General features: G+C 62.3%; 106 protein-coding genes, 1 pseudogene and 1 riboswitch (2 of these 108 cut by a window edge). Of the genes and pseudogenes, 37 read left to right on the top strand and 70 right to left on the bottom strand.

The window, feature by feature from the left end; translation table 11 throughout:
* Together AB8A50_RS25895 and AB8A50_RS25890 are read left to right on the top strand one after the other, a co-directional pair.
* Positions 1–1,239, top strand: the 3' portion of a protein-coding gene (locus tag AB8A50_RS25895) for an acetyl-CoA acetyltransferase (protein WP_439079397.1). Its footprint begins 279 nt before the window's first position; 1,239 of the gene's 1,518 nt are visible here — the last part of the coding sequence; its start codon lies beyond the left edge, outside the window; it ends in the stop codon at positions 1,237–1,239.
* Positions 1,240–1,245: 6 nt separating this feature from the next.
* Positions 1,246–1,701 carry a PaaI family thioesterase gene (locus tag AB8A50_RS25890; RefSeq protein ID WP_439079396.1) on the top strand — a complete coding sequence of 152 codons (456 nt, stop codon included), beginning with the start codon at positions 1,246–1,248 and terminating at the stop codon, positions 1,699–1,701.
* Between the two features lie 65 nt (positions 1,702–1,766).
* On the opposite strand, the gene AB8A50_RS25885 is transcribed toward AB8A50_RS25890, so the two are convergent.
* The 5 genes from AB8A50_RS25885 to ltnD all read right to left on the bottom strand — a co-directional run bounded on the left by AB8A50_RS25885 (position 1,767) and on the right by ltnD (position 9,612).
* Positions 1,767–2,975: an efflux RND transporter periplasmic adaptor subunit gene (locus AB8A50_RS25885; protein ID WP_439079395.1), complete on the bottom strand. Its 1,209-nt coding sequence runs from the start codon at positions 2,973–2,975 to the stop codon at positions 1,767–1,769.
* Complete coding sequence (locus AB8A50_RS25880) at positions 2,965–6,162, bottom strand: efflux RND transporter permease subunit (protein ID WP_439079394.1); 3,198 nt, start codon at positions 6,160–6,162, stop codon at positions 2,965–2,967. Before AB8A50_RS25880 ends, AB8A50_RS25885 begins: the two co-directional genes overlap by 11 nt.
* Positions 6,163–6,620: 458 nt before the next feature.
* A complete protein-coding gene (gene otnK, locus AB8A50_RS25875) occupies positions 6,621–7,898 on the bottom strand; it encodes a 3-oxo-tetronate kinase (protein WP_439079393.1) in 1,278 nt (425 codons plus the stop codon).
* Positions 7,895–8,677 (bottom strand): 2-oxo-tetronate isomerase, encoded by a 783-nt coding sequence (gene otnI, locus AB8A50_RS25870; protein ID WP_439079392.1) that lies wholly within the window; start codon positions 8,675–8,677, stop codon positions 7,895–7,897. Before otnI ends, otnK begins: the two co-directional genes overlap by 4 nt.
* 17 nt (positions 8,678–8,694) lie before the next feature.
* Positions 8,695–9,612 carry an L-threonate dehydrogenase gene (gene ltnD, locus AB8A50_RS25865; protein WP_439079391.1) on the bottom strand — a complete coding sequence of 306 codons (918 nt, stop codon included), beginning with the start codon at positions 9,610–9,612 and terminating at the stop codon, positions 8,695–8,697.
* 133 nt (positions 9,613–9,745) lie between these two features.
* Here ltnD and otnC point away from each other — a divergent pair, with 133 nt between their 5' ends.
* The gene (gene otnC, locus AB8A50_RS25860; RefSeq protein ID WP_439079390.1) at positions 9,746–10,414 is read left to right on the top strand and encodes a 3-oxo-tetronate 4-phosphate decarboxylase; all 669 of its coding nucleotides are present in this window, start codon (positions 9,746–9,748) and stop codon (positions 10,412–10,414) included.
* A 261-nt stretch (positions 10,415–10,675) separates the two neighbouring features.
* On the opposite strand, the gene AB8A50_RS25855 is transcribed toward otnC, so the two are convergent.
* The 7 genes from AB8A50_RS25855 to AB8A50_RS25825 all read right to left on the bottom strand — a co-directional run bounded on the left by AB8A50_RS25855 (position 10,676) and on the right by AB8A50_RS25825 (position 16,582).
* On the bottom strand, positions 10,676–10,876 hold the full coding sequence (locus AB8A50_RS25855; RefSeq protein ID WP_175368761.1) for a hypothetical protein: 201 nt from the start codon (positions 10,874–10,876) through the stop codon (positions 10,676–10,678).
* Between the two features lie 52 nt (positions 10,877–10,928).
* On the bottom strand, positions 10,929–11,633 hold the full coding sequence (locus AB8A50_RS25850; RefSeq protein WP_068733264.1) for an ABC transporter ATP-binding protein: 705 nt from the start codon (positions 11,631–11,633) through the stop codon (positions 10,929–10,931).
* The gene (locus AB8A50_RS25845; protein ID WP_068733262.1) at positions 11,617–12,351 is read right to left on the bottom strand and encodes an ABC transporter ATP-binding protein; all 735 of its coding nucleotides are present in this window, start codon (positions 12,349–12,351) and stop codon (positions 11,617–11,619) included. The genes AB8A50_RS25850 and AB8A50_RS25845 overlap by 17 nt, the downstream gene beginning before the upstream one ends.
* The gene (locus AB8A50_RS25840) at positions 12,348–13,331 is read right to left on the bottom strand and encodes a branched-chain amino acid ABC transporter permease (RefSeq protein ID WP_439079389.1); all 984 of its coding nucleotides are present in this window, start codon (positions 13,329–13,331) and stop codon (positions 12,348–12,350) included. Before AB8A50_RS25840 ends, AB8A50_RS25845 begins: the two co-directional genes overlap by 4 nt.
* Complete coding sequence (locus AB8A50_RS25835) at positions 13,331–14,164, bottom strand: branched-chain amino acid ABC transporter permease (RefSeq protein WP_210269314.1); 834 nt, start codon at positions 14,162–14,164, stop codon at positions 13,331–13,333. The genes AB8A50_RS25840 and AB8A50_RS25835 overlap by 1 nt, the downstream gene beginning before the upstream one ends.
* 267 nt (positions 14,165–14,431) lie before the next feature.
* A complete protein-coding gene (locus AB8A50_RS25830; RefSeq protein WP_068733256.1) occupies positions 14,432–15,682 on the bottom strand; it encodes an ABC transporter substrate-binding protein in 1,251 nt (416 codons plus the stop codon).
* An 81-nt stretch (positions 15,683–15,763) separates the two neighbouring features.
* A complete protein-coding gene (locus AB8A50_RS25825; protein ID WP_175368759.1) occupies positions 15,764–16,582 on the bottom strand; it encodes a putative hydro-lyase in 819 nt (272 codons plus the stop codon).
* Between the two features lie 119 nt (positions 16,583–16,701).
* On the opposite strand from AB8A50_RS25825, the gene AB8A50_RS25820 reads away from it, so the two are divergent.
* From AB8A50_RS25820 to AB8A50_RS25810, 3 genes are read left to right on the top strand one after another with little or no spacing between them, the layout of a single operon-like run.
* The gene (locus tag AB8A50_RS25820) at positions 16,702–17,619 is read left to right on the top strand and encodes a LysR family transcriptional regulator (protein WP_439062175.1); all 918 of its coding nucleotides are present in this window, start codon (positions 16,702–16,704) and stop codon (positions 17,617–17,619) included.
* A gap of 41 nt (positions 17,620–17,660) precedes the next feature.
* Positions 17,661–18,908, top strand: coding sequence for a Zn-dependent hydrolase (locus AB8A50_RS25815; protein WP_231078085.1), 1,248 nt, complete (start codon positions 17,661–17,663; stop codon positions 18,906–18,908).
* A 19-nt stretch (positions 18,909–18,927) separates the two neighbouring features.
* Positions 18,928–19,836, top strand: a complete 909-nt coding sequence (locus AB8A50_RS25810) for an NAD(P)-dependent oxidoreductase (protein ID WP_439079388.1) — start codon at positions 18,928–18,930, stop codon at positions 19,834–19,836.
* Positions 19,837–19,907: 71 nt separating this feature from the next.
* Here AB8A50_RS25810 and AB8A50_RS25805 read toward each other — a convergent pair whose 3' ends face one another.
* Complete coding sequence (locus tag AB8A50_RS25805; protein ID WP_439079387.1) at positions 19,908–20,984, bottom strand: tartrate dehydrogenase; 1,077 nt, start codon at positions 20,982–20,984, stop codon at positions 19,908–19,910.
* Between the two features lie 145 nt (positions 20,985–21,129).
* Between AB8A50_RS25805 and AB8A50_RS25800 the strand changes: the two genes are divergently transcribed.
* Positions 21,130–21,909, top strand: coding sequence for an SDR family oxidoreductase (locus AB8A50_RS25800; RefSeq protein WP_439079386.1), 780 nt, complete (start codon positions 21,130–21,132; stop codon positions 21,907–21,909).
* A 168-nt stretch (positions 21,910–22,077) separates the two neighbouring features.
* On the opposite strand, the gene AB8A50_RS25795 is transcribed toward AB8A50_RS25800, so the two are convergent.
* The 3 genes from AB8A50_RS25795 to AB8A50_RS25785 form a co-directional block, all read right to left on the bottom strand.
* Entirely contained in the window at positions 22,078–22,989 is a 912-nt protein-coding gene (locus tag AB8A50_RS25795; RefSeq protein ID WP_093759544.1) for a 4-(cytidine 5'-diphospho)-2-C-methyl-D-erythritol kinase, read from the bottom strand.
* A 4-nt stretch (positions 22,990–22,993) separates the two neighbouring features.
* Positions 22,994–24,781: a tetratricopeptide repeat protein gene (locus AB8A50_RS25790; RefSeq protein WP_184513485.1), complete on the bottom strand. Its 1,788-nt coding sequence runs from the start codon at positions 24,779–24,781 to the stop codon at positions 22,994–22,996.
* A 310-nt stretch (positions 24,782–25,091) separates the two neighbouring features.
* Positions 25,092–26,750, bottom strand: coding sequence for an electron transfer flavoprotein-ubiquinone oxidoreductase (locus AB8A50_RS25785; RefSeq protein WP_439079385.1), 1,659 nt, complete (start codon positions 26,748–26,750; stop codon positions 25,092–25,094).
* 156 nt (positions 26,751–26,906) lie between these two features.
* Here AB8A50_RS25785 and AB8A50_RS25780 point away from each other — a divergent pair, with 156 nt between their 5' ends.
* Positions 26,907–27,740, top strand: coding sequence for a uracil-DNA glycosylase (locus AB8A50_RS25780; RefSeq protein WP_439079384.1), 834 nt, complete (start codon positions 26,907–26,909; stop codon positions 27,738–27,740).
* 13 nt (positions 27,741–27,753) lie between these two features.
* Here the strand turns inward: AB8A50_RS25780 and AB8A50_RS25775 are convergent, their stop codons facing one another.
* The 4 genes from AB8A50_RS25775 to AB8A50_RS25760 all read right to left on the bottom strand — a co-directional run bounded on the left by AB8A50_RS25775 (position 27,754) and on the right by AB8A50_RS25760 (position 31,882).
* A complete protein-coding gene (locus tag AB8A50_RS25775; RefSeq protein ID WP_439079383.1) occupies positions 27,754–29,262 on the bottom strand; it encodes a glycosyltransferase family 39 protein in 1,509 nt (502 codons plus the stop codon).
* Positions 29,263–29,344: 82 nt separating this feature from the next.
* Entirely contained in the window at positions 29,345–30,073 is a 729-nt protein-coding gene (locus AB8A50_RS25770; RefSeq protein ID WP_439079382.1) for a ribonuclease HII, read from the bottom strand.
* Positions 30,074–30,148: 75 nt separating this feature from the next.
* Complete coding sequence (locus AB8A50_RS25765) at positions 30,149–30,601, bottom strand: VOC family protein (RefSeq protein ID WP_439080034.1); 453 nt, start codon at positions 30,599–30,601, stop codon at positions 30,149–30,151.
* A 117-nt stretch (positions 30,602–30,718) separates the two neighbouring features.
* Positions 30,719–31,882: a PA0069 family radical SAM protein gene (locus tag AB8A50_RS25760; protein ID WP_439079380.1), complete on the bottom strand. Its 1,164-nt coding sequence runs from the start codon at positions 31,880–31,882 to the stop codon at positions 30,719–30,721.
* Between the two features lie 204 nt (positions 31,883–32,086).
* On the opposite strand from AB8A50_RS25760, the gene AB8A50_RS25755 reads away from it, so the two are divergent.
* Together AB8A50_RS25755 and AB8A50_RS25750 are read left to right on the top strand one after the other, a co-directional pair.
* Complete coding sequence (locus AB8A50_RS25755) at positions 32,087–32,656, top strand: glycosyltransferase (RefSeq protein ID WP_089262399.1); 570 nt, start codon at positions 32,087–32,089, stop codon at positions 32,654–32,656.
* Between the two features lie 29 nt (positions 32,657–32,685).
* A pseudogene (locus AB8A50_RS25750) lies at positions 32,686–33,165 on the top strand (GNAT family N-acetyltransferase); the annotation flags it as partial.
* Here AB8A50_RS25750 and moaB read toward each other — a convergent pair.
* A complete protein-coding gene (moaB, locus tag AB8A50_RS25745) occupies positions 33,162–33,722 on the bottom strand; it encodes a molybdenum cofactor biosynthesis protein B (protein ID WP_439079378.1) in 561 nt (186 codons plus the stop codon). The pseudogene AB8A50_RS25750 and the gene moaB overlap by 4 nt on opposite strands.
* Before the next feature lie 2 nt (positions 33,723–33,724).
* Entirely contained in the window at positions 33,725–34,666 is a 942-nt protein-coding gene (gene ypfJ, locus AB8A50_RS25740) for a KPN_02809 family neutral zinc metallopeptidase (RefSeq protein ID WP_089262405.1), read from the bottom strand.
* A gap of 240 nt (positions 34,667–34,906) precedes the next feature.
* Between ypfJ and AB8A50_RS25735 the strand changes: the two genes are divergently transcribed.
* A complete protein-coding gene (locus AB8A50_RS25735) occupies positions 34,907–36,040 on the top strand; it encodes a site-specific DNA-methyltransferase (RefSeq protein ID WP_093759553.1) in 1,134 nt (377 codons plus the stop codon).
* A 148-nt stretch (positions 36,041–36,188) separates the two neighbouring features.
* Positions 36,189–36,875 (top strand): glutathione S-transferase family protein, encoded by a 687-nt coding sequence (locus AB8A50_RS25730; RefSeq protein ID WP_175368743.1) that lies wholly within the window; start codon positions 36,189–36,191, stop codon positions 36,873–36,875.
* 53 nt (positions 36,876–36,928) lie between these two features.
* Here AB8A50_RS25730 and AB8A50_RS25725 read toward each other — a convergent pair whose 3' ends face one another.
* Positions 36,929–37,357, bottom strand: a complete 429-nt coding sequence (locus AB8A50_RS25725; protein WP_439079376.1) for a nuclear transport factor 2 family protein — start codon at positions 37,355–37,357, stop codon at positions 36,929–36,931.
* A 91-nt stretch (positions 37,358–37,448) separates the two neighbouring features.
* Here AB8A50_RS25725 and AB8A50_RS25720 point away from each other — a divergent pair, with 91 nt between their 5' ends.
* The gene (locus AB8A50_RS25720) at positions 37,449–38,372 is read left to right on the top strand and encodes a LysR family transcriptional regulator (protein ID WP_439079374.1); all 924 of its coding nucleotides are present in this window, start codon (positions 37,449–37,451) and stop codon (positions 38,370–38,372) included.
* 156 nt (positions 38,373–38,528) lie between these two features.
* Positions 38,529–38,864: a hypothetical protein gene (locus tag AB8A50_RS25715; protein ID WP_089262415.1), complete on the top strand. Its 336-nt coding sequence runs from the start codon at positions 38,529–38,531 to the stop codon at positions 38,862–38,864.
* Between the two features lie 78 nt (positions 38,865–38,942).
* Here the strand turns inward: AB8A50_RS25715 and AB8A50_RS25710 are convergent, their stop codons facing one another.
* Positions 38,943–40,268: a methyl-accepting chemotaxis protein gene (locus AB8A50_RS25710; protein ID WP_439079372.1), complete on the bottom strand. Its 1,326-nt coding sequence runs from the start codon at positions 40,266–40,268 to the stop codon at positions 38,943–38,945.
* Complete coding sequence (locus AB8A50_RS25705) at positions 40,231–40,767, bottom strand: PAS domain-containing protein (RefSeq protein ID WP_093760043.1); 537 nt, start codon at positions 40,765–40,767, stop codon at positions 40,231–40,233. The genes AB8A50_RS25710 and AB8A50_RS25705 overlap by 38 nt, the downstream gene beginning before the upstream one ends.
* A 206-nt stretch (positions 40,768–40,973) precedes the next feature.
* Between AB8A50_RS25705 and AB8A50_RS25700 the strand changes: the two genes are divergently transcribed.
* Complete coding sequence (locus tag AB8A50_RS25700) at positions 40,974–42,263, top strand: flavin-dependent oxidoreductase (RefSeq protein ID WP_439079370.1); 1,290 nt, start codon at positions 40,974–40,976, stop codon at positions 42,261–42,263.
* Between the two features lie 22 nt (positions 42,264–42,285).
* On the opposite strand, the gene mutY is transcribed toward AB8A50_RS25700, so the two are convergent.
* A complete protein-coding gene (mutY, locus tag AB8A50_RS25695) occupies positions 42,286–43,398 on the bottom strand; it encodes an A/G-specific adenine glycosylase (protein WP_093760045.1) in 1,113 nt (370 codons plus the stop codon).
* 28 nt (positions 43,399–43,426) lie between these two features.
* Here mutY and AB8A50_RS25690 point away from each other — a divergent pair, with 28 nt between their 5' ends.
* From AB8A50_RS25690 to AB8A50_RS25675, 4 genes are all read left to right on the top strand, one after another.
* On the top strand, positions 43,427–43,906 hold the full coding sequence (locus tag AB8A50_RS25690; RefSeq protein ID WP_068733742.1) for a DUF721 domain-containing protein: 480 nt from the start codon (positions 43,427–43,429) through the stop codon (positions 43,904–43,906).
* Between the two features lie 105 nt (positions 43,907–44,011).
* On the top strand, positions 44,012–44,668 hold the full coding sequence (locus AB8A50_RS25685; protein WP_089262423.1) for a DsbA family protein: 657 nt from the start codon (positions 44,012–44,014) through the stop codon (positions 44,666–44,668).
* A 62-nt stretch (positions 44,669–44,730) separates the two neighbouring features.
* Positions 44,731–45,075 carry a DMT family transporter gene (locus AB8A50_RS25680; RefSeq protein ID WP_068733204.1) on the top strand — a complete coding sequence of 115 codons (345 nt, stop codon included), beginning with the start codon at positions 44,731–44,733 and terminating at the stop codon, positions 45,073–45,075.
* Positions 45,076–45,694: 619 nt separating this feature from the next.
* Complete coding sequence (locus AB8A50_RS25675; protein WP_093759559.1) at positions 45,695–45,946, top strand: hypothetical protein; 252 nt, start codon at positions 45,695–45,697, stop codon at positions 45,944–45,946.
* Positions 45,947–46,222: 276 nt separating this feature from the next.
* Here AB8A50_RS25675 and AB8A50_RS25670 read toward each other — a convergent pair whose 3' ends face one another.
* The gene (locus AB8A50_RS25670; RefSeq protein ID WP_439079367.1) at positions 46,223–47,179 is read right to left on the bottom strand and encodes an Abi family protein; all 957 of its coding nucleotides are present in this window, start codon (positions 47,177–47,179) and stop codon (positions 46,223–46,225) included.
* 507 nt (positions 47,180–47,686) lie between these two features.
* Between AB8A50_RS25670 and smc the strand changes: the two genes are divergently transcribed.
* Positions 47,687–51,151: a chromosome segregation protein SMC gene (smc, locus tag AB8A50_RS25665; protein ID WP_439079365.1), complete on the top strand. Its 3,465-nt coding sequence runs from the start codon at positions 47,687–47,689 to the stop codon at positions 51,149–51,151.
* A 75-nt stretch (positions 51,152–51,226) separates the two neighbouring features.
* On the opposite strand, the gene AB8A50_RS25660 is transcribed toward smc, so the two are convergent.
* Positions 51,227–52,243, bottom strand: a complete 1,017-nt coding sequence (locus AB8A50_RS25660) for a DUF6892 domain-containing protein (RefSeq protein ID WP_439079363.1) — start codon at positions 52,241–52,243, stop codon at positions 51,227–51,229.
* Between the two features lie 123 nt (positions 52,244–52,366).
* On the opposite strand from AB8A50_RS25660, the gene AB8A50_RS25655 reads away from it, so the two are divergent.
* Both AB8A50_RS25655 and AB8A50_RS25650 read left to right on the top strand, forming a co-directional pair.
* Complete coding sequence (locus AB8A50_RS25655; protein ID WP_439079361.1) at positions 52,367–53,332, top strand: small ribosomal subunit Rsm22 family protein; 966 nt, start codon at positions 52,367–52,369, stop codon at positions 53,330–53,332.
* Between the two features lie 207 nt (positions 53,333–53,539).
* On the top strand, positions 53,540–53,920 hold the full coding sequence (locus tag AB8A50_RS25650) for a COG4315 family predicted lipoprotein (protein ID WP_093759564.1): 381 nt from the start codon (positions 53,540–53,542) through the stop codon (positions 53,918–53,920).
* Between the two features lie 277 nt (positions 53,921–54,197).
* On the opposite strand, the gene AB8A50_RS25645 is transcribed toward AB8A50_RS25650, so the two are convergent.
* A complete protein-coding gene (locus AB8A50_RS25645; RefSeq protein ID WP_439079359.1) occupies positions 54,198–57,083 on the bottom strand; it encodes an autotransporter domain-containing protein in 2,886 nt (961 codons plus the stop codon).
* 330 nt (positions 57,084–57,413) lie between these two features.
* Here AB8A50_RS25645 and AB8A50_RS25640 point away from each other — a divergent pair, with 330 nt between their 5' ends.
* Both AB8A50_RS25640 and AB8A50_RS25635 read left to right on the top strand, forming a co-directional pair.
* A complete protein-coding gene (locus AB8A50_RS25640) occupies positions 57,414–57,974 on the top strand; it encodes a LemA family protein (RefSeq protein WP_439079357.1) in 561 nt (186 codons plus the stop codon).
* Between the two features lie 26 nt (positions 57,975–58,000).
* A complete protein-coding gene (locus tag AB8A50_RS25635) occupies positions 58,001–59,152 on the top strand; it encodes a M48 family metallopeptidase (RefSeq protein ID WP_439079355.1) in 1,152 nt (383 codons plus the stop codon).
* A gap of 8 nt (positions 59,153–59,160) precedes the next feature.
* Here the strand turns inward: AB8A50_RS25635 and AB8A50_RS25630 are convergent, their stop codons facing one another.
* The 7 genes from AB8A50_RS25630 to AB8A50_RS25600 form a co-directional block, all read right to left on the bottom strand.
* Positions 59,161–59,793: a hypothetical protein gene (locus AB8A50_RS25630; RefSeq protein WP_089262445.1), complete on the bottom strand. Its 633-nt coding sequence runs from the start codon at positions 59,791–59,793 to the stop codon at positions 59,161–59,163.
* Positions 59,794–59,904: 111 nt separating this feature from the next.
* Complete coding sequence (gene acuI / locus AB8A50_RS25625; protein ID WP_439079353.1) at positions 59,905–60,891, bottom strand: acrylyl-CoA reductase (NADPH); 987 nt, start codon at positions 60,889–60,891, stop codon at positions 59,905–59,907.
* Between the two features lie 139 nt (positions 60,892–61,030).
* Positions 61,031–61,540: a 6,7-dimethyl-8-ribityllumazine synthase gene (locus AB8A50_RS25620; RefSeq protein ID WP_439079352.1), complete on the bottom strand. Its 510-nt coding sequence runs from the start codon at positions 61,538–61,540 to the stop codon at positions 61,031–61,033.
* Positions 61,541–61,620: 80 nt separating this feature from the next.
* Positions 61,621–61,773, bottom strand: a riboswitch (FMN riboswitch).
* A gap of 65 nt (positions 61,774–61,838) precedes the next feature.
* Positions 61,839–63,092, bottom strand: coding sequence for an MFS transporter (locus tag AB8A50_RS25615; protein WP_439079350.1), 1,254 nt, complete (start codon positions 63,090–63,092; stop codon positions 61,839–61,841).
* Positions 63,093–63,358: 266 nt separating this feature from the next.
* On the bottom strand, positions 63,359–64,801 hold the full coding sequence (locus AB8A50_RS25610) for a cell wall hydrolase (RefSeq protein WP_439079348.1): 1,443 nt from the start codon (positions 64,799–64,801) through the stop codon (positions 63,359–63,361).
* Positions 64,802–65,164: 363 nt separating this feature from the next.
* A complete protein-coding gene (gene ppdK / locus AB8A50_RS25605) occupies positions 65,165–68,137 on the bottom strand; it encodes a pyruvate, phosphate dikinase (protein WP_439079346.1) in 2,973 nt (990 codons plus the stop codon).
* A gap of 118 nt (positions 68,138–68,255) precedes the next feature.
* Complete coding sequence (locus tag AB8A50_RS25600) at positions 68,256–68,414, bottom strand: DUF3096 domain-containing protein (RefSeq protein WP_089262456.1); 159 nt, start codon at positions 68,412–68,414, stop codon at positions 68,256–68,258.
* Positions 68,415–68,663: 249 nt separating this feature from the next.
* On the opposite strand from AB8A50_RS25600, the gene AB8A50_RS25595 reads away from it, so the two are divergent.
* Complete coding sequence (locus tag AB8A50_RS25595) at positions 68,664–69,029, top strand: DUF1236 domain-containing protein (RefSeq protein ID WP_089263628.1); 366 nt, start codon at positions 68,664–68,666, stop codon at positions 69,027–69,029.
* Between the two features lie 266 nt (positions 69,030–69,295).
* Here the strand turns inward: AB8A50_RS25595 and AB8A50_RS25590 are convergent, their stop codons facing one another.
* The 7 genes from AB8A50_RS25590 to AB8A50_RS25560 all read right to left on the bottom strand — a co-directional run bounded on the left by AB8A50_RS25590 (position 69,296) and on the right by AB8A50_RS25560 (position 76,665).
* On the bottom strand, positions 69,296–70,396 hold the full coding sequence (locus tag AB8A50_RS25590; RefSeq protein WP_439079344.1) for a hypothetical protein: 1,101 nt from the start codon (positions 70,394–70,396) through the stop codon (positions 69,296–69,298).
* A gap of 317 nt (positions 70,397–70,713) precedes the next feature.
* A complete protein-coding gene (gene glyS / locus AB8A50_RS25585) occupies positions 70,714–72,897 on the bottom strand; it encodes a glycine--tRNA ligase subunit beta (protein WP_439079342.1) in 2,184 nt (727 codons plus the stop codon).
* A complete protein-coding gene (locus AB8A50_RS25580; protein WP_184513429.1) occupies positions 72,897–73,829 on the bottom strand; it encodes a glycine--tRNA ligase subunit alpha in 933 nt (310 codons plus the stop codon). The genes glyS and AB8A50_RS25580 overlap by 1 nt, the downstream gene beginning before the upstream one ends.
* Before the next feature lie 408 nt (positions 73,830–74,237).
* Positions 74,238–74,429 carry a hypothetical protein gene (locus tag AB8A50_RS25575; protein WP_089262464.1) on the bottom strand — a complete coding sequence of 64 codons (192 nt, stop codon included), beginning with the start codon at positions 74,427–74,429 and terminating at the stop codon, positions 74,238–74,240.
* A 108-nt stretch (positions 74,430–74,537) separates the two neighbouring features.
* Positions 74,538–75,422, bottom strand: coding sequence for a S49 family peptidase (locus AB8A50_RS25570; protein ID WP_439079341.1), 885 nt, complete (start codon positions 75,420–75,422; stop codon positions 74,538–74,540).
* 234 nt (positions 75,423–75,656) lie between these two features.
* On the bottom strand, positions 75,657–76,433 hold the full coding sequence (locus tag AB8A50_RS25565) for a tRNA1(Val) (adenine(37)-N6)-methyltransferase (RefSeq protein WP_439079339.1): 777 nt from the start codon (positions 76,431–76,433) through the stop codon (positions 75,657–75,659).
* Between the two features lie 4 nt (positions 76,434–76,437).
* Positions 76,438–76,665: a putative signal transducing protein gene (locus AB8A50_RS25560; RefSeq protein WP_184513424.1), complete on the bottom strand. Its 228-nt coding sequence runs from the start codon at positions 76,663–76,665 to the stop codon at positions 76,438–76,440.
* A gap of 235 nt (positions 76,666–76,900) precedes the next feature.
* On the opposite strand from AB8A50_RS25560, the gene AB8A50_RS25555 reads away from it, so the two are divergent.
* Positions 76,901–77,911 (top strand): polyprenyl synthetase family protein, encoded by a 1,011-nt coding sequence (locus AB8A50_RS25555; protein WP_068733162.1) that lies wholly within the window; start codon positions 76,901–76,903, stop codon positions 77,909–77,911.
* A 9-nt stretch (positions 77,912–77,920) separates the two neighbouring features.
* On the opposite strand, the gene AB8A50_RS25550 is transcribed toward AB8A50_RS25555, so the two are convergent.
* Positions 77,921–78,922, bottom strand: a complete 1,002-nt coding sequence (locus AB8A50_RS25550) for an NADP-dependent oxidoreductase (protein ID WP_439079337.1) — start codon at positions 78,920–78,922, stop codon at positions 77,921–77,923.
* Between the two features lie 20 nt (positions 78,923–78,942).
* Complete coding sequence (locus AB8A50_RS25545; RefSeq protein ID WP_175368716.1) at positions 78,943–79,818, bottom strand: alpha/beta fold hydrolase; 876 nt, start codon at positions 79,816–79,818, stop codon at positions 78,943–78,945.
* Between the two features lie 156 nt (positions 79,819–79,974).
* On the opposite strand from AB8A50_RS25545, the gene AB8A50_RS25540 reads away from it, so the two are divergent.
* Positions 79,975–80,406 carry a winged helix-turn-helix transcriptional regulator gene (locus AB8A50_RS25540; protein WP_439079335.1) on the top strand — a complete coding sequence of 144 codons (432 nt, stop codon included), beginning with the start codon at positions 79,975–79,977 and terminating at the stop codon, positions 80,404–80,406.
* A gap of 43 nt (positions 80,407–80,449) precedes the next feature.
* Here the strand turns inward: AB8A50_RS25540 and AB8A50_RS25535 are convergent, their stop codons facing one another.
* Entirely contained in the window at positions 80,450–81,340 is an 891-nt protein-coding gene (locus tag AB8A50_RS25535; protein ID WP_439079333.1) for an AraC family transcriptional regulator N-terminal domain-containing protein, read from the bottom strand.
* Positions 81,341–81,473: 133 nt separating this feature from the next.
* Here AB8A50_RS25535 and AB8A50_RS25530 point away from each other — a divergent pair, with 133 nt between their 5' ends.
* A complete protein-coding gene (locus AB8A50_RS25530) occupies positions 81,474–82,229 on the top strand; it encodes an SDR family oxidoreductase (RefSeq protein WP_439062140.1) in 756 nt (251 codons plus the stop codon).
* 69 nt (positions 82,230–82,298) lie between these two features.
* Here the strand turns inward: AB8A50_RS25530 and AB8A50_RS25525 are convergent, their stop codons facing one another.
* Complete coding sequence (locus AB8A50_RS25525) at positions 82,299–83,144, bottom strand: alpha/beta hydrolase (protein ID WP_093759579.1); 846 nt, start codon at positions 83,142–83,144, stop codon at positions 82,299–82,301.
* A gap of 147 nt (positions 83,145–83,291) precedes the next feature.
* Between AB8A50_RS25525 and AB8A50_RS25520 the strand changes: the two genes are divergently transcribed.
* From AB8A50_RS25520 to AB8A50_RS25510, 3 genes are all read left to right on the top strand, one after another.
* Positions 83,292–84,716, top strand: coding sequence for an amidase (locus AB8A50_RS25520; RefSeq protein ID WP_093759580.1), 1,425 nt, complete (start codon positions 83,292–83,294; stop codon positions 84,714–84,716).
* Between the two features lie 358 nt (positions 84,717–85,074).
* Positions 85,075–86,310: an MFS transporter gene (locus tag AB8A50_RS25515; protein ID WP_439080033.1), complete on the top strand. Its 1,236-nt coding sequence runs from the start codon at positions 85,075–85,077 to the stop codon at positions 86,308–86,310.
* A 30-nt stretch (positions 86,311–86,340) separates the two neighbouring features.
* Positions 86,341–87,003, top strand: coding sequence for a sulfite oxidase-like oxidoreductase (locus tag AB8A50_RS25510; RefSeq protein ID WP_439079331.1), 663 nt, complete (start codon positions 86,341–86,343; stop codon positions 87,001–87,003).
* A gap of 21 nt (positions 87,004–87,024) precedes the next feature.
* Here AB8A50_RS25510 and AB8A50_RS25505 read toward each other — a convergent pair whose 3' ends face one another.
* Together AB8A50_RS25505 and AB8A50_RS25500 are read right to left on the bottom strand one after the other, a co-directional pair.
* Positions 87,025–87,591 carry a DUF2478 domain-containing protein gene (locus AB8A50_RS25505; protein WP_309947694.1) on the bottom strand — a complete coding sequence of 189 codons (567 nt, stop codon included), beginning with the start codon at positions 87,589–87,591 and terminating at the stop codon, positions 87,025–87,027.
* Positions 87,592–87,740: 149 nt separating this feature from the next.
* A complete protein-coding gene (locus tag AB8A50_RS25500) occupies positions 87,741–88,115 on the bottom strand; it encodes a winged helix-turn-helix domain-containing protein (RefSeq protein ID WP_439079330.1) in 375 nt (124 codons plus the stop codon).
* 59 nt (positions 88,116–88,174) lie between these two features.
* Here AB8A50_RS25500 and AB8A50_RS25495 point away from each other — a divergent pair, with 59 nt between their 5' ends.
* Positions 88,175–88,393: a hypothetical protein gene (locus tag AB8A50_RS25495; RefSeq protein ID WP_439079328.1), complete on the top strand. Its 219-nt coding sequence runs from the start codon at positions 88,175–88,177 to the stop codon at positions 88,391–88,393.
* Between the two features lie 12 nt (positions 88,394–88,405).
* Here the strand turns inward: AB8A50_RS25495 and wrbA are convergent, their stop codons facing one another.
* Both wrbA and AB8A50_RS25485 read right to left on the bottom strand, forming a co-directional pair.
* A complete protein-coding gene (wrbA, locus tag AB8A50_RS25490; protein WP_175368708.1) occupies positions 88,406–89,005 on the bottom strand; it encodes an NAD(P)H:quinone oxidoreductase in 600 nt (199 codons plus the stop codon).
* Positions 89,006–89,061: 56 nt separating this feature from the next.
* Positions 89,062–89,760 carry a pirin family protein gene (locus tag AB8A50_RS25485; RefSeq protein WP_184513408.1) on the bottom strand — a complete coding sequence of 233 codons (699 nt, stop codon included), beginning with the start codon at positions 89,758–89,760 and terminating at the stop codon, positions 89,062–89,064.
* A 107-nt stretch (positions 89,761–89,867) separates the two neighbouring features.
* Here AB8A50_RS25485 and AB8A50_RS25480 point away from each other — a divergent pair, with 107 nt between their 5' ends.
* On the top strand, positions 89,868–90,794 hold the full coding sequence (locus AB8A50_RS25480; RefSeq protein ID WP_439079327.1) for a LysR family transcriptional regulator: 927 nt from the start codon (positions 89,868–89,870) through the stop codon (positions 90,792–90,794).
* On the opposite strand, the gene AB8A50_RS25475 is transcribed toward AB8A50_RS25480, so the two are convergent.
* Complete coding sequence (locus AB8A50_RS25475) at positions 90,791–91,891, bottom strand: glycosyltransferase family 4 protein (RefSeq protein ID WP_439079325.1); 1,101 nt, start codon at positions 91,889–91,891, stop codon at positions 90,791–90,793. The genes AB8A50_RS25480 and AB8A50_RS25475 overlap by 4 nt on opposite strands.
* Before the next feature lie 133 nt (positions 91,892–92,024).
* On the bottom strand, positions 92,025–92,219 hold the full coding sequence (locus AB8A50_RS25470) for a hypothetical protein (RefSeq protein ID WP_439079323.1): 195 nt from the start codon (positions 92,217–92,219) through the stop codon (positions 92,025–92,027).
* Between the two features lie 59 nt (positions 92,220–92,278).
* On the opposite strand from AB8A50_RS25470, the gene AB8A50_RS25465 reads away from it, so the two are divergent.
* A complete protein-coding gene (locus tag AB8A50_RS25465) occupies positions 92,279–93,247 on the top strand; it encodes an ABC transporter substrate-binding protein (protein ID WP_231078132.1) in 969 nt (322 codons plus the stop codon).
* On the opposite strand, the gene AB8A50_RS25460 is transcribed toward AB8A50_RS25465, so the two are convergent.
* The 3 genes from AB8A50_RS25460 to AB8A50_RS25450 all read right to left on the bottom strand — a co-directional run bounded on the left by AB8A50_RS25460 (position 93,219) and on the right by AB8A50_RS25450 (position 97,144).
* Positions 93,219–94,433: an MFS transporter gene (locus AB8A50_RS25460; RefSeq protein WP_439079322.1), complete on the bottom strand. Its 1,215-nt coding sequence runs from the start codon at positions 94,431–94,433 to the stop codon at positions 93,219–93,221. The genes AB8A50_RS25465 and AB8A50_RS25460 overlap by 29 nt on opposite strands.
* 38 nt (positions 94,434–94,471) lie before the next feature.
* Positions 94,472–94,840, bottom strand: coding sequence for a hypothetical protein (locus tag AB8A50_RS25455; protein WP_439079320.1), 369 nt, complete (start codon positions 94,838–94,840; stop codon positions 94,472–94,474).
* A gap of 99 nt (positions 94,841–94,939) precedes the next feature.
* On the bottom strand, positions 94,940–97,144 hold the full coding sequence (locus AB8A50_RS25450) for a TonB-dependent receptor (RefSeq protein WP_439079319.1): 2,205 nt from the start codon (positions 97,142–97,144) through the stop codon (positions 94,940–94,942).
* A gap of 236 nt (positions 97,145–97,380) precedes the next feature.
* Between AB8A50_RS25450 and AB8A50_RS25445 the strand changes: the two genes are divergently transcribed.
* Positions 97,381–98,424 (top strand): helix-turn-helix transcriptional regulator, encoded by a 1,044-nt coding sequence (locus AB8A50_RS25445; protein ID WP_439079317.1) that lies wholly within the window; start codon positions 97,381–97,383, stop codon positions 98,422–98,424.
* Between the two features lie 161 nt (positions 98,425–98,585).
* Here the strand turns inward: AB8A50_RS25445 and AB8A50_RS25440 are convergent, their stop codons facing one another.
* Genes AB8A50_RS25440 through AB8A50_RS25420 form a run of 5 tightly spaced genes read right to left on the bottom strand, consistent with a single transcriptional unit; the run spans position 98,586 to position 102,497 of the window.
* Entirely contained in the window at positions 98,586–99,482 is an 897-nt protein-coding gene (locus AB8A50_RS25440) for an efflux RND transporter periplasmic adaptor subunit (RefSeq protein ID WP_439079315.1), read from the bottom strand.
* Positions 99,479–99,688, bottom strand: coding sequence for a DUF1656 domain-containing protein (locus AB8A50_RS25435; RefSeq protein ID WP_439079314.1), 210 nt, complete (start codon positions 99,686–99,688; stop codon positions 99,479–99,481). The genes AB8A50_RS25440 and AB8A50_RS25435 overlap by 4 nt, the downstream gene beginning before the upstream one ends.
* A complete protein-coding gene (locus tag AB8A50_RS25430; protein ID WP_439079312.1) occupies positions 99,685–101,751 on the bottom strand; it encodes an FUSC family protein in 2,067 nt (688 codons plus the stop codon). The genes AB8A50_RS25435 and AB8A50_RS25430 overlap by 4 nt, the downstream gene beginning before the upstream one ends.
* Positions 101,748–102,227, bottom strand: coding sequence for a MarR family winged helix-turn-helix transcriptional regulator (locus AB8A50_RS25425; protein WP_439079310.1), 480 nt, complete (start codon positions 102,225–102,227; stop codon positions 101,748–101,750). Before AB8A50_RS25425 ends, AB8A50_RS25430 begins: the two co-directional genes overlap by 4 nt.
* Before the next feature lie 57 nt (positions 102,228–102,284).
* On the bottom strand, positions 102,285–102,497 hold the full coding sequence (locus AB8A50_RS25420) for a hypothetical protein (protein WP_309947712.1): 213 nt from the start codon (positions 102,495–102,497) through the stop codon (positions 102,285–102,287).
* 38 nt (positions 102,498–102,535) lie between these two features.
* Here AB8A50_RS25420 and AB8A50_RS25415 point away from each other — a divergent pair, with 38 nt between their 5' ends.
* Both AB8A50_RS25415 and AB8A50_RS25410 read left to right on the top strand, forming a co-directional pair.
* Positions 102,536–103,291: a hypothetical protein gene (locus AB8A50_RS25415; protein WP_089262507.1), complete on the top strand. Its 756-nt coding sequence runs from the start codon at positions 102,536–102,538 to the stop codon at positions 103,289–103,291.
* Positions 103,292–103,339: 48 nt separating this feature from the next.
* On the top strand, positions 103,340–104,008 hold the full coding sequence (locus AB8A50_RS25410; protein WP_439057124.1) for a hypothetical protein: 669 nt from the start codon (positions 103,340–103,342) through the stop codon (positions 104,006–104,008).
* A 7-nt stretch (positions 104,009–104,015) separates the two neighbouring features.
* Here AB8A50_RS25410 and AB8A50_RS25405 read toward each other — a convergent pair whose 3' ends face one another.
* The 9 genes from AB8A50_RS25405 to AB8A50_RS25365 all read right to left on the bottom strand — a co-directional run.
* A complete protein-coding gene (locus AB8A50_RS25405; RefSeq protein ID WP_068733118.1) occupies positions 104,016–104,561 on the bottom strand; it encodes an adenine phosphoribosyltransferase in 546 nt (181 codons plus the stop codon).
* A 28-nt stretch (positions 104,562–104,589) separates the two neighbouring features.
* A complete protein-coding gene (locus AB8A50_RS25400) occupies positions 104,590–106,752 on the bottom strand; it encodes an anthranilate synthase component I (protein ID WP_439079309.1) in 2,163 nt (720 codons plus the stop codon).
* A 207-nt stretch (positions 106,753–106,959) separates the two neighbouring features.
* Positions 106,960–107,439, bottom strand: coding sequence for a GNAT family N-acetyltransferase (locus tag AB8A50_RS25395; protein WP_439079308.1), 480 nt, complete (start codon positions 107,437–107,439; stop codon positions 106,960–106,962).
* 55 nt (positions 107,440–107,494) lie between these two features.
* Positions 107,495–107,929 (bottom strand): GNAT family N-acetyltransferase, encoded by a 435-nt coding sequence (locus AB8A50_RS25390; RefSeq protein ID WP_439079306.1) that lies wholly within the window; start codon positions 107,927–107,929, stop codon positions 107,495–107,497.
* A gap of 65 nt (positions 107,930–107,994) precedes the next feature.
* Entirely contained in the window at positions 107,995–108,669 is a 675-nt protein-coding gene (locus AB8A50_RS25385; protein ID WP_068733116.1) for a dienelactone hydrolase family protein, read from the bottom strand.
* 49 nt (positions 108,670–108,718) lie between these two features.
* Positions 108,719–109,996 carry a flavin-containing monooxygenase gene (locus tag AB8A50_RS25380; RefSeq protein ID WP_439062121.1) on the bottom strand — a complete coding sequence of 426 codons (1,278 nt, stop codon included), beginning with the start codon at positions 109,994–109,996 and terminating at the stop codon, positions 108,719–108,721.
* Positions 109,993–110,961: an SDR family oxidoreductase gene (locus AB8A50_RS25375; RefSeq protein ID WP_439079305.1), complete on the bottom strand. Its 969-nt coding sequence runs from the start codon at positions 110,959–110,961 to the stop codon at positions 109,993–109,995. The genes AB8A50_RS25380 and AB8A50_RS25375 overlap by 4 nt, the downstream gene beginning before the upstream one ends.
* Positions 110,958–111,887, bottom strand: coding sequence for a bile acid:sodium symporter family protein (locus AB8A50_RS25370; RefSeq protein WP_439079304.1), 930 nt, complete (start codon positions 111,885–111,887; stop codon positions 110,958–110,960). Before AB8A50_RS25370 ends, AB8A50_RS25375 begins: the two co-directional genes overlap by 4 nt.
* Before the next feature lie 169 nt (positions 111,888–112,056).
* A protein-coding gene (locus AB8A50_RS25365; protein ID WP_089262525.1) for a cytochrome c1 crosses the window boundary here: on the bottom strand, positions 112,057–113,430 show its 3' portion. It continues 696 nt past the right edge of the window; 1,374 of the gene's 2,070 nt are visible here — the last part of the coding sequence; its start codon lies off the right edge, out of view — the gene reads right to left on this strand; it ends in the stop codon at positions 112,057–112,059.

Genomic DNA, 113,430 nt, shown 5'->3' with positions numbered 1-113,430 from the left:
GGCGAGAGCCCGATCCGTTACATTCATGAAGCAGCCAAGCGTATCGCGCGCGGCGAATCTCAGGTCGCGGCGATCACCGGCGCGGAATCGCAGGGCACGGCCACCAAGGCCGAACGCGCCAAGGTGGATCTGCCCTGGACGCCGTTCGCCAAGGATGCGCCGGAGCCGCTCCGCGGTGCCAACTATCAGAAGCCGATGGCGACCAAGCTCGGCGTGGCCAAACCGGTCACGGTCTACCCGTTCTATGAAGCCGCCTCCGCCGCGCATTGGGGCCAGACGCCGCGCGAGGCCCATCGAGAGTCTGGAGAATTGTGGTCGCGCTATGCAGGCGTCGCGGCGACCAATCCGGAAGCGTGGAACAAGAAGGCCTTCACGCCCGACGAGATCACAACGCCGACGCCTGACAATCGGCTGATCGCCTGGCCCTATACCAAGCTGATGGTCGCCAATCCGATGGTAAACCAGTCGGCCGCCATCCTCGTCACCAGCCTTGCCAAGGCGCGCGCTGCCGGCGTGCCCGAGGATCGCATCGTGCATATCTGGGGCGGCGCTTCAGCCGAGGAGCCGCGCGACTATCTCGACCGCGACCAGTATGTGGAGAGCCACGCGCAGAATGCGGTGCTGAAGGTGGCCATGGATCTGGTCGGCGGCTCCGGCAAGAATTTCGGCGCCATCGAGCTCTATAGCTGCTTCCCCTGCGTGCCCAAGATGGCCCGCCGCACCCTCGGCCTTGGCAGCGACGTGCAACCAACCGTGACCGGCGGTCTCACCTTCTTTGGCGCGCCGCTGAACGACTACATGGCGCATGCCGCCTGCGCGATGGTGCGCAAGATCCGCGCCGGCACCAGGACGGGACTGCTCTATGCGCAGGGCGGCTTCGTCACCAAGCACCACGCATTGGTGGTGTCGAAGGATATGCCGAAGGAAGCGATCGCGCAGGACACCAATGTGCAGGCTGACGCCGATCGCGACCGCAAGCCCGTTCCGACATATGTCACCGAGGCCTCAGGCAACGGCACTGTGGAAAGCTTCACGGTGATCTACGGCCGTGGTGGCGAGATCGAACACGGCGTAGTGATCTTGCGCACTGCTGCCAATGAACGCGCGCTGGCGCGTGTGCCGGTACAGGACCAGGCGACACTGGCGTTTCTGATGGATCAGGACAAGACGCCCGTAGGATCGTCAGGCGCGATCAGCACGGCGGGTGATGGTGTGCTGGAGTGGCGAAAGGCGCAATAAGGCGAGATGACCAAATTCATTCCAAAGGATGCAAACTTCGAGGCCCGCGTGCAGGCGAGCTTCGCCCGCCAAACGGCGATGGCGACACTGGGTATCGAAGTTGCTCGCCAGGCAGCCGGCGAAGTCGAACTCAAAATGCCGTACAACACCGCCTTTACGCAGCAGCACGGGTTCATTCATGCCGGCATCATCACAACAGCGCTGGATACAGCCTGCGGATATGCCGCCTTCTCGCTGATGCCCGACAATGCCGCAGTACTTACCGTCGAATTCAAGACCAATTTTCTGGCCCCGGCCCGCGGCGAGCATTTCCTGTTTCGGGCCCACGTTCTCAAGCCCGGCAGAACCATAACGGTTTGCGAGGGCCAGGCCTTTGCGGTGGAGCGAGGCGAGGAGAAACTGATCGCAACAATGAGCTGCACCCTGATGGCGCTGTTCGATCGCGAAGGCATCACGCACTAGGCGATCGTAAATGCAGGGGTTGCTATGCCGGACGTACGAGCCCGGCATAGCGCGGCGTCAACGCCCTACCCCTTCACTTCCTTTTTGTCCGTCTCCGCCGTCGGCTTGCCGCTTTTCGGAGCACCGCTACCGCCGGTGATACGGACCTTGTCGCCGTCGTTGAGGCCGTCCGGCGGGGCAATGACGATGCGGTCGTCGGCGGCGATGCCGGATGCGAGCTCGATGTCGCGGCCGAGATCCCTGGCGATGGTCACGGTCTTGAACAGGATCTTGTCGTCCGGTCCAACGGTCGCGACGCGCATGCCGCTCTTGTTGAAGATCAGCGCCGAGGCCGGAACATGGAGCGGCGCGGAATCACGCGCGAGGCTCATCTTCACATTGGCATAACCACCCGGCAGCAATTCGCCGTTGGGGTTGTCGAGCACGAGCTGCATGCGCGTGGTGCCCGACGCCACATCGACCGATTGCGACGAGGCCTCCACCGTGGCCGGGAACGTCTTGTTCGGATGATCGGGCACGCTGATGATCGCCTTGGCGCCTAACCTGATCGCCGGCACATAGCTCTGCGGCACGTCGACATAAACGCGCAGCTTCTTGATATCAGATACCACGAACATCGCGGCGCCGGTTCCGGTGCCACCCGAGATCAGCGCGCCGACGTCGGTGTTGCGCTGGGTGACGACGCCGTCGAACGGCGCGGTGATCTTCTTGTAACCGGCCAGCGCTTCCAGCCGCTCAACATTGGCCTGACCGGAATTCACGGCGGCGCGCTTGTTGTTCAGATCGGCGGTGCGTTCGTCGATTTCCTGCGCCGAAACGAAATTCGACGCCACCAGCGTCTTGCGGCGGTTCAGCGTCGCTTCCGACAGTTTGGCGCTGGACTGCTGGCTGACAAGGTCAGCACGGGCCTGCAGCAACTGCTGATCGAGGTCCGGGGCTTCGATCTCGGCGATCACCTGGCCGGATTTGACCTGTGCACCGATATCGGCGCTCCAGCTCTTCAGATAGCCCGAAACGCGGGCAAAAATCGGCGCGCGGTAATAGGCTTCGAGCCGGCCGGGCAGATCGAGCGACGCGTTGAGAACGCGGGCATCCGGCGGAGCCACAGCGACGGTCGGGATCGCCTGATCGTCGGTCCAGGCCTTTAAATCGCTCTCGGTCTTGGCGCGGGCCATGATGCCGGTGACGACGATGGCGCCTGCGGCGCACAGGCCAATCACTCCGACCAGGCCGAGCTTGCGGCGTGACACCGGGGGGGTCTGCTCAGTGGGCATGCAAAGTCTCCGAGGTAGCCACGTCAGCCGCAGGCTGATTTTCAGGCTGCTGTTTCTTGTGAACCATGCTGAAAACCACCGGCACGAACATCAACGTGGCGATGGTAGCAAAAATCAGGCCGCCGATGACAGCGCGGCCAAGTGGCGCATTCTGCTCGCCGCCTTCGCCCAGCCCCAGCGCCATCGGCGCCATGCCGATGATCATGGCCAGGGCCGTCATCAACACCGGGCGGAAGCGGACGAAACCGGCTTCGGACGCGGCCTTGATGGGGTCGCCGAGGATCGCGTAACGCTCGCGGGCGAAGGAAATCACCAGCACCGAGTTGGCCGTCGCAACACCCATACACATGATGGCGCCGGTTAGTGCCGGAACCGACAGCGTCGTCTGCGTCGTGAACAGCATCCAGACGATGCCGGCCAATGCCGCCGGCAGCGCGGTGATGATCACGAACGGATCGGACCAGGACTGGAAGTTCACGACGATCAAGAGATAGATCAGCACGATGGCGCCGAGCAGGCCGAACAATAGACCGGCAAAGGCGCTGTTCATGGTCTGCACCTGACCGAGCAGCGCCACATTGCTGCCCTTCGGCACATCCGCCTTGGTCTCTTCGAGCACCTTGTAAATATCGTTGGACACGGAACCGAGATCGCGCCCCTGCGTGGTGGCATAGATCTGCACCATCGACTGGATGTCATATTGCGACACCACGGCATTCGAGGTCGAGCGATTGATGCTGGCAATGCCGCCGAGCATCGGGGAGTTGTTGCTGGCATTCACGGCCGTGATCGGCAGCGTCTCCAGCGCACCCAGCGAATCCAGTTTGTATTGCGGCGTCTGCATCACGATGGAATAGGACACGCCGTTATCAGGACTGAGATAATAGGTCGGCGCGACTTGCGACGAACCTGCGAGGTTGACCACGAGGCTGTTGGTGACATCGCGCTCGGTCAGGCCGACATATTGCGCACGGGTGCGGTCCACATCGATGTTGAAGCCGGGATTGTTCGGCGACTGCTGGAGCCGTGCATCGGCAATGCCGGGAATGCGACGGATCTTGCCGAGCAGCTTGTTGGCATATTCGAAGTTCGCCGCGAGATTCGCACCGCGGATCTGCAGGTCGATCGGGGCCGGAGCGCCGAAGTTCAGGATCTGGCTGACGATGTCGGCGGGCAGGAAGGCAAAGCTGACGCCCGGGAACTGCCGCGGCAGTTGCTCGCGCAATAGCCGCACATATTCCTCGGTCGGCCTGTGGCCTTCCTTCAGCTTGATCTGGAAGTCGCCATCCTGCGGGCCGATCACGCCGGTGTTGTTATAGGTGAGATTGATGCCGGAGACGGGCATGCCGATATTGTCGGTCATGGTCTCGATCTGATCCGGCGGGATGATCTTGCGCACCGCCTTGGTGATATCGGCGAACTGGTTGGCAGTTTCCTCGATGCGAGTGCCGACCTGGGCGCGGACATGCATCAGGATGGCGCCGCCATCGACCGATGGGAAGAAGTTGCGGCCAAGGAACGGCACCAGCAGAAACGACACGCCGACGACGCCGAGGAAGCCGATCACAAAAACGGGGCGCCGCGCCAGCGCCATATCCAACAGGCCGTGATAGCCGCCGCGGATCCGCTCGAAGCCGGCCTCGAAGCCCCGCTGGAAACGCACCAGCGGATTGCGGGTCGGCGGCTTCTCGCCGTCATGATGGACATGCGGCTGCAGCAGATATTTGGCCATGGTCGGCACCAGCGTGCGCGACAGCAGGAACGACCAGACCATCGCGAACATCACCGCTTCGGCCATCGGCACGAACAGGAAGCGCGCAATGCCGTTGAGGAAGAACATCGGCACGAAGACGATACAGATACAGAGAAGCGATACGAAAGCCGGCGTCACAATCTGCGCCGCACCGTCCATGATCGAGGTCTCGACGTCCTTGCCCTGCTCCAGATGGTAATTGATGTTCTCGATGGTCACCGTGGCGTCGTCGACGAGGATGCCGACTGCGAGCGCCAGACCGCCCAGCGTCATGATGTTCAGCGTTTCGCCGATCATCGACAGCATAATGATGGCACCGAGCACCGCCAGCGGGATCGACACCGCGATGATGACGGTGGAACGCCAGCTGCCAAGGAACAGCAGGATCATCACCGACGTCAGCAAGGCCGCGATGACGCCTTCCACGGCCACGCCTTCGATGGCGCCGCGCACGAAGCCGGACTGGTCGCCGATATAACTGATCTTCAACGCGTCCGGCAGCGCCGCGCGATAGTCAATCACCTTCTGCTTGATGCCGGATATGATATCGAGCGTGGAAACCGAGCCAGCCTTCAACACCTGCATCAGCACCGAACGATTGCCATCCACATGTACGATATTGGTCTGCGGCGGATTGCCGTCGCGCACGGTGGCAACGTCATCCACATAGACCATGGCGCCGTTGACGCTCTTGATCGGCAGCCGGCCGAGTTCTTCGATCTTCAGCGGCGAGTTGTTGAGATTGATCGTGTATTCGAATTCGCCGATCTTCTGCGTGCCGACCGGCGTGATCAGGTTCTGCGCGGCCAATGCATTGGCGACGTCCTGACCGGACAGACCGCGGGCCTGCAGCGCGCCGGGATTGAGATCGATCTGGATCTGGCGCTGCTTGCCGCCGAACGGATACGGAATCGCGGCACCAGGCACGGTGACCAGCGGGGTACGAAGCTGGTTGATGCCGATATCGGCGAGGTTCTGTTCGGTAAGACCGTCACCGGACAATGCGACGTTGATGATCGGCACCGTCGAGGCCGAATAGTTCAGGATCAGCGGGGGCGTGGCGCCGGGCGGCAACTGCTTGATCAGCGTCTGCGAGATCGCGGTGACCTGCGCATTGGCGGTGCGGATGTCGACATTGGGCTGGAAGAAGATCTTGATGATGCCGAAGCCGGCATAGGAATTCGCCGTGATGTGCTCGATGTCATTGACCGTGGTGGTCAGTGCGCGCTGGAACGGCGTGGTGATACGGCCGGACATCTGGTCCGGCGGGAGGCCGGTATATTGCCAGACCACGCCGATGACGGGGATGCGAATATCAGGGAAAATATCGGTCGGCGTGCGAAGCGCGGCCAGCGGCCCGACAATCAGCAACAGCAGGGCCAGCACCACAAAGGTGTAAGGCCGGGTCAGGGCGATGCGCACCAACGAGATCATGAACGGGCAGTCCTCGATATATTGACGAGAGGGGCACTGCGGGAACCCGCCTGCCCACGATCGAATTCACCTGTTTAGAGAGATCATCCGCATCCGATTAGTGAGCCGGGCCGGCATAAGCCTATCGGCTCGGTTCATGAATGAACGGGCAATCCTCTTTGCATGAAGGGCTGCGAACGAGCGGTTTCCGCGCCTGTCCACGCCAGCAGATTTACCCGACCTGCGATAAAATAGCTAACGCGCCAAGCCTCACGGCAATTCACTTCAGCGGTATTGTTAATTGTTTCCGGGCCGCCGTGGCGTCCGCACAACAGTTTTAGGCTTAAATAGACGCGGCTCCGGCTCGCGACACCCAAGGTGTCATGGGCCGGTCAAGATGAACTATCTGTAATGCGCGCGGCGCAAGCAGCGCCCTGCCTATTCGGGCAGCCTGTCGCCCCGGGATTGGGCGACATCCATCAGGTCATCAGGCCAAGCGCATCTTCAAAAAAAGCCGGTCCACCGAAATTGCCGGACTTCAGCGCCAGCAGCATCTGGCGCTCCGCCGCACCGACCGCGCGCAATACCGGCACACCGGCGGCGATTTCGGTACCGACCAGAAAACCCGGAATGCCCAGCCGATCGACGACAGCACCGGATGTTTCGCCGCCAGCCACCACGAGCCGTTGTACGCCGGCGCGGACGAGACCTTCAGCGAGATCGGCCATCGCCTGCTCGATGGCATGCCCCGCGGCATCGCGGCCATGGCGCTTTTGCAGCGCCGTCACCTGATCCGGTGTCGAACTACTGGCAATCAGGACCGGTCCTTTGCCGAGCCGCTCCTTCGCCCAGCCGAGCGCGCGCTGGACTTCCGCGCCGCCGGCCATCACCTGTTCGGGATCGAGATGCAGCACCGGCATCACCTGTTCGGCGCGCGCGATCTGCTGCAGCGTCGCCTGCGAACAACTGCCGGCCAGACAGGCTGCAGCGCCACCCACGGGCGTATCCTTGATCGAGGTCGCCGCATTCGCCTTGACGCGGCCGGACGCGACCAGTGCGCGCGCCAGGCCAAGCCCCATACCGGATGCACCGACCGAGACGCGATGACCCAGGGCGACCGCACCGATGGTTTCCAGATCGCTGGCAAACACCGCGTCGATGATCGCCGCGCCAAAACCATTCTCCGACAGTCCATCGAGATGCGTCCGCACCACGTCGGCGCCGCAGGCGACAACTCCGAGATCGACCAACCCGATATTTGTCGCGCTCTGCCGCGCCAGCACACGGACGAGATTGGAGTCGTGCATCGGATTGAGCGGGTGATCCTTCAGCGGACTCTCGTTCAGCGGCACGGAGCCAACGAACAGATTGCCCTGATAGACCGTGCGGCCGGTCTCGGGGAATGCCGGCGTCACCAGCACGATATTGTCACCGGAATCGAGCCGCAACGCGTCCATCACCGGGCCGATATTGCCGGCGTCGGTGGAGTCGAATGTCGAACAGATCTTGAACAGCACATGATCCGCGCCGCGGCTGCGCATCCATTTTTCGGCGGCGCGCGATTTCTCGACCGCCTTGCTGGCCGCGATCGAGCGACTCTTCAGCGATACTACAACGGCATCGACGTCCGGCAGCTGCAGATCATCAGCAGGAATGCCGATGGTCTGCACCGTGCGCAGACCGCAGCGGGTCAGCGTGTTGGCCAGGTCGGACGCACCAGTGTAGTCGTCAGCGATGCAGCCCAGCGCCAGCGTCATGCTTTCACTCCGGCATAGGGCTTGAACCAGCCAAGTCCTGCGACCGTGTCGCCGGCCGGGCGATATTCGCAACCGACATAATTGTCGTAGCCGATCCGGTCGAGTTCATCGAACAGGAAAGGATAGTTCAGTTCCTCGCCGGACGGCTCGTTGCGCGACGGCACGCTGGCGATCTGGATATGCCCGATCCACGGCAGCATCTCGCGCAGCCGCATCGTGACGTCACCATGCATGATCTGGCAGTGATAGATATCGAACTGCAGCCCGAGATTCGGAATCTTCATGTCGGCGATGATGTCGCGCGCGAACATGAAGTCGTTGAGAAAATACCCGGGCACGTCGCGCGGGTTGATCGGCTCAATCACCACGTCGACGCCATGTTCGCCGAGAAAATTCGCGGCCCATTCAATGGATTTGCGGAAAGCCGCCACGGCCTTCGGATCGCGGCGATCGGCGAGACCCGCCATCATGTGCAGGCGGCGGACATTGGTGGCCAGGGCATAGGGCAGTGCCGTGTGAATGCTCTGCCTGAGCTCATCGAACTTGTCGGGACGTGCGGCAAAACCCTTTTCGCCGGCATTCCAGTCGCCCGGCGGCAGATTGAACAGCACCTGCTTCAAGCCATTTCGTTCCAGCCGTTCGGCGATCGCTTCCGGCGGATGCTCGTAGGGGAACAGGAACTCCACCGCAGTGAAACCGGCTTTCGCCGCGGCATCGAAGCGATCAAGGAACGCGTGTTCGTTGAACATCATGCTGAGATTGGCGGCGAAGCGGGGCATCGATCGTCCTCGTGTTCTTAATTCGGCTCGCCCGGCAGCTCGGTACCGGTGACCTTGGCATACATCCGCGCCACCGACGCGTCGTCATCGCGGCCCATGCCTGACGCCGAGGTCATCAGAAACATCTGCAGTGCCGCAGCGGAGACCGGCACGGGGAATTTCGCTGTACGCGCCATGTCCTGGATGATGCCAAGATCCTTGACGAAGATATCGACCGCGCTGCGCGGCGTGTAATCGCCATCGAGCACATGCGGCATGCGGTTCTCGAACATCCAGGAGTTGCCGGCGGAGGCGGTGATCACCTCGTAGACCTTGCGGATATCGAGACCCTGCTTGGCGGCAAACGCGATGGCTTCCGAGGCGGCGGCGATATGTACGCCTGCGAGGAGCTGGTTGATCATCTTGAAAGCGGCGCCCTGCCCGGCGGCATTGCCGAGTTCGTAGAGCTTGGCGGCCATCGCATCGAGCGCCGGCCGCGCCCTGGCAAAGGCAGCCTCGCTGCCGGATGCTAGAATGGTGAGTTCGCCCTGCGCCGCACGCTGTGCACCCCCGGAGATCGGGGCATCGAGGTAATGTCGACCGGTGGCTTCGAGATCCCCGGCGAGGCGGCGGGCGACATCGGGATCCATCGTCGCGGACGATACGAATACCGCACCTTTCGGCAGCGTTTCGGCAACGCCGTCCGTCCCGAACAGGATGGTCTCCGTCTGCGCGGCATTGACGACGACACTGATGACGATATCCGCGCCCTGCGCGGCACCGGCCGGGGTATCAGCGCCCTGCCCTCCGTCGGCCACGAAGCGCTTCACCGCATCCGCCGACACGTCGCAGCCAGTCACCGTGAAGCCGGCCTTCTTGAGCGACAGGGCCATGCCATAGCCCATCGACCCCAGACCAATAACGGCGACGCGTGGTTTCTCAGATGCAGGTGACATGCGGCAATTCCCTAGGGGTCCTCGATGGCCAGCTTGAGGCGGCCTTGCCTCTCGGTAACACGGCTTGGCCATCATGCCAAAGCGTGGGAAAAAGCATCACGAGGAAATGCCAAGAAAAGACCGAGGACATCCGGTGACTGACACAAAGCTCCGTGAAGAGATCTGCCGGCTCGGCCGCTCGCTGTTCGACCGTGGGCTGACGCCGGGCTCATCGGGCAATATCAGTGTGCGCTGCGATGATGGCGGCTGGCTCGTGAGCCCGACCAATGCGTCACTGGGCTCACTCGATCCGGCCCGGCTGTCGCGCCTCGACAGCAACGGCCGCCTCATATCTGGCGATGCGCCGACCAAAGAGGTTCCGCTGCATACGGCGCTGTATGAGACCCGCAGCGCCGCTCGCGCCGTGGTGCATCTGCATTCGACCCATTCGGTAGCGGTCTCGATGCTGCCGGAAATCGACCCACGCGCGGTGCTGCCGCCGATGACGCCCTATTACCTGATGAAATGCGGCGCGACGGCCCTGGTGCCGTATTATCGGCCGGGCGATCCGGCGGTCGCCGACGCCATCAAGGGCCTCGCCGGTAAATATTCATCGGTGCTGTTGGCCAATCACGGCCCGGTAGTGTCCGGCGACACGCTGGAAGCAGCGGTCTATGCCATCGAAGAACTCGAAGAAACCGCGAAACTCTATCTGCTGCTGCGCGGGCTCAACCCGCGGCACCTGACGCCGGCACAAGTGAAGGACCTGGTGGCGACGTTCGGGCTGGTTCTGCCCGATCATGACGCGCATGGGCACGATTGAGCCAGGCGGCTCATTTAAGGAGTTGATCGTAGTCGGCGTGCGATCCAATCCAGAATCATAGCAAACCATCATCAACCTCAACGGCCAAAGCCCGATAACGCAGACCAACGCGCGCCGAAACGTAGCGGCCGATCTTCTTCAAGTGCAGCGAAGGGTGACTGGGGTTACTTTTCAGCAGTGCAAAATTCTTGTCTGCCAATGAACGAACGTGAACGGGTAATCGCTGATATGCCGCCCAGAATTCCGGACTGGCGAGGTGTTTCACAGGTCGCGCGCGCGGCCTTGGCTGTAGCCGTTCAGAGCTTGCTCGGCCAAGCGGTCCAGCTTCCCTGACGATGCATCAGCAGCAATCTTTTGATCGAACACTTCGGCGTCAAAAGCCTCGAACCAGGCACGGAATTGCGCTAGCTCTGCCGGTGGCAGATTCTCGATCGCCTTCTCGATGTCTTCGACGTTGCTCATACAAGAACGATAACACGTTCGTCAGCGGCTTTAAACGGGACAATTCCGGGACTTACAGCCCCAGATACGCCTTGCGCACATCCGGATTGGTCGCAATCTCCGAGGCCTTGCCCTGCATCTGGACGCGGCCGGTCTGCAGGATGTAGGCGCGGTCGGCGATCTCCAGCACTTCGGCCATGCGCTGCTCGACGATCAGCACGGTCATACCCGCGTCCCGGATCTTGATGACCGCCTGAAAGATCTCGTCCACCAGCTTCGGCATGATGCCCTGCGACGGCTCGTCGAGCATCAACAGGCGCGGACGGGTCATCAGTGCGCGGCTGATGGCCAGCATCTGCTGCTCGCCGCCGGACAGGGTTTCGGCGCGCTGCTCGAGACGTTCGGAAAGACGCGGGAACAGGTCGAACACCAGCTTCAACGGCTCGTCGCGATCGGGCTTGCCGCGATACATGTAGCTGCCGAGGCGGAGGTTGTCTTCCACCGACAACCGCGGAAACAGCCGGCGGTTTTCCGGCACATAGGCGATGCCGCGCGCCGTGATGAGATGCTGCGGCACGCCGTTGATCTGCTCGCCATCGAAGGTGACGGTGCCCGAACGCGGGCGCTCGGCGCCGGCGATGGTCTTGATCAGCGTCGACTTGCCGGCGCCGTTGGAGCCGCAGACGGCGACGATCTCGCCCTTGGCGACGTCGATGGTGACGTCCGAAATGGCGACCAGCCCCTGATAGGCGGTGGTGGCCTCACGCACCGACAGCATGGCGATCCCCGAGATATGCACTGATGACTTCAGGATGCCGCACGACATCCGCGGGTTTGCCCTCGACCAGCTTCTTGCCGAGATTGAGCACGATGGCGCGGTCGACCAGCGGCATGACGATTTCCATGACGTGTTCGACCATCAGCACGGTGACGCCGGTCTCGCGGACCTTGCGGACCAGGGCCACGCCCGACTGCGCCTCAAGCGGCGTGAGGCCGGTAAGACACTCGTCGAGCATCAGGAGTTTGGGCTCGGTGGCCAGCGCACGCGCCACTTCGAGGCGGCGCTTCTCCGACGGAATGAGATCCCTAGCAAGCTTGTCGGCGCGCGGGGCAAGACCGCAGAACTCAAGCACCTCATGTGCCTTGCGCCGCGCATCGCGCATCTTTTCGTTGCGGATCAGCGCGCCGACGATGACGTTGTCGATCACGGTCATGGTCTCGAAGCTCTTCACCACCTGGAAGGTGCGCGCGATACCGCGCTGGCAGCGTTCCGCCGCCGGCATCTGCGTGACGTTCTCGCCGTTGAACCAGATCGTGCCCTGCGTCGGCGGCAGCACGCCGGCGATCAGGTTGAACAGCGTCGACTTGCCGGCACCGTTCGGCCCGATCAGGCCGACGATTTCGCCAGCGCCGACGGAGATCGAGACGTCACTATTGGCGATCAGGCCGCCGAAGCGCTGCCAGACGCCACGGGTTTCGAGAAGAGGTGTCGTCATTGCGGCACTCCTTTCGAAGCCGGACGTCGCGAGAACAGGCCGATCAAACCATCGGGCCGCGCCAGCGAGATCACGACGATCACTGCGCCATAGAGGATGAGATCGACGCCGCGGCCGGAGCCGCCGATGAAGGAGCGCGTCAGTTCGGTCATCGGGATCAGGATGACCGCGCCGAGCACCGGGCCCCACAGCGTGCCGATACCACCCAGCACCGCAGGCAGTGCCATCAGCAGCGAGAACTGGAAGGTCATGACACTTTCAGGATCGATATAGGAGACGAACTGCGCATAGAAAGCGCCGCCGATCGCGGTGAGGAAAGCGGAGACCGCCGCCGCGCCCATCTTGGAATTGAACACCACGACGCCGAGGCTTTCGGCTGCATCGGGATTATCCTTCACCGCGCGCCACCAGAAGCCCCATTTGGAGTCTTCCAGCCACCAGGTGATGAACCAGGCGACGCAGCAGAACACGAGGGCGAAGTAATAGAACGGCAGCTTGCTGCGCGTGAACTGGAACTTGGCCCAGCTATCGCCACGCACCGGGATGTCGATGCCGAGCGCCGCACCGGCATAGTCCCAATTGTGGAACAGCAGGAAGCCAATTTCGGCGATGACGATGGTGGCGATGACGAAATAATGGCCGCGCAGGCGGAAGGTCGGATAGCCCAAGGCGAGCGCGATCAGCGCGGAGATGATGCCACCGCCGAGCATGCCGAACCACGGCAGCACGCCGAATTTGGTGAACAGCAGCGCCGTCGTATAGGCGCCGAGGCCAAAATAGAGCGCGTGGCCGAGCGAGATCTGGCCGCAATAACCGCCAAGGATGTTCCAGGCCTGCGACAGCGCCGCATACATCAGGGTCAGCACCATGATGTTCTGGACATAGACGTCCTTGACGAAGAACGGCACGCAGGCGGCGATGGCCGCAAGCGCGGCGGCGAGAATGAGGTCGCGGTGGCGACGCTGTGTGAAGCTGTCCATCAGATCGATCCGAACAGGCCGCGCGGCCGGACAAAGACAACGAGGAGATAGACGGCATAGATGCCGACCGATTTGAGCGACGGCGGCAGGATCATCGCGGTGGTCGCCTCGACCAGACCAACGATGATGCCGCCAGCAAAAGCGCCGAACACGCTACCGAAGCCGCCGAGCGCCACGGTGACATAAGCGATCAGCGCAAAGGACGCGCCCACATCAGGGTAGATATAGAAGAAGATCGCCATCACGCCGCCGGCGAGACCGATCAGCGCGGAACCGAGGCCCCAGCCGAGGGCGAACACCTTGTTCTTGTCGATGCCGACCAGCGCCACGGCACCAGCATCCTCACGGGTCGCTTCCAGCGCGCGACCGAAATCGGTCTTCTTCATGAAGAAGTAGAGTGCGCCGAAGGCAGCAATGGAAATCAGCGCGCCGACCAGCTGCGGCACCGGCAGAAATACGCCGAAGATCGAGATCGTCTTGCCGCCGAGCATCGAGGCCGGGATGCTGCGATAATCCGGGGTGAAGAAGAACTGCGCGAGGCCGCGCATCAGGATGGCGAGGCCGAAGGTCGCGAAGATCTGCACCATGCCGATATTGGCCTTGGCCCGCATGGCGAAGCGTATGATCACGAGATAGATCACCGCGCCGAACACGAACATGCCGGCGGCCACCAGCGGGATCGACAGCAGTGGGTCGACCGCCCAGAACATGAACAGGAAGAAGGTGAGATACATCGCCAACATCAGGAATTCGCCATGGGCGAAGTTGGTGACGTCCATCAACCCGAAGATCAGCGCAAGGCCGACCGCGAGCAGGCCGTAGAGCAGCCCCATCAGCAATCCGCTGGCAAGGCTCTGGATGATGGTCGCGGCGGTCACGAAGTAATCCTCTCTGTCTGTCGTCCCCGCGAAAGCGGGGACCCATAACCACCGACATCACAACTGGGCGATGCCGGTCAGACCAGGTGCAAACCAATCCTTCGGAGGATATGGATCCCCGCCCCCCGCACGCCTTCGGCGTGCTAGGCGGGGATGACACCGGAGTATGTGATGGCATCGTCGAGTCCGACGACGCCATCACATGCGTTTAGAGAACGCGCCTTACGGCATCGGCCAGATCGCATCCGCCACGGCGGCCTGCGGCGGGAAGATGGTGACGAACTTGCCACCATTATACTGCAGCAGTACCGGATCGGCGTTGTTGTTCTGGCCCAACTCGTCGAACTTGACCTTGGCCCACGGCATGATCGTGCTTTCGCCCGGCATGTCGGTGGCGACCAACGCTTCGCGGATTTTCTCACCATCGGTGGACTTGGCACGATTGATGGCATCGGCCATCACGATCAGGCCCATGAACTGGCGCGAGGAGTAGTCGTTGAAGTCCTTACCGGACTTCTCCTTGAACATGTCGTTGATCTTGCCGACCATCGGACGCTTGGCGGCGAGATCGAGTGAGAACGAACCGCGCGAGATGACGCCCGGAATCTTGTCACCGACCGCATCATACAGCGCCTTCTCGGAGAAGCCGGCGTCCTGTGCGACGATGTTCTTGGCCTTGTAGCCAAGTTCGCCCATGGTCTTGATGAGCAGGATGCCATCGGTGGTGTAGCTCGACGGCATCAGTACGTCGGCATTGGCAGCCTTGAGCTGCTGCACTTCGGCAGTGAGTGACGGCGAATTGGCGCGATACTTGATGTCGGCGACGATCTTGTAACCGCGATCGGCAGCGAGCTTGAGCTGCGCATTCGCCGAGTCCGTGCCGAAGATGGTGTCTTCATGGAACAGCGCCAGCGTCTCGATCTTCTGGCCTTTTTTCTTCAGCGCATCGAAGAAATCGAACATCGCCGTCGAGAACATTTCGTCATGCGGGGCGGCGCGGAAGTAATATTTCAAACCACGGCGATGCAGGCTTGGCGACGAGTTGTCGGCCGACAGGAACGGGATCTGGTAGCGCTCGCAAATCTGGCTGACGGTGACGGCGACGGCGCTCTGATAGGTGCCGACAATGGCCGAGACCTTCTCCTGGGTGATGAGGCGTTCGGCTTCAGCGCGGCCCTTCTGCGGATCGGCCTGATGGTCGGCGAAAACGAGACGCACCTTGGCGCCACCGAGACCGGTGAAGCCTTCGCCCTTCGCCATCGGCAATGCGAAATCGTAATCCTTGTTGATGATATCGGCAGCAGTCTCGAAAGCTTTCTGCGCGTCGACGCCGATCTGCGCGCTGGCGCCGGACAGCGGATAAATCACGCCGATCACGACTTCCTTGACCTGCGCGCGCGCAGGCTTGGCCAGAGGCAGCAGCGCGGCGGAAGCGGCGCCTCCAAGCAATACGTTTCGGCGAGAAATCGTCATGTCTTTGTCCTTTGTGACCGGCGGCTATCGATGAAACTAATCAAGGTTACGGTAAAGCCCGAAAGATCGGCAAGCTGCTTCTTATAAAACAGCCAAATGCTTATTCTTCAGGTCCGTGACGAGCATGACACCCGGCGCATGCGTAATCGCGAACGGCACGCGCGCTGCAGCAATGACCGCTTGCGGCGTGACGCCACAGGCCCAGAACACCGGGATTTCATCGTCGTTGATGTGCACCGCATCGCCGTAATCAGGCTTGTTGATATCCTTGATGCCGATCGACTGCGGCAGACCCAGATGTACCGGCGCACCATGCACTGCGGGAAAACGCGAGGTGATCTGGACGGCGCGGATCGCATCAGCCGGCTTCAGCGGTCGCATCGACACCACCATCGGCCCGGCGAACGGGCCTGCGGATTTACAGGCGATGTTGGTGCGATACATCGGCACCAGCACATCCTGCTCGATATGACGGATCGGCAGATCGTCGGCCATCATGGCTTCCTCGAACGAATACGAACATCCGATGACGAAAGACACGAGATCGTCGCGCCAGTACTTCGTCACCTCGTAAGGGCGATCAATCGCCTCGCCATCCTTCCAGACGACATATTGCGGAATGTCAGTCCGGATATCGAGATCAAGACCGAGCGCGGGAATGCTTGGATTGCCGACATCCGACATGCCGATGATCGGGCACGGCTTCGGATTGAGCTGGCAGAAGCGATGAAAGGCTGCGGCCTGGGCTTCCGGCAAAATCACGAGATTGCCCTGGACATAACCCGGGGCTACTCCGGCGGTGCTGCCATATTTGCCCGCGCGATATTCGCGGCGAGCAACCGCGCTGGGCAAATCCGAGGATCGATCGTCGCTTTGCTGCGCTGCCGAAGAAATAGCCATCTTAGTGTCCTGCCTAATTCTGCCTCGACACGCACTGAAACTCAGGGCTAGTATAATGTCTAATCGTTGTTTTTAATCGACATCCATAAATCCTACTTATCGATAGCCGGATCGCATCCATGGCGGACTTCAAGGCGCTGGAGACTTTTCTCTGGGTGGTCAATCTCGGCAGCTTCCGCGGCGCGGCCCAGAAGCTCAACACGACCCAGCCGGCAATTTCCCAGCGTATCGCGCAACTGGAACACGAGATGGGCGTGCGGCTTCTGCAGCGGGACCGCCGTATGGCCTCGCCGACGACGGCCGGACGGCAGATGCTGGTCTACGCCGAAAAGCTGATCGGCCTGCGCTCAGAGATGATGGCGGCGGTTGGCGATCGCTCGGCAATGCGCGGCGTGCTGCGGCTCGGCGTCGCCGAGACCATCGTCCACACTTTGCTGACGCGGCTGATCAAGCACGTCAATATCTCGTATCCGAACCTGTCGCTCGAAATCGAGGTTGATATCACGCCGAACCTGAACGCGCGGTTGCAGGCACAGGAGATCGATCTCGCTTTCGTGCTCGGGCCGCTTTCGACATCCAACATTCGCAACCGTGTGCTGTGCGACTACCCTGTCGGCTTTCTCGCCAGCCCCTCACTCGGCCTCGGCAATGATCTGCTCTCGATCCATGACCTCGCGAAATTTCCCATCATCACCTTCTCGCGCAAGACCCGGCCCTACGAGATCGCGCGCTCGCTGTTCAACCGGCCCGACCTGCCACCGATCCGGCTGCACGCCAGCGCGTCGCTGTCTACCGTGATGCACATGGCGATTGAGGGCTTAGGCATCGCACTGATCCCGACAGCCATCATCGAGAACGAACTCGCGGACGGACGCCTGCAATTGCTCAATACCAACCTGCAGCTCCAGCCGCTGACATTTTCGGCAAGCTGGCTCGCGTCACCCGACACGGCTGCGATCGAACTCGTCGCAGGCATTGCCGCGCAACTGGCGCAGAACAGCCCATTGGTTGACGAGCCGGCATCGCCGGGTCATTGAAAAGCAGGCCTCTTCAACACAAACTTCTCGGGACAGACCGCATGACCAAGCTTGGCGACAACCTCAAAATCGATTCCGCGCGGCTCTGGGACACCATCAACGAGACCGCAAAATTCGGCGGCACGCCAAAAGGCGGCGTGCGACGCCTGACGCTCGGGCCTGAAGACAAACTGGTGCGCAACTGGTTTCGCAAGGCCTGCGAAGACGCTGGCCTAGAGGTGCATGTCGATGCCCTGGGCTCGATGTTCGCGCTGCGCAAGGGCCGCGACATGTCGAAGGCCCCGATCGGCGTCGGCTCGCATCTCGACACCCAGCCGACTGGAGGCAAGTTCGACGGCATTCTCGGCGTACTCGGCGCGCTCGAAGTCGTCCGCACGCTGAACGATGCCGGCATCGAAACCGAGATGCCGATCTGCATCGCCAACTGGACCAATGAAGAAGGCTCACGCTTTGCGCCGGCGATGATGGCCTCCGCCGCCTATGTCGGCGACTTCACCACCGACGACATTCTGTCGCGCAAGGACATTGCAGGTGTCACCGTCGGCGAAGCGCTCGACGAGATTGGCTATCGCGGCGACGTTGCGGTCGGCACGCAGAAATTCTCGGGCTTCGTCGAACTGCATATCGAGCAAGGCCCGATCCTGGAGGCCGAAAGCAAGACCATCGGCGTAGTCGATTCCGGCCAGGGCGTGCTGTGGTTCGACGGCAAGATCACCGGCTTCGAGAGCCATGCCGGCTCGACCCCGATGCCGCTGCGCAAGGATGCGCTGGCGACACTGTCCGAGATCGTGCTGGCCACCGAGCGTGTCGTCAGCAATATCGGCGCGCTCGGCACCATCGGCGAAGCCGTGATCGCAAATCCGTCGCGCAACGTGATCCCCGGCGAGATCGCCTTCACCATGGATCTGCGCAGCGCCGACGCCGGCAAGCTGGACGCCATCGAGAAAGGCGTGCGCGATGCCATCAAGGAGATCGCCGCGCATCGCAAGGTTGACGTCGCCTTCGACAAAGTCTGGCACAAGCCGCCGACGCACTTCAACAAGGACTTCGTCAATGCGGTCGAGACCGCCGCGACGTCGCTCGGTTACTCGCATCGCCGTATCACCTCAGGCGCCGGCCACGACGCCTGCAACCTCAACAACATCATGCCGACTGCGATGGTGTTCATTCCGAGCAAGGATGGCATCAGCCACAACGAGCTCGAAAGCTCGACGCAGGAAGATTGCGCCGCCGGCGCCAATGTATTGATGCATACGGTGCTGGCGCTTGCCGGCGTCGCATCGAAGTAACGAGAGATAGGGGGCAATAATGCGCGGCGTATTCGTCGATGCCAGCGAAGAGCTGGCGAAGATTCTGGAACGGCTGACGCAGCCGGGCGACATCGCAATCAAGATCAATCGCGATGAGGACATCAAGTCGGCCGATTTACCTGAGGTGCTGGACGGCGCCGAGATCGCGATCGTCGATCACACTTATCTTCCAACCGATGTGGCCAAGCAGTGCGCCGGCCTGAAGCATGTGGTGTTTCTCGGCACCGGCGCGCGCAGCTACATGAATATCGAGGAGCTTGCCGGGCTGGGGATCGAAGTCCACCTGATCCGCGGCTACGGCGACACCGCCGTCGCCGAATGCGCCATTGCACATATGTGGGCTGCCGCGCGCGGCCTTGCCCAGCAAGACCGTGAAATGCGGGCCGGCAACTGGCTGCGCGATGAAAGCATGGAACTGACGGGCAAGACCATCGGCCTAATCGGTTTCGGCGGCATCGCCGCGGAAGTCGCACGCATCACGCTCGGCTCGGGCATGAAGGTGCTGGCTTGGAATCGCTCGCCGAAGTCCCATCCCGGTGTGGAATTCACCGACATGGAGACAGTGCTGGCCAAGAGCGACGTCGTCTCGATCCATCTGCTGCTGAACGACGAGACCCGCGGCATGATCACCCGCGAGCGCATCGGCCAGATGAAGAAGGGTGCGATCCTCGTCAACACCGCGCGCGGCGCGGTGGTCGATGAAGCGGCGATGATCGATGCACTGCGCTCCGGCCATCTGCGCCATGCTGGTCTCGACGTTTTCGACATCGAGCCACTGCCGGCCGGCCATGTACTGACAACGATCCCGAACGTGACGCTATCGGCGCATTCTGCCTTCCGGACGCCGGAGGCGAGCGTGAACCTGATCGCCGCGGCCTGGAAGCATTGCCGGCGGATTGCAGCTTAAGCGCTGCAAACTCCCAAAATGAAAATGCCCGGCTCAAGCCGGGCATTTTTGTAGATGCGCAAGAAGCAGAATTACTCCACCATCTCCGCCACGGCCTTGCCGCAAGCGCCTGTATCAGCCTGACCGCCGAGATCGCGCGTACGCAGCGTGCGCTCACCGAGGGTGCGCTCGATCGCCTTGACGATCGAATCCGCTGCAGCCTTCTCGCCGAGATGTTCCAGCATCATCGCGCCGGACCAAATCATGCCGATCGGATTCGCAATGCCCTGCCCGGCAATATCCGGCGCCGAGCCATGCACCGGCTCGAACACTGACGGGAAATCGCCAGTCGGGTTGATGTTGCCGGATGGCGCGATGCCAATGGTGCCGGTGCAGGCCGGGCCCAAATCGGACAGGATGTCGCCAAACAAGTTGGAGGCGACGACGACGTCGAACCAGTCAGGATGCATCACGAAATTCGCGGTGAGAATGTCGATGTGATACTGGTCCCACTTCACATCGGGATAGTTGACGCCCATCGCCTTCACGCGTTCGTCCCAATAGGGCATCGTGATCGCGATGCCGTTGGACTTGGTCGCCGAGGTCAGGTGCTTCTTCGGCCGCGACTGCGCGAGGTCGAACGCAAATTTCAGGATGCGGTCGACACCGGTGCGGGTCATCACCGTCTGCTGGGTAACGAATTCACGATCGGTGTCCGGGAACATGCGACCGCCGACGGAGGAGTATTCACCCTCGGTATTCTCGCGCACCACCCAGAAGTCGATGTCACCGGGCTTGCGGCCGACCAGCGGACAGGGCACGCCGGGCATCAGGCGCACCGGGCGCAGATTGACGTATTGGTCGAATTCGCGCCGGAACTTGATCAGCGAGCCCCACAACGAAATGTGATCCGGAATCTTTGCCGGCAGGCCGACGGCGCCGAAGTAGATCGCATCGTGCTTCCCGATCTGCGCTTTCCAGTCGTCCGGCATCATCTGGCCGTGCTTCTCGTAATAGTCATAGGACGAGAAGTCGTAATGATCGAAATGCACCTTCACGCGATGCTTTTTCGCTGCCGCTTCAAGGACACGCAGGCCTTCCGGCATGACTTCCTTGCCGATGCCGTCACCGGGGATGACCGCGATCCGATATTCTTTTTGTGCGCTCACGTGGGGTTTCCTTCGCCAGTAATTCTGCCTGCAGATGTGGACCAAAGCCGGCCTGCGATCAACGCTGCACTGCAATGTTGACCGGTTTTGCCGCAGGGGCCTAACTCTGTCGCAGACACTCCCTTCTGCAATCCAGAGGCATTCCATGGATCTTCATTTGCGCGGCAAGCGCGTCCTGATCACGGGCGCATCCAAGGGCATCGGCGCAGCCGCCGCTGAAGCCTTCGCTGAAGAAGGCTGCGATCTCCGCCTCGCGGCCCGCAATGTGGAGCAGATGCAAGCCTTGGCGGACCGGCTGCGATCCAGCCACCAGATCGATGTCGCCGTGCATGGCGTCGACCTGCGTAAGCCGGATGACCTCGCCGCGCTGGCGGCTGCCGCTGGCGATATCGACATCCTCGTCAACAATGCCGGCGATATTCCCGGCGGATCGCTCGACAGGATCGACGAGCCTACCTGGCGCCATGCCTGGGATCTCAAAGTGTTCGGCTTCATCAATCTGACGCGCCTCGTCTATGCGCAGATGAAAGCACGCGGCCATGGCGTGATCGTCAACGACATCGGCGCTGCCGGCGAGAAGTTCGACGCCAATTACATCTGTGGCAGCGCCGGCAATGCCGCGCTGATGGCGTTTACGCGGGCGCTGGGCGGCAAGAGCCTGAAGGACAATATCCGCGTCGTCGGCATCAACCCGGGCCCGGTGGAGACCGAGCGCCACATCACGCTGATGAAGACCCGCGCCAAGGCGCAATTCGGGGACGAGAACCGCTTCCGGGAATTGCAGCAGGGCTTGCCACTCGGCCGCGCTGCGAAACCGCGCGAGATCGCCGACATGATGACGTTTCTGGCGTCCGATCGCGCGGGCTATACGACCGGCGTGATCTACACGGTGGATGGCGGATATAGCGCTGGATGGGGCAGTTAGTCGCTTTTCTTAACCTCGCCCCGCTTGCGGGGAGAGGTCGGAGCACGAGCGGCAGCGAGTGATCCGGGTGAGGGGGAGCCAGTGTTTCACTCGCTGGCTCCCCCTCACCCGTCGCGGACTTCGTCCGCGCCACCCTCTCCCCGCAGGCGGGGCGAGGGAAAAAGCGCGCTAGCTCAGCGCGCCGGCATGCACCCACCACAGCGGGTGGGCGAGTTGAATGGCACCGGCCGCGCGTTGCGCGTCGGTGTCGTTGCCGAACAGCGCAAAACAGGTCGCGCCCGAACCCGACATGCGAGCCAAGCGAACGCCTTCGGCACCGCGCAAGGCCGACAGCACGGTGTCAATCACGGGCTCGACCTTCAATGCGGGCGCTTCGAGATCATTGGTTCCGGCATTGAGCGCGTCGATCCAGGCATCGAGTGAGCCGCCTTCATTCGGCCAGGTAGCCCGTTTCAGGACGTCTTTGACGCCGACACGCAGCTCGCCATTCTTCAGGCCGAGCTCCTTGAACACATCCTTGGTCGCTACCGGCACGCGCGGATTGACCATCACGCAGGGTAAACGCGGAATGCTGAGCGGCAGCAGGTTTTCGCCCACACCCGTCATCACGCAGGCGTGCGACGGCACGCAAACCGGCACATCGGCGCCGGTCAGGCGCGCCACTTCGAGCACGCGGGGATCGTCCATTTCGAGATTGTTGGCGCGCACCAGGAGGCGGAGTGCTGCGGCAGCATCCGCCGACCCGCCGCCAATGCCGGCGGCAACCGGCAAGTGCTTGTCGAGTGCAAAGCGCCCGAATGTAAGACCCTCGACGCGCTCGCCGAGCAGCCGGGCGGCCTTGATCACGAGATTATCGGCGGTGTCGCCGCATTCCTGCGCGCGCGGGCCGGTCGCGGTCAGCGACAGATCGCCGCCCGCATCCAGCGTCAATCTGTCGGCGCAATCTGCAAAGGCCACGACGCTTTCGAGATCATGATAGCCGTCAACTCGACGACCGATGACGCGCAGGGTCAGATTGACCTTGGCGCGCGCATCTTCTTCGAGAACCGGGCTCGTTGAACCGGTCGTGCCCCCAACCATGGAATTAGCCGCCTTTGCCGTCTTCTTTTTTCTTGTCGTTGGATGCGGCCGAAGACGAAGGTTCGTCCGACAGACCGTTTTCCATCTTGGCTTCGATCTTCGGAATCTCTTCGGCTTCCGGCTTCAGATCCTTGGCATGCTGCCACTGGAACTTGGCTTCCAGCTTGCGACCGACGCGCCAATAGGCATCGCCGAGATGGTCGTTGATGGTCGGATCTTCCGGCTTCAGGTCGATGGCGCGCTCGAGCTGCTTCACGGCATCGTCGAAATTGCCGATGCGGTAATAGGCCCAGCCAAGGGAGTCGACGATGTAGCCATCGTCCGGACGCTGATCGACGGCACGCTTGATCATCTTCATGGCGTCGTCGAGGTTGATGCCCTGATCGATCCAGGAATAGCCGAGATAGTTCAGCACATGCGGCTGCTCGGGCTGCAATTCGAGCGCCTTGCGCATGTCGACTTCAGCCTTGGCCCACTGCTTCGAACGCTCCAGGCAGATGCCGCGGAAGTAGAAATACACCCAGTTCGGCTTGTCCTGGTTGGCGGCGATGACGTCGATGCCCTTGGTGTAGGTCTCGGAGCAATCGGCGAATTTCTTGCGACCACGCTCGATATTGCCGAGCGCCATGATGGCTTCGAGATCCTTCGGATCGTCGGCGACAACGCCCTTGAGAATCTTGATGCCTTCATCGCTGCGATCGGCCGCATCGAGATCGGTGGCCTGCTGGATCTGCGCGTTGCGCTTCAGCGCCGAATTGGCGGGCACGCGCTCATAGACCTTGATGGCCATCTGCGGCTTCTTCACCGACTCATAAAGATCGGCGAGCGACAGCAGCGCCAGCGAGTGGTCCGGCTTGAGATAGAGCGAGAGCTGCAGATAGACCAGCGCGAGGTCTTCGCCGCCGCGGCGGGTCAGCGACGCGCCAATGCCATAAAGTGCTTCAGCAGCGCCAGCCTGCGGGCTGTCGACCAGCGGTGCCAGCTTCTTGCCGGCCTTGGTCTCGCGGATACCTTCCAGCACCAGCGGGTGACGGGCGAGCTTCTTGTTGAAGGTCTCGTAGATGCCGAGCGCTGCGGCGTCGTCCTTGTTGCGCGAGGTCCAGCGGCCATAGGCGTCGACCACGCGCAGCGCGGAATCGTCGAGCTTGTAGGCGCGCTCGAAACGGGCGCCCGCATCCTTCTGCTTGTTGGCAAGATCGAGGATCAGGCCAGCATGCAGATCCTTGAAGATCGGATACCATTCCGGACCGGCCAGCTTGTCGATATTGGCAATCGCCGTCTTGCTCTCACCGGCGCCGTAGCCGGCCCAGGCCGACAGCAGCGTCGCAACGAGGTCGGTGATCGGGCCGCGCACCGACTGGTTGATATTGGTCTGCGCGGCAGCGTATTTCTTCAGCTTGAGATCGCGCACACCCACAACGAGACGGGCGACGCGGTTCGACTTGTCGATGGTGAGGATGCGATCGGCGAGCTTCACGGCCTCTTCGATATCGCCGTCAGCGAGCGAGGAGATGAAGGCGCGATCGAGCAGTTCATTGTTCTTCGGATCGGTACGCAGCGCGGAGCGGTAAAACGCCGCAGCCGAGGTCGCATCGCGCTCGACGCTGGCGTGGCGGGCGGCCAGATAGCTGCCGGCGGTGGTGAGCGACTTCAGGTCACGGGAGGTGGGAAACTGGGCAGCCGAGCTATCGCCGGTATGATCCGGGGTTTGCGCCAGCAGCTGACCGGGCATCGCGAGAACGGCGACCGTGGCGGCAGCGAGCGTCAAACGATTGAAACGGATGGACAACATAGGGTTCGCCTAGCTCCAGGATTTACGGGCAGGATATCGAGCAAAATGCGAGCAAAACTGCAAGACAGGCTCGGATGCGCAGCCGACCCGGCAATAGTGCGCATGCCAACAATGCCGCGTTTGGCGGTCAATCGCAAGGATCGGAGGCGCGATCGCACCAGTGGCACCTTGAAGCCTGTCAGCAATTGGGCCGCCGGATTGCGCCACTGCCCCTGAGAACGCTCGCACTGTGGCGTTATCGTGACATCCGGCCGGTGTAGCGGCCTGCCTACGGGCGCCGCCGCTCACACAATCGTAATCAGCGAACCGGTTACATCGCCTCGTAGTTCGGGCCGCCGCCACCTTCCGGCGGAACCCAGGTGATGTTGCCGTTCGGATCCTTGATGTCGCAGGTTTTACAGTGGACGCAATTCTGCGCATTGATCTGGAAACGCGGGCCGGTCGATTCCTCGACCCATTCATAGACGCCTGCCGGGCAATAGCGATTTGACGGGCCGGCAAAGACGTCATGCTCGGACTTCTTCTGCAGCTCTATATCCGCAACCTTGAGGTGGATCGGCTGGTCTTCCTCGTGATTGGTGTTCGACATGAACACCGAGGACAGGCGATCGAAGGTCAGCTTACCGTCCGGCTTCGGATAAGGGATCGGCTTGTATTCGTTCGCCGGCTTCAGCGTCTTGCGATCCGGCTTGGCGTGACTGAGCGTACCGAACAGCGAGAAGCCCAGCGTATTGCACCACATATCGAAACCCGCCAGCAGCATACCGATCCGGTTGCCAAATTTGGAAAGCAACGGCTTGACGTTGCGGACCTTGTGCAGGTCCTGACCAATCGCCGAACCGCGCCAACCAGTCTCGTATTCCGTTAGCTCGTCATTGGCGCGACCGGCGGCCAACGCGGCTGACACCTGCTCCGCGGCCTGCATGCCGCTGGCCATCGCATTGTGCACGCCCTTGATGCGCGGCACGTTGACGAAGCCTGCGGCGCAGCCGATCAGCGCGCCGCCCGGGAAGACCAGCTTCGGCACCGACTGATAGCCGCCCTCCGTGATCGCGCGCGAGCCATAGGCCAGGCGCTTGGCGCCGGCGAAGGTGTCGCGGATCATCGGATGGGTCTTCATCCGCTGGAACTCCTCGAACGGATACAGATACGGATTGTCGTAGTTCAGATGCACTACAAAGCCGACTGCAACGAGGTTGTCGTCGTAGTGGTACAGGAAAGAACCGCCGCCGGTGTTGTCGTCTAGCGGCCAGCCCAGCGTATGCTGAACCAAGCCCTTCTTGTGCTTGGCGGGATCGATCTGCCAGATTTCCTTGAGGCCGATGCCGAACTTGCCGGGCTCGCAATCCTTGTCGAGCGCAAACTTGGCGATCACCTGCTTGGTCAGCGAGCCACGCGCGCCTTCGGCGAACAGCGTGTACTTGCCCAGCAGTTCCATGCCCCGGGTGAAGGAATCCTTCGGCTTGCCGTCACGGCCGATTCCCATGTCGCCAGTGGCGATACCGCGTACCGCGCCGTTCTCGTCATACAGCGTCTCGGCCGCCGCAAAGCCCGGATAGATTTCGACGCCGAGCGCTTCAGCCTTGGCGCCGAGCCAGCGGCACATCATGCCGAGCGACGTGATGTAGCAGTGATGATTGTTCATCAGTGGCGGGTTGATGAAGTTCGGCAAGCGGATGCCGCCGGTCTCGCTGGTCAGGATGAACTGGTCGTCCTTGACCTGGGTCTTGAGCGGGCAGTCGGCGTCCTCGCGCCAGTCGGGAATCAGCTTGTCCAGGGAGACCGGATCGATCACCGCGCCGGACAGGATGTGCGCACCGACTTCGGAACCCTTTTCCACGACAACGATGGACAGGTCCGCATTGAGCTGTTTCAGCCGGATCGCGGCCGACAGACCCGAGGGCCCGGCACCGACGATAACGACGTCGAATTCCATGGACTCGCGCGGCGGAAGTTCTTCAGTGCTCATAATCTCGTCTCAGACCCGTTTCCAACCCGTTCAGAACGCTTCTAAGGGCTGTTGTTTCCGATTTTTCACGGAAGAACAACCACCTAAATGCACAGGGGGCGTTTCGCTGGGCGGCGATCCGGCCTAGATTGCTGGCATGCCTGTGACCCCCCTCTCATGACGCCTGAACCCCACCCCAGCGTTGCGCAACTGCTCGCCTTTTATCTGGAGGCTGGGGTCGATTGCGCATTGATGGATGAGCCGGTGAACCGGCTGTCGGACGACCTCCCGCCGCCTGCCCGGGAGCTGTCCGACAGCGCGCCGAAGCGACCGCCGCTGAATGGCATGCCGCCGCCCCCAGCACGCCCACCCGCACGCGTCGAGGTCGCCCCGGACGTGGCGATTGCCGCCGCCCGGGACGCCGCGCGCACCGCGCCCTCGCTCGAGGTGCTGCGTGGCATGCTGGATACATTCGACGGCTGCGCCCTGAAATCGACCGCGACCCAACTGGTGTTTGCAGACGGCAATCCACAGGCGCGGATCATGTTTGTCGGCGAGGCACCCGGCCGCGACGAGGACATCGAGGGCCTGCCCTTCGTCGGCCGCTCCGGCAAATTGCTCGACCTGATGATGGGCGCGATCGGCCTGAAGCGCACCGACGTCTATATCGCCAATGTGATTCCATGGCGCCCGCCGGGCAACCGCACGCCGACGCCGCAGGAGACACAGATCTGCCTGCCGTTCATCCAGCGCCAGATCGAACTGGTGAATCCGGACATTCTCGTCACGCTGGGCAATCCGTCGACACAGACGCTGCTGCAGACCCGCGACGGCATCATGAAGTCCAGGGGACGCTGGGTCGATTACGACACCGGCACCCGCAAGATCAAAGCGCTGGCGACGTTTCACCCGGCCTATCTGCTGCGCTCGCCGTCCTACAAGCGGATGACCTGGATGGATCTGCGCGCGATCGCGAAGGCGCTGGAAGCGCCGTCGGGCAGGACCAGCTAGCAAAGGCGTTCGTCTAGGGCGCCTTCGGCCGCACGATCGCCCAGCCAATTCGCAGCAAGGGCTGCCGGCCATTCACCAGACGTTCGAAGGCGCGCGGCACTTCCGGCACGAGGTTGGGAAAGCGCTGCGCGATCTCCGCCGGCGGCGTGCCGATCGTATCTGCCGCGCGCCACACCACGACGCCGCCGGTCTCGGCGAACTTCGCTGGCGTTATCCACGGCGTACGGGAAGGCACTGCATCGTTCAGCAGATGCGGCCGTGACGCGCTCATCCCGATCAATGCTGCGAGTTGCGCATCGCCCGCGACGGCCGACAGTGGACGATTGGTGCGACGTTCGAAACTCTCACCGAAGAAGCGCCCGATCTCGCGTGCGGGAAGCGCTGTGACATCCTCGGGGCCGTCGACCCAAGGCAGAATCACAAGACTGGCGAAGGCTGCGAGGGCCGGCGCGATGATGGCGAAGGCCCAGACCTTACGCAGCACGCGCTGGCGCCGCAGCGCGATCAGGTCGCCCGACGCCACGACGACGGCGAGACCCGACATCACCAGCGCGATACCGGCACCGCCGACCACGCGATCGAGGCCGTAGAGGGCAGCGAACAGGCTGCCGAGCAGCCCCGGCACCAGCGCGAAGAAAAATACATAGTCACGTGCCAGCGGATCGACCGGCGGGCGGAAGATGATCGGAGCTTCCTCGGTCTTAGGAACGATGCGGCCCCAATTCATCACCGTGAGCACGATCACGCCGGTAATTGACGCAAGCAGCCAGGCCATCATCACGCCCCACTGCCGCGCCTGGCCGGCGATATCGGTCAGTTGCGGCGGTACCGGCACAATCGACGCACCGGCCCGGATCACCCACATGGCCCATGGCAATGTCAGCACCGCGATGACCAGCAAGGCATAAAGCGGGTCGAACGACGTCAGGTTACTGCGGCCACGCGAGGTCGCGAGACCGAAGACGAGCGGCAGCGGCAACAACCACATGGCCTGAGGCGTGGTCAGCAGCAGCAGTCCGGCCTCGATCGACAGTGCGAACCAGGCATTGCGACGCCCCTGCCCGATCGCCAGCCAGGCATGCAGCAGGAACATCGCCCAGAGCGGACGCGCCAGGATCAGCGGGCCGAATTCGATGCCGGGCGTGCTAAAGGCCGTAACCGTCATGGTGAGCAGCACGGCGATGACAGCCTGCGGGCCGCCGACGATGGCACTGCCCAGCTGATAGACCGCGCGGAAGGTGAGGACGGCGCAGATCTGCGCCAGCAGATAGACACCGAAAACATGATTGCCGGCGGCCCGGAAGGCGACGTCCGCCAGCCAGAACGCCAGCGGCGGTCCCATATGGGTACCGACTTGATATTCCCGACCATAGGCCAACACGGTGGCGAGATCGCCCGGCGGCCCACGATACAGCAGCAGGGGGACGACGAGCCAGATCGCGGCCTGACACAGCACGACGATCCAGAACACCAGCCGTGGCCGGGCGCGGATCAGTTCGACGATCAGGGAGGTGAAACGCATTGAACGTCTGAACCGGCCAGCAGGGAATGAAGCGTGCTCAGGTGATACGGCGCACAGCCGGGAGAGGCAACCGCCTGAGCGCTCAGGCGGATATCTCGATATCGATGGTGGTGTGGACTTCGATCAGACCCGCCGCACGGACGCCAGTCTGATGACGCGCACGCGCCGCAGCAACCGGCGCGAACAGGCTGCGATGATGAATGCTGGGCCCTAATTCATTCAGCGCGGCCATATGCTGCGGCACGCCATAGCCCTTATGGACCTCGAAACCGTAGCCCGGGCAATCCTCGGCCAGCCGGCACATCAGCCGGTCGCGCGACACCTTGGCGATGATCGAGGCTGCTGCGATGGACAACACCAACGCGTCGCCGCCAATGACGGCTTCGCAATCGGCCGTCGTATCGATCTTGTCGCGGCCGTCGACAAACACATGTTTCGGCGCGTCCGGGAGCGACGCGACCGCACGCGCCAGCGCCCAGAGCGACGCCCGCAGGATGTTGTCGCGGTCGATCCGGGCGGGTGATGCGTAGGCGACGGCAAATGACGACGTCGCGCAGATTTCCTCAAACAGCGCCTCGCGCTTGCTCTCTGTCAGCTTCTTGGAATCGTCGAGACCTTTTGGAATGTTGTTCGGGTCCAACACAACCGCGGCGGCAACCACCGGTCCTGCGAGCGGACCACGCCCGGCCTCGTCGCAACCAGCCACCGGCCAGATACCTTTCTTGAGCAGTGTGCGCTCGCGCGTGAAGCTCGGCGCGACCACGATCTTGCGCGGCTTGGCCGGCGCTTTCTTCTTCGCATCTCGAATCATCGGGGGATCCTGCTGAAGCAGCTCCCGGGGTGCAACCGGGAACTCAGGATCATGCCCGCTATTCAGGTCGGGTCTTTAATCGTCCAGACGCACCCGCCGGTCATCACCGACCTCGATCTCCGGTGCCGTCACCACGTCCCATGCATGCCCGTCCGGGTCCGCAAAGTAGCCGGAATAGCCACCGTAATCGGTCTTTCGCGCTGGCTTCAAAAGCGATCCACCACAATCGACAGCGAAAGCGAGGACCGCATCGACCTCGCCTTCGGAGCGGCAATTCCACGCCAGCGTGCTGCCGCGAAACGCCTGTGGCCTTGGATGGTCAGGCAATGTCGCGTCCTGCGCCAGTTGATCCCATGGAAACAGCGCGAGGACGCTGGCGCCGGTGTCAAAAAAGGCGATGGCCTCGCCAGAGGCACGGGCCTTTCGCGTAAAGCCCAGCGCTTCGTAGAACGCAATGCTCCTGCGCATATCCGCCACGCCCAGCGTGATTACCGTCATGCGCGCGATCGGCGCCGGTGGTTTCGTCATCGTCATGCGTGTCACTCCTGTACTCACTCTATAGATCGAAAAGAGGGACGTTGGCAGGCTCTGGTTTCCTGCCAACGTCCCCTCTCCACCACTCCGTACGCTGCGAGACCTGCGGAGTTAGAACAGATTCAATTGCTGACCGGCACCCGCCGGCTTCTCGAAATGATCGAGGGTGAGCTTCGAACGACGTTTGTTGAGACCGAGCTTCGTGCAGGCGATCTCGAAGCGGCGACCGATCATCCAGGCCATCGGCCCGGTGCCCTTCATGCGGGTACCCCATTGCGAGTCGTAATCGCGGCCGCCGCGCATTTCGCGGATCAGCGTGAAGACGTGGCGATAGCGGTCCGGATAATTCGCGATCAGCCACTCGCGAAACAGATCGCGTACTTCCATCGGCAGCCGCAACAAAACGTAGCTGGCCTCCTTGACGCCGGCATGCGCGGCGGCATCGAGAATCCGTTCGATCTCGCTGTCATTCAGCGCAGGGATCACGGGCGCCACCATCACCGTGGTCGGAATGCCAGCCTCGGATAGCTGCCGCAAAGCTTCCAGCCGCTTCGACGGCGTCGACGCGCGCGGCTCCATGGTGCGCGCGAGCTTCGGATCGAGCGACGTCACCGACAACGCCACTTTGACCAGATTGCGCTTCGCCATCCTCGCCATGATATCGATATCGCGCGTCACCAAAGCCGACTTGGTGACGATGCCGACGGGATGACCGGTCTTCTCCAGCACTTCGAGAATGCCGCGCATCACCTGACGCTCGCGCTCGATCGGCTGATACGGATCGGTATTGGTACCGATCGCGATCATCTTCGGCTCGTACTCGGCGGCGGCCAGCTCCTTCTCAAGCAGCGCCGGCGCATCGGGCTTCACGAACAGTTTGGATTCGAAATCGAGCCCGGGCGAGAGACCGAGATAGGCGTGGGTCGGCCGCGCGAAACAATAGACGCAGCCATGCTCGCAGCCGCGATAGGGATTGATCGAACGGTCGAAGCCGATATCCGGCGATTCATTGCGCGTGATGACCTTGCGCGCGGTGTCCGTCGCAACAGTCGTCTTGAACGGCGGCAATTCATCGAGGCTCTGCCAGCCGTCATCAAAGGCGACCCGGGCCTCGGCCTCGTAGCGCCCGCTGTCGTTGGACTGGGCACCGCGGCCGCGTCGCCGCTGCTGGTCGATCGCCACCGCGATCTCGGGAAAAGGGGAAAGCGCACCCGCCGGCTTATCGGAGGGCGCCGGGACCGGCGGGTGCTTGAGGGCAGCGATCTGGCGACTCATGAAGCCACGATAGCGCACAAACGGAACAAATCAAGAACATAAATAGGGTGGCACACGGCCGGGGCACTGCGCATTCTCCCGCCGCCTTGCAGGGGCGGCCGAAAGTCGAACCGCCCCGAAATTGCAGCAGCCGCCGGTGCCGCATAGACTATGACGAAATGATAACGCGGCCACCCCGTTGTTGAGAGGTATTATCCGACACCCATGCTGAGCGTGATCATCCCCACCGAAGGCGTCGAACAGCCCGCTGTTGCCACACTGGCAGCGCTGGTGCCGGGCGCTGCTGCCGGTGTGATCCGCGAAGTGCTGCTGGTCGATCGCGCTGGTACCGATGTCATCGAACGTGTCGCCGATGTCGCGGGCTGCGGCTTCCTGACCTCGCAGGGATCGCGCGCCGCGGCGATGGCCGCCGGCGCCAAGCAGGCGCGCTCGCCCTGGCTAATGTTTCTCCATGCCGGCGCCGTGCTCGATGCCGGCTGGATCGAGGAGACCCAGCAATTCATCCAGCGCGTATCGACCAGCAACCGCCCCCGCGCGGGCATTTTCCGCTATGCGCGCTCGCCCTATGACGAGACCAATTTTCGCGATGGCCTGAAGCACCTGGTCCGGATGATCACGGGACCCAAGGCCGATCAGGGCCTGCTGATCGCCCGCGAACACTATGATCGTCTCGGCGGCTACGCGCCCGATGCCCGGCGCTCGGAAGCGCGGTTGCTGCGCCAGCTCGGCCGCTCCTCACGCACATTGCTGCGCAGCCGGATCATCGTCGCCTGATCATGGCCGCCCAAGTCCCCGATGCCGTTCAGCCTGCAGTGCTACGCGATCTCCAGCCTGGCGATATCGACTGGGTCATCCGCAGTCACGGCGAGCTCTATGCGGCCGAATACGGGTTCGATGCATCCTTTAAGGCGCTGGTAGCCGACATCGCTGCAGAATTCGTCGCATCATGCGATGCCACGCGCGAACGCTGCTGGATCGCCGAGATGGATGGCGCACCCGTCGGCTCGCTGTTTCTCGTGAAAGAATCCAACGACGTCGCCAAATTTCGGCTCTTGCTGATCGATCCCAAGGCGCGCGGACAAAAGCTCGGCCAGCGCATGGTGACGGAATCCATCGCCTTTGCGCGCCAATGCGGTTATCGCAGGATCACGCTGTGGACCCAGAGCAATCTCGGCGCAGCGCGAAAAATCTATCAGGATGCCGGCTTCGCGCTGGTCGCCACCGAGCCGCATCGCAGTTTCGGTCAGGATTTGATCGGTGAGACCTGGGAGCTCGTGCTCTAGACCGACGCGCCCTTCGCTTTCGGACGTCGCAGATGCTCATCGAGCCGCGGCATGATCTCCACGAAATTGCAGGGCCGCGTGCGGTAATCCAGTTGCGCGGCAAGGATGCCGTCCCAGCCATCGCGGCAGGCGCCGGGCGAACCCGGCAGGCAGAAGATAAATGTCGCGCCGGCGGTGCCAGCAGTCGCGCGGCTCTGGATCGTCGAGGTACCGATCTTGGCGTGGCTCAGCATGTGAAACGCAATCGAGAAACCATCCATCCGCTTCTCGAACAGAGGCTCGATGGCTTCCGGCGTGACATCGCGGCCGGTGAAGCCCGTGCCGCCGGTCGTGATGATCGCGTCAACACCGGAATCGGCGATCCATGCACGCACAATCGTCCGGATCGCCTCGACATCGTCAGTGACAATATCTCGCTTCGCCAGCGTGTGACCAGCCGATGTCAGCCGATCCGCCAGCGTCGCACCGGACTTGTCGTCGTCAAGCGAGCGCGTATCGGAGATCGTCAGTACCGCGATGTTGAGCGGCACGAAGGCCTTGGTCGCATCAGGCTCCATCGCTACAGCCGATCCGTCGCAAATGTGTTGCAGGCCTGCACGGTGCCTTGCTGATAGCCGGTCATGAACCAGCGCTTGCGCTGTTCGGCAGAACCGTGCGTGAACGAGTCCGGCACGACGCGGCCCTGTGCCTGACGTTGCAACGTATCGTCGCCGATGGCGGACGCGGTCTGCAGCGCGGCATCGATGTCACCGGCTTCGAGGAAACCGGGCCGCTTCTTCGATTCGCGATTGACCCAGACGCCCGACAGGCAATCGGCCTGCAGTTCAACGCGAACCTGCAGCAGATTGGCCTCAGCCTTGCTGCCGGCCTGCTGCTGCAGCCGTGTCACGCGCGGAATGATCCCGAGCAGGTTCTGAATGTGATGGCCGGCTTCATGCGCAATGATATAGGCCGCGGTAAATTTACAGGCATTGCCCGAGCAACCGCGGAATTTGGTTTCGACCTGACGGAAGAAGCCGGTGTCGAGATAGATCTTCTTGTCGGGCGGACAGTAGAACGGCCCCATCGCCGACTGCGCATTGCCGCAGCGCCCGCCATTGGTGGCATTACGAAACAGCACGATCTGCGGCCCGGTATATTTCTGCCCGCTCTCCTTGAAGATTTCGTCCCAGCGATCGTCGATCTCGCCGAGCACGCCAGAGATCATGCTGCCCATCTCGTCAGTGGGTGCGCCTGATTTCGTCGGCGTCGAGCGACGGTCGGTCTGATAGGTCGGCGCCTGCTGGCCGCCGGTGAGAATTTCTGCACCGCCGATAAGAATGCGCGGATCGATGCCGAACGCCCAGCCAACGAGGCCAAGCACAATCACCGTGCCGATGCCGAGACCACCGCCACCGCCAGGAATTCCGAAACCACCGCCACCTCCGCCGCCGTATCCCCCGCCGCTATCGTCACGACGGTCGTCGATATTGTCGCTGCGACGGAAGTCATCGTAACGCATGAGGTAATTCCTTCATTTCAAGTCGCAGCATTTTAGACCGGTTTGACGCGATCCGAACACCATAACGCAATTGCAGCGTAAAATTTCCATTCCATTAAGCATTAACCTGCCCGGCAAAACTTGCCTAGTTCGAACTCGTTACCAATTAAGTCGATTTTTACTTTGCCCGGTCAATGTCTGCCCGTCGGTTGTTTAGTCCCGCGTCGCCGACAGCGTCGCCTGAGTCAGAGTAATTGAGTCATGGTTGTTTCGCGTCGCGGGGCGTCTGCAAGGGCGCCCCGCTCTCACTTCGAAACCTCTCCGAGCAGCAGCATCGTCATTGGTGATTGCGTCGCAGAGATGTCAAAACTCCCGGCAGGGTCGGTCGATCTGGTGTTCGCAGATCCGCCGTACAATCTGCAGCTGAAGGGCGATCTCAAGCGCCCCGATGAATCCCATGTCGATGCGGTGAATAATGACTGGGACAAGTTCTCGTCATTCGCCGCATATGACGACTTCACGCGCGCGTGGCTCCTGGCCGCACGCCGTATCATGAAGCCGTCGGCGACCCTGTGGGTGATCGGCTCCTATCACAATATTTTCCGCGTCGGCGCGATCATGCAGGACCTCGGCTTCTGGGTCCTCAACGATATCGTGTGGCGCAAGTCCAACCCGATGCCGAATTTCCGCGGCCGTCGTTTCACCAATGCGCATGAGACCATGATATGGGCCGCGCGCGATGAGAACGCCAAGGGCTATACGTTCAATTACGAAGCCCTCAAGGCCGCGAATGAGGACGTGCAGGCACGTTCCGACTGGCTGATTCCGCTTTGCACCGGCGACGAACGCCTAAAGGGCTCGGACGGCAAGAAGGTTCACCCGACCCAGAAGCCTGAAGGCCTGCTGGCCCGCGTGCTGCTGTCATCGTCGAAACCCGGCGATCTCGTGATCGATCCGTTTAACGGCACCGGCACCACAGGCGCCGTCGCCAAGCGCCTCGGCCGCAATTACATCGGCTTCGAACGCGACCGCGACTATGCCGCCGCTGCCGAAGCACGCATCGCCGCGATCGAGCCGCTGCCCGAGGCAACACTGGCACCGTTCATGACCGCCCGCAGCGCGCCCCGCGTGGCGTTCTCCGAACTGGTCGAGCGGGGCATGATCTCGCCCGGCACCAAGCTGGTCGATCTCAAGAAGCGTCATGGTGCATTGGTGCGCGCCGACGGCGCCATCATGTTCGGCGACAAGGTCGGCTCGATCCATCGCATGGGCGCGATGGCCCAAGGCTCCGCCTCCTGCAACGGCTGGACGTTCTGGCACGTCGAGACCAAGAAGGGCCTGCGCCTGATCGACGAACTCCGCGCTGAAATCCGCAGCGAGATGGGCGCGGTCTAAAGTCCCCGCCCATGCCACCGGCCGGACGCATGCGCCCGGCCTTCGTCAAAACATCGCTTGCACTCCCCCTGAATTCCAAGCACGAGACAACGGTCCGCATCAGCGGCCCGCCTCGTGCATTGACGTATAAAATCCAGGGAGATTTGAGATGCTGAAGTTTTACTTCAACGGGTCGCCAAACCCGACCAAGGTCGCGCTGTTTCTGGAAGAAGCCGGCCTGGCCTATGAGCCGATCGCCATCGACACCCGCACCGGTGCGCAATTCAACCAGGACTTCCTGAAGGTCAATCCGAACGGCAAGGTGCCTGCAATCGACGACGATGGCGTCAAGGTGTTCGACAGCAACGCCATCCTGCTCTACCTCGCCGAGAAGACCGGCAAATTCCTGCCCGCCAACACCCCGGCCAATCGCGGCGAGATGCTGTCCTGGCTGATGTTCGTCGCCACCGGCGTCGGTCCGTTTTTCGGCCAGGCCGTGCACTTCAAGCATTTCGCGCCGGAGAAGATCGACTACGCGCATAACCGCTATCAGTTCGAGGCGAAACGCCATCTCGGCGTGCTCAATGAACGCCTGGCCGGACGGCAATATATGGTCGGCGACAGCTACACGATCGTCGACATGGACGTCTGGGGCTGGGTGCGGATGACCAACTTCATTCTCGGCGACGAGGGCTTTGCCCAATTCCCCAACGTAAAGCGCCTGCATGATGAGATCTCGGCACGCCCGGCCGCAGCGAAGGCTGTCGCCCTGAAGGACACATTCAAGTTCAAGGCCGAGATGGACGACGAAGCCCGCGCCGCCATGTTCAAACATCTCGCCACCAGCGCAGCCTGATCACGAACCATTCGACGAAGGCCGGGCGCAGCACTGCTGCCCGGCCTTTTGTGTCAGGCAGGTACGCGTGCCATCTCTTCCGGGAACGGACCCAGCACCCGCTCGACGAGCCCCGTGTCGCAATATTCCTTGATCATGGTGATCTTGCCGTTCTCGACGCGCCACACCATGCAATAATCGTTGTCGTAACGATCGCCAGTCTTAGTGACATTGTCGCCCTTGGCCTCGACCACCACCAGATTGCCTTCCGCAATGAAATTGGAAGCGACCGTGCGCGGCCGGATGTCGAATAGCGACCGGAAATGTCCCATCAGGCCGTTGAGGATCGCATCCTTCCCCTTGAAGGTGCGTCCCCAGGAATACTGACCAACGACGATCCAGCATGCGTCATCGGCAAGATGATCGGCGAAGGTCGTGCCGCTGCGGTTGGCTGAATCGCTATAGACCTGCTGGATAAGTTTCTTGTTGTCTGCCGTGCTCATTGTTCTGCTCCATCGCTTGAACGATGACGCAGTATGGGTTGGACAATCCCCATTCTTCCAATCGATAGTCTGTATGATATATATTCACCCCATGAATTTGGCATCGCTCGATCTCAACCTACTGGTCGCGCTCGATGCATTGCTGCGCGAGAGCAATGTCGGCCGCGCCGCGATGCGGATTGGCCTGTCGCAGCCGGCGACCAGTCATGCATTGCGCCGGCTGCGCGACATTCTCGGCGATCCCCTGCTGGTCCGTGTCGGCGCCCGCATGGAGCTGACGCCGCGCGCACAGGCCCTGCGCGGTCCACTTGCCCAGACACTGGAGCAAGTCCGCGGACTGTTCATCCCGGATGTCTTCGATGCCCGCCAAAGCGACCGGCACTTTCGGCTGATGATGCCGGATCTGGCTGTCGAACTGCTGATGCCGCCATTGATGAAGAAGCTCGACAGCGTCGCGCCGGGCGTCCAGATCAACGTCGTGCCATGGCGCGGCCCGTCGATCATGACGGCGGAATTCGCCCGCAGCCTCGACATGGTGATCAGCATCGGCAACGCCTTCAACGGCTTCCATCGTCAGTTGCTCTATGTCGATTCCGACGCCCTTGCCGTCCGCAAGGGCTATCCGGCAGTAGCGCGCCTGAAGACGACCGAGGGATTTCTCAAAGCCCGTCATATCGCCGTGGTGCTCCGAGGCCAGAGCGAAGACCTCATCGACGACTGGCTGCGCAGCAAGAAACTGGAGCGGCAGATCGCCCTCGTCGTGCCGAGCTATATCGAGGCGCTGCACGTTGCGGCACGGACCGATGTCGTGGCCTTTGTGCCGCGACGCCTGATTGCCGCATTGGCTCAGCCGCTATCGCTCACGACAATTGCACCGCCATTCGATCCCGGCATCGACGAACAGTTCATGTTCACGCCCACACGCGCGCAATTCGATTCCGGCTCGATCTGGCTCCGCAAGATCATGCTGGAGACCGGCCGTGAACTCGACCCGCCGAAGCGCCGCACGGCCTGACGCAGCGCGCCTAGGTCAATTTTGCCGGCAAAGCTTGCCGGCAGGCAACGCCTGATAGCAACTACAAATACCTAACCGCTTATGATTTCTGAATATTTCTGATGGCTTGATTTTTGCGTAGTGGGTCGCAAACATCTCACAGCAAGAGAAATTCAGATGTCGAACTCCATTATCTCCAGCATGCAGTCCTTCAAGCTTCCGACCAGACTGCAGCCATCCGACAAGGCCGAGAGCGGCCTCGGCAATGCAACAGCGATAGCAAAATCGCCGGAAGAGAAATTCCTCGACTACGCGAAAAAGACACCAGCGGAAAAAATGCGCGACGCGCTGCTGTCGAGCATCGGCGTAACGGAAGAAGAATTGAACAACATGTCGCCGGAGCAACGCCGGGAGGTCGAGCAGAAGATTGCCGACAAGATCAAGGAAGCCGTGAACAAGAAGACCGAGAATGGCGGCAGCGCCAGCGGTTTCTTCACGGATATCAGCGCCTAGCAATCGCGCGTTACACCGCTAAAGAAATTGGCGCCGCAGCGGCGCCAATTCCGGATCAATCGAAATGAGCGGACGCGATCAGCGCGCGGCAGCCTGGCGTACCAGATTTTGCCGGGCCTCGCCGAGATAGCCGCGGATTTCCTTGGTCAGCAATCCCGACTGCGACGACAGATCGCCCGATGCCACCATGGTCGATGTGGCGAGTTGTTCGGTGTCCTTGGCGGTGGTTGCCAGCGACTGGATGTTGGTTGAAATCTCGCGCACCACGGCGAAGGCCTCGTCGATGTTGCGCGCGATATCGGCCGTTGCCGCGGACTGCGCTTCCGAGGCACTCGCGACCTTGCCGGTGATCTCGTTCACTTCCGCAATCACGGTGCCAATCTCGGTGATCGACGAGCTGACTTTGTCGGTCGCTGACTGAACCTGGCCGATTTCCTTTTCGATCTCGGCGGTGAAGTTGGCGGTCTGTGTCGCCAGTGCCTTCACTTCATGCGCCACCACTGCGAAACCACGACCGGCATCGCCTGCGCGAGCCGCTTCGATCGTCGCGTTCAGCGCCAGCAGATTGGTCTGGCTGGCGATCACGTTGATCGAGGTCACGACTTCACTGATGCGCACGGCGACAGCGCGAAGCACGTCGACATTGCTGGCTGCATCGGCGACGCGTTCGACGGCGCGGCCGGCGATGGCGGCCGAGCGATTGACGTCGGCACCGACTTCGCTGGCGCTGGACGACAGCCGCGCGGTGGCCGAAGCCACTGACTGCATGTTGGCGGACGCCTGTTCGGATGCCGCTGCTACCGAGGTGACACGGGTCAATGTCGAGGATGCACCGGTCCGCAGATTGCCTGCGGTGCTGCTCATCTCGACCGCACCGCTGTCGAGTGCGGACACGATGCCGCCCACCGTGGATTCGAGCTGGCTGGTCTGGCGCTCGAAATTCCTGATACGGTCGGCGATATTGTCGGTCGCCGCATTCATCGCTTTCGCGCCGTGCAGCAGGCCGCCATGCAATCCGCCCGGCAGAATGCGCCGGTAATATTTGTTGTCGTTGAGCGCCGCCATCGCCGCGGTGGATTCACGCACGAAGGCGTCACAGCCATCGATCATGTCATTGACGCTATGCAGCAACTCGCCGGTCACGCCGCGCACGGGAATTCCCAGAATGCGGGCCTCGAAGTCGCCCTGCGCAATGCGCTGGCAGGCGATGCGCGCCTTCTCAATCAGGCGCGCCGTCTTGCCCATCAGGACAAGCGCGGCAACAGCCGCAGCGATCACAACGGCCTGACAGACCATGGCCGCGAGCGGAAGACCGAAGAACTGAAGCACCAGAGCAAGCGCAGAGCCGGCAATGACGACGAGCGTGCTAAGCTGCGCTCTTGAGAGAAAACATAAGTTCGTCATAGCTGACTTTCTGGGATGCAACGAAATCGGTAAGGGCCTTGTAGCCGGCGGCGAGGGATTCCTTGCCGTTCACGTGTCGCTTCTCGATTGCCAGCACGTCGGCATAAAGAGGCGCGATCGTCTTCTTGATGAGATCCGGCGGCGGGACACGGCGATTGGAATGATAGCCGGCGATCTTGCCGTCGAGGCCGTAGGACGGCGTGACATGGGCGAAGACCCAGTAGTGATCGCCATTGCTCGCCATGTTTTTTACGAAGGCGAAAATCTCGCGGCGCTCCTCGACCGTGTCCCAGAGCAGCTTGAAGACGCTGCGCGGCATATCGGGATGACGGATCAGGCTGTGCGGCTGGCCGAGCAACTCGGCTTCGGTATAGCCGGCCATCTTGCAGAACAGACGATTCACATAGGTCATGCGACCCTTGAGATCCGTCTTGGATACGATGAGCTCCGATGCCGGAAAGAAAGTCTCGCGGCCGCTCGGCTTAATCTGGTTGGACATCATTGACCTGTCGGTGACCGATTCACCCAAAAAGTAGTGCCACCGGTATTAGGGAACGCGGCTGAATTTTGCGTTAAGGTTCCGTCCACCATGAATTCGCTGCCGGCGGACGATCCGGACGCGTTTTTCCGTCGCGATCGTCCCAGTTGCCGCGATCGCCTTTCCCGTGCCATGACCTCGATCAAATCGAGGGGGAGGCAACAAAAATGACCGTTCTCATTGCAGGCGGCGGAATTGGCGGACTGACGCTCGCGCTCAGCCTGCACCAGATCGGCGTGCCATGCCGCGTGTTCGAAAGCGTGCCGGCACTCAGGCCGCTTGGCGTCGGCATCAATGTGCTGCCGCATGCGGTGCGCGAGCTGATCGAGCTCGGCCTGCACGACCAGCTCGACGCGTCGGGCGTGCGCACCCGCGAACTCGCCTTCTTCTCCAAACACGGCAAGCCGATCTGGAGCGAACCGCGCGGCATCGAGGCCGGCTACAAATGGCCGCAGTTCTCGATCCATCGTGGCAGGCTACAGCAGATCCTGCTCGACACCGCCATCGAACGCCTTGGCGCCGACAACATCCTCACCAGTCATCACCTGACCGGCTGGACCGAAACGCCGGACGGCGTCCGCGCCGACTTCATCGACAAGGCCACCGGCAAATCCGCTGGCAGCTATGACGGCACGCTGTTGATCGCCGCCGATGGCATCCATTCGGCGATCCGGCAGAAGCTCTATCCGCAGGAAGGCGCGCCGCTCTGGAATGGCCGCATTCTCTGGCGCGGCATCACCAAGAGCGATGCGTTCCTGACTGGCCGCACCATGATCATGGCCGGCCACGAGATCCTGAAATTCGTCTGCTACCCGATCTCGCAGGAGCCGGATGCCGACGGCAAATACGACATCAACTGGGTGGCCGAACGGCACATGCCGCCGACCTATGAGTGGCGCCGCGAGGACTACAACCGCGCGGCGCGGCTCGACGAGTTCCTGCCTTGGTTCAAGGACTGGCGCTTCGACTGGCTCGACGTACCCGGTCTGATCAGCAATTGCCCGCACGCTTACGAATATCCGCTGGTCGACCGCGATCCGGTCGATCGCTGGACCTTCGGCCGCGTGACGCTGATGGGAGACGCCGCGCATCCGATGTATCCGATCGGCTCCAACGGAGCGTCGCAGGCCATCCTCGACGCCCGCGTGCTGACCCGTGAGATTCTTGCGCTTGGCGACGTGCCAGCCGCACTCGAAGCCTATGAGGCCGAACGCCGCCCCGCAACCACCGACCTTGTGATGCTGAACCGCCGCAACGGACCGGAACAGGTCATGCAGATCGTCGAGGAGCGCGCGCCTGAGGGCTTCAACGTCGTCACCGACGTGCTGTCGCAGCAGGAACTCGAAGACATCGCCGCCAACTACAAGCGCGTCGCCGGTTTTCAGGTTGAAGGGCTCAACGCGAAGCCGCCGATCGTGACGCTGCCGCAATCGTCGCAACTTTCCAACGCGAGTTGATGCAACTCGCTGGATTCAAACTTCAATCCAGCCCGTGCGCGATGACCTTGCGCATGACGTTCGGCAAGGCTTCGTCATCCAATGTTGCGATCGGGACCCAGCGCATGCCCTCGGGGGGGCGGGTGCGGGGGGGCACATGCGCCGTATAGACGGCGAGCTCCAGCGGGAAGTGTGTGAAGATATGGGTGACCGCGCCGGTTTTGCGATGCCACGCCGTGAGATTTTTTAAGGTCGGCGCCTGCTTCAAGGCGTCCTTGTCGTCGTGACCGGCGAGCCACTCCGATGATGGCACTTCGGTCATGTTTCCCAGCAGGCCCTTTTCCGGGCGGGTGCGCACCAAGAGTTCGTTGCCCCGCGTCACCACGAACGCCGCACCACGCCGCAGTGTGCCGGCCTTCTTCGGCGCCTTTCGCGGAAACGTCTCCTGATCGCCGCGGGTCTTTGCCGCGCAATCGTCATTGATCGGGCACAGCGCACAGGCGGGTTTTTTGGGCGTGCAGATGGTGGAGCCGAGATCCATCAGCGCCTGGGCGCTGTCGCCCGCCCGCGTCGGACCGAGCAGTGTGGCTGCGAGGCCCACGATCACCGGCTTGGATTTCGGCAGCGGTTCTTCCACTGCATAGAGACGCGACGTGACGCGCTCGATATTGCCGTCCACCGGCATGCATTGGCGGCCGAAGGCAATCGCGGCGATGGCCGATGCCGTATAGGGCCCGATGCCCGGTAGCGCGCGCAACCCATCCTCGGTATCCGGGAAGACGCCGCCATGGTCGCGCAGCACGGTGACGGCGCAGGCGTGGAGATTGCGCGCACGGGAGTAATAGCCAAGCCCGGCCCACATCCGCAGCACGTCGTCCTGCGAGGCGCTGCCGAGATCGCTCACCGTGGGCCAGCGCGCCAGGAACTTGGCGAAATACGGCCCGACCGCCTGCACGGTGGTCTGCTGCAGCATGATTTCCGACAGCCAGACCCGGTAGGGATCGATGCCCTCGCCGGGCAATGGCCGCCACGGCAATCTGCGGCGATGCTTGTCATACCAGGCGAGCAGTTGGGCCGGACGCTTTGCGGCGGCGCTTTCCCCGCTATCCCGTGCGGAAGGTTTCTTTCGTCGGGTGGCGGCGGCTGATAGACTCATGCCGACCATGTATCCAAAACGCCCGACCATGAACAAGCCCGGCTATATCTCGGCGAAACCGCTCTCCGTCCTGCTCGGCGGGGTGTTTGCCGATGCCTATGCCAAACAGGGCTTTGCCTCACGCGAGCTGGTAACACGCTGGGCCGAGATCGCCGGCCAGCAGGTGGCGAATTTCTCCGAGCCCTTGAAGATCCAGTGGCCGCGCCCTGTGGAAGGCCAGCCGCAGGAGCCGGCGACACTCATCCTGCGCGTCGAGGGGCCGATGGCGCTGGAGATCCAGCATTCGTCAGATGCGATCCTGCAGCGGGTGAATCGCTTTTTCGGCTGGAACGCGGTCGGCAAGATCGCGCTGCGCCAGGCGCCGCTGTCGCGGCCGCAGCCTCGCCGCACCGTGAAGCCGCCGGATGCCAAGGCCATCGCCCAGGTCGCAGAAACGCTGCCCGAGGTCGAGGACGACGCCTTGCGCGAGGCACTGGCGCGGCTCGGCGCCTCGATCAAGCGAAGTTGAGGCTTTCCAGCTCGCCCGGAACCGGCGCGTGCTTGCCACATTTGTGGTTTCAAGTTAGCGAAGCGAACCTTTTCCCGGCGTCCGCCGCCGCTTTGGAGCATTCCTTTGATCATCACGCGCCGTGACTTCACCGCCGCCCTTGCCCTCACCGGCGCCGCAGCAGCCATCGGCCTGTCGCCGCTGCAGCTGATCTCCGAGGCTTTCGCGCAGAACGCCGTTGACGTCGCCAAGCCGGTGTCGCTGCCCGACATGGCGCTCGGCCCGAAGGATGCCGCCGTCACCGTCACCGAATATGCCTCGATGACCTGCCCGCATTGCGCGGCCTTCACCGAGCAGGTGTTCCCGAAGATCAAGGAAGCCTTCATCGACACCAACAAGATCCGCTTCGTGTTTCGCGAATTCCCGCTCGACATCAAGGCCGCCGCCGGCTCGATGCTGGCGCGCTGCATCGCCAAGGAAGACTCGGGCAAGTACTTCGCCGTCATCGATATGCTGTTCAAGCAGCAGAACGACTGGGTGATGAAGGACACCGCCGCGACCCTGACCCGCATCGGCAAGCAGGCCGGCCTCAGCCAGCAGGCCGTGGAAGAATGCCTGAAGGACCAGGCGCTGCTCGACAAGATCGCCGCTGACCAGAAATACGCCAATGAAGTGCTGAAGGTGAACTCGACACCGACCTTCTTCATCAACGGCGAGATGCTGAAGGGCGAGCAGTCGTTCGAGGAATTCTCCAAGAAGATCACCCCGCTGCTGAAGAGCTGAGGTCTTCTTGTCCCTCCCCCGTTTTTGCGCGGGGAGGGCTTCCTGAACGCCCGAGCCCTTTCATGACCCCGACCTTCCTCAACTACGCCGCCCTCGGCTGCGCCATCGTGCTCGAAACCATCGGCACGGCGCTGCTGGCGCAGTCGCAGCAGTTCACGAAGCTCTGGCCGACGTTCGGCATGGCCGTCTGCTACATCCTGTCGCTCTATTTCCTGTCGCACGCGCTGAAGGTGATGCCGGTCGGCATCGCCTATGCGATCTGGAGCGGGCTCGGCATCGTGCTGATTTCTGCGGTGAGCTATTTCGCGTTCCGGCAGGCGCTCGATCTCGCCGCCATCATCGGCATCGGCTTCATCCTGACCGGCGTGGTCATCGTCAACGCGTTCTCCGCCAGCGCGTCGCATTAGCGCGCTGCCGCGCCATCGTGTTCTCTGATTCTTCTTCGCTTCAAACAGACAAGCTCTCGCAGTCTCGCGGCGCTTGCGCGTCCGAGGTGTGAGCAGTCCCCCTCCTGAAACATGAGGGGCGGCGGCGCGCCATCAGGCGCAAAGGGTGGTGTGTGTCGCGATCCGCTCCACCGGAACGCCGGCAAGCTGCAACCGCGCAACGCCTTGAGGGCGCGCCACCGCGACGTCTTTTTAGCTGAGGGACCGTTCTTCCGGGTAAAGGGCAGAGCTCCGCACTCCGCTTATCCCGACGATTTCGCGCCGTTCACCAATACCACGTCCAGCCAGCATGAGTGGCAGAGCCCCGTAGTGGGCCCGGACGGTGACCCCAAGCCTCCCGAGTGTGCGGGGTACGTCACCCCACACCCGCAGGCGCCGCATCCTGTCCCACCTCAAGACGCCTCATGAAGCGCCCCTCGCGAACCGGACAGGATTTGATTATAATCTTATAGGAAAACTGTCAAGCGCCGCCGCGCATTTTTTCGATGCCGGATGCAACTGAAGCCGCGCTCAAACGTTCACGTAGTTCACCCAAAAGAATAGTTCAGTTCCCCTCGTCCAACCCGATGAGACTTGCCCCATGCCGACACGCGCCAGCCACCTGCCGCATTATGTCGAGCGCACCGCGCTTCAGAAACTGCGCGATACGCCGGGCCTGCTTGCGCCGCATTTAATGCCTGCCGGGCCGAAGACCCTGTCCAAGATGGTCGAAAAGACCTGGATCGCGCTCCAGGCCGGCTCGCTGGTGCGTTATTGCATCACGCCCGAAGGCGAAGCCGCGCTGAAGGCCAAAATCCCGATGCCGCACAGCGCACAGACTCACGCCCGCTGACATCCTGCGGTAGCCGGATGTTAACGGATGGTGCCCTCGCGGATTAACTGTGTTTCCACACATTATCGAAGCGTAAACGCGCATTAAGGAACGCTTAAGCGCCATCTCCGCATTCTCATCCCATTAGCGTGAGGGCGTATCATGTTTGAAAATTTCATCTGCGAGATCATCGGCCTGGCATTTCTCGGCCTCTGCATCGCCGTGCTCGGCGCACCGCAGCAGCGTCGTCCGAATGGGTATGCGCGGGACGTGTGAGGCACGCGAACCGATCATCATTCACGACCACAAATTTGTCTTATCCCAATCTGCCGGAAAGCCTGCCGATTTCAGGTTAACGACCGTAGAACTGGGGAAGTCAGACACCGTCGACTTGAACCGCGGCAACCACGTCGAATTCGGATTTATCGACTTCAGCAGATGCGCGCACAGACACGCCAATCCATAGATGCGTGTTTGAGCATTTGTATCACCGACAATATGCCCGAGATCAGGGACATCAACAGCAGAAGGCCATTTCGGCTGCACGACGCTGGGCTTGTTCCAAAATCGACTATGATGAGCGCAGATATTGCGAGCGACATTGATTGAACGAAGCCACGTCTCCATGACGTCGAAAGATGGCACGTTAAAAGTTTTAGCTACGGCAATCTGATCGGACTTACGCATTCCCGCATACAGAAATGACATCGTACCGAAGTCCCACAATTCTGCGGCTATCCAAATGGGAGGGATTTCACCAAAGTATTTTGTTCTAAAATGTTTCGCAAATTCCTCTTTTGACCTGTCAAACGCATCGTCGTTGCGAGCTAACCACTCGGCGTGTTGTGACTTGCCGGTTTTCTGATTTATCTGTCGCAGAAAATTGGGGTGAAGAGCCTTCGGATTTCTATGCGCATCCGCCCCTTGCTTGCCGAGTTGGAGAGTTATCTGAACACGTAGCGCTATTTCGATACGCTCAATGACGTCCAGGAAAACCAGGCGAAGCTTTTTGTCGAAGACGTACAGGTCTACGATTTCGGAGGATTTGGTACCACTTTTGAAGTCGTCGAGGACTTTCGTAATCCCGGCAACCTGCTTGGCTTCGCGATACGGATACCAGTATCCGCTGAGACGATAGTATCCGATTTTGTTGAGGTAGGACTCGGCAAGCGCCTCATCCGAAATGATCATCCCTCGCGATTTAATAAGGGCGAGCTGATCTTTTACGGTGAGGTAGGGCTTACTGTAGGCCATCAAGCGGACCTACAAAAAAGAAGACCGACCCGTACGCTTTCGCGCAGAGGGGCCGGCCATGTTGAAGAGACATATGATTCATGGGCACGAATCCGTCAAGGGGATATTTTTCTCACAACCGATATCGATTGTTAACAACTATAAATAATCACTCAAGCGCCAGTACCATTTGCTTGGATTGTTTGGAGCCATGCCGAGAAGCTAAAGCGAAGTCTGAGGCTACTAAGTGCGGAACACGCTAACGCTCCGTAGAAATCGCGCGCTTTCCTCCCGCATCCCCCTTAAAACAAGCCCTTTTTCTCTCCCTCCCCCACCTATCCCCCGCAAAACCCTTGGGAAAAGCGGGGTTCCGCGGTTGCGCGACTGCCCTCGTCTCGCCATTGTCCGGGCCAATGAGAGCCGCGACTAGCGAGTCTCCGTCCGCGCGGCAGCTGCATTTATGCTATTGTTCGTGCTGGGGGATTCGCGATTCTCGGGGCTGTTCGGCTAACCTAGAGTACCGTATCCATGAAACTCACGCGCCTGCGCCTGCACGGATTCAAGTCGTTCGTCGAACCGACCGACTTCATGATCGAGCCCGGTCTGACCGGCGTCGTCGGCCCGAACGGCTGCGGCAAGTCCAATCTGGTGGAAGCGCTGCGCTGGGCGATGGGCGAAACCTCGCACAAGTCGCTGCGCGCCGCCGACATGGACGCGGTGATCTTCGCCGGCTCCGGCAACCGCGCCTCGCGCAACCACGCCGAAGTGGTGATGACGATCGACAATACCGATCGTACCGCGCCGGCCATGGTCAATGACGCCGAAATCCTCGAAATCTCCCGCCGCATCGAGCGCGAAGCTGGGTCGCAATACCGCATCAACGGCCGCGACGTGCGCGCCCGCGACGTGCAGATCCTGTTTGCCGACGCTGCCACCGGTGCGCGTTCGCCCGCCCTCGTCCACCAGGGCAAGATCGGCGAAATCATTCAGGCGAAGCCCGAGCAGCGCCGCCGCGTGCTGGAAGACGCCGCTGGCGTCGCCGGCCTGCATGCGCGCCGCCACGAGGCCGAGCTGCGCCTGAAGGCCGCCGAAACCAACCTGACCCGCGTCGAGGACGTGATCGGCCAGCTCTCCGGCCAGATGGAAGGCCTGAAGAAGCAGGCCCGCCAGGCGATCCGCTACCGCGAAGTGGCCGGCAAGGTGCGCAAGGCCGAGGCCATGCTGTTCCACCTGCGCTGGCTGCAGGCGCATCAGGACAATGCCGAAGCCGCCACGCTGCACGACCAGTATGTCCGCGATCTCGCCGAACGTACGCGTGAGCAGGGCGAAGCCGCGCGCATCCAGGCGATCCGCGCTTCTGAATTGCCCGCACTGCGCGAGGCCGAAGCCGCCGCCGCTGCCGGCCTGCAGCGCCTGACCAATGCCCGCGACATGCTCGACCGCGAGGAAGAGCGCGCCAAGGAGCGCGCCGCCGAGCTCGACCGTCGCCTGACCCAGTTCGAGAGCGACGTCGCGCGCGAGATGAAGCAGTCGGAAGACGCTGAATTCGCGCTGCTCCGGCTCGACGAAGAAGACGCGATGCTCAAGGAAGAGATCATGCAGCGCGTCGAGCTGCGTGGCGGCGTCGATGACCGCGTCTCCGAGGCCGAGGCCGTGCTGGCCGCCGCCGAGCGCACCTTCACCGAACTCACCACCGCGCATGCGGACATGACAGCCAAGCGCAACCAGCTGCAGTCCAACGTGCGCAGCCAGGCCGATCGCCTGGCGCGTATCGGCCAGGAAATCGCCCGCGTCGAGGCCGAGATCGAGGCGCTGACGGCGCAAACCTCAGGCTTCGGCGACCTGGATGAGCTCGCCGCCCTGATGGAGACCTCGCAGGAAATCCTGCTGCAGGCGGAAATGGCCGTCAGCGACAACGAGGCCGCGCATGTCGCGGCACGGCAGACGCTGGAAGCCTCGCGCGCGCCGCTCAACGACGCCGACCGGAAGGTGCAGCGGCTCGAGACCGAAGCCCGCACGATTTCGAAGATCCTCAACGGCGAAACCAAGAACCTGTGGCCGCCGATCATCGATGGCGTCAGCGTCACCAAGGGCTATGAAAAGGCGCTGGGCGCCGTGCTCGGCGACGATCTCGACGCACCGGTCGATCCCTCCGCACCGATGCGCTGGACCAATGCCGGCGATCACGCCAACGATCCGGCGCTGCCTGCGGGCGTGGAATCGCTGGCCTCGCATGTCAATGCGCCGGCCGAACTCGCACGCCGCCTCAAGCAGATCGGCGTCGTCTCCAAGGATCAGGGCGCGGCGCTGGTATCGCAGCTACAGACCGGCCAGCGGCTGGTGTCGCTGGAAGGCGACGTCTGGCGCTGGGACGGTTTCGTCGCGGGCGCGCATGCACCGACCGGCGCCGCCCGTCGTCTCGCCGAGCGTGCACGCCTGACCGATATCGAAGCCGATCTGGAAAACGCCAAGATCGACGCCATTGCCAAGCGCGAAGCGCTGGAGAGCGCCGAACAGGCGCTGAAGGCTGCGGCCTCGGCCGAAGGCGCATCGCGCGATGCCCTGCGCAATGCCCGCCGCGACGTCGACCAGGCCCGCGAGCGTCATGCCAATGCCGAACGCGAGATCAACCGCCATGCGGCGCGCCGCGCGACGCTGACCGAAGCGCAGTCGCGCCTCTCCAACGATCGCATGGAAGCGGAAGCGGCGCATGAGAGCGCGCATGCCGCGCTGGAATATCTGCCGGAAAGCTCCGACGCCGAGGCGCAGCTCGCGACCGTGCGCGGCGAGATCGAAGGCCACCGCCGCGGCGCAGCTCAAGTGCGCGCCGAAGCGCAGGCGCTGGCCCGCGAGGCCGAACTCGCCGACCGCCGCCTGCAGGCGATCATCGCCGAGCGTACCGACTGGGCGAACCGCAAGACCTCCGCCGCGTCGCAGATCGAAACGGTTGCTGCGCGCGTCGCCGAAGTGACCCGCGAACGCGCCGAACTCGAAGACGCCCCGGCGCTCTATCTGCAGAAGCGCCGTGCGCTGATCTCGGAAGTCGAGAGCGCCGAACAGGCGCGTCAGCTCGCCGCCAACGCACTCGCTTCGGCCGAGAACGCCATGCGCGAGACTGACCGCGATGCCCGCGGTTCGCTGGAGGCTTTGTCCGCCGCGCGCGAAGCCTGCGCCCGCACCGAAGAGCGCATGGAAAGCGGCAAGCGCCGCCTCGAGGACATCGAGCGCGAAATCCGCGACATGCTCGAAGTCGAGCCGGAAGGCGTCGCGGCGCTGGCCGAAGTCCGTCAAGACGATACGTTGCCTCCGCTGGCCGACATCGAAGCCGATCTGGAAAAGCTGCGCCGCGACCGCGAGCGTCTTGGCGCCGTCAACCTGCGCGCCGAGGAAGAACTCAACGAAGTCGAAGGCACGCATAACGGCCTCGCCACCGAGCGCGACGACCTCGTCGAAGCCATCAAGAAGCTGCGCACCGGCATCCAGAGCCTGAACAAGGAAGCCCGCGAACGGCTGATGACTTCGTTCGACATCGTCAACGGCCACTTCAAGCGCATGTTCGTCGAACTGTTCGGCGGCGGCGAAGCCGAGCTGAAGCTGATCGAGAGCGACGATCCCTTGGAAGCCGGTCTCGAAATCGTCGCCAAGCCGCCCGGCAAGAAGCCGCAGACCCTGTCGCTGCTGTCAGGTGGTGAGCAGGCGCTGACGGCGCTGGCGCTGATCTTCGCGGTGTTCCTGACCAACCCGTCGCCGATCTGCGTGCTGGACGAAGTCGACGCGCCGCTCGACGACCACAACGTGGAGCGCTTCTGCAGCCTGCTGCACGAAATGTGCGCCTCGACCGAAACCCGCTTCATCACCATCACGCATAACCCGATCACGATGGCGCGCATGCACCGCCTGTACGGCGTCACCATGGCGGAGCGTGGTGTGTCGCAGCTGGTCTCGGTGGATCTGGAGAACGCGGTGAAGATCCTCGATCAGGAAGTGGCGTAACTCTTCCTTGCCCTCCCCCCGAGCGAAGCGAAGCTTCGCCAGGTGGGGAGGCAAGACGAACAAAGCGCGCCTCTCCTACGCGTCGATGCGCACCGCGACGCCACGCGCCTTTAACGCCGCGATCAGAGCCGGATCGCTGATGGCGGTTTCCGGGAATGTCAGCGTCTTCAGCGCAGGGAGCTCGAGCAGACGCCCGGGATTGTCGCACACCGACGGCAGATGGAGCGCTTCGAGCTTGCCGAGGCCGACGAGATCCGCCGCATCCAGCCGCTCGATCATCGCGATGCAAGTGAGCTGCCGCAGGTTCTGGCACAGGCCGATCCCGACCGTGCTGGAAATGTCGAACTCCTCGCTCTCGCCGTCCCAGAAATAATAGCAGTAGGGATAGATCTCGTTGCCGCCATCGAAGGTGATGGCCTCGACCTTCGCCAGGTCCGCATTGGTCAGGGGATAGCGCACCAGATAATCGTAGGCCTCGCTGATCAGATCGTAGCCGTCCTCGTCGAGATCGACCGCGCGTTTCAGCACGAACGCGGCAAGATCCCCGGGCGTGGCCAGATCGAGCGCGCCGCTCTCCAGCAATGACGACATGACGGCGAGTTTGAAGTTCGAATCGCCGAAGGGCGCGCCGGGCGCACCGGCAGCTACCGGATACGCCATCGGCTGCTTGTCCGGATAGACGGCCGCTGGATTGCGCAACGAGATCGCGTAAAGCTCCTGCCAGCGAAACTCCAGCGCAAGCTTCGTCTCATGCGAGACGTCGGCGACAAAATACATGGAATCGTAGACCGGCGCGCGATGCGACAGCGCGAGCTGCGGCAGCGCCGCCAGAGCGTCCGCGACCGGCATACCGATCCGCAAACCGAGAACACCTGGCGCGGCGGGGAACGGGTCGCGATAACGAATAGCGCCGATCCGTCCCGCTGTATCGATCTGCGCTTCAAAGCCGTGCTGCTTCGACAAGGCGGTGACACGGCCCTGCTGATGCGGCGCAGGTTCGCACCACCGCGCACCAAGCGCGCGGCTGAGATCTTCGCGCGCGTCGCCGGGCCGAAGCGCCGCAAGTGCGGTGAAATTGACCGGGTGATCCATCGTCGATATTCCTGTCTTGGCGTCACCGACGCCATCTGGTGAGAAGGCCTGTTGGTGTCGCAGCCGCGGCCGCGGGTTCAATACGAAGGTCGCGGCGCGCCGCGACGGAATGACGGATCACCGATGTCGACCGATCTCCCCGCCGAACTCACCGCGGCCCTCAACGCCCGCCTGCACGGCTTCTCGCGCAACGACGCGGCTGCGCGCTCCGATGCAATCTCGCAGACCTATCGCGCTGGCGGCGGCTCGACGACCATCCGTAGCGAGAGCGACGCACTGGCCTATGCGCTCGCCCGCATGCCGGCGACCTATGCGGCGGTCGTCGCCAGCCTCAATGCGCTGCAGGAGACACGACCGGACTTCGCACCGACCACGCTACTCGATTGCGGCGCCGGGCCGGGAACGGCGACATGGGCCTGCGCCGAAGCCTTCGCGTCGCTCAATGCGTTCACGCTGCTCGATGCCAATCCCGCTTTGCGCACGCTTGCGCTCAGTCTGGCGCAGGACAGCCACCGCATCCCCGCGATGAACTACACGCTCGGCGACGCTGCCGCGACAATCGCCAATGCCCCATCCGCCGATCTCGTCATCGCGAGCTATGTCATCAACGAGCTCAACGATCTCGCGCGCACCAAACTCGTCGCGGCGATGTGGGCGAAGACCAATGATACATTGCTGATCGTCGAGCCCGGCACACCGTCGGGCTATCAACGCGTTCTCGATGCGCGTGCGCAGCTCATCAAGAACGGCGCGCATGTGATCGCGCCCTGCCCGCATGACCATGCATGCCCGCTGGTGAAGCCGGACTGGTGCCACTTCAGCCAGCGGCTGCAGCGCTCCCGTGTGCATAAACAACTCAAATCTGCAGAACTTCCCTATGAGGACGAGAAATTTATCTATGTCGCGCTGTCGCGTGCGCCTGTCGCGCAGCGGCCGTCGCGCGTGCTTGCGCAACCGGTAACGACAAAGATCGAAATCACGGCAAAACTCTGCACAAATGCAGGCGTTATCGCCGCAAACGCACCGCGCCGCGACAAGGCGAAGTATGCAAAGTTCCGCAAGCTCGACTGGGGCGATGCGGTTACCTGACCTATCGGTCGTCATTGCGAGCGCAGCGAAGCAATCCAGTCCTGCCTCGCTTGTGCTTACTCGATTGCTTCGTCGCTGCGCTAAGGGGAAAGCTGAAAGCTTTCCTGACCTCGCAATGACGTGGAGGGAGTCGGGAATAATTCGAACCTGCGAGCGTTTGTTCTCCTGACGCGACTGCGTCGCCCAATCATCAGGAGTAACGCTGCCATGACCAAATCATTCGCCGCCCTCGCGGCTCTGACTCTCATGCTCGCCTCAAGCGCCGCCTCGGCGCAGATGCTGAAGACCGCCGACACCGCCAAGGGCAAGACCTTCGTCGATGCCAAGGGCATGACGCTCTATACTTTCGACAAGGATGCCGGCGGCAAGTCTATGTGCAACGGTCCCTGCGCCGAAAACTGGCCGCCGCTGTTCGCGGTGGACGATGCCAAGCCGAGCGCCGACATGACCATCGTCGTGCGCGACGACGGCAAGAAGATGTGGGCCTATAAAGGCAAGCCGCTCTACACGTTCAAGAAGGACACCGCCGCCGGCGACACCAATGGCGACGGCTTCCTGAACGGCGCCTGGCATATGGCGAAGCCGTAAGCGGCTTCTGCGCTGGAACGACCCGCTAGTCGCGAGATTGCGGCTAGCTCACTCAAGGCCCCTCACCCGACCGGCTTCGCTGCGCTTCGCCGGTCGACCTCTCCCCGCAAAGAGCGGGGCGAGGTTAAGGGAAGGTGGCGCCGTGCTTACCTCTCCCCGCTCTGCGCGGGGAGAGGTCGACATGCGCGCGTAGCGCGGATGCCGGGTGAGGGGCATGGCACCGCCCTCACCTACATTCGGTATTTGCGAATCTCGTTTTCCTGCGGATAGCCCGCTCTCAGAACGAATGCCGGATGCGGCCCATCACCTGATGCGCAACGGCGTCATTGCTGCCGACGATCGCATCGTAGTTCACCGACAGCACCGTGAGCGGCGCCAGTTTGCCGGAGACACCCGCACCGATCACGCCGCGATCGCGCAGCGCGCTGCCGGTTGCGGTGATGAACGAGCCCGGCAGTGTGGTATCGGCGAAGCTCGCATTGATGCCGCGCACGCCGTCGCTGAATTCATGCAACCAGGCCAGCCGCAGTTCCGGCGTCAGCACGCCGCCATTCACCGCGTAATCATAGGCGAAGCGTGCGCCGACGCTGGAGCGCAGCGATTCCGAACTGTCCGAGCCGACCACGAGGGCCGCCGCACCGCCGCGTTCGGCGAAGCCATCGGTCGTCACCCGCGTATATTGCAAGCCGATCTCCGGCGTGACGACCCAGCCGCTGACGCGCAGGTCTGTGCCGACCGTGCCGCGGATCGCATAGTGATCGCCGCTGAACGCCGCGGTGTTCGTCGTGCCGACCGCCACGCGCGTGGTGTCGTAATCGCTGAAGCCATAGAGGCCCATGGCGGTCGCGAACCAGCCGGGCGCCTGATAGGTGCCGTAACCGCCGATGGTACCGGTCGAGATCTTGGTGTGGCTGCCAACGTTGTCGATATCGCCGCGGGTGAGCGCGTAGCCGCCGAACACGCCGGCAACGAGGCTGTCGGTGATGCGCCGGTCGTAGCCGGCGAGCACGTTGACGGTGTTTGACTTGAAGCCCGGTGCGTCAGTTCGTGCGCCTTCGCGCGCGAAGCTGGCGCCCGACGTGATGAACAGGCCCTGTTCGGCAGCGACAGCCACCGGACGCAGACCGGGCAGAGCCTTGGTCACCGGCGCATAGGCCATCGCATCGGCCGCATTGCCGCCCCAGCCGGCATCGGCCAGCGCAGAACTTGCGCTGCCAGGGAATCCCGTCACCGCGGCCAGCGCACGATCCGCACTGAAATTCTTGTCGAACATGCCGCCATCGAACATCGCCAGCGCGTTGCCGACGCCGGACATGTCGGTGCCGAGGCCGCCGAGGCGGTTCTGCGTCAGGTGTTGGCCGACCAGCGAGGTCGTCTGGAACGCGTCATTCATGGTCATGCGGCCGAGACCCTGATAGGCCGCGGGCGTGAGCTGCGCCAGCGCCGCGCCGACATCTGCCGAGCTGGCAACGCTGTCGAGCAGATTGACCACCGAACTGCTGGTGGCGTTGGCCGGCAGATTGTCGAACAGCGAGGCGACCCCCAACGAGCCCGCGCTGGCAAAGGACGCGAACGAAGACGACGTTCCGGTGATCACCTCGAATGACGTATAGAGCGTACCGCCGATATTCACGGTCTGACCGGCCTGCAGCGCAGCGCGCTTGGCGTCGGTGAGGCCCGCTTTGTTGTAGTTCAGCGTATCGGTGCCGACGCCGCCATCGACGAGGCCGACGATCCGCGAGCCCTTCATGATGTTGACGGTGTCGTTGCCGCCTTCCATGTTCACGGCGCGGCCATTGTTGCCGATGATGGTGCCGTAATTGGTCAGCACGTCGGCGCCTTCGCCCATCTGGATGGCGGAGCCATCGCCGCGTATGAAGCGGGCGGAGCCCGCTGCATACGTCACACCGTTCAGTGTACCGTTGGCGGGATCGGGCGTACCGGTATCGGTCAGAACCGTAGCGTTCGGGTTCGGGATCGCGCCGTTGCCGACGATCGTTCCATAGTTCGTAATCGTATCGTTGTCCGCTGCGGTGCCAAGCTTGTTCTCCATGCGGATCGCATAGCTCTTCTGGCCAACGATGGTTCCGTAGTTGGTCAACGTGGTTGCGGCGAGGCCGCTGCGGTTGAGATTGCCGTCGTTATTCACGACGATGCCAGCATCGGCACCGGAGATCGTTCCATAGTTGAGAATCGTTCCGCCACCGATGGAGAGACCTTCGCTCGCGTTGGCAAGGCCATTTTTGTAACCGGCAGCGCCCGTCCCCTCGATAATCCCATAATTAGTTACGCTAGCAATGTTATCGACATCGACGCCATCGCCGTCACCAACGCCGCTGCCATCATAAGCGCCGGTGATGCGGCCATAGTTCACTACGGTGCCCGCGCCGTCGGATCCCACGCCGGATCCGTTGCGGCCGATGATTGTCGCTCCGACCTCATTGGTAACTTTCACATCGACATCGGTGGTGATGCCGTGGCGTAGGCCGGAGATAATGCCACCGGTCTTGTTGATTACAGTGCCGGAATGACCCTGCCAGTCGATGCCGTCATTGCTGGCACCGACTACTCCTTCCGAATAGATCAAACCGTAGTTCGTCACCACCGCGCCCTGCCCGGGACGGATCGCGTCATTGGCTGTGCTCTTGATCACGCCGGTCGCAAAGTTGACGATGTTCACCGTCGCCGTCGTCGAGGAGATGGCATCAAAATCGAGCGCCTGACCGCCGATCGAGAGGATCGTGCCGTAGTTATAGACGTTGACCGTGCCGCTTCCGATATCATTGCCGATCTGGAAAGCGTCGTTGCCAATGCCCGTGATCGTACCACCCGCACGATTCCACAGAGTCAGATTGCGCGGCGTTCCGGAGCCAGATGTGCCGATAGCGCGCGTGGTACCAGTGATCGTGCCAGAATTATCGATGGTCACGCCGGGTGCAGGTGAAGGAAGCGGGCCGGTCACACCCCATGTAATTGCGGTTGCTCCGGTCAGCAGGCCACCGGCCTCCACGGTTCCAGTTTCCGTACCGTTTAGCGTTTTGGACGCGTCGCTCGCACCGTTTGCCACCGTGAACGATGCCGCCTCCGCCGTCATCGGCGCGAACAGCGCCGCCACAACCACGCCCATCGCAAGCCGGCTCGCGCCGTTACGCCATTCCAACATCACAGTTCATTCCCCAGCCCAAAGGTTAGGGTTTCATTAGGTTTTGCGCATGACAGCTGGATGACGGATAGCGCACCGGCGCTAACCCGCAGGCGATCTGCTGATGTCTCCTGTCGACTGATGCAGCACCGCAACGATGCAGACCGACAACATCTCCTTCCAAAGTTGTAGCAGAGGGGTACACATGACAGGGCGCGATGGGGGAGCGTCTTTGAACGTATTCCACCCTCGCGGCGACCAATCCCTGCCGCGACATGCCTGCGGCCCCTGCTCTGTGGCCGCGTGATCGGCTAGGCTTTGGGTTTGATGGTTTCTTTTGGGGGTTCTTACATGTCGACCGGCTGGATCGTTCTTGGCGTCATCGTTGTCCTGATTGTCCTGGCATTTGCTGCCTACAACCGATTGGTGGCGCTGAGCCAGCGGGTCAACCAGTCCTTTGCCGATATCGACGTGCAGCTCAAGCAGCGCCACGACCTGATCCCGAACCTGATCGAGACCGTGAAGGGCTATGCGGCGCATGAGCGCGGCACCCTCGAAGACGTCATCAAGGCGCGCAATTCGGCGATGAATGCACAGGGCCCGGCGCAGGTCGGCGCCGCGGAAAACCAGCTCTCCGGCGCGCTCGGCCGGCTGATCGCGCTGTCCGAGGCCTATCCGGACCTCAAGGCCAATGCGAATTTCCAGCAGTTGCAAACCGAGCTCTCGGATATCGAAAACAAGATCGCGGCGTCGCGCCGGTTCTTCAACAATGCCGTGTCCGAATACAACACCGGCATCCAGCAGATGCCCGCGGCCCTGTTCGCCGGCACCTTCGGTTTCCATCCGAAGGAATTCTTCGATCTCGGCGAGACCCGCAAGGAGGTCGAAGCCGTGCCGCAGGTCAAGTTCTGATCACGGCCTGAACCGAGCAGCGCATCATGGCCGCCTATGGTCTCTATACGCATATTGCCTCGAACAAGACGCGTTCGATGCTGCTGCTCGCGGGGCTGTTCCTGCTGATCTATGTGATGGTGTTCGCCGGCGCCTTGATCGGCGAAGTGGTGGTGAACAGCAATGGCTCGGTTGCGTATTACATCAATGCTGCAACACGCGACCTGATCAAGGCGCTTCCCTTCGCTACTATCGGCGCAGTGCTGTGGATCGTCATCGCCTATTTCGGTCATCAAAAGATGATCGACAGCATCACCGGCAGCGAAAGCGTGACGCGGCAGGAGCAGCCGCGGCTCTATAATCTCCTTGAAAACCTCTGCATCTCGCGCGGCATACCGATGCCGAAGCTGAAGGTGATGGACAGTGATGCGTTGAACGCCTTCGCCACCGGCCTCAACCCGCGGCAATATTCCGTCACGGTCACGACGGGCCTTCTGCGCGCGCTCAACGATGACGAGATGGAAGCGGTGCTCGGCCACGAGCTGACGCATATCCGCAATGGCGACGTGCAGTTGATGGTGGTTGCCGTCATCATCGCCGGCGTGGTCGGCTTTGCGGCTGAACTGTTCTTCCGGATATTCATCAATTCCGGCTTCCGCTTCGGCGGCAGCCGATCGTCGCGATCGTCTTCCTCGTCTGACAGCGACAACAAGGGCTCCGGCGGCGGCGCGGTCATTGTGATCATCATTGCCGTGGCGCTGATCGCGCTGGCCTGGGCGCTGTCGCTGGTGGTGCGCTTCGCGCTGTCGCGCTCGCGTGAATTGCTGGCCGACGCAGGTTCGGTGGAGCTGACCAAGAATCCCGACGCCATGATCTCGGCGCTGCGCAAGATCGAGAATCGCGGCGAACTGCCCGGCGCGACTTCGGCCGTCATGGAGATGTGCATCGACAATCCCCGCGAGGGTTTTGCCGACCTGTTCGCCACACATCCGTCAGTGGATTCGCGGGTGGCTGCATTGGTGAAATTCGCCGGCGGTCACGATCCCGGCCGGATGGCACTGCCGTCCGATACGGATGCGCCCGGAGAGGAGGACAACACACCGCCGCTGCCACCGCGCTCCGGCCCATGGAGCGACGGCAAATCGACTACAGGCAGCGCACAGGACCCACTACGGGGCCCCTGGGGTCGCCACGCCTAAGACTCGTCTCAGTTGGTGGATTTGCGCAGTTCGAGCGCTTCGGTCTTTTCCGGTTCCGGCGTCTTGGCAATTTCCTTGGCCGGCTCGGACTTGATCGATCCGACGGCGTCGATCTTGCTGCTCTCGACGCGCGGGGTCGAGACGCGGGTCACGGTGTTGTCGGCGCCAGCGGAAGCATCGGCCGAACGGGTGGTGGACGGCGCGCGCAGCGAGCGCGGGGCCGACAGCGAGCGGGCCATCAGCATCTGGCCGCGGCCGCCCTGGTGGCGGAAATCGCAATACGCGAAGCCCATGCCGGAAACCGAGCCACGGAAGCTGCGCTCGTCATTCTTGTTGAGATTGAAACACGGTTCGAACGGGATGCCCTTGATCGAGGCGCAGATGGCTTCGCCGCGGACCTGAAGCGTATTGCCCGGCAGGCGCATGTTGCGCGCCGGACCGGAGCCCGAGAACTGCACAGCGCCCGCCGCACCGCCATCGTCGAACACGCGACCTGCGCCGCGGGTGCCGTCGAAACAGGTGAAGGCAAAGACCTTGCCGGCAACAAACTTGCGGGCCTCTTCGGCCGTCATCGACCCAGCCAGCGCGGGGGTCGCCACCGTGGCGGCAAGCACCGCTCCCAACACATAACGCGCAACCATAGGATACTCCGAACAACCGAGCGCGGATGACCGCCTGATGTCTTTACCCGCTGCTTACCATACCAACCGTGGCAACAATGGAGCAGGTTGGTTGGTAAAGTCTGAACGTCGTTAGCCGATCTTTACCACGATTCGCCCGCGGACCTGCCCGGCCAGCACTTTGGCGCCGGCGTCGATCACCTGGTCCAGCGGAATTTCCTGAGTGATTTCAGCGAGTTTTGTGTGATCCAGATCCGTCGCCAACCGCGCCCAGGCCTGCTGTCGCAGCTCGATCGGGCACATGACAGAATCGATGCCGAGAAGACACACGCCGCGTAAAATGAAGGGGGCAACCGAAGATGGCAGGTCCATGCCGGCCGCGAGACCGCAGGCGGCGATAGCACCGCGATACTTGGTCATCGACAGGAGATTCGCGAGGGTGGTCGAACCGACGCTATCGATGCCGCCCGCCCAGCGCTCCTTGGCCAGCGGTTTGGCCGGGCCGGACAGCTCGTTGCGGTCGATGATCTCGCTGGCGCCAAGGCCCTTGAGATAGCCCTCCTCCGAGGTCCGGCCGGTCGAGGCGATGACCTGGTAACCGAGCTTCGACAGCACCGCGATGGCCACGGAGCCGACGCCGCCAGCGGCCCCCGTGACGACGATCGGCCCATCGGCCGGCTTCAGCCCGTGCTTCTCCAGCGCCAGCACGCTGAGCATTGCCGTGTAGCCGGCCGTGCCGACCGCCATGGCGTCGCGGGTGGTCATGCCGGCCGGCAGCCGCACCAGCCAGTCGCCCTTCACGCGGGTCTTTTCGGCATAGGCGCCGAGATGGGTTTCGCCCATGCCCCAGCCATTGCCGATCACCTTGTCGCCGGGCTTCCAGTTCGGATTGGACGAGGCTTCCACCGTGCCGGCGAAATCGATGCCGGCGATCATGGGAAAACGCCTCACCACCGGCGCCTTGCCGGTGACGGCGAGGCCGTCCTTGTAATTCACCGTGGACCATTCGACCCGCACGGTGACATCGCCGTCCATCAATTCGGATTCGTCGAACTGCGTCAGCGCAACCGTGGTGCCTTTGTCAGCCTTGTCGATGCGGACAGCCTTGAACGTTCCCAACACGCCACTCCCGAGTTTTTGCTTGTGATTTCCGTTGCCGAATTATGCCGCGCCGTTGCGGGAAACGCCACCCGCGCCAGCCGGGCAGGAGCTCTGCAGCCCTGCCCGGCCATGGCGGCATAACGCGGCAATGAGACAATCAGGCGGCCAGTTGCCGGGTCGCCGCGATATTGGCGATGGTGGCCGCACAGGCCGTCGCCGCCTCGGTGCCCTTCACAACGAAATGCTCGCGGAAGAAGCGCAGGTGCTCGGCGTGCTCGTGGAAATGCTGCGGCGTCAGCACGGCCGAGATCACAGGCACCTCGCTGTCGAGCTGCACCCGCATCAACCCGTTGATGACGGCGTCAGAGACGAATTCATGGCGATAGATGCCACCGTCCACGATGAGCCCGGTGGCGACGATCGCCACATAGCGCCCGGTGCGCGCCAGCAATTTGGCCTGCAACGGAATTTCGAAGGCGCCGGGCACCTCGAAGACATCGATTTGACTGTCAGGCACACCATGCCGTGCAAGTTCGGCGACAAAACCGACACGGCATTGATCGACAATATCCTTGTGCCAGCACGACTGGATGAAGGCGATCCGCCCGGTCGATGGTGCAAGATTTACGGAAGTGGAAGTTTTGAAGTTCATCACAGGCTGATTCATGGATGCTCTCGCGGTTTGAGACCAGAATCAGGACGTACGGTCACACGCCGAGCATCCGCCAAGGCGGACTCCCTGCGCATACCCGTTCTCTTTCATCCGGACTATGACCGTCGGCTCCGGCATTGCACCGGATCTGCTGACCCTGACGGTGTAACCCGTCAGGCGCTCGCGGGCTTCCGGGCTTGCGCCCGATTACCGCCGGTGGGGATTTTCACCCCGCCCTGAGAACGAAGGCCGCCCCGACTGGGACGGCCAAGATCAATTTTTATCGCTGGAGATCAGCGAGTCAACAACAGGCTCATGCCGGCTGTGCAATCGGACGCTTCACCGGCTCTTCTACGATCGGCAGGTTGATCAGCGCCGACAGCACGCCGAACAGCACCGATAGCCACCACACCGGCGTGTAGGAGCCGAACTTGTCGAACACGACACCGCCCAGCCACGCGCCGAGGAAGCCACCGACCTGATGGCTGAAGAAGGCAAAGCCATACAGCGTTGCCAGCCAGCGCGTGCCGAACATCAGCGACACCAGGCTCGATGTCGGTGGCACGGTGGAGAGCCAGGCAAGCCCGCTGATGGCGCCGAACACCAGCGCCGAGGTGGTGGTCAGCGGCAGCATGATGAAGGCCACCGTCGCCAGCGCGCGGGTGAAATAGATGAAGGACAGGATATAGCGCTTCGGCAGTTTGCCCTGCACATAGCCGACCGTCAGCGAGCCGATGATGTTGAACAGGCCGATAATGGCAATCACCCAGCCGCCCACAGCCGCCGGCAAGCCGCGATCGACCAGATAGGCCGGCAGATGCATGGTGATGAAAGCGAGTTGGAAGCCGCAGGTGAAGAAGCCGAGCACCAGCAGCACATAGGAGCGATGGCCGAAGGCTTCCGTGAGTGCGCTCTTGAACGACTGCTTCTGCGCCACCGGCGCGTCGGCGGACGCGGCACTCGCGGTCGGAGTCGCCAAGGCGAGCGACAACGGGATCACCAGCAACATCAGCACCGCGAACACGGTGAGCGTCGCCTGCCAGCCGGTGTTGTCGATCATCGCCACTGTGAAAGGCGCAAAGATGAACTGGCCGAACGAGCCTGCGGCGGTGCCGGCGCCGAGCGCGATGCCGCGCCATTCCGGCGGCACCAGTTTGCCGAAGGCGGACAGCACCAGATTGAACGAGCAACCCGACAGGCCAAAGCCGATCAGCAGTCCAGCGCTGATATTCAGCTCGAGCGGGGTCGAGGAATAGCGCATCATCAGCAAACCAGCCGCATAGAGGAAAGCGCCGAGGCAGATCACGCGCACGCTGCCGAACTTGTCGGCGACGGCGCCGGCGAAAGGCTGGCCGATGCCCCAGAGCAGGTTTTGCACGGCGAAGGCGAGCGCGAAAACGTCACGACCCCAGCCGAACTCCTGGCTGAAAGGCTGCATGAAGAAGCCGACGCTGGAACGCGGCCCGAAGGTCAGCATGCCGATCAGCGATCCGCAGATGATGATCACCAGCGGGGTACGCCAGCCCAAACCAGATGCCGGGCGCGTCGCGCCGTCGATTGCCGCCATGTCGTTTCCCCGGATCAAATTCGGATTGAAAATTCAGCCGGCCCAAGAGCGCAGGCCCGGTCCGGATTGGACGGGAGATTAATGCATTCGCATGGAAATCCCAATGGCGTTGATGGGGATTTCGGGGGATGCATTGCTGGGATGCATGGCCACGCGGACGTCATCCCGGCCCAGGGTCGGGATGACATTCTGCGGAATCCGGAATGGAAAGAGCGATGCCGGGCATGGCATCGCTCTTGGTAGGCTCGGAGGTAAAGTCGTGGCTGTTACGGCTTGATTTCGGAGAGCTTGGCGGAGATTTCCGCCGTCTGCGCCGCCGTGCCCCAGCTCGGCGCTTCGCTGCCGTCGCCCCAGTTACGTGGGCGATAGAAGGAGTGCACACCGGTCTTGTACATCTTCTTCATCTCGCGGACCCAGGACGGGTGCACCCAATAGGCATGGTAATGCGTGGACTTCGCGACTTCCGGCAGCCAGATCCGGCCATCCAGCGTCGCCTTCGCGATCTTGCGGGCGCGTTCCCACATGTCGGGCTCTTTCACGACATCCGGAATGCCGTCGCAGGCGAAGGTGAACTGGCATGCGAGGCGGCGATGCTTGTTCTGATAGACGACGCCGCAGACGGTTGTCGGATAGAAGCCGGAGAACACGCGGTTCATCACCACCTGCGCCACTGCCATCTGGCCACGTACCGCCTCGCCGCGGGCCTCAAAATAGATGGCTTCCGTCAGACACTTTTCCTGCTTGCCGCGGGTCTGCTCGGTGAGACCCATACGTTCGGCCGGCGTCTTCGCACGCTGATTGGCGCTGTTGACCTCGCCCTTGCCGGCAACGCTTTCGCCGCCGTCGGTCGGGTTAATCGCCGCATTCGGCACCAGCGCCGTAGCCTTCATGTCCGGGTCGAGGCTTGAGCCCGGCATAGCAATGCCTGGCACGGCTGTGCCTGGCATTACGATGGTCGGCTCTTCGCCGGGCTGCCAGCGTTCCATTGTCTCGACCGATGCGCCAAGCGACGAACTTCCGAAAAACAGGCTCGCGGTCTTCACCGAGAAGCCGTCCTTGGCCGGCGCCGGCTCAACCGGGATCACCGCTGCATCGGTCTTGGCGTCCTCGGTGGGCTGCACGGACTGCGATGCGTCGTATTGAGCAAGCGGCGGGGCACGCAGCGCTTCATCGAGTTCGGGATCGAGCGGGGCATGCTGCACGGATGGCAGCGCATCGACGGTCTTCGCGCCCATCACCGATCTGTTGTCGTCGAATGAATCCTGTCTGGCTGGCTCATCAGGCACCACGGTCTCCGGCGCGCGGATGGCCAGGCGATCGCCCTTCAGCGAGCGATCCACTTTTGGAAAATCTGCAGCTTCATAGCGGCGGGGCGGCTGCGCCAGCGGATTGCGGGTCAGTGCACCGGTGATGTCAGTCAGCGCTCCGCTGGCGGCGATGCCGGAATTGTCGAGGCTGGCGAGCTGCAAGGTCGGATTGCGCGAGGCCGTGCCCATCGGGCGGCCGAACGAGAATGTCGCAACCTGGATGGAGGAGACGGCGGGCGCGAACACGCGCTTCTGCCAGCGTTCGGTCACGCCCGGCTGGCGAGCCAGCAGCGAGGCGATGTCCTGATAGCCAGATTCTGTCGGGGCCAATGCGAAAACGCAGAGACCGAAGCCGAAGAACGCGCCACGCGCGCCCTTCGGCCGGTTACGCAGTACTAACATCGATACGCTCACGCAACGCTTACACCAGCATCGCCCTGCACGGCACTAATCTGCACATCCGTACATTTCGATCTATTTCGTTAGTACGGAATCAAAGTTGCCGCGGAGTTAATCGGCGATGCAACGACGCCACACGCAAGCTGCACGAGCGCAGTGCGAAATCATTCGAAAGCCTTGGTAAACGGCGGCTCCACAAAAGTAGTAAACATCGCGTTGACAAAGATGATGAAGAGAAATTTGCACGCGCGTGAAAATGTTTGCGAGTTCCATTCCGACGCACGAACAAACACGGCATGAGGCACGCAATAAAAATGGCCGGGGAACTCCCCGGCCATTTTTCAGATCATGAAATCAGCGAAGCACTTACGCCTGGCTGGAAATTTCCTTGCCGAGCGCAGCCTGTGCGGCAGCGAGACGCGCGATCGGCACGCGATAGGGTGAGCACGACACGTAGTCGAGGCCGATCTCATGGCAGAAGGCTACCGATGCCGGATCACCGCCGTGCTCACCGCAGATACCAACCTTGATATCAGGACGAGTCTTGCGGCCACGCGCGACGCCAATCTTCACGAGTTCGCCGACGCCGCTGCGGTCGACCGTGATGAACGGATCGACGGGCAGAATGCCCTTGGCGATATAAGTACCGAGGAAGCTCGCGGCGTCGTCACGGCTGATGCCGAATGTCGTCTGCGTGAGATCGTTGGTACCGAACGAGAAGAACTCGGCGGTCTCGGCAATCTCGCCAGCCAGCAGACAGGCACGCGGCAGTTCGATCATGGTACCGACCGAATAGTTCAGCTTGCCGCCGGTCTCCTTCATCACCGACACCGCAGTGGCATCGATGCGCGCCTTGATGAGATCGAACTCCATCTTGGTGACGATCAGCGGCACCATGACTTCGAGGCCGACCTGTTCGCCAGTGCGCTTGCCCGCTTCGATCGCGGCTTCGAACAGCGCACGCGCCTGCATCTCGGCGATTTCCGGATAGGCGATCGCGATGCGTACGCCGCGGAAGCCGAGCATCGGGTTGAACTCGGCGAGATCACGCGCACGGTCCGCAAGCTTGCGCGGATCGGTGCCCATGACACGCGCCACTTCCTCGACTTCACCCTGGGTGTGCGGCAGGAATTCGTGCAGCGGCGGATCGAGCAGACGGATGGTAACCGGCAGGCCCTTCATGATTTCGAACAGTTCGACGAAGTCGGCACGCTGCATCGGCAGCAGCTTGGCAAGCGCGGCGCGGCGGGCCTGCTCGTCTTCGGCGAGGATCATCTCGCGCACGGTGCGAATGCGGGTCTCTTCGAAGAACATGTGCTCGGTGCGGCACAGGCCGATGCCTTCCGCGCCGTACTTGATGGCGGTGCGGGCATCTTCCGGCGTGTCGCCATTGACGCGGACCTTGAGCTTGCGGACCTTGTCGGCCCAGCCCATCAGCGTTGCGAACTCGCCCGACAATTCCGGCTCGATCATCGGCATGCGGCCGGACAGCACATGGCCAACCGAACCGTCGATGGTGATGACGTCGCCTGCCTTGAACACACGACCGCCGATGCTCATGGTGCCGCGGCCGTAGTCGACGCGGACGGTGCCACAGCCGGAGACGCAGGGCTTGCCCATGCCGCGCGCGACCACCGCCGCATGCGAGGTCATGCCGCCGCGGGTGGTAAGAATGCCTTCGGCAGCGTGCATGCCGTGAATGTCTTCCGGCGAGGTTTCGACGCGAACAAGAATAACCTTCTTGCCGTCGGCCTGCAGCTTGGCGGCTTCGTCCGACGAGAACACGATCTCGCCCGATGCGGCGCCCGGCGATGCCGGAAGGCCGGTGGCGATGACGTCGCGATTGGCTGATGGATCGATGGTCGGATGCAGGAGCTGATCCAGCGACGCCGGATCGATGCGCGATACCGCATCCTTCTGCGAGATCACGCCTTCATTGGCGAGTTCGACCGCGATGCGGATCGACGCCTTGGCAGTACGCTTGCCGTTGCGGGTCTGCAGCATCCAGAGCCGGCCCTGCTCGACCGTGAACTCCATGTCCTGCATGTCGCGGTAGTGCTTCTCGAGCTGGGTGTAGATGCGCGTCAATTCCTTGAACGCCTCCGGCATCGCCGCTTCCATCGACGCCTTGTCCGAACCGCTCTCGATCCGCGCGTCTTCGGTGATGTCCTGCGGCGTGCGGATGCCCGCCACCACGTCTTCACCCTGCGCGTTGATCAGGAATTCGCCATACAGCTTGCTCTCGCCGGTCGACGGGTTGCGCGTGAACGCAACGCCGGTGGCCGAGGTCTCGCCCATATTGCCGAACACCATGGCCTGCACGCTGACGGCGGTGCCCCACGACTCCGGGATATCGTGCAGGCGGCGATAGGTCACCGCGCGGGTATTCATCCAGGATGAGAACACGGCGCCGACGGCGCCCCAGAGCTGCTCGTGCGGATCCTGCGGGAAGTCCTTCCCCGTTTCGCGCGCGACGGCTTCCTTGTACTGGCCGACAAGCTTGACCCAGTCGTCACCATCGAGATCGGTGTCGAGTGTGTAGCCCTTGTTGTCCTTGTAGGTGTCGAGAATGTCTTCGAAGTGATGATGCTCGAAGCCGAGCACCACGTCGGAATACATGGTGATGAAGCGGCGATAGCTGTCATAGGCGAAGCGCTTGTCGCCCGACAGTTCGGCCAGCGCTTCCACCGTGGTGTCGTTGAGACCGAGATTGAGGACCGTATCCATCATGCCCGGCATCGAGGCGCGGGCGCCGGAGCGCACCGAAACCAGCAGCGGGTTTTTCTCGTCGCCAAAGCCCTTGCCGGTGATCTTGCCGACGGCCTCGAGCGCCTTCTCCACCTGCGACTGCAATTCCTTCGGATAGGATTTGCCGTTCGCGTAGAAATAGGTGCAGACCGAGGTCGGAATGGTGAAGCCGGGAGGCACCGGCAGGCCCAGATTGGCCATTTCGGCGAGGTTCGCGCCCTTGCCGCCGAGCAGGTCGCGCAGGCCAGCCTTGCCCTCGGCCTTGCCGCCGCCGAACGAATAAACCCACTTGCCGGCCTTGATGACGTCGGTCATCGGCTTGCTGGTGGCCTTCTTGACGGCCTTGGTCGCCGAAGTCTTGGCTGTAGAAGATTTGGCCACAACCGCCTTCTTGGATGCGGGAGCCTTTGCAACAGGCTTCGGAGCAACCTTTGCTTTCACAGCCGTTTTGGCCTTCGCCGCGGATTTTGCTGCAGGTTTTGCAGCTGACTTCTTAAGCGCCTTGCGGGCCACCGAAGCTACTTTGGGCGCAGCCTTGGACAACTTTGACTTCGCAGGGGCTTTCTTGGACTTCGAGGCGGTTTTGGCCATGGTTCTCAATCAATCCGCGAGAGGAAACGACAGGGAAATGTGCCGCGTTACACCACGTTTCAGGGACGTGGCGCAAGCAGCCCGGAGGTACCGCTGTAGGTAACGGCCGTGTCGAAATTTAGCCGATTTTCAACATCCTGAAGACGCCGAGTCCGGCCAGTCCGACGAAGATCAGATAGATCGCCACCACCAGATTGAGAAACCGCGGCATGATCAAAATCAGAACGCCAGCGATAAGCGCGACAATCGGCTGGATGTGAGCTGCCGTGATGACCATGAGAAGTGTCTCCGTGAGGGAATCGATTCGGGTGCGATGCGCCGCGGGGATTTAGCAGCATAAAGACGTCCTGCCCATCAATGGGTTCCCGCATACCTGCATGCAGTGCATCAAAAACCAGCAATTGCGCGGGGAAAATTCCGGAACGATCGCTGGCGGCATGCATTGGCCGACGGTGAATAAATCAAACCAGGCTGGATGGCACAGACCGGCGCGGCAAGCCGGACATCGTTCACGAAGGAGACGATCATGCGAAACAAACTTATTGCAGCAGCGGCCCTTGTCGGCGCGCTCAGCACTCCGCTGGCCGTGCAGGCTCAGGGCGTCACCGTCGGTGTATCGGGCGGCGATCGCGTCATCGTCGACAACAACGATCCCGATGGCATCACCGTGCAGGAGCGTCCGGCATTCCGTGAGTATGTGGTGCGCGAACGCGTGCCGACCTTCACCGTGCCCGATCGCATCGTCGTCGGCACCACGCTGCCAGAAGCCGGCGTGACCTATTACGACGTGCCGCAGACGGTTGCGACGACGCCGTATCGCTACACGGTGGTGAATGGTCAGACGGTGCTGGTGGAGCCGCGCTCGCGCCGCATCGTGCAGGTCGTCGACTAGCACGTCACGTTGAAAGAAGATTCGTTCGGGCGCCGCGAATGGCGACCGGGCGAAGAAGCCCCGCCCCGGTCATCCCCCACCGAGCGGGGCTTTTTTTGTTTGCGCATGACGCCACAAGCTCCACCTCATGGTGAGGAGCGCGACTTCGCGCGTCTCGAACCATGAATGGGTGAGCGCCGGCGTTTGCAGCCATCCTTCGAGACGCGGCGAAGATGCCGCTCCTCAGGATGAGGACGGAGTGTTGCAGCACCTTCCTGTATCGATGCTTATCCGCTCTTCAGCAGCGACAGAATATGGTTCGTCGACTTGTAGCTCGCCACTGCATTGTCGCGGAAACTCGGCGTCCAGTTGGAGGCGGTCCGCTCCTCATCGCTCATCGCCGAATAGGTATTGAGAATGCCGAGGCTGAACTGGCTGGGATCGCCGCTCTTCTGGCTTGCCTGCAACGCCTCGAGAATGCTGGTGCGATTGCGTGAATCGAGCACCTGTTTGGCGGCAAAGCTCTCTTCCTTCGAGAACAGACCATCCTGATTGAGCGAGATCGCCGAGAGCGAACGATTGTCGACGGCGGAGAAATCCGCGAGCTGGCCGGTCTTGCGGCGGCTGTCATAAACGAGTTCGCCCTTGCCCGCCTCTTTCGCCGCCTTGGCCTGCGCATCCAGCGCCGCACGCACGCTCTTCGCAACGGTGGCGATGTCCTGCACGGGCGTCGTTGTATCGGGCTGCGCGAGATAGGCTGCGACCGGATCGTTGGCGATGCCTGATGGCGCCTTGGTCGGTGTCTGCTCGGTCGCCTGAATGCCCTTCAGCACGGCCTCGCGCTGCGCGGACCAGGCCGCCGAGGCTTTCTCTTCGCTGCCCGCGGCATCGAGATAATCCAGCGCCGCCTTGTAGATGCCGCTGAAATCGCCGGTGAGCTTGGCCGTGCCTGCAGCAGGCGCCAGCGCCGCATTGAAGCGATTGCCCAGTTCGGCCTGGGCGACCTTCTGCTCGTCGGCGGTGAAGGTGCCGCCATTGTTGGTGGCCATGGCGTAGAGGGAACGGCGATCCAGTGTGGAGAGATCGATGGTCAGCTTGCCGTCCTTGTCCAGCGGACCCGTCGCTTTCGCGGCCACATATTGGGCCGCCAGCTTCGCCCTGAGATCCGTGACGACGGTCGCGATGTCCTTGTCGGAGCCGGAGCTCGCCAGCTTCGCCCGCGCCGCCTCCGACAGCGTCAGATTGGTCGCCGCATCGGACGAGGACGACGATGCGCTCTCATTGCTGTTGAGCGCATTGGCCAGCGATGGCTGGGCGGTGGCGGCGGCACGCGCATAGGCGGAGCCGTAATTGGCATAGGGATTGAGGCCGGTATTGACCGAGGTCATGGGCGATCCTTGGGCAGTCCTGCCCGCGCTGGGAAGCGACGGTTAAGAAACCGTTACGGAACCGGACCATTTCAAGGGATGGTTAATGTAAGGTAAATGTTTCGGGAGATTGCTGGAAATATCGTGCGGACTGCGCGTCTCAGCGAAGCAATCCGCCCCGAGTTCGTCATTCCGGGGCGCGGGCGCATCTTCGCGCACGCGAACCCGGAATCTCGACATGGTGAAAACACTTCGGGATCCCGGGTTCTGACCTCCGCGGCTTCGCCGCTGCGGCCCACCCCGGGATGACGAGTGGGCGCCCGCAGGCGCCCCACTCGTCAATCTTGGATCTTCGAGAAATCCGCCACCGCACGCGTCGCCGCACGGATCTCGTTCAGCAGCTTCAGACGATTTTCGCGGACCGCCGCGTCGTCGTCATTGACCTTCACCTTGTCGAAGAACGCATCCACCGCCGGCCGCAGCTTGGCCATGGCGGTCATCGCGCCGGCGAAGTCTTCCTTGGCAACAGCCGCGCTCGCTTCCGGACCGACCTCGGCAATTGCCCTGGCCAATGCCTTTTCTTCATCGAGCTTGAACAACGCAGCATCCGGCGCGCCGTCGAACTTGCGCTTGTCCTTCTTCTCCTCGATCGCGAGAATGTTGTTGGCGCGCTTGGTGCCGGCCAACAGGTTCTTGCCGTCGTCGCTGTCGAGAAACTTGCCGAGCGCTTCGACGCGGCGGACCACCATCAGAAGATCGTCCTGACCGCCGAGCGCGAACACCGCATCCACGAGATCGTGACGGGCGCCTTGGTCGCGGAGCTGGCCTTTGAGGCGGTCGGCGAAGAAGGCGAGAAGATCGACACTGTTTGTTCGTACTTGTCGATCATTCCACAACACAGTCGTGTGGGCATTTGCGATGATAGAGAAGCCACTCGACGTTTTTGCTTTTTCCTGCCCAATGATCATCTTAGTTTCATCGATCGCCATCGAGTGACGATCAAAAACAGGAACCAAGTTTAGCTGAACTTTATTTTCTATTAGCAACCGAATCACGCCCAACGCCGCACGGCGCAGCGCGAACGGGTCCTTCGATCCCGTCGGCTTTTCGTCGATCGCCCAGAAACCCACCAGCGTATCGAGCTTGTCGGCCAGCGCCACGGCGACGCTGACGAGATCACTCGGCACGCGATCGGTCGGACCCTGCGGCTTGTAGTGATCCTCACTCGCGGCAGCGACAGCGGCGTCCTCGCCTTGCGCCAAGGCATAGTACTTGCCCATCAGGCCCTGTAGCTCGGGGAATTCGCCGACCACTTCGGTGAGCAGGTCGGTCTTCGCCAGTTGCGCGGCACGCGCGGTCTTCGCAGCATCGGCGCCGACCAGCGGGGCGATCTCGGCAGCGAGCTTTTCAATGCGCGCGATACGCGCGGCCTGTGTGCCGAGCTTCTCGTGAAACACGATCTGCTCGAATTTCGGCAGCCGGTCTTCGAGCTTCGTCTTGAGATCCGTCTCGTAGAAGAACTTCGCATCCGACAGGCGCGCGCGGATCACGCGCTCGTTGCCGGCAACGATCGCCGTGCCGCCGTCGCTGGCTTCGATATTGGCTGTTATGACGAACTTGTTGGTCAGCTTCTGCGTCTTGGGATCGCGGACCACAAAACATTTCTGGTTGGCGCGAATGGTGGCGCGGATCACCTCGTCCGGGATCGACAGGAATTCCTTGTCGAACGAGCCCATCAGCACCACGGGCCATTCGACGAGGCCCGCGACTTCGTCGAGCAGTGCGGGGTCTTCGACCAGCTCATACCCCTGCGCGAACGTGAGCTGCCGCGCATCGGCGAGGATGATTTCCTTGCGGCGCTCGGGATCGAGCACGACTTTCGCGGCCTGCAGCTTCGCCACATAGTCGTCGAAGCGGCGCACCTGGATCGCGTCGGGAGCGAGGAAGCGATGACCGTAGGTGGTCTGACCGACACTCACGCCGCTCAGGTCGAACTGCACGACTTCCGGTTCTTCGGTCTCGATGCCGAAGGTGGCGACGATGGAATGCAGCGGACGCACCCAGGTCAGCGCGCTGGATTTCGCGGAAGCCGCGCCCCAGCGCATCTGCTTCGGCCACGGGAAGGTGCGGATGATGATCGGCAGAATCTCGGCCAGCACATCGACCGTCGGCTTGCCCGGCTTTTCCGTCAGCGCGATGTAGAAATCGCCCTTGGGATCGCGCTGGATCTTGGCTTCATCCAGCGAAGCGAGGCCGGTGGCTTTCAGAAACCCCTGGATCGCGGCTTCGGCGCCGCCAACGCGAGGTCCCTTGCGCTCCTGCTTGAGGTCCGACTGGCGTGCGGGAATGCCATGCACCGTCAGCGTCAGGCGACGCGGCGTCGCAAAAGCCTTCGCGCCTTCATAAACGAGACCTTCGGCGACCAGCCTATCGGTCACAATGCGGCGCAGATCTTCCGCCGCCTTGGCCTGCATGCGGGCGGGGATTTCTTCGGAGAACAGTTCGAGGAGAAGATCAGGCATCAGGCAGCACTTCCGGCTTCGGTATGCACCCACGCTTCGCCGCAGGCCTTGGCGAGTTCGCGGACGCGCATGATGTAGCTCTGGCGCTCAGTGACCGAGATCACGCCGCGCGCATCGAGCAGATTGAAAACATGGCTGGCCTTGATGCACTGGTCATAGGCCGGCAGCGCCATCAGATGTTCTTCGCGCTTGTCGCTCTTCCAGCCGGCGTCGAGATATTTGCGGCAGGCGGCCTCGGCCATCTTGAACTGCTCGAACAGCATCGCGGTATCGGCATGTTCGAAATTGTGCCGGGAATATTCCTGCTCCGCCTGCAGGAAGACGTCGCCATAGGTCACCTTGTCGGCGCCGTCGCGGCCATTGAAGTTGAGATCGTAAACGCGGTCGACGCCCTGCACATACATCGCAAGACGTTCGAGACCGTAAGTGAGTTCGCCCGCCACCGGCGCGCATTCGACGCCCGCGACCTGCTGGAAGTAGGTGAACTGGCTGACTTCCATGCCGTCGCACCAGCATTCCCAGCCAAGGCCCCAGGCGCCCAAAGTCGGGCTTTCCCAGTCGTCCTCGACGAAGCGCACGTCATGCAGCGCCGTGTCGATGCCGATGGCTTTCAGCGACTGCAGATATAGATCCTGCAGGTTCGCCGGCGATGGCTTCATGATCACCTGGAACTGGTAATAGTGCTGCAGCCGGTTCGGGTTCTCGCCATAACGGCCATCCTTCGGCCGGCGTGATGGCTGCACGTAGGCGGCCTTCCAGGGCTTCGGCCCCAGCGCCCGCAAGGTCGTCGCGGGATGGAAGGTGCCGGCGCCCATTTCCATGTCGTAGGGCTGCAGGATCACGCAGCCCTGCTCGGCCCAAAACCGCTGCAGAGCGAGAATGAAGCCCTGGAACGAACGTTCCGGGCGCATGTGCGGAGGCAGGGAGTCCATGGTGGTTTCTGGGCCGTTTTTCCGGGGATTCGCCAAGGGGATCAAGGCGGATCAAAGCGCGCGGACCGTATCGGCGCGGCCATCCGGAATCAAGGCAATGCGGCCCGATTTGGCGGTAACCGACGGGTAACCGCGCCGGCACATCGCCTGATCAGCAGGGCTAGTCGTTAAGGTCCCGCGCACTATCCTGAATCGCATCGGTGGGAACGAACCGGGTCATCGGGACTTACCCCAGCGAAAGGCTCGAACGATCCAAGTCGCGCGGGCCGAAGACCTCCAAGTCTTAAGTTGTCCAAATCTCCAGGGCCAAGGGATCTCCAAGCCTGAAAGCCCAACTTTGTCGCCGGTCTCGAGGACGTGCCCCGTCCTCAGGCCGGCGCAAATGTTTTGGGGGCCCGTTTGCGGCGTCTAGCCCGGCCGATAGGCGCCGGTGACGGGATCGCGGCGCAGGGTCGGGACCTCCGTGGTCCCGCTGCGTTCGGCTACCCGCGCCTGGCGGGCTTCTTCCAATTCATGATTGATCCGCTTGGCGGTTCTGTAGGCCCAGCGGACAACGGCTGCGCTCCCAAGCGCGCCTGCAAGTGCGACCAGCGGCGGCATGTGTCGATTCCTGTCGTTCATCTCAAGCCCCCTGCCGATAGTCTCGCGCAAGTGCCGGATTCCTGCAATTAGCTTTTAAGCAACCAAATGCCGCGCAATACCGTCCTGCTAAAAGCCGTATTTGGACCACAGCGCGCGAGTCTCTAGCGCCGAGATCAGCTGCTCCGGTAATCCCGAAAATCCGTCGAGCGAGAGCTGCGAGCCCGCGCCGGATTTGCGGCCGAGCAGACCCGACAACATGCCGGATGGCTGCGCGATCACCGGCATCTGCACCTTGTCGCCATAGCGCGCGCGCAGCACCGAGCGCAGATCGCCAATGGCATCGCTAAGGCCAAGCGCGATGGATTTTTCGCCGGCCCAGTATTCTCCGGAGAACAGCACGTCCTCGGCGCCCTTCAGCCGGGCACCGCGGCTCTCCTTCACGAGATTGATGAAGATCGCGTGGATTTCGCGCTGAAGCGATTTCAGCCGCGCCACATCATCGGCATTTTCCGGCAGGAACGGATCGAGCATCGCCTTGTGCTCACCCGCCGTATAGAGACGCCGCTCGACACCGATCTTCTTGATCAATTCCTGAAAACCGAAGGTGCCGCCGACGACACCGATGGAGCCGACGATCGATGACGGATCGACAAAGATTTCATCGCCGGCGCAGGCGATCATGTAGCCGCCGGACGCCGCGACGTCCTCCACGAACACGAACACCGGTAGTTTCTTCTCCGCCGCGAGCTGGCGGATGCGCAGATAGATCTGCCGCGACTGCACCGGCGAGCCGCCCGGTGAATTGATCACCAGCGCAACAGCCTTGGCATTCTTCGTCGCGAATGCCTTGTCCAGCAGCCTTGCCACGCCCGCGAGCGACAATCCCGGACGCAGCGGCGTGACGGCGCCGATCGTTCCGGACAGACGCACCACCGGCACGACTGCAGTTGCGCGACGGAAACGCGCAGGCAGCAGCCTTGTGATCGCCGCTTTTAAATTGGATTCGCTCATTCAAATTTCCTCGACATTAACCAACTTTTATCACGCTGCTGTCATTGAACCGAGAGACGCTTTCAGCGTTTGAAAACCATAACAGGCCTTTACGCCGCAGCGGGAGAAGACATGAAAATCTATCTGCTCATGCTGATCATCGGTACGCTGCTCACGGCGATCCACTTCACGTCGGCGCCGCAGAAACGTTCCGAAACAGCTCCTCAATAAACAGTACGCTGACTGCGGCATCGCCTAGAGCGATGTCCGAAGCGACGACCACGGCAGAACCGCCTGCCCGGCCAGCACGCGCTGGATATGGAGATCAGGCGCGCCATCCGCATCCCGCAGCGAGATGCCGGGCTCAATTGCCGCAGGCGCGCGGCCACCCTTCACAGCACGCACCAACACCCTGATCGCCGGCGCCGTCGCATCGCCATGCACCGGCATGATTGCGACGCTGCCGAAGCCGCGACCCAGCGCCGCTAGCACATCGGGCAATCCGTCCGCCCGCCAGATCAATGTCAGCACGCCGCCGGATTTGAGCAGCCGCCGCGCCGCGTGAATCCATGTCTGCAACGTGTCTTCCGTCGCGACATGGGCGATCTCGCGCGACTTGTTCGGCGAAGCGCGATGGCGCGCGGGATCGTTGAAGGGCGGATTCATCAGCACCGCGTCGGCGCTGTCTTGCGGCAGGCCTGCGGCAGCGAAAACATCGGCGCTCGCAGCGATATCGAGCGTCACGACATCCGCCGCAATACAGTTCGCCGTCGCGTTTTCCCTCGCCAGTTCAGCAAGTTGCGGGTCGATCTCAACCAGTGTCAGGGATAGGCCGGGCACCCGCTTGGCGAGCGCCAGACCGGCCGTCCCCACGCCCGATCCGAAATCGACGACCTTGTGATCGGCTTGCGCCGAGGTTGCAGCAGCCAGCAGGATCGCGTCATGGCCGGCCCGATGGCCGGATTTCGGCTGCCGCAGCCGCAACTGGCCACCCAGGAAGCCGTCCTCCGTGGTCACGATCGCGTCAGCCATAGGCTTAATCCTGCACCCGCAGCTCGTGGGCCAGCCCGGCTTCGGTCAGCACACGGCGCGCCTGCAGGTCATCGTCTTCATGCACCAGGATCCGGCGCGGAATGATGCCCAGCGATCCTTCGATCACGCTCATATTCTGGTCCAGCACCAGATGGTGGATATTCGCGCCGTCGAGCAGCGCGCCCACCGCCGAGACCAGCACCACATCGTTCGTCCGCATGATTTCGCGCAATTGGAGGTCGCTCCCTGCCAGTAACCGGGTGTGTATCTATGGGGAAGTCAAGGTTCCGATGCCCTTGCCGCGCCGCTGCGCAGTTTCTATTGTGCGGCCCGATATCGGTCGACGGCAATTCAGCAGATGGGGACACCTGTTTTCAACGTGAATTCGCCCTATTTGAATATAAGCGCTGCCAGTGCCTGCCTTTTCATGGCCCGACGAAGCGCCCTTGTAATTCGGAGAGCCCAGCGTGGCGGTGATTGTTCCCTTCGAGAGTCACGCGACAGCGTCGATCGACCAGTTGGTCAGCCTTGTCGCCTCTGACATGGAGCGCGTCAATGCGACCATCCTGTCGCGGACCGGCTCGGAAGTCACCATGATCCCCGAGGTCGCCAACCACCTGATCTCCTCGGGCGGCAAGCGGCTGCGCCCGATGCTGACGCTCGCGATGGCCAACCTCACCGGCTACACCGGCGACGGCCATATCAAGCTCGCTGCCTCCGTCGAATTCATGCACACCGCAACGCTCCTGCATGACGACGTGGTCGACCAGAGCGAACTGCGCCGTGGCAAGCTGTCCGCGCGTATGCTGTGGGGTAACGAGGCCAGCGTTCTCGTCGGTGATTTCCTGCTCGGCCAGGCCTTCCGCATGATGGTCGAAGTCGGCTCGCTGCGCGCGCTCGATATTCTATCCTCGGCTGCCGCCACCATTGCGGAGGGCGAAGTGATGCAGCTCGCCGCCGCCAAGAACACCGCCACCACCGAAGACGAATATCTCGCGGTCATCCGCGGCAAGACCGCCGAACTTTTTGCCGCCGCCTGCGAAGTTGGCCCGGTGATCGCGAACCGCCCGAAGGCCGAACAGACCGCGTGCCGTTCGGTCGGCATGAATCTCGGCATCGCCTTCCAGCTCATCGACGACGTGCTTGACTACGGCGGCAAGGCCGCCAAGCTCGGCAAGAATGTCGGCGACGATTTCCGCGAGGGCAAGATCACCCTGCCCGTGGTGCTCGCCTTCCGCCGCGGCAACGACGCCGAGCGCGAATTCTGGATCAAGGCGCTGGAGCGCGGCGAGATCGGCGAAGGCGACCTCGATCACGCCATCGGCCTGATGACCAAGCACCGCGCACTGGAAGACACGATCAACCGCGCCCAACATTACGGCGCCATGGCCGTCGATGCGCTGGCGCTGTTTCCGTCGTCACCGATGAAGACTGCACTGGAGCAGGTCGTGGCGTTCTGTCTGGCACGGACGCATTAAGGCCAGACCTCACTGCACCGCGATGACCACCTTGCCCTTCGCGCGGCTGGTCTCGACATAGGCCAGCGCATCCCCGGTGTTCTCGAACGGGAACACCTTATCGACGACCGGCCGGATCACGCCGGCTTCGATCAGGGACGTAATCTCACTCAACCGCTGCCCCTGCGCGCGCATGAACAGGAATGAATAGCGTAGGCCGAGGCGCTCGGCTTTTTTCCTCACGCCACGGCTCAGCAGACGCATGATCAGTTTCAGGAACAGGTTCAGACCGGCTTCCTTGGCGAAAGCCGGATCGGGCGGACCGGAAATGGAAATGAGCTGGCCGCCCGGCTTGAGCACACCCAGAGATTTATCGAGCGTCTTTGGATCCTGACTATTCAGCACAAGATCGTAGCCCGACAGGACCTTCTCGAAGTCCTGCGTCTTGTAGTCGATGACCACATCCGCCCCGAGACTTTTGACCAGTTCGGCATTCCTTGCACTGGTTGTCGTCGCAACTGTAGCGCCGAGATGCTTGGCGAGCTGGATTGCAAAAGTCCCGACACCACCGGAGCCGGCCTGAATGAAGACCTTCTGACCGGGCTTTACCTTGCCCACTTCGACCAGCGCTTGCCACGCCGTCAGCCCCACCAGCGGGATGGATGCCGCTTCCGTCATGCTGAGATTTTTCGGCTTCAGCGCCACGTCAGCCTCATTGATGGCGATGAATTCGGCGAATGTACCGACCCGATGATCGCGCGGCCGCGCATAGACTTCGTCGCCCACCTTGAACCGGCTGGCTCTGGATCCTGCCCTGACAACCGTTCCGGCGACGTCGTGACCCAGGATGAAAGGCGGACGATAGGGAAGAATAAGCTTGAACTCTCCATCCCGGAGCTTGGAATCCAGCAGGTTCACAGCTGTGGCGTGAACCCGGACCAGAACATCAGTGTCCTGCACTTCCGGTTTGGGCACGTTGGCCAGGCGCAGAGCGCCCTTCTTTTTGTACTTATCAACGACGAATGCCTTCATGGGCTTTCTCCAATCTCAAGTTAGCAGCGGCGCCAATCGCTCAGGAAGGAAAGAGCCTTCGGCACGAAATCAGCGTGGTACTGGAATATCCCGCCATGCCCGGCGTCTTCGTAGATCACCAGTTGCGCTCCGGGGATGCGTTCGGCCAAGTCGGTGCTGTTCACAGTCGGGACCATGATATCGTTGTCGCCATTCGCGATCAGGACGGGGATCTTGATACGGCCGAGATCCTGAGGCGCCTGTCGGCCCCAGGCTTTGATTGCCTTGAGTTGCCGCAGGAAGGCGCCAGGAGTCGGGCCCTTGTCCCTGTCCGCCTTGCGTTCCTTCAACCGCTTCAGAAAGGCCTTCGCGGCCTGGCGACCATTGGCCGTAGATGTGAAAAACAGATACAATTTCGGGTCGCGTAGCGTCAGCAGACCCTTGATCATGAGCGGCCAGGACACCGCTCCGACCTTATCGATACCTTTGCCGCCCGCAGGACCGGTGCCAGTCAGGATGAGCTTTCGCACAAGACCGGGAGCCTTGAGCGCAACATCCTGCGCCACAAATCCGCCGAGGGAAAAACCGAGCAGATCGACCTTCTCGAAACCCAGCGCCCGGATCAGGGCAATCGCGTCGCGCGCCATTTCGTCGATAGTCACAGGTGCTGTTCCGCCCGACGCGCCGATGCCCCGATAGTTGGTCGCGATCACGCGGTGTTTGCAGGCGAGGCCGTCAACGATCCGCGGGTCGAAATTGTCCAGCACCGCTCCCCAATGATTGAGGAGAACGAGCGGCACGCCGCCCCGGGGGCCTAGATCTCGATAGGCAAAGGCAGTTCCTCCGACGTTGATGGAGAGATTGGGCGCCTCAACGTAGCGCACGCCAGATCCAACGTTGCCAGGAGCACTCGTCATTGTTTGGTCCATTGCCGCAGCACCTGTGCTGTCACCAACCCGACACGGCTGCGCTCTCCTGTACTCATCGCTTCTGCCTTCATTTTATCGTGGAACATCCTTGGAGGCGGTGTTACTATCGAATTAATAGTAAGTCACTACTAAAAAGATACCGACATGAAGAATCTTTCGGACCAGCCATGCCTGATTGCCCGAAGCCTTGCGGTAGTGGGGGACGCATGGAGCATGCTGATCATGCGCGACGCCCATGCGGGGCTGACCCGCTTCGATGATTTCCGCAAAGGCCTCGGTATCGCGCCAACGATGCTGACGGGCCGTCTTTCAGCCCTGACCGACGAAGGGCTGCTGGAGAAACGTCGCTATTCCGAGCGTCCGCCACGGGACGAATATGTGCTGACGGAAGCCGGCCGCGACTTTCTGCCGGTGCTATTTGCGATCGGCGAGTGGGGACGCAAGCATCGCGGCGGGGGCGACGTCACCCGGTTCTTCGACGCCGAGACCGGAACGGAGATCGATCCCGTTACCATCGACCGCGAGACCGGCGCTCCGGTCGGAACACGTCCCATTCGCGTCGCCGCAATCGAATGAGCCGCGCGGCATTCCGGCGCCATGGCCGGCAATGCGCTGGCGATCACGCCACGGAGCGTGCCTTGTCACGCGCAGCCTCGATGTCGCGTACCGGCGGCGCGCCGAACATGCGGCCATATTCCCGGGTGAATTGCGGCACACTTTCATAACCGACGGCGAAGGCCGCGCTGCTCGCGGCCGCGCCTTCCCACAACATCAGCCGCCGCGCCTCGATCAGGCGCAACTGCTTCTGGAACTGCAGCGGCGTGAGTGACGTCACCGTGCGAAAATGCTGGTGGAATGACGACGGGCTCATGCCCGCAACATCTGCGAGACGCTCGACCAGCACCGGCCGCGCGAAATCGGCGCGCAACACCGCGACCGCGCGCGCGACACGTTGTGCGTGACTATCCGGCCAGCCAAGCCGTCGGATCGCCGGCCCGTGGCGACCGGCCAGCAGCCAGTAATGCATCTCCCGCACCAGCTGAGCGCGCAGCACCGGCAATGACGCCGGACGATCGAGCAAGCGCATCAGCCGCAACGCCGCGTCCGCAACTTCGGCATCGGTGGGCTCGACCCGGACACGCGCGAGATCGGCGCTTGGCTCCGCTTTCATCTCGACAACCAGTTCGGCGATCACGGCCAGATCAAGTTCGAACACCAGCGAGAGATAGGGCGCGGCAATGCTCGCCCGTGTGATTTGACTGACGATCGGAACATCGGCCGTGATGATCAGCGAATCCCCGGCGGCGAAGACAAAACTCTCCGTGCCCATGGTGACATGCTTGGTGCCCTGCACGACGAGGCAGACGAGCGGCTGGAAGATCGCGTGAACAATGTCGCTGGGCGTGGTCGCGCGCACGGCAGCAAGGCCGAGGATCGGCGTGGTCGCGATGCCGGCACTATCAGCATGGGTCTCTGTGTAACGGCGAACGGCATTGAGAAGCGTGGTCATGAGGCTCAGCCTACATCATCGTAAATGCGCCAGCACATGATTTTGGAGGATTAGGCAAGGAACGTCGAGCTTCGGGCAACTAGCCCTGGTTCGTCGGGGCGATATCGGAATGGTCACACCACAGGAGCTGACCATGACCAAGATTACCCTCGTTACCGGCGCCAGCCGCGGTCTCGGCCGCAATACCGCTCTCAACATCGCCCGTCACGGCGGCGATGTCGTCCTCACCTATCAAAGCCGCAGCGAAGACGCACAGGCTGTCGTCTCCGAAATCCAGCGCATGGGCCGCAAGGCGGTGGCGCTGCAACTCGACACCGGCAAGATTGCCGGCTTCGCCGACTTTGCTGGTCGTCTGCGAACAGCACTGCGCGAAACCTGGTCGCGCGAAACGTTCGACCATCTCGTGAACAATGCCGGACACGGGGATTATGCACTGATCGCCGATACCACCGAGGCGCAGTTCGATGGGCTGGTGAATGTCCATTTCAAAGGCGTGTTCTTCCTGACGCAGACACTGCTGCCACTGATCGCGGACGGCGGCCGCATCGTGAACCTGTCGTCCGGGCTGACCCGCATGTGCCTCCCCGGCTATGCTGCTTATGCCGCGATGAAGGGCGCCGTCGAGGTGATGACCATGTATATGGCGAAGGAACTGGGCAGCCGCCGGATCACCGTGAACACGGTCGCGCCCGGCGCAATCGAAACCGATTTCGGCGGCGGTGCCGTGCGTGACAATCCAGACATCAACAAGACGATCGCCGGCATGACCGCCCTTGGCCGCGTCGGCCTGCCCGACGATATCGGACCGATGATCGCGAGCCTGCTGTCGGAGGACAATCGCTGGGTGAACGCGCAGCGGATCGAGGTGTCGGGCGGACAGGGACTGTAGACAAAACAATCCCGGCGCTGACGAGCGGCGCCGGGATACGTCTCACATATTCAAATTGCTGGTCTGATTCTAAATCCGCGCGACCAATTCCTTGATCAGCGTGGTGATCCGCCCCGTCGGCGATTCCAGTTCTTTCATGATCGAGAAGTGATCCGCGCCCGGGATCTCCTCATAGCTCACCGGCAAACCGTACTTTGCCCGGTGCACGGCAAGGTCCGCCGTCTGCTGGCGCAGGATCGGCAATTCGCCGCCGCCAACCACCAGCGCGAGCGGCTTGTTCGGGCCGCCATCCTGCAGCAACGGCGACTGGCGCTTCGACATCGCCTCGTCGAGCTTGAGCTTCTCGTTGAGATAGGACGCGCGGATCGGTTCGAGATCGTAGATGCCGGAAATGGCGACGCCGCCCTTCACCTTCGGATGCGACAGCGTGGTCGAGGTGAGATGACCGCCGGCGGACCAGCCCGACACCACGATGCGGTTCGGATCGCCGCCGAGCGAGGGCAGCTTCTCCGCCAGCGCATCGACGCCGGCATGCATCTCGGCCACGATCTCCTCCAGCGTCGCGTCCGGCGCCAGTGTATAGCCGATCGCAGCGACGTTGATGCCGTGGGCGATGGGACCAGCAGCGAAGCAGGTGAAAAAATCCTTCGAGCGCATCTGCCAGTAGCCGCCATGGATCAGCAGCAGTGTCGGCCCGCCGTCGGCAGCCTTGATGAAATCGAACCTGTTGCGCTCGCGTGGACCGTAGGCGACGTCGAGATGCGCAGGGTACTTCGCCTTCATCGCGTCAGAGCGCTGGCCCCATCCGGCGGCGATGTCGGCGCTGCCCGCAACGGCAGTCGAGTTGTTCAGACCGGCATCGAGCTGCTCGCGTGACATCGCGCGCCAGTTGGAATCGCCGAAAGGCTTACTCATGGTTGCATCCCTGCATTGTGTGAGGCGACTTGGGTTAAGGAGATTTGGCCTACGAGTCCCATTTATCCAGAAAATGGTCTACACGGCTACGTCGGGATCGACATCCCAAGCATACGAATTGCTCTGCATCCGAAATTGGAGACGTGCGTGGCCTCTCAGCAAGATCTCATCAAAGCAACGGCCTGCGCCGTGGTCGATCAACTCAATGCCGGAACGGTAACGCCGCTCGACCTGCTGGACGCGCTGGAAGCCCGCATCAAGGACGTCGATGGCCAGGTCAACGCGCTGCCGATCCTGTGTTTCGATCGCGCCCGCGATCACGCGAAGGAATTGATGAAGAAGCCGCTCGGCGAACGCGGCATCCTTGCCGGCCTGCCGGTGCCGATCAAGGATCTCACCGCCGTCGCCGGCGTCCGCACCACACAGGGATCGCCGATCTACAAGGACGTTGTGCCGACCAAGTCCAACGTGCTGGTCGAACGCCTCGAAGAAAACGGCGGCGTGATCTATGCGAAATCCAACACGCCTGAATTCGGCGCGGGCGCCAATACGTTCAACGAAGTGTTCGGCGCGACGCTGAATCCGTGGGACCTGTCGAAGTCGGCCGCCGGCTCGTCCGGCGGCGCCGCGGCAGCACTTGCCAGCGGCACGGCGTGGATTGCCCATGGCTCCGACATGGGCGGTTCGCTGCGCAACCCCGCCAGCTTCTGTGGCATCGTTGGCCTGCGTCCGAGCGTCGGCCGCGTTGCGTCCACGCCCGCCGTGGCGCTCGCCCGGATGGTGAGCGTGCAGGGCCCGATGGCCCGCACCGTGGAAGACCTCGCGCTGATGCTCGACGCCATGAGCGGCGAACATCCTGCCGATCTGATCTCGCTGCCGAAACTGCCGACCTCATTCCGCTCCGCCGTGCGCGCCGGTACCAAGCCGAAGCGGATCGCCTATTCGCCGGATCTCGGCATCACCCCGGTCGACCCCGAAGTGGTCGCCATCACCCGCAAGGCAGCGATGGCATTCGCCGACGCCGGCGTGATCGTCGAGGAAGCGCATCCCGACCTGCGCGAAGCCCACGAATGCTTCCATGTGCTGCGCGCCTATGACTTCGCGATCTCGAAGCTCCAGCTGCTCCGCGACAAGCGCGATCAGCTGAAGCCGGAAGTGATCTGGAACATCGAGCAGGGCCTGAAGCTCACGGTCGATGACCTGGCGAAGGCGGAAGCGCAGCGTGTCACGCTGGCGGCACGTGCCTACGAGTTCTTCCAGACATACGACCTGCTGCTGTGCCCGGCGACCATCACGCCGCCGTTCCCGATCGAGCAGCGCTATCTCGCCGAATGCAACGGCACCAAATTCGATAACTACGTGCAGTGGCTGGGCATCGTCTATGCGATCACGCTGACCTGCTGCCCGGCGCTGTCGATGCCCTGCGGCTTCACCTCAAAGGGTCTGCCGGTCGGATTGCAGGTCGTCGGCCCGCCGCGCGGCGAAGCCTCACTGCTCGCCGGCGCACGCGTGCTGGAGGACATTCTGGGCCTGCGCGACTCCACGCCGATCGATCCGCGCCCGGCGAAGTAACGAAACTCCGCCCTCATACTCGCTCGTCCTGGCTGGCCCTGTGCCGGCCAGGACGACGCCTTTGGGCAGAGCCGCCCGGAGTACCGCTACCCTTCATAGACTTTTGTCTAAGCCACATTGTCGCATGTCGAGGCTAGTCATGTGCGGCCGCCGGGATGCAGGCATCGGCTGACAGAACGATCCTGCCAGCAGCAATGCATTCCGCGGCATTGGCTTTTCGTGCCGCGCGTGGCAACGGGACATTTCACTTCACGGAATACGAGGGTTCTACGTGGCAGATTCATTCGCACCGCCGGCGGACGGCAAACTCCATTTCGACGACGCCAAAAAACGCATCAAGGCGATCTTCATCGGCTCGATGGGCAATCTCGTCGAATGGTACGACTTCTACGCCTACACCGCCTTCGCCCTGTATTTCGCGCCGGCCTTCTTCCCGAACTCCGACCCCGTCGTTCAGCAGCTCAATGCGGCCGTGCTGTTCGCCGCCACCTTCCTGATGCGGCCGCTCGGCGGCTGGCTGTTCGGCTATCTCGCCGACACCTATGGCCGTCGTATATCGCTGACGATCTCGGTCCTGTGCATGTGCTTCGGCTCGCTGATCATCGCCTGCACGCCGACCTATGCCACCATCGGCATCGCGGCACCGATCCTGCTCGCGCTCGCCCGCATCATCGAAGGCCTCAGCCTCGGCGGCGAATACGGCGCCAGCGCCACCTATCTCTCGGAAGTTGCCGATCCCAAGCATCGCGGTTTCTATTCGAGCTTCCAGTATGTCACGCTGATCGGCGGCCAGCTGACCGCGATCATCGTGCTCCTGCTGCTGCAGAAGGTATTCCTCACCGAGCAGGAGCTGAAGGACTGGGGCTGGCGCATTCCGTTCGTGATCGGCGCTGGTCTTGCGGTCTTCACCGCCGTGATGCGTCGCGACATGCACGAGACTGACCAGTTCGTTGAAGCGAAGAAGCAGGCCAAGCCAATGGGTTCGCTGCGCGCGCTGATGGCCTATCCGCGCGAATTGCTGCTGGTTGTCGGCCTCACCGCCGGCGGCACCGCAGCGTTCTATACCTTCACCACCTACATGCAGACCTTCGTCAAGCTCTCGGTCGGCCTCACCGCGGACCAGACCACCACGGTGATCTTCGGCACGCTGATATTCGCCTGCCTGCTGCAGCCGATCTATGGCGCGATCTCCGACCGCATCGGCCGCAAGCCGCTGCTGATCTTCTTCGGCGTTGCCGGCACGCTGGCGACTGTTCCGATCCTGACAGCGTTGCAGGCCACCAAGTCGCCATTCACAGCGTTCCTGCTGATCTGCGGCGCCTGGGTGTTCGTGGCCGGCTATACCTCGATCAACGCGGTGGTGAAGGCCGAACTGTTCCCGACCAATATCCGTGCGCTGGGCGTCGGCGTGCCCTATGCGCTGACGGTGTCAATCTTCGGCGGTACGGCGCCGGCGATCGCGCTGTACTTCAAGCAGATCGGTCATGAACAGTGGTTCTACTATTACCTGTCGGGCATGATCTTCCTGTCGCTGCTGATTTACGCCACCATGCGCGACACCAAGCACAAGTCGGCGATGCACCGTCACGAGTGAAGGCCGCAGCCTAGAGAAGGAGCGTCAGCCATGACCGAGGATCACACCCCGCCGGAATCCAAGCTGACGCAGACCAAACAGCGCTGGGCGCGCGAAGGCCGGTTTCTCACCGGCAAGATTGCGCGCCCGGACGACCAGCGGCTCCCGCCCGGCCAGCACCTGACCCAGGACTGGCCGGTACTGGATCTGGGCATCACACCCGACATCCCCCGCGAGCGCTGGCGCCTCGATGTCTACGGTGCCGTCGAGACGCCGCTGTTCTGGGATTTCGGCCAGTTCAGCGCGCAGCCGCAATCGACCTTCATCTCAGACATCCATTGCGTCACTACCTGGTCGCGTTACGACAACCAGTGGGAGGGTCTTTCGACCCGCGCGCTGCTCGACGCCTGCCAGCCGAAGCCCGAGGCCCGCTTCGTGGTGCTGGAATCCCATGACGGCTACACCACCAACCTCTCGTTGGAAGACTTCGCTGCCGAAGACGCGCTGCTGGCACATTCGTGGCAGGGCTCCCCGATCGAGCGCGACCATGGCGGCCCCGTGCGCGTGATCGTGCCGCATCTGTATTTCTGGAAGAGCGCCAAGTGGCTGCAGCGCATCCAGTTCGTCGGCGACGACAAGCCCGGCTATTGGGAAGTCCGCGGTTATCACAACCGCGGCGATCCGTGGCAGGAGCAACGGTATTCGGACGATTGACGACTGCGCGTTGATGGAATTCTATTTCAGCACTTCGCAAACGCTGCGATGGTCCTGACGTATCAGTCCCTCGGTGCGACAAGAGACTTTCGCCCACCAGCCGTCGAGCGACTCGCGATCGCAATGCAGTTTGACGCTCATGCCATCGGCAAATGCGATCCATTCGGCGAAGCGATGCGACGGCACGGCGATCACCACGGGGATATCGCTAGAGAGCGCGCGCTCGATCAGATAAGCGAGCCCCTTGCCCTCGCGCTCCTGCTTGCCGAACCGGTTGATGATCACGAGATCGGCGCCCTCGTCGATGGCGTCGGCGACCTGCGTGCCCGCGTCGAGCAATTGACCGACATCGAGCTTGCAGCCCTTGGCGCCGGGACCGAGATCCTGAAACAAGCGCACGTGCGCACCGGTGTGCAGCATGACCGCAGTCAGCTTCGGCACGTCGAATTCGCGATGCCCGAGTTGCACCAATCCGACGGCGCGAATACCCTGCTTGCTCAAATCCGCCGCGAAGGTGTGCAACACTGCGTCGGGATCCTGATCCTTGTCATAGACAAGCGCAGCCAGATCGCATTGGGCGTCGAACATTGCGAAGTTCCAGTTTAGACCACGGCGCGCCACGAGCGACCAAGGATGGATCAATCCTATTCCAGAATAGAGCCATTCGAAAGCGCGATCAGGGTGACCGTCACGATATATTCATCCGGATACAACGGTGATACCGCCAGCTTGACCGGTTAGAACCTGCGCTTCTTGCCGATATCGCCCTTCAGCGCCAGCAGCTCCTTGCGCGCGGCGGTGGCCGCAGCGCTTTCGATGCCACGATAGCGCTTGATGAGCGTCAAGCCGAATGGCGTGAGGAGAGCTCCGCCCCCATTCTTGCCGCCAGTCTGACGCTCGACGGCAGGCTGTCCGCAGATCCGGTTGAGTTCATCCACCAGATCCCAGGCGCGCTTGTAAGACATCGCCATGGCGCGGCCAGCGGCCGAAATCGAACCGGTGGTGTGAATATGTTCGAGAAGCTGAATCTTGCCCGGTCCAATCCGTCCCTCGGGATCGAGGTCGATGCGGATACTGAGGGCTGGCGCGGGCGGGCTGGCTGGCTTGGACATCGCCGAAGTCTACGTCCCCAGACGCAACCTTGCCAGTCCAACAATCAAGGAACGTTTCAGTGTTGGCGGCATTCGGAACAAACGACTTCGCCCCTGGTCACATGCGCGATGCCGCGACAAAGCCATTTCCGGGCTATCGCGTGCAGCGGCCGCCGGGCCAGCTGATAGATGAAATACACGTCGAGCATGATGAAATCGAATCCGTTCGTCCCGACATAGATAGGGCGGCGTCCTGCAATCAGAACGCCGCCTTTCTCTTGTCAGCCATCTCTTTTTAGTTAGCCACGCAGCTAGCCGTGAAGTTTCTTGGCCGTCTCGGCGATGACCTTGCCCTGATAACGGGCGCCGGCCAGTTCGTTGGCCGAAGGCTGGCGGCTGCCGTCGCCACCGGTCAGGGTGGTGGCGCCATAGGGCGAGCCGCCGGTGACTTCATCGAGCTTCATCTGGCCCTGGAAGCCGTAGTTGAGGCCGACGATGGTCATGCCGAAATGCAGCAGGTTGGTGATGATCGAGAACAGCGTGGTTTCCTGGCCACCGTGCTGGGTCGCGGTCGCGGTGAAGGCACCGCCGACCTTGCCATGCAGCGCGCCCTTCATCCACAGGCCACCGGCCTGATCGAGGAAGTTGGCCATCTGCGAGGACATGCGGCCGAAGCGAGTGCCGGTGCCGACGATGATGGCGTCGTAATTGGCGAGATCGTCGATGGTCGCGATCGGGGCAGCCTGGTCCATCTTGTAGTAGGACGCCTTGGCGACCTCGGCAGGCACCAGTTCAGGCACGCGCTTGATATCGACAGTGGCGCCGGCTTCGCGGGCGCCTTCGGCAACGGCATTGGCCATCGCTTCGATATGGCCGTAAGCGGAATAATACAGAACGAGTACTTTGGTCATGGTCAGTCTCCGTTGGATTGGGATGAATAGGTCGGGTTGATGATTGGTGGGCGCCGTCAGGCCGCGTCCACCAGAACGAGTTCGGAATCTTCCAGCGCGGTGATCGTGACGTTGGCTTCATCACGGATGGCGACGCCGTCGCGGGCATTGACGCGAATGCCATTGATCTCAATCGCGCCGGCTGCCGGCACGAGGTAGCCATTGCGCGAGCTACCCAGCGGATATTGCGCGGTCTCACCGGCCTTCAGCGTCGTTGCCAGCACGCGGGCGTCAGCCCGGATAGGCAGTGCCCCGGCGTCGTCCTTGAAGCCGCTGGCAATGGTGACGAACTGGCCGGAGCGATCGGCCTTCGGGAACGGCTTGGCGCCCCAGCAAGGCTGGCCGCCCGTTTGTGTGGGCTCGATCCAGATCTGGAAGATCCGCGTGGTCGATGCCTCCAGATTGTATTCGGAGTGCCGGATGCCCGAGCCCGCACTCATCACCTGAACGTCGCCGGCCTCGGTGCGGCCCGTGTTGCCCAGACTGTCCTGATGCGTGATCGCGCCCTCGCGGACATAGGTGATGATTTCCATGTTGGAATGCGGATGCGCGGGGAAGCCGGTGTTCGGCGCGATCTCGTCGTCGTTCCAGACACGCAAGCTGCCGTGGCCCATATTCTCGGGGTCGTAGTGGCTGCCGAATGAGAAGTGATGCTTAGCCTTGAGCCAGCCGTGGTCGGCACCGCCGAGTTTGTCGAAAGGTCTGAGGTCGATCATGACGAAATCTCCGTCGTTTGATGCATTTGCATCCTGGGCATCTGGATATGCCCGCGCAGATGGCGCATAAATAGAAATGATGGAAACTCATCGTTTCGGATTTTGAGATGCCCAAACTTCCCGACTTCGAGGCGCTGGCGATTTTCGCCAAGGTGGTCGAACTGCGGTCCTTTGCGGCGGCGGCGACCGAGCTGACCCTGTCCAAGGCCACCGTCTCCAAGGCGGTCGGTCGGCTCGAGGATCGCTTGGGCGCACGGCTGTTCAACCGGACCTCACGGCGGCTGGCGCTGACCGACTCCGGCAAGACGCTGGCGGTGAAGGCCGCGCAATTGCTGGCGGACGGCGAAGCGCTCGAGAACGAGGCGCTGGCGCAGTCGGCGACACCGCGCGGGCTGGTACGGCTGGCCGTGCCGATGACCTACGGCACCAATACGGTGGCGCCGCTGCTGCCGGAATTTCTGGCGCAGTATCCGGAGGTCTCCATCGACCTCAGCCTCAGCGACGCGACCGTCGATCTGATCGGCGAAGGTTTCGACGCCGCGATCCGCATCGCATCATTGCCGGATTCATCGTTGATCGCGCGGCGGCTGCGTCCGGTGAAGCGTTACATTGTGGCGGCGCCGTCCTATTTCGCGAAATACGGCCGGCCGACGCATCCCATGCATCTCGCCGACCACAAGTGCTTTGGCTACACCTATCTCTCGACCCCCGGCGTCTGGCACTTCACCAATGCAGCCGGCGAACAGGCCAGCGTTCGGCCGGCCGGACCGCTCCGCGTCAACAATGGCGAGGCGCTACTGCCTGCGCTGATCGCCGGATTGGGGATCAGCGACCTGCCGGATTTCATCGTCGGCGATGCATTGGCGAGCGGCGCGCTGGAGGCCGTGTTGCAGGACTGGTCGCAATCGTCGAGCGGTGTCTACCTCGTCACGCCACCGGGCGGTCCCCGCCCCGCCCGCGTCGAGGTGCTGCTGGAATTTCTTGCTGACAAACTCGCTGCCACCGGCAAGCGCGCGCGCAAGACATCAGGCTAGCTCGCCCTCATCATCTGCCCGTAGATGCCGAAATACTGGTCGCGCATATTGGCGATATCGAATTCGGTGACGAAATCCTTCGCCGTCCTTGCGATCTTCGCGGCGAGCTCGGGCTGCGCCGCAAGCGCCGCGATCTTGTCGGCGAGATCCTCGGCGGATCCGACCTTGAATTTGATACCATTCGAGCCGTCCACCAGCAGTTCGGCCGGGCCATCGACATCCGCGGCGATGACAGGCAGGCCGACCGCCATGGCTTCGAGCAGCACCAGTCCGAAACCTTCGAAACGCGATGGCAGGACGAAAATATCAGCCTCGTCCAAAGGACGGCGCACATCGGTGCGTCCGCACAGAAAGCGAACGCGATCGGCGACGTTCTCGGCGATCGCCTGCGCCTTCAAACTCAGGAGGGTCGACTCGTCGCCCTCCGGTGGGCTGCCGACGAAATCGCAGCGAATGTCGAGCCCGCGCGCGGCGCAGAGACTGACCGCCTTGATCAGGATGTCCTGCCCCTTCTGTTTCGGATAGATGCGGGCCACGTTGATCAGCCGCAGCGGCGAGCCGAAGCGACGTTGCCGCGCCACTCTATCGAATGTCGCGAGCGGTATGCCGTTATGCACCTTGAACAGGCGCTTCAGTTTGACAGATTCACATTCACGCTCGACCGCAGCAGAGATCGCGATGTTCCAATCGACGAACCGCTGATGCAACCGAAGCTTTACGCGGTCCCACGCGTTCACGAGGCCGGTATTGTGAATCGTGTAGCCGACGCTCATCGGACGATACAGTTTACTCAACATGGCGAAGTGCTTGGCGCCGCTGTCATGCGCATGGATGATACGAATATCGTGACGGCGGATGATGTTGAGTAAACTTAGAATGACACGTGGATTGCGATTCCCGGGTGGGCGCTTGAGGAAGTAGACCGGATGACCTGTCGCGGAGAGCTCGGCAGCAAGATCGGGATGGAAAAAGTCGTTAATGACGACGAAAACCTGCGGAATGTCCTCTCCCGGCGTGCAACTGGCAGCGAAATTGATCAGCAGTCGCTCCGACCCGCCCACGGTCAGCGACGAAATCAATTGAAGCACACAACCCACTTTGAAATGCTCCCGGCCCGAATGCCGGGCGACTTCCAAATCCGTCGCACTCCAAACGGCCCGATTGCGAAATAGCGCCAGGGTTTTTGTCTGTTGGGAGTAATCCATTCCCTATTTCGGCTGACGCTCGTGGCTATTCTGCGGCGCACCAAATGCGCCACAGAAGCGAATTCTGGCGGAAAGACGGCAGAGTTGCGCTGGAATGCGCACGCAGGTTGACGGTGGGCCAAAACACATCAGATTTTGCGAAAGCGCAAAACTTCCACGCCATTTCCAGCAACGCTACATTCGTTGCTTTCGATCGACGATATTCAGTCAGCCATTTCATTGACTGAATCCGTGTCGGACGTAGCTTTGATGCTCGCCATTGCATCAGAGAAAGTGACCATGACCACCGCCTCCCCTACACGCCGTTTGCTATCAACGCTCATCGCCACAGCCTTCAGCGCAACGCTCGCCACCTCCGCTTTCGCGGCAGACCAGATCACGCTGCGCGTCGGCGACCAGAAGGGCGGCAACCGCTCGCTGCTGGAGATCTCCGGCTTGGCGAAGGACTTGCCCTACAAGATCCAGTGGTCGGAATTCCCTGCGGCGGCGCCGATCCTCGAAGCCATCAATGCCGGCGCACTCGATGTCGGTTACACCGGTGACCTCTCGTTCCTCACGGTCTATGCCAACGGCGCACCGATCAAGGCGATAGGCGGCACACGCTCCAATGCGGACACACAGGCGATCCTGGTGCGCAATGATTCACCGATCAAGACCGCTGCCGACCTCAAGGGCAAGCGCCTCGCAGGCACCCGCGGCGGCTGGGGCCAGTTCCTGATTGAGGCGACGCTGGAGAAAGCCGGTTACAAGACCAGCGACGCAACTTTCGCGCCGCTCGGTCCCGTCGATGCCAAGATTGCACTTCTCGCCGGTTCGATCGACGGCTGGGCCGTATGGGAACCCTACATCTCCTACGCCGTGCTGAAAGACAATGCGCGGGTGGTTGCCGATGGCACGGGCCTGACCCCGACCCTGACCTTTATCGTCGCTTCCGAACAGGCAATTGCCACCAAGCGCGAGGCCGTCGCCGACCTGTTGCAGCGGCTTAACAAGGCCCGCAACTGGTCGCGCGAGCATGTCAATGAATATGCCAAAAACACCGCCGAGCTGACCAAGCTGCCGGAAGACGTGCTGGCGCGCGCCTACAAGGCGCAGGACACACGGCCGATCGCCATCGACGATGGCGTGGTGAAGGAGTTCCAGGAAGCCTCGGATCGCGCCACGCGCTACGGAATCCTGTCGAAGCAGGTCGATGTCAGCAAGGCCGTCGATCGCAGCTTCACGCAGGCTGCGCCGGCATCGAACTAGCGGGCGGTTGCGCGGCGAGAATGCGCATCGTTGCAATCGCCGCGATCAGCGACAACACTGTGGCGACGCTGAACAGCGTCCCATAGCCGAGCAGATCGGCAATGCGGCCCGACAGCATCGAGCCGATGAAGTAGATGATCAGCTGGGCGCAGGCGAGAATCGTGAAGTCGGTGCCCGGCTGATCCTTCGACGCCGCGGCCATGAACAGGCTGTAGAGCGCAACGATCTCCATGTAGCGGATCAGCGTCTGGAATCCGGCCGCGCCGAAAATCGGCCAGATGCCGGTGACCACACCCAGCGCATGCGCCGTGAAAAGTGCAAAGCAAATAGTGCGGAGAATGCCGAGCAACCCCAGTGTCCAGCCGGTGCCGCAGCGTTGCAGCAGCCACGCCGCACCGGCCGCGCCTGCGAGACCCGCGGTCGTCGCGGCGCCGCCGGAAAGATAACCGATCTGTTTGAGCGGCACGCCGGCATCGACGAGATAGCTGCCCTCCATCGCCTTCACGAGGCCCTCGCTCATCCGGTAGATCAGTGCGATCCAGAGAATGTTGCGCACCTCGCGGCGGCGCAGGAAGGCCATCACGGAAGGCCGCGGCTTCGACGGATCGATCTGCCCGGCTTCGTCCTCGCGCATGGCGAAGGCGGCAAAGAGCGGGATCAACGAGAAGCCGGCGATGGTCAGCAGCATACCGGTCCAACCGATCTGCGCATACAGCACCAGCCCGAGCGTGCCTCCGATCACGACACCGAACGCGACCGAGCCGCCCTGAATGGCGTTGCCGATGGCGCGATCCTCGGGCGCCAGATATTTCGCAGCATAGCCGTCGGTGGCGATGTCCTGGGTCGAGATCAGCAGTGAGCCGAACAGGCCCACCGTGATGATGCCCCAGATATTGGTTGCGCCGAGCGGGATCAAACACAGCAGGCTGATGATGACCCCGGTTTGGGTCACGATCACCCAGCCGGCGCGATGTGCGCGCGCGAAGGGACGGATACGATCGACGATAGGCGCCCAGAAGAACTTCAGCAGCAACGGCAGGAACCAGAGACTGAGATAGCCGATCTCGCTGCGCGACACACCGGCCTCGCGCATGATTGGCGGCAGTGCCGCCGCGAACAGATAGGACGGGATCGCCTGTGCCAGATACAGCCCGCCAAGCACGACGAACAGACGCTTGCGTCCCATGACGGCGACCGGCGCAGATGCGTTAAGCTCCGCGGTGCTCATGCGAGGCCGCGATGTTCGGCGAGAAAGGCGCGCGCAGCGATCTCGTCCTCGAGCGCCACCAGCGGCATCGGCCAGAGCTTCCGAAACGTCTCTTCCATCTTCTTGTTGGCGCCGGGGCGTACAATCGCCACAGCACGGCAGCGCGCGGAGATATGGCCGCGCGTCGCCTTGAACCACAGCGCCTGCTCCCGCTCGCCGGCGACGGACAGTTTCCCGCCGCCCCCGAACACGGTCAGAAGTTCGAATGGCGCATCATGCTCGCCGACCTGGGCCAACGCGGCCAGATAATCGCGCTCGTCCGTCTCCGCGTAAGGCGGCAGGAACCGTAGCGTCAGCAGGCTCCCATCAATCTCCAGATCCACCATGATGGTAATTAGAACTCCCTGGGAAGTGGCCTTGGAAGGTTTGTCTCGTTTGAGCGTGATCTGATCCGAAAACCGGCGACCACTTTTCGGGATCACGCCCTAGAACGTCTTGCGATAGCCGACCGTCACGGTGCGGCCCCAGGAATAGACCGGCAGGTTGCGCACCGAGGTTGCTGTCGGGTTCTGCAGCTCCGTATCGAACAGGTTGTTGACGGCTGCATAGGCCTCGCCACCATAGACCGGCCCGCTCAGCGCGGCATTCATCGTAAAGCCGCCTTCAATGGGATAGACCGTATTGGTCAGGTTGATGCCGCGATTGCGAGCGGCGTAGCCCTCGCCCTCGACGCGCAGCTTGATGCCGTTGTCGAAGCGATAGTCGCCGAAGATCAGGCCACGCACCGGACTGCCGATCCTGTTGTTAGGAAGCCAGCTATCGAGCACACCGTCCTTGTTGGTGTCGTAGCGGCCTTCCTTGTAGCCGATCGTGGTACCCAGCGTGAAATTCCGGTTGATCGCCATCTCGCCGATATATTCGACGCCGTAGATCATTTCCTTCTGCTGCGAGATCAGGTTGGTGACTGGATCGAAGGTCACGCCCTTCTCGGACGTGCTGACGAAACCGGTGATGCTGCCCTTGTAGGGGCCGTCGCCGCCGCGGATGCCGATTTCGTAATTGTTGACGATCTGGGCTTCCGGCGCGATCGAGCTGAAAGAGATGGTCTGGCGTGCCAGCGGCAGGCAGTTCGGCGTCGCCACCGGACAGGCAAAGGCGGTGGATGACAGGCCGGCGCGGCGCGTATAGGCGCCAACATCGGGCAGCGCATAGCCCTGCGAGAAACCGCCGAACAGATCGATCTTGTTGTTGAGCTTGAAGGTCGCGCCGAGATTATAGGTCGGCGAGGCATATTCGTACTGGCCGCCGACAACATTGAGCGCCGGCAGAACGAAGCGCGTCACGGGCGAGATCGCGGCATAGGCGGCCGGACGCAGGAAGTCGTCGACGCTGAGATTGAAATGCTCGTAGCGAACGCCGCCGCGCGCGGTCAGCCGATCGGTGATCGGGACTTGTACCAATGCAAATCCGGCGGTCGTCACCTGGGTCAACGGCGTGAACACATCGCGGCCATCGGTCAGCGTCTGCCATGTCTTATCATGGACGACGTCCGTGCCCCAGGTCACCTTGGCGCCGTTCCAGATGCGGTCGAGCGGCGTATCGATCGTCAGATTGACCCCGCCGCGCTCGGAATACAGCGTGGTCTGGTTGGCCGGGCTGGTCGGGCTCAGCGGATTGCCGGAATAATAGACCAGCGAGTTATAGGGATAGGAGAACTCCGAATAGTTGAAGCGCTTCTTGATGTCATTGTAGAAGCCGACCACGCTGAGATTGCCGAGCACGAAGTCGGTATCGCTGTAGCGCAATTGGAACGAGCGCGAATCTTCCAGCACGCTCTGCCCGGTATAGGGCTTGGTGAAATCCGGCTTCGCATAGGCGCCGGAATAGTCGGTGAGGTATTTCGGCGTCTGGTCGAGATAGAACTGGCTGATCGAGGCTTCGATGCGCTTGCCGCCATCGAAATCGTAACCGATCTTGCCCAGGAAATTGCCGCTGGCGAGACGATCACCACCTCCCTGCCCGAGCATGGCGTCCGATGGCAGCTCGCGGCCCGCGCCGTCATAAGTCTTCTGCGCGCCGCGGCCGCTGCCAACGAACACGTAGTCGATGCCATTCGTGCCCTTGCCACTGACCGTCGCCGACATTTCCGGTGCCAGCGAACCGCCGGGATCCGCGGTGAAGGTGCGCAGCGCCGTGTTGACGCTGACGCGCGGACCGCCCGGCTGCGCTTTCTTGGTGACGAAATTCACCGTACCGCCCGTCGCGCCGGCGCCATACAGGCTCGATGCACCGGCGACCAGTTCGATGCGCTCGACGGAATTCAGATCGATCAGCGACAGGACGCGCGAGACGTCGCGGAGCGGCGTCGTCAGCGGCACGCCGTCCATCAGCACCAGAAGGTCGCGGCCGCGATAGCTTTCGGAAGCACCGGAGATGGTCTGGTTCGACACCGAGAAGCCCGGCAGCAATTTTGCCAGCAGCGCCGATGCGCTGCCGCTCTGCTTGAGCTGCTCGTCAATCTCCTTCTGATCGACCACCTGCACGGTCTGCGGAATATCCGAAATCGAGCGCTGGGCACGCGCGGCCGTTACCGTGATCTCGTCGAGCGTGACGCCCGCGCTCTGCTGCGCAACGGCCTGCGACGACATGAGCCCGACGGCGGGGATGAGAAGGAACTGGCTGTAACGCATGAGCTCGAAGTCTTCCGTATGTTCGTGGCGACGAAGCACTGGAGAGGTCGAGCCGGTCAATTCGACCGAGGCCGCAGCAGTTTGGAATCAATGTAAATTCCAGCCACGGCTTTACTCTTCTTACGCCTGTGCATTCCGTCTATCGTCACAGCGATACGGCACAGCCCATGGCATGACTTGGACTCGGTGAATTGATAGTCGGACTGGAGCGAACGAAGCGGTTTGGATTCGATGCTGTGGCAAACGCGCATCAGTCGCGGTCTCCATCCTGCGTCGATGCCGCTCCCGATTGCCCTCTCGTCCCGCTCTGGCTGGTTGCCGACGATATCGATGACACCCTGCGCAAGCCGCTTGAGAGCCGCCTGCCGTGGAAGACCGTGCAGCGCAATTCGCTGGGATCGTTTCGCGCAGCGCCGTTCCAGTCAAAGGCGATCCTGCGGATGCAGCCGCATCTCGGACTGATGTCGTGTTTCGATCCCGCACCGCTCTGGACCATGCCCGACGACGATAGCGCCACGACCGGCAACGACTCGCCGCAGGACATTCTGGTGCTGCGCCCCTCGGACGGCGTGGTGATCGTCCAGCAGGATGGCCAGCGCCAGACATGCATGCCGCGCGAGGCGATCATTCTCGATCCCGGCCGCGCCACCACCTTCATCATGAATGATGTGAGCCGCGTCGACTGCCTGCTACTCACCAGCAATGGCCATACCGGATTGCGCCACATCGCCCATGACAATGGCGGGCTGATCGCGCTCGGCCATTACGCCGCTGCCGTAATGCGCGGATTGTTGCCGATGAATTCGGCGGCGCTGACCGGCCTTGCCATCGATTATATGAACGGCCTCGTCGCCACCATGATCGATGAAGCCGATGCGCCGGCGCGGCGTGGCGCATGGCGCCAGGATCGGCCGACTATCAGCCTGCTGTCGCTCAAGGCCGATATCGAGGCCAGCCTCAGCCAGCCGACGCTGTCACTGGAGCGGCTCGCGACCACCCATGGCGTCACCGCGCGTTATTTCCAGAAATTGTTCGAGGCCGAAGGCCGGACGTTTTCGGACTACCTGCTGGAGCGCCGTCTGGAACGCGCCTTCCACATGCTGCGCGACGGCAACCGCGGAGATCGCGCCGTCAGCACCATCGCTTTCGAGGTCGGCTTCGGCGACCTCTCGTATTTCAATCGCACCTTCAAGAAACGTTTTGGCGCGACACCCCGCGAAATCCGGGCGCGGTTTGAAGTGATGCTGGTGGGTGCACAGTCACCGATAGTCGACAATTAGCGAGTTGAAGCACGAACAACTCTACTGTCGTCCCCGCGAAGGCGGGGACCCATAACCTCCATCCTCTCCGCTGAAGTGAAGGCTTCTCCCAACGGTGATCGGACGAGACTACAGTCTGTCATCCCGCCTTCGCGGGGATGACAGACTGAGTATGAGCTTCGTCAGTTCACCTTCGCGACCGTCGTCCCTTTGCCCGGCAGAATCTCCACCGTCGCCGTACGCCCTGCGACGAGTGTAGCGCCGGCCGGGACCGGGTCGAGCGCGATACGCACTGGCACGCGCTGGGCGAGGCGCACCCAACTAAAGGTCGGCGTCACATTGGCCAGGAGGTTGCTGCCTTCCGCACGGTCACGGTCCTCGATGCCGGCGGCAACGCTCTCCACATGGCCGGTGAGCTTGGCGGCATCGCCCATCAAGTGAATGTGGACGGGATCGCCTACGTGAATGCGCGACAGCTTGGTCTCCTCGAAATAGCCGTCGACATGCAGGCTCGACGTATCGACCAATGCCATCACGCCCTTGCCGGCAGTGACATAGGTGCCGGGGCGCAGGTCCATATTGGAGATCACGCCCGAGACCGGCGCGTGAACCTCGCTGCGATCGAGATTGAGCTGCGCCACCGCCTGATCGGCGACGGCCTGATCCAGTGACGCCTTGGCGAGGAGTTGCGTCGCCAGCACCTGTTCCTGCTTCTGCTGCGAGACGGCAGCCGTTGTCAGCTCCTTGTAACGCTTGAGATCGAGTTCGGCCTGCTCCAGGCTGGCCCTGCGGCCGGCGACGACGGCCTCCGACTGCTGCAGCGCCAGCGCGAAACGTGCGCGGTCGATCCGCATGATGACATCGCCGCGCGTCACCTTCTGATTGTCACGCACCAAGATCTCGGTGACGAAGCCGGACACATCCGGCGCCACGGTGACCACATCGGCGCGGACGCGGCCGTCACGTGTCCATGGCGCGTCCATATAATAGACCCAGAGATAGTGCCCGACGGCGAGCGCGGCGACGACGGCCAGTGCGGTGACAGCGAAACGACGAACGAAACTCACAGCGTTTTTCATGACAGCAATCCGGAGGACAGATAGACCACGCCGCCCAAGAGGCAGACATACAGAGCAAGATCGAAAAGCGCGCGGTGCCAGACATAGCGATAGAGGCCGGAGCGCTCGATCAACGGGCGTAGCAACGCGCCGATGGCGTAAGTGATGACCAGCCACAGCATCAGCGATGGCAACAGCACACCGAACAGATCGACTTCATATCTCATGCGGCCACACTCCCGGCGAGAAGGCCCGGTTCGGGCAGATAGGCCGGTGCCGTCGGAAACAGACCGCGGCGAATGCCGACGAGGCCGATCAACGCATCCGCGCGCCCTGCCTTGCGTTCGCCCATGGCTTCCGACAGCGCGTGATCGACTTTCGCGAGCAGCGGCTCCGGCATCGCGCCGCCTTTGTAGTTGCGGAAGCTCAGGGCCAGTTCGTCCAGCATCGTATCCATCGCATGGAGCGTCGGCGACGACAGATGATGACGCGCCCGGCGCAGATCGACGATATTCAGCCCGACGCGCAATTCGCGCAGGTTGTCGACAGCACGCAGCGGTGAATCCTTCAGCGCCGTCAGCCGCGGCGCGAGAAGGCCGATGCGGTTCAGCATCAGCCCGGCAAAGGCCGCGCGGTCACGATTGCCGCGCTGTTCGGCAGCCTGCGCGATGGCGATCCAGCCGCGCCGCATCAGCCGCTTCACGCTCCATTCGGAGCCGACCGAGCGGATCAACTGGATCGAAATGACGGACAGTTCGGTGCCGACGAAGAAGGCCACGCTGGAATTAGCGAAACTCGCGAAGTCGGCATTGTAGGTCGTCTGCAACGCCATCAGCGTCGCGGTATTCGCCGCCAGCAGCATGCCGATGAAGAAGGTGGCGGGGCGTGCGATCAGGTAACCGAACAGCAGGAACGGCGGCGCCAGCACGGCGACCAGCACTTCGACATCGGTGATGGCCGGCAGGATCGCGAACAGATAGAGCGCGATGATCACCATCGCGGCCAGCGTCCATTTGGCAAAGCCGCGCAACCCCACCGCGGGATCATCCATGCTGGCGAAGAACGAGCAGCCGACAGCCGCCATGGTCGGTGCTGTCGCGCCATCGGTCCAGCCGGTGGCGATCCAGAACGCGCAGCAGACGAGGATGGTCACGAATACGCCTGCTGCGGACCATAGCGCCATGCCGTGATCCACATGCCGCACCGGGGCCACACCGGCTTCAGCCTGAAAGGCGAGTTTCGCGCCCGGCGGACGGCCGCCTTCGGCAATCGCCTGATTGAGGACCCGGCAATCCGCTGAGATATCGACGAGCTCGCGCATCCGCATCAGCAGACTGGCGATCATGATTTCGGTCCATGACGACGACGCGCTCAGCTTCGGCTGCTGCGCGGCGATCATGCTGCGCAGCCGCTCGGCGGGTTCACGGTCGGTGCTGTTGTCAGCAATCCAGGCGGAGACGTCGACGATCAGCGCCATCAATTGCGGTGAGGTCGTCCGCGCGTCTTCGCCCAGCGCGTCGATGCGATCGCCCATGGATGACAGCAGCGGCAGGAATGTCAGCATGCGCGTGCGCAGGGCGCGCATCCAGCGTGAGGTCTCGCGTCCGCCGAGCCGATCATAGGCCAGATGATCGGCGAGCGTATCGATATCCACGGCATCGGCGGCGAGCTTGAGGCGCAGATCGCGGGTCGCCGGATCGGCGCTGTGGCCAGCCAGCACGTCCTGCGTCAGTCTGCGCGCGCCGGCGAGCCAGCTATCGACCCGCGCTGCAACCGCGGGGCCGACGCTGCGCGGCAACAGGATCGTGGATACCAGCGTCGCGCAGAGAATGCCGACGATGATTTCCTCGCTGCGCGCCACGGCGGTATCGAAGATCGCGGCGGGGTCGTTGACCGAGGGAAAGCTGATCAGCGCGCAGGTGTAGCCCGCGAGCATGAACATGTAGCCGCGCGGCGTCCTGTCCAGCAGCGAGACATAGAGGCAGAGGCCGACCCACAGCGCGATAGCGAGGCTGAGCAGCTCGGGTGAATTGACGAGATTCGGGACCAGTACCACGCTGGCCGAAGCCCCAACCAGTGTGCCGATGACGCGAAACAGCGCTTTCGAACGCGTAGCGCCGGCCAGCGGCTGCGAGGCGATATAGACCGTGGCCAGCGCCCAGTAGGGCCGCGGCAGATCCATCGCGAAGCCGATCAGCAGCGCCATCATGCCGGCGATGAAGGTTTTCACGGAGAAGATGATGTCGGCGTGGCGGACGAGAAACGGCGGTTGGGCAGCAGCGGAAGTCATGGCAGCGCGTCCGCCTCCTCGGCGGCCTCATACAGGCGATTGGCCGATTGCTCGATCCGTCCGAGCACATCGAAGGCGACCGCGAGTTCATCGGGCGCGATGCCCTTCATCAGGTCACCGCGCAGCCGGCGCATGACACGCCTGATCTCTTCGGCCTTGGCTTCGCCAAGCGGGGTCAGGTGCAAGACCTTGGCGCGGCGGTCGGTCGGGTCCTCGCGGCGCTCGACGAGCCCTTCGGCGGCCAGCAGGTCGATCAGCCGGACCACCGATGGACCTTCGAGCCCCATTTCGTCGGCGAGCACGCCCTGACGCACGTTCTCCCGTCCGGGGCGGGACAGGATCAGCAGCGGATGTGCCGTGGCTTCGGACAGGCCATGCGCCGACAGGGTCTGGTCAGCCTTGCGGCGCCAGACCCGTGCCAGTCGCGCAACCAGCAGGCCCAGTTCGGCCTGGATATGCGCTTGGGAATGGGGCATGGAAATTAGATAGGACCCTATCGATTAGGCTGCAATCGATTTTGTGCACCGCGTCAATCACGGTCTGGTGAGGATCGGCGGCAGGCCGAAGAACCGGCCAGCCGGGTCGGCGATCCGAAATGCCGAAAACAGTGCCCGCGACCAAATATGGAGAATTTCCCAATGATTTCCGTGGGCCATATCTTTCAGCGATTGAAATCCCCCTTGTTTCTGCCATGTTCGCGCCCAAAGCAGGCATCGGGTAGTGTTCTCCGGCGCGCGAATCTCCATCGCGCGGATGCTCCAGTTGAAAGCGGCAAAGGAATTCCATGGCGAAGCCAGCAGTGATTGTCGTCGGCGCGGACAAGGGTGGGGTCGGCAAGACCACGGTTTCGCGGACGGTTCTGGACTATTTCAGCGCCAACAACGTCCCGACGCGCGCTTTCGACACCGAAGCGCCGCGCGGCACGCTGAAGCGGTTCCATTCGGACATCACCGAAATCGTCGACATGACGACCACGTCCGACCAGATGAAGATCTTCGATACGCTCAACAGCGCATCCCCCTCAGTGACCGTGATCGACGTCCGCGCAGGCCTGCTGTCGCGGGCGCTGGCCGATCTGCGTGACATCGGCTTCCTCGATGCCGCCAAGTCCGGCCAGATTACCTTTGCCGTTTTCCATATACTCGGCCCGTCGATCGCCTCCCTGGACGAGATCGCCGAGACCGCCGGCTTCATGGACGGTGCGAAGTATTTCCTGGTGAAGAACTTCATTAACAACACCAGCTTCTTCGAATGGGACCAGGCGACCTACAACTCCTATTTCCACCGCATCAAGGGCGCCACCGAGATCACCATCCCGAAGCTGAACGAAATGGCCTATGAGCAGGTCGAAGTCTCCAGCGTGCCGTTCCTGAAATTCGTCGCCAACAAGGGACCTCATGACGAGACCGCGAACTATTCGTTCGTGCTGCGCGGCTATGTCCGGCACTGGCTGGCCAATGTCTGGAGCGAATTCGACCGCATCAAGCTGACCGACATCGTCCACGACAAGCCCGGCGCCCGCAGCCCCGGCGAGAAGTAAGTCCATTTAACGATTGGAGCGGCGTCGGATTCGCCTGATATTGCGCCGATGCGACGCACGCCCGTTTATATCATCTGCTCGACGCGACCGATGGTCGGCAAGACCCTCGTCGCGCGCCTGTTATGCGAATTCCTGAAGCTGCAGCGCGGCGATGTCACCGCTTTCGATGTCAGCCTGAAAGAACCGTCGCTGCTGGATTTCCTGCCGAAGCTGACCGAGACCGCCAATATCGGCGACACATTTGGCAAGATGTCGCTGATGGACCGGCTCATCATCAATGACGACGTCGCCAAGGTGATCGACCTCGGCTATTTCGCCTTCGACGAATTCTTCAAAATGACCGGCGAGATCGGTTTCGCCAAGGAAGCCGCACGCCGCGGTGTGGCGCCCATCGTGTTCTTCATGGGCGACAGCGACCGCGCCTCATTGCGCGGCTACGAGATGCTGCAGCAGCAGTTCACCCGCAATTCGCTCTATGTGATCGACAACGAACACGTGCTGCGCGGCGAAATCCCGGTGGCACTGGCGCAGGGCCGCATGCTGCGCATCGCGGCGCTGCCGGTGTTCCTCAAGACCTATATCGACCGGCTGAATTTCTCCTTCACCGGCTATTTGCGCTCGGAGCAGGATTCATCGACCGAGCTGCATCAGTGGATCAGGAAGAATTATTTCAGCTTTCGGGAAATCGAGCTGGGACTTTTGCTGCAGGGGTCGTGACGGGCAATCAATGCCCGTCGAAGGTCATCAGCGTGCGCACCGGCACATTCATCGCCCGCAGTTTCGCGGCGCCGCCGAGATCCGGCAGGTCGATGATGAAGCAGGCTGCCATTACCTCGGCACCGATCTGGCGCATCAGTTTGACCGCACCTTCAGCCGTACCGCCGGTGGCGATGAGGTCATCCACCAGGATCACGCGCTCGCCGGGCTTGATGGCGTCGGCATGCACTTCCATCTCGTCGATACCGTATTCAAGGGAGTAAGCGATGCGCACGGTCGTGTGCGGCAGCTTGCCCTTCTTGCGGATCGGTACGAAACCGGCCGACAACTGATGCGCCACCGCGCCGCCGATGATGAAGCCGCGCGCTTCCATGCCGGCGACTTTGTCGATCTTCAGCCCCGCCCAGGGCTGCACCAGCTCATCCACCGCGCGGCGGAACGAGCGCGCATCACCCAGCAGTGTGGTGATGTCGCGAAACAGGATACCCGGCTTCGGATAATCCACAATGGTGCGGACGGAGGCTTTGAGATCGTGCGCGAGTTCGGGTGTCATCAGGGTCTTTCGGTTCTTCAGATGGACATCAGTTGGGGCGTTGCCCCAACCGAAATGCGTTTTCGACGATACGTAAGCCGACCTCGCCGCCAAGCGACATCAGCGATTCCGGATGAAATTGCACGCCGCCGACCGGCAGCGTCTTGTGTTCGATGGCCATGGCGACACCGTCCTCGGTCGAGGCCGTCACGGTGAGCACATCGGGCATGCTGTCCTGCTCGACAAACAGCGAGTGATAGCGGCCGATGACGATCTCATTGGGCAAACCGTTCATCAACTTTCCGCCCCGCACCTGCACGCGCGACGGCCGTCCATGCGCCGGCTGCGCGAGCTGGCCCAGCACGCCGCCGAAATATTCACCGATCGCCTGCACGCCAAGACAGACACCGAATACCGGCAGCTTCTTTTCGAGCGCGGTATCCAGCGTTTTGCCAATGCTGAAATCCGCTGGACGGCCGGGGCCGGGCGACAGCACCAGCAGATCGAAACTCTCGCGGTTCAGGACGGTCTGTGCATGGATATGACGAACCACGCTGACGGTGGCGCCGACCTGACGGAAGTAATCCGCCAGCATGTGCACGAAACTGTCATCATGATCGATCAACAAGACCTTCTTGCCCGAACCGGTAGCATCCGGCGCAAAGGCCGACAGCCGCTTCGGCGGATCGCCGCGCAGCGCCTGGAACAGGGCCGCGGCCTTGGTCTGGCATTCCTTCTCTTCGGCGACGGGATCTGAATCGAACAGCAGCGTCGCGCCGACGCGCACTTCGGCGAGGCCATCCTTCATGCGGATGGTACGGATGGTAATGCCGGTATTGATGCCGCCATCGAATGACACGGCACCAATCGCGCCGGCATACCAACGCCGCGACGAGCGCTCGTTATCCTCGACGAACTGCATCGCCCACAGTTTCGGCGCACCGGTCACCGTCACCGCCCAGGCATGGGTCAGGAACGCATCGAGCGCGTCAAAGCCCGGCCGCAGCATGCCTTCCACATGATCGACAGTATGGAACAGTTTTGAGTAGGTCTCGATCTGCCGACGCGCCAGCACCTTGATCGTGCCGGGCACGCAGACGCGCGCCTTGTCGTTACGATCGACGTCGGTGCACATGTTGAGTTCGAACTCGTCTTTCTCCGAATTCAGCAACTGCCGTATCTGTTCAGCATCGCCGATGGCATCGACGCCACGCGCAATGGTGCCGGAGATCGGACAGGTCTCGACGCGGCGACCGTCGGAGCGCACGAACATCTCGGGCGAGGCAGCGACGAGAAATTCGCCGTCGCCGAGATTCATCAGCGCGCCATAGGGCGACGGATTGATCACGCAGAGCCGCTGGAACACTTCCGCCGGCGAACGCTCGCAGGGCTCGGCGAACAACTGACCGGGCACCGCCTCGAACAGGTCACCGCGCGCAAAGGCGGCACGGGCGTTCTCGACAGTCTTCTGATATTCGCCTGGCGCATGATCGGCAAAGCCCTGGCGCGGTGCCTTGTTGTAGCCGCTGTCGGGCGTATCGCGTGGCAGGCCCTCGGTGGAGCGATCCTTCCAGGTGAAGTCATAGGACATCACCACGCCGCGGCCGGTAGCGCGGTCATAGGCCAGCAGCGTGTCGGGCAGATACAGCACGATGTCGCGCTGGTCGGCCTCGCGCGCGCGCTTCTGCTTCAGGTCCTCCATCTGGAACACGAGGTCATAGGCGAAGGCGCCATAGAGCCCGAGCATGGAATCGTCCGAGGAGAACAATTGCGCGACCATGTCGCGCACCAGCGACATCACGCTGGCGCGGCGGGTGCGCTGGTCTTCCTCGACCGGCGCCTCGCCGCGGATGATGTGGCCCTTGAGCTTCGACATCGTCCGCCCGTCGAGCGCGATACAGGGATCCTGCAGCGTGTCGGCAAGGAAGGCGATCAACACCTGCCCACGCTTGTTCAGCGCCGTCAGCGTGAAATCCGTCCCGGTGGTTTCCAGCAGCAGCGGCGGATCGGCGAAACCGAGATCGAAGCTCTCATAGCGGCCAGGCACCGTGGTGCCCGACGACAGCACCACGCCGCGGCGCTGGTCGAGCCGGACGATCAGATCGTCCAGCGCGGTGCCGCCGGTGAAATAATCGACATGGCGCGCCACGGAGAGACCCGCGTGGGTCTTGTAGGCGCTGTCAGCGGGGAGCGAAAACACAGTCCTGTTCATGGTGTCCTCTTAGGAAACATGCCGGAGGGGGCGCCACACAGAACAAACAAGCAAAGGCCGTCGCACTGCGATGGCGGCCTTCGACGATTGAAAATAAGCAAATCGCACCGACCACCTCTTCAGGAGGTGCGCCACCAACGACGGCTGTTGCGGACAGGGGTGCTCATGGCCGGCAAATCACCATGGCCGGCCCGGAAGGTCAAGGGACTAAACGGCCCCCGGACGCTCCCGGACGAATACCGTCAGTTTGAGCGCCCCGACGCCGTCCTCGATCGGGGTCCAGCCGATGCTCTCGTACCAGGCCCGACGGGGCGGGGCAGCGCAGAGATAGACCCGGGCATGCCCCCGGGAGAAGGTCTCCAGGCAGGCCCGCTCGATCAGCGCCGGGGCGATGCCCTGTTTGCGGGCATCGGGCTCGGTCCAGACTGCCGCCACCCAGGGCGTATATTGCGGGCGCTCGTCGAGATCGGACACCAGCAGCGACGCCGTTCCGAGAAAGTCTGGCCCACGATGCGCCACCAGCGCGATCGGCAGGTCGGTCCCCTGCATGTTCTCGCGCAGCCGCTCGACGATATAGGCCTCGGGCACGCCATGACGCTTCCACCACGCCTGCCAGATCCGATCGGCGACGATGTCGAAGAAGTCGGCCTGCTGGCGCAAATCGGAAATGGTGTAGTCGGATGTCATTGGCCTCGACCTACAGGGTCGGGCCTGTCGCATCAAGCTGCCACGCGGCTATGCGTCACGATGTGTGAGATTCACCGGTGAGCCGCTTCAGCATGGGAAAGGATGACGTCGTGCCGAATTTTCCCTGTGGCACTCCGCAGTCTTCATAGACGGCAGATAGATACAGGCGATGGGCTGTCTCGGTGCTGATCAGATGGCAGACATCGTTGCCGTGGTCCCGTGCGGTCGCCTCAAGCTGTGCCAGCATCGCCTTGCTGACGCCCCGGAACCGGGCATCCGGCGAGACGTAGTTGCACGTAATCTCGCCATCGTGTCTGACGATGCCGACGGCGAGCACTGTTTCTTCCTCGACCGCGACGAGAACGAAATTGTCCGGATGGGCAATCCAGCCCCCGACCACCGCCGGCGTCTTGTTGTCGAGCCACCTCTGCAGGATCGCCGGATCGTCATGATGATCGGCGCCGCATAGCTCGGCGATGGAACGGCGCAAGACATCGCATATCTCGGCCGCTTCATCGGGTCGCGCTCTGCGGATCAGCATCCGATCATAGGACCTCAGCCCAGGTGCTTCTTGAAGAACGCCGTCGCGCGGCCCCAGGCCAGTTCGGCGGCTTCACGGTCATGCACCGAGACGCGCTGCTCGTTGACGAAAGCGTGGTCGGCATCATAGCGGAAGAATTCGGCGGACTTGCCGGCGGCCTTGAGGCCCTTCTCGAAATTGTCGACGACTTCCGGCGTGCACCAGTCGTCGCGATTGGCGAAGTGGCCCTGCAGCGGCACCTGCACATCGGCGGGCTTGGCGGCCTGCTCCGGCGGAATGCCATAGAACGCCACGGCGGCCTTGAGTTCGGGAATCTTGCACGAACCGATGATGGTCACGGCGCCGCCAAGGCAGAAGCCGGTAAGGCCGACCTTGGCGCCGTTGCGCGACAGGTACTGCGCCGCGCCGCGCACGGTCTGCGTGGTGGCGTCCATGAAATCGAGCGAGTTCATCTCTTTGCCGGCCGCATCCGTGTCGTGATAGGGCACGACCACGCCGTTATAGAGATCAGGCGCCAGCGCATCGAAGCCGGCCAGCGCGAGACGATCGGCCAGGCCCTTGATCTGCTCCTGCAGGCCCCACCATTCCTGGATGACGACGACGCCGGGCGCATTGCCGGCCTGGGCATTGGCGAGATAGCCCTTGGCTTCCTTGCCGTCCGGCCGCTTGAAGCTGATCGATGTTCCCATGATGTCCTCCGCTGGAATGGTTCGGGGCAACTTATAGACCCCTCACGTGTCAACTCAACCGGGCCAGCGCGCGCTGCAGGTCTCGCTTGTAGGTCAGAAAATCGACAAACAGTCCGTGTTCGCCGCCGTCCCGCCGTGACGGTTGCGCGAACCATTGCGTGATCTCCTGCCGCAGCGCTGCTGCCGCATCCGGCCGCGCGGCCTTGGCCGCGAGATAGGCCGCAATCACGCGGGCCTGCAATGCACGCCCTTCCCAGCCCACGCCCGCGCCTTCCAGCAGCCCGGCCACATACAGGCCGTTATCCTCCGACGGAAACATGTTCATGAACAGCCTGGGCGCACCGATCGCGTCCTGCCAATCGAGTGCACGGAGATCGCCGAGAAACGGAAACGTGATCCGATAGCCGGTCGCGAGCAGCACCAGATCGACCTCGTCGCAGCGGCCATCGGCAAACACGACCGACTTGCCGTTGAATTCGCGGACCGGCTTGCGCAAGCTGACATCGCCCTGGCCGAGATGCTGCAGCACCAGCGAATTGACGATCGGTGTGCGGTCATAAAGCCGATGCTGCGGCTTGGGCAGACCGAAACGCTCCGGCGCGCCGACGATGAAGCGCAGGATCGGCTCGTGCAGCTTTGAGCGCAGGTTCTTCGGAATGATGAAGCGCTTCGGCTTGTGATTGCCTTCGTCGGCCGGTTTTCCGGCGAGAAACTTCGGCACGAAATGATTGCCGCCGCGCACGCTCCACAACACTTTATCCGCGCGATGGACCGCATCGACGACAATGTCGCAGCCGGTATTGCCCATGCCCACCACGAGCACGCGCTGGCCGGCGAAGATGTCCGCGGTTTTGTAATCCTTGGCGTGCATCAGTGGGCCATCAAAGGTGCCTGACGTTTTGGGGATCAGGGGATCGCTGAGATGGCCATTGGCGATGATGACGCCGGCATAGTCTGCCGACGTGCCGTCGCTGAGAGCAGCGTGCCATCCACTTTCCTGCCGCGTCAGGCTGCGCAGGCCGGTGTTGAAGCGGATCAGCGGGTAGAGATCGAAATGCCGGGCATAGCTCTGCAGATAATCCAGCACCCGGCGATGGCCCGGATAGGCGGGCCAGTCCTCCGGCATCGGGAAATCCGCAAAGGCCGTGGTGCGCTTCGACGAGATCAGATGCGTCGAGGCATAGACCGCACTCGGCGCCGCGCCATACAGCCACTGCCCGCCGACATCGGCGTTCTGCTCGACGGCTTCCACAGCATGGCCAGCGGCCTTCAGGCTCTGGATTGCGGCAAGACCTGCGGGACCGGCGCCGATGACAAGGAAGGTCATGACATCGGCTCCGGGCGCTCGTCGCGATAGCGTTCGAACACGGCCCGCGCATCAAGCTTGGGCGAATATCCGAATTCGGATTTGAGCCGGGTGTTGTCGAGCACCGGACGATACTGGATGAATTTGACATTCTGCGGCGTCAGTTTGGTCAGCCCGAGCGCATGGACCAACCATAGCGCGCCCTTCATCATCGCGGGCGGAATCGGAACGAACGGCTTGCCGTTCAACCGAGCAATCTCGCGCAGGCTTAGTGTACCATCGCCGGCGAGATTATAGATGCCGCTCTTGCCGGTGCGCACGGCCAGCGCCAACGCCGCGACGACATCGGAATCGGCGATCAGCGAGAACGGCGTTGCGGTGCCACTGAGGCCGGTGACAACAGGGCGCTCGAACAATGCAGTGATCTGGTTGTTCGTGGTCGGCCCCAGCACGGTGCAGGGGCGAAACACGGTCTGCCGCAATTGCGGATGATCGCTACGCCAGTGCGTCAGCATCTCCTCGGCCTCACGCTTGTTGCGTGCATAAGGGAAATCCTCGTTACCGCGCAGCGGATCGGTCTCGCGCAACGGGACGGGATTGTCGGCGTGATAGCCATAGGCCGCGCCGCTCGAAGTCACGATCAGGTGGTCCACACCTGCCGCGAGACAGGCTTCCAGCACATTGCGCGTGCCCAGCACGTCGATCTCATAGTCACGCCGGTCGTCGCCTCCGACGGCAACGACCGAAGCGAGATGCACAACGGTGCGCGGCTTCACGCGGGCGATGATCTCTTTCAGGGCGGGATCACGGATGTCGCCATGCTCATAGGCAACGCCGTCGAGACGCTGTTGCGGCGGCACCTCGCGCAGATCGAGCGCCGTCACCGGCCCGTCGCCGCCGGCCGCGAGTGCGCGCAGCAAAGCACTGCCGATGAAGCCTGCCGCGCCGGTGATCAGCACGCCGCTATTCGCCATCGCGTCGCTCATGCCGCACCTTCAATGCGTGCCGGATGCGGATCGCGCCGTTTCCACCAGGCCGCCAGCGCCCAGCCGGAGACGAGGTGCCAGACTCCCCAGCCAGCGGCGACCAGCGCTGCGCCGCCAAGGCCGTCGAATTGCGTGAGGATCAGCGCCAATCCCAATCCGGAATTATGCATGCTGACTTCAATGGTGAGCGCGCGGGTGTCGTAGTCGCTGAGCCCAAGGATCTTCGCTACGCCCCAGCCGAGTGCGACGGCGATCGCGTTATGCAGCACGACGAAGGGCAGCACCGAGGTCGAGAACACCGAGATGTAGCGCCAGTTGGTGACGGTTGCGGCCAAAATAAATCCGATCAGGAACACGAAAGACAGTATCTGCAGCGGCCGGCGCAGACGGTCGGCCACCCCCGGCAGATGACGCATCGTGAGCAGACCGGCAACCATCGGCACGCCGAGCAGCAGCACGGTCGACCCGATAAACGAGACGGGATCGACGCTCACCTGGCGCAGCAGTGCGGCGGTTTGCGGATTGAGCCCGGCCCAGAGCAGGATGTTCAGCGGCGTCGTGACGGACGCAAGCAGGCTGGAGATGCCGGTCATAGACACCGACAGCGCAGTGTTGCCGCGCGCCATATGAGTGATGAGGTTGGAGATGTTGCCACCAGGACAGGCCGCCACCACCATCATGCCAAGCGCGATAGAAGGCTGCGGCTTCAACACCATGGTGATCGCCCATGTGACCGCCGGCAGCAGGATCAGTTGCGCGGCGAGCCCCGCGAGCGGCGCCGCCGGACGTCGGAACACATCGACAAAATCGGCGATGCGAAGATCGAGCGCGACGCCATACATGATCAGCGCCAGCACGATGCCGAGCGCCATCTGGCCACCCGGACTGATGTTCAACAGAATATCGTCGATCGCCGCGCCCGCCATCCATCCCCCCGATGAGCGTGGATATCCGTGACGCTCACCGAGCCCGCGTCTCCCGCCTTTGCGCGAAGCTTAGTCAACGGCTCCCCGAGAATCCATGGTCCGGGTGCGCACAGGCTGAAAACGAAAAAGGGCCCCATCGGGGGCCCTTTTGAAAGAATGTTTGCGACGCTCAGTGAGCGTTCGCCCAGACCTTCTTCTTCGTGAAATACATCAGGAACGCGAAGATGATCAGAAACACCATCACCTGCAAGCCGATACGCTTGCGGGCCTCGAGATGCGGCTCCGCGGTCCACATCAGGAAGGTCGAAACGTCCTTGGCGTAGTTCTCGACCTTCTGCGGGGTGCCGTCATCATAGGTCACCTGATCGTCGGAGATCGGCTTCGGCATCTTGATGGCATGGCCGGGGAAGTACTTGTTGTAATACGCGCCCGGCGGCAGCGCGAAATCCTTCGGCGCCGGATCGACATAGCCCTGCAGCAGGGCGTCGATATAGTTCGGGCCCTTCTCCTGGAACTGGGTGAAGAAGTCGAACACGAATTGCGGGAAGCCGCGGTCGTAGTTGCGAGCCTTGGCCATCAGCGACAGGTCCGGCGGATACGCGCCGCCATTGGCCGCGCGCGCCGCGTTCTCGTTCGGGAACGGCTTGGGGAATGGATCCGCGAGACGACCAGGACGCTCGAACATGTCGCCGGCGTCGTTCGGACCGTCCTGCACCTTGATCTCGGATGCCACTGCCAGCGCCTGAGCCGCAGAGAAGCCCGGGCCGCCCACGTCCGCGAGGTTGCGGAAGTGGATCAGGCTCATCGAGTGACAGGTCGAACAGACTTCCTTGTAGACCTTGTAGCCGCGCTGCAGGGCACCGCGGTCAAACTTGCCGAACGGGCCGGCAAACGACCAGCTCAGAGACGGCGGCGTCGGGCCGCCATGCTCGTCGGCAGCCTTGGCGCTCTGCGTACCGCCGGCCATCAGGCCACCGGCGAGGACCAGTGCGACGATCGCGGAGGCTGCCTTCTTGCCGTATTTGGCCAGCACATCGTCAGCGATCGAGTTCGGCACTGCGCGCGGCGTTTCGATACGGCTGAGGATCGGCAGCACGATCAGGAAGTAGGCAAAGTAGCAGAAGGTCAGGACACGGCCGGCGATGATGTAGATGCCTTCCGCCGGCTTGCCGCCGAGCCAGCCGAGCAGGACCGCCACCACGACGAACATCCAGAAGAACTGCTTGGCCAGCGGACGATACTTCGACGACTTGGTCTTGGCGGTATCGAGCCACGGCAGGAAGGCCAGCACGATGATCGCCGAGAACATCGCGATGACGCCGCCGAGCTTGCTCGGGATCGAACGCAGGATGGCGTAGAACGGCAGGTAGTACCATTCCGGCACGATGTGCGCGGGCGTCACACCCGGATTGGCCGGGATGTAGTTATCGGGATCGCCGAGATAGTTCGGGATGTAGAACACGAACCAGGCGTAGAAGATCATGAAGCAGACCATGCCGAAACCATCCTTGATGGTCGCGTAGGGCGTGAACGGCACGGTATC

Origin of the sequence: Tardiphaga sp. 841_E9_N1_2 (assembly GCF_051811065.1) — a bacterium.
Classification (GTDB): Bacteria; Pseudomonadota; Alphaproteobacteria; order Rhizobiales; family Xanthobacteraceae; genus Tardiphaga; species Tardiphaga robiniae.
The sequence above is the reverse complement of the archived record's forward strand: the minus strand, read 5'-3'. Positions and strand labels throughout refer to the sequence as shown.

Excerpts from the sequence above, each read along its gene's own strand:
- AB8A50_RS25425 (WP_439079310.1), bottom strand. The coding sequence starts at position 102,227 with ATGCCCCATTCCCAAGCGCATATCCAGGCCGAACTGGGCCTGCTGGTT.
- AB8A50_RS25600 (WP_089262456.1), bottom strand. The coding sequence starts at position 68,414 with ATGGTCATCACGGCAGCTCACATCCAGCCGATTGTCGCGCTTATCGCT.
- AB8A50_RS25810 (WP_439079388.1), top strand. The coding sequence starts at position 18,928 with ATGCGCGGCGTATTCGTCGATGCCAGCGAAGAGCTGGCGAAGATTCTG.
- AB8A50_RS25535 (WP_439079333.1), bottom strand. The coding sequence starts at position 81,340 with ATGACCACGCTTCTCAATGCCGTTCGCCGTTACACAGAGACCCATGCT.
- AB8A50_RS25370 (WP_439079304.1), bottom strand. The coding sequence starts at position 111,887 with ATGGCGGGCGCGGCGATCGACGATATTCTGTTGAACATCAGTCCGGGT.
- otnI (WP_439079392.1), bottom strand. The coding sequence starts at position 8,677 with ATGCCCCGCTTCGCCGCCAATCTCAGCATGATGTTCAACGAACACGCG.
- AB8A50_RS25485 (WP_184513408.1), bottom strand. The coding sequence starts at position 89,760 with ATGATCGACCTCAGACCTTTCGACAAACTCGGCGGTGCCGACCACGGC.
- AB8A50_RS25655 (WP_439079361.1), top strand. The coding sequence starts at position 52,367 with ATGTCGACCGATCTCCCCGCCGAACTCACCGCGGCCCTCAACGCCCGC.
- ppdK (WP_439079346.1), bottom strand. The coding sequence starts at position 68,137 with ATGGCCAAAACCGCCTCGAAGTCCAAGAAAGCCCCTGCGAAGTCAAAG.
- AB8A50_RS25705 (WP_093760043.1), bottom strand. The coding sequence starts at position 40,767 with ATGTCCAACCAGATTAAGCCGAGCGGCCGCGAGACTTTCTTTCCGGCA.
- AB8A50_RS25775 (WP_439079383.1), bottom strand. The coding sequence starts at position 29,262 with ATGCGTTTCACCTCCCTGATCGTCGAACTGATCCGCGCCCGGCCACGG.
- AB8A50_RS25510 (WP_439079331.1), top strand. The coding sequence starts at position 86,341 with ATGACCGAGGATCACACCCCGCCGGAATCCAAGCTGACGCAGACCAAA.
- AB8A50_RS25550 (WP_439079337.1), bottom strand. The coding sequence starts at position 78,922 with ATGAAGGCATTCGTCGTTGATAAGTACAAAAAGAAGGGCGCTCTGCGC.
- AB8A50_RS25460 (WP_439079322.1), bottom strand. The coding sequence starts at position 94,433 with ATGGGACGCAAGCGTCTGTTCGTCGTGCTTGGCGGGCTGTATCTGGCA.
- AB8A50_RS25410 (WP_439057124.1), top strand. The coding sequence starts at position 103,340 with ATGCGACGCACGCCCGTTTATATCATCTGCTCGACGCGACCGATGGTC.
- AB8A50_RS25570 (WP_439079341.1), bottom strand. The coding sequence starts at position 75,422 with ATGAGCGAATCCAATTTAAAAGCGGCGATCACAAGGCTGCTGCCTGCG.
- ltnD (WP_439079391.1), bottom strand. The coding sequence starts at position 9,612 with ATGTCACCTGCATCTGAGAAACCACGCGTCGCCGTTATTGGTCTGGGG.
- AB8A50_RS25715 (WP_089262415.1), top strand. The coding sequence starts at position 38,529 with ATGTCGAACTCCATTATCTCCAGCATGCAGTCCTTCAAGCTTCCGACC.
- AB8A50_RS25470 (WP_439079323.1), bottom strand. The coding sequence starts at position 92,219 with ATGAAATGGCTGACTGAATATCGTCGATCGAAAGCAACGAATGTAGCG.
- AB8A50_RS25795 (WP_093759544.1), bottom strand. The coding sequence starts at position 22,989 with ATGGTTGGGGGCACGACCGGTTCAACGAGCCCGGTTCTCGAAGAAGAT.
- AB8A50_RS25385 (WP_068733116.1), bottom strand. The coding sequence starts at position 108,669 with ATGGGAACATCGATCAGCTTCAAGCGGCCGGACGGCAAGGAAGCCAAG.
- AB8A50_RS25765 (WP_439080034.1), bottom strand. The coding sequence starts at position 30,601 with ATGACGAAACCACCGGCGCCGATCGCGCGCATGACGGTAATCACGCTG.
- AB8A50_RS25835 (WP_210269314.1), bottom strand. The coding sequence starts at position 14,164 with ATGGGGCTGCTCTACGGCCTGCTCGCGGTCGGCCTTGCGCTGATCTTC.
- AB8A50_RS25830 (WP_068733256.1), bottom strand. The coding sequence starts at position 15,682 with ATGACGATTTCTCGCCGAAACGTATTGCTTGGAGGCGCCGCTTCCGCC.
- ypfJ (WP_089262405.1), bottom strand. The coding sequence starts at position 34,666 with ATGCGTTACGATGACTTCCGTCGCAGCGACAATATCGACGACCGTCGT.
- glyS (WP_439079342.1), bottom strand. The coding sequence starts at position 72,897 with ATGCCTGATCTTCTCCTCGAACTGTTCTCCGAAGAAATCCCCGCCCGC.
- smc (WP_439079365.1), top strand. The coding sequence starts at position 47,687 with ATGAAACTCACGCGCCTGCGCCTGCACGGATTCAAGTCGTTCGTCGAA.
- AB8A50_RS25770 (WP_439079382.1), bottom strand. The coding sequence starts at position 30,073 with ATGATTCGAGATGCGAAGAAGAAAGCGCCGGCCAAGCCGCGCAAGATC.
- wrbA (WP_175368708.1), bottom strand. The coding sequence starts at position 89,005 with ATGACCAAAGTACTCGTTCTGTATTATTCCGCTTACGGCCATATCGAA.
- AB8A50_RS25650 (WP_093759564.1), top strand. The coding sequence starts at position 53,540 with ATGACCAAATCATTCGCCGCCCTCGCGGCTCTGACTCTCATGCTCGCC.
- AB8A50_RS25500 (WP_439079330.1), bottom strand. The coding sequence starts at position 88,115 with ATGTCCAAGCCAGCCAGCCCGCCCGCGCCAGCCCTCAGTATCCGCATC.
- AB8A50_RS25565 (WP_439079339.1), bottom strand. The coding sequence starts at position 76,433 with ATGGCTGACGCGATCGTGACCACGGAGGACGGCTTCCTGGGTGGCCAG.
- AB8A50_RS25735 (WP_093759553.1), top strand. The coding sequence starts at position 34,907 with ATGGTTGTTTCGCGTCGCGGGGCGTCTGCAAGGGCGCCCCGCTCTCAC.
- AB8A50_RS25880 (WP_439079394.1), bottom strand. The coding sequence starts at position 6,162 with ATGATCTCGTTGGTGCGCATCGCCCTGACCCGGCCTTACACCTTTGTG.
- moaB (WP_439079378.1), bottom strand. The coding sequence starts at position 33,722 with ATGGAGCCTGATGCGACCAAGGCCTTCGTGCCGCTCAACATCGCGGTA.
- AB8A50_RS25455 (WP_439079320.1), bottom strand. The coding sequence starts at position 94,840 with ATGGTGGATCTGGAGATTGATGGGAGCCTGCTGACGCTACGGTTCCTG.
- AB8A50_RS25525 (WP_093759579.1), bottom strand. The coding sequence starts at position 83,144 with ATGAGTAAGCCTTTCGGCGATTCCAACTGGCGCGCGATGTCACGCGAG.
- AB8A50_RS25615 (WP_439079350.1), bottom strand. The coding sequence starts at position 63,092 with ATGGCGGCAATCGACGGCGCGACGCGCCCGGCATCTGGTTTGGGCTGG.
- AB8A50_RS25380 (WP_439062121.1), bottom strand. The coding sequence starts at position 109,996 with ATGACCTTCCTTGTCATCGGCGCCGGTCCCGCAGGTCTTGCCGCAATC.
- AB8A50_RS25430 (WP_439079312.1), bottom strand. The coding sequence starts at position 101,751 with ATGACTTCCGCTGCTGCCCAACCGCCGTTTCTCGTCCGCCACGCCGAC.
- AB8A50_RS25760 (WP_439079380.1), bottom strand. The coding sequence starts at position 31,882 with ATGAGTCGCCAGATCGCTGCCCTCAAGCACCCGCCGGTCCCGGCGCCC.
- AB8A50_RS25530 (WP_439062140.1), top strand. The coding sequence starts at position 81,474 with ATGACCAAGATTACCCTCGTTACCGGCGCCAGCCGCGGTCTCGGCCGC.
- AB8A50_RS25435 (WP_439079314.1), bottom strand. The coding sequence starts at position 99,688 with ATGAGATATGAAGTCGATCTGTTCGGTGTGCTGTTGCCATCGCTGATG.
- AB8A50_RS25630 (WP_089262445.1), bottom strand. The coding sequence starts at position 59,793 with ATGGTTGCGCGTTATGTGTTGGGAGCGGTGCTTGCCGCCACGGTGGCG.
- mutY (WP_093760045.1), bottom strand. The coding sequence starts at position 43,398 with ATGAGTCTATCAGCCGCCGCCACCCGACGAAAGAAACCTTCCGCACGG.
- AB8A50_RS25420 (WP_309947712.1), bottom strand. The coding sequence starts at position 102,497 with ATGGAGATTCGCGCGCCGGAGAACACTACCCGATGCCTGCTTTGGGCG.
- AB8A50_RS25415 (WP_089262507.1), top strand. The coding sequence starts at position 102,536 with ATGGCGAAGCCAGCAGTGATTGTCGTCGGCGCGGACAAGGGTGGGGTC.
- AB8A50_RS25645 (WP_439079359.1), bottom strand. The coding sequence starts at position 57,083 with ATGTTGGAATGGCGTAACGGCGCGAGCCGGCTTGCGATGGGCGTGGTT.
- AB8A50_RS25400 (WP_439079309.1), bottom strand. The coding sequence starts at position 106,752 with ATGAACAGGACTGTGTTTTCGCTCCCCGCTGACAGCGCCTACAAGACC.
- AB8A50_RS25635 (WP_439079355.1), top strand. The coding sequence starts at position 58,001 with ATGGCCGCCTATGGTCTCTATACGCATATTGCCTCGAACAAGACGCGT.
- AB8A50_RS25790 (WP_184513485.1), bottom strand. The coding sequence starts at position 24,781 with ATGTTGTCCATCCGTTTCAATCGTTTGACGCTCGCTGCCGCCACGGTC.
- AB8A50_RS25890 (WP_439079396.1), top strand. The coding sequence starts at position 1,246 with ATGACCAAATTCATTCCAAAGGATGCAAACTTCGAGGCCCGCGTGCAG.
- AB8A50_RS25815 (WP_231078085.1), top strand. The coding sequence starts at position 17,661 with ATGACCAAGCTTGGCGACAACCTCAAAATCGATTCCGCGCGGCTCTGG.
- AB8A50_RS25800 (WP_439079386.1), top strand. The coding sequence starts at position 21,130 with ATGGATCTTCATTTGCGCGGCAAGCGCGTCCTGATCACGGGCGCATCC.
- AB8A50_RS25825 (WP_175368759.1), bottom strand. The coding sequence starts at position 16,582 with ATGGCTATTTCTTCGGCAGCGCAGCAAAGCGACGATCGATCCTCGGAT.
- AB8A50_RS25700 (WP_439079370.1), top strand. The coding sequence starts at position 40,974 with ATGACCGTTCTCATTGCAGGCGGCGGAATTGGCGGACTGACGCTCGCG.
- AB8A50_RS25680 (WP_068733204.1), top strand. The coding sequence starts at position 44,731 with ATGACCCCGACCTTCCTCAACTACGCCGCCCTCGGCTGCGCCATCGTG.
- AB8A50_RS25725 (WP_439079376.1), bottom strand. The coding sequence starts at position 37,357 with ATGAGCACGGCAGACAACAAGAAACTTATCCAGCAGGTCTATAGCGAT.
- AB8A50_RS25405 (WP_068733118.1), bottom strand. The coding sequence starts at position 104,561 with ATGACACCCGAACTCGCGCACGATCTCAAAGCCTCCGTCCGCACCATT.
- AB8A50_RS25670 (WP_439079367.1), bottom strand. The coding sequence starts at position 47,179 with ATGGCCTACAGTAAGCCCTACCTCACCGTAAAAGATCAGCTCGCCCTT.
- AB8A50_RS25820 (WP_439062175.1), top strand. The coding sequence starts at position 16,702 with ATGGCGGACTTCAAGGCGCTGGAGACTTTTCTCTGGGTGGTCAATCTC.
- AB8A50_RS25545 (WP_175368716.1), bottom strand. The coding sequence starts at position 79,818 with ATGACGAGTGCTCCTGGCAACGTTGGATCTGGCGTGCGCTACGTTGAG.
- AB8A50_RS25840 (WP_439079389.1), bottom strand. The coding sequence starts at position 13,331 with ATGGACAGCTTCACACAGCGTCGCCACCGCGACCTCATTCTCGCCGCC.
- AB8A50_RS25640 (WP_439079357.1), top strand. The coding sequence starts at position 57,414 with ATGTCGACCGGCTGGATCGTTCTTGGCGTCATCGTTGTCCTGATTGTC.
- AB8A50_RS25620 (WP_439079352.1), bottom strand. The coding sequence starts at position 61,540 with ATGAATCAGCCTGTGATGAACTTCAAAACTTCCACTTCCGTAAATCTT.
- AB8A50_RS25590 (WP_439079344.1), bottom strand. The coding sequence starts at position 70,396 with ATGACCTCGGTCAATACCGGCCTCAATCCCTATGCCAATTACGGCTCC.
- AB8A50_RS25375 (WP_439079305.1), bottom strand. The coding sequence starts at position 110,961 with ATGAGCGACGCGATGGCGAATAGCGGCGTGCTGATCACCGGCGCGGCA.
- AB8A50_RS25575 (WP_089262464.1), bottom strand. The coding sequence starts at position 74,429 with ATGCCGCCGCTGGTCGCACTTGCAGGCGCGCTTGGGAGCGCAGCCGTT.
- AB8A50_RS25720 (WP_439079374.1), top strand. The coding sequence starts at position 37,449 with ATGAATTTGGCATCGCTCGATCTCAACCTACTGGTCGCGCTCGATGCA.
- AB8A50_RS25515 (WP_439080033.1), top strand. The coding sequence starts at position 85,075 with ATGGGCAATCTCGTCGAATGGTACGACTTCTACGCCTACACCGCCTTC.
- AB8A50_RS25855 (WP_175368761.1), bottom strand. The coding sequence starts at position 10,876 with ATGAGCAACGTCGAAGACATCGAGAAGGCGATCGAGAATCTGCCACCG.
- AB8A50_RS25710 (WP_439079372.1), bottom strand. The coding sequence starts at position 40,268 with ATGACGAACTTATGTTTTCTCTCAAGAGCGCAGCTTAGCACGCTCGTC.
- AB8A50_RS25730 (WP_175368743.1), top strand. The coding sequence starts at position 36,189 with ATGCTGAAGTTTTACTTCAACGGGTCGCCAAACCCGACCAAGGTCGCG.
- otnK (WP_439079393.1), bottom strand. The coding sequence starts at position 7,898 with ATGACGCTGGCGCTGGGCTGCATCGCTGACGACTACACTGGTGCGTCC.
- AB8A50_RS25690 (WP_068733742.1), top strand. The coding sequence starts at position 43,427 with ATGAACAAGCCCGGCTATATCTCGGCGAAACCGCTCTCCGTCCTGCTC.
- AB8A50_RS25755 (WP_089262399.1), top strand. The coding sequence starts at position 32,087 with ATGCTGAGCGTGATCATCCCCACCGAAGGCGTCGAACAGCCCGCTGTT.
- AB8A50_RS25395 (WP_439079308.1), bottom strand. The coding sequence starts at position 107,439 with ATGACATCCGACTACACCATTTCCGATTTGCGCCAGCAGGCCGACTTC.
- AB8A50_RS25540 (WP_439079335.1), top strand. The coding sequence starts at position 79,975 with ATGAAGAATCTTTCGGACCAGCCATGCCTGATTGCCCGAAGCCTTGCG.
- AB8A50_RS25450 (WP_439079319.1), bottom strand. The coding sequence starts at position 97,144 with ATGCGTTACAGCCAGTTCCTTCTCATCCCCGCCGTCGGGCTCATGTCG.
- AB8A50_RS25505 (WP_309947694.1), bottom strand. The coding sequence starts at position 87,591 with ATGTTCGACGCCCAATGCGATCTGGCTGCGCTTGTCTATGACAAGGAT.
- AB8A50_RS25480 (WP_439079327.1), top strand. The coding sequence starts at position 89,868 with ATGCCCAAACTTCCCGACTTCGAGGCGCTGGCGATTTTCGCCAAGGTG.
- AB8A50_RS25675 (WP_093759559.1), top strand. The coding sequence starts at position 45,695 with ATGCCGACACGCGCCAGCCACCTGCCGCATTATGTCGAGCGCACCGCG.
- AB8A50_RS25850 (WP_068733264.1), bottom strand. The coding sequence starts at position 11,633 with ATGCTGTCGGTGCGTGAGGCCACCACCGCCTATCAGGGGCTGGTCGCC.
- AB8A50_RS25440 (WP_439079315.1), bottom strand. The coding sequence starts at position 99,482 with ATGAAAAACGCTGTGAGTTTCGTTCGTCGTTTCGCTGTCACCGCACTG.
- AB8A50_RS25785 (WP_439079385.1), bottom strand. The coding sequence starts at position 26,750 with ATGAGCACTGAAGAACTTCCGCCGCGCGAGTCCATGGAATTCGACGTC.
- AB8A50_RS25465 (WP_231078132.1), top strand. The coding sequence starts at position 92,279 with ATGACCACCGCCTCCCCTACACGCCGTTTGCTATCAACGCTCATCGCC.
- AB8A50_RS25780 (WP_439079384.1), top strand. The coding sequence starts at position 26,907 with ATGACGCCTGAACCCCACCCCAGCGTTGCGCAACTGCTCGCCTTTTAT.
- AB8A50_RS25660 (WP_439079363.1), bottom strand. The coding sequence starts at position 52,243 with ATGGATCACCCGGTCAATTTCACCGCACTTGCGGCGCTTCGGCCCGGC.
- AB8A50_RS25610 (WP_439079348.1), bottom strand. The coding sequence starts at position 64,801 with ATGTTAGTACTGCGTAACCGGCCGAAGGGCGCGCGTGGCGCGTTCTTC.
- AB8A50_RS25595 (WP_089263628.1), top strand. The coding sequence starts at position 68,664 with ATGCGAAACAAACTTATTGCAGCAGCGGCCCTTGTCGGCGCGCTCAGC.
- AB8A50_RS25845 (WP_068733262.1), bottom strand. The coding sequence starts at position 12,351 with ATGACGACACCTCTTCTCGAAACCCGTGGCGTCTGGCAGCGCTTCGGC.
- AB8A50_RS25885 (WP_439079395.1), bottom strand. The coding sequence starts at position 2,975 with ATGCCCACTGAGCAGACCCCCCCGGTGTCACGCCGCAAGCTCGGCCTG.
- AB8A50_RS25580 (WP_184513429.1), bottom strand. The coding sequence starts at position 73,829 with ATGGACTCCCTGCCTCCGCACATGCGCCCGGAACGTTCGTTCCAGGGC.